General features: G+C 39.2%; 121 protein-coding genes and 1 riboswitch (2 of these 122 only partly in view). Of the genes, 40 read left to right on the top strand and 81 right to left on the bottom strand.

Annotated elements, in window-relative coordinates; genetic code table 11:
• A protein-coding gene (gene odhB / locus KR50_RS09930) for a 2-oxoglutarate dehydrogenase complex dihydrolipoyllysine-residue succinyltransferase (RefSeq protein WP_041057840.1) crosses the window boundary here: on the top strand, positions 1–280 show its 3' portion. It extends 1,016 nt beyond the left edge of the window; the window shows 280 of its 1,296 coding nt (coding positions 1,017–1,296); its start codon lies off the left edge, out of view; the stop codon is at positions 278–280.
• Positions 281–398: 118 nt separating this feature from the next.
• On the opposite strand, the gene KR50_RS18500 is transcribed toward odhB, so the two are convergent.
• Positions 399–533, bottom strand: a complete 135-nt coding sequence (locus KR50_RS18500) for a sporulation histidine kinase inhibitor Sda (RefSeq protein ID WP_156969499.1) — start codon at positions 531–533, stop codon at positions 399–401.
• A gap of 216 nt (positions 534–749) precedes the next feature.
• On the opposite strand from KR50_RS18500, the gene KR50_RS09925 reads away from it, so the two are divergent.
• From KR50_RS09925 to KR50_RS09910, 4 genes are all read left to right on the top strand, one after another.
• The gene (locus tag KR50_RS09925; RefSeq protein ID WP_041057839.1) at positions 750–1,352 is read left to right on the top strand and encodes a DedA family protein; all 603 of its coding nucleotides are present in this window, start codon (positions 750–752) and stop codon (positions 1,350–1,352) included.
• A gap of 20 nt (positions 1,353–1,372) precedes the next feature.
• Positions 1,373–2,413, top strand: coding sequence for a C45 family autoproteolytic acyltransferase/hydolase (locus tag KR50_RS09920; protein ID WP_041057837.1), 1,041 nt, complete (start codon positions 1,373–1,375; stop codon positions 2,411–2,413).
• 69 nt (positions 2,414–2,482) lie between these two features.
• Positions 2,483–2,686 carry a DUF6501 family protein gene (locus KR50_RS09915; protein ID WP_041057835.1) on the top strand — a complete coding sequence of 68 codons (204 nt, stop codon included), beginning with the start codon at positions 2,483–2,485 and terminating at the stop codon, positions 2,684–2,686.
• Between the two features lie 152 nt (positions 2,687–2,838).
• Complete coding sequence (locus KR50_RS09910) at positions 2,839–3,300, top strand: Rok-like winged helix domain-containing protein (RefSeq protein WP_041058233.1); 462 nt, start codon at positions 2,839–2,841, stop codon at positions 3,298–3,300.
• A 55-nt stretch (positions 3,301–3,355) separates the two neighbouring features.
• Here the strand turns inward: KR50_RS09910 and KR50_RS09905 are convergent, their stop codons facing one another.
• On the bottom strand, positions 3,356–4,150 hold the full coding sequence (locus KR50_RS09905) for an ion transporter (protein WP_041057833.1): 795 nt from the start codon (positions 4,148–4,150) through the stop codon (positions 3,356–3,358).
• Between the two features lie 193 nt (positions 4,151–4,343).
• On the opposite strand from KR50_RS09905, the gene KR50_RS09900 reads away from it, so the two are divergent.
• Together KR50_RS09900 and KR50_RS09895 are read left to right on the top strand one after the other, a co-directional pair.
• Entirely contained in the window at positions 4,344–5,222 is an 879-nt protein-coding gene (locus KR50_RS09900; protein ID WP_041057831.1) for an ATP-binding protein, read from the top strand.
• Positions 5,223–5,233: 11 nt separating this feature from the next.
• Complete coding sequence (locus tag KR50_RS09895) at positions 5,234–7,141, top strand: vWA domain-containing protein (RefSeq protein WP_041057829.1); 1,908 nt, start codon at positions 5,234–5,236, stop codon at positions 7,139–7,141.
• 127 nt (positions 7,142–7,268) lie between these two features.
• On the opposite strand, the gene KR50_RS09890 is transcribed toward KR50_RS09895, so the two are convergent.
• Positions 7,269–8,450: a toxic anion resistance protein gene (locus tag KR50_RS09890; protein ID WP_041057828.1), complete on the bottom strand. Its 1,182-nt coding sequence runs from the start codon at positions 8,448–8,450 to the stop codon at positions 7,269–7,271.
• A complete protein-coding gene (locus KR50_RS09885) occupies positions 8,450–9,091 on the bottom strand; it encodes a 5-bromo-4-chloroindolyl phosphate hydrolysis family protein (protein WP_041057826.1) in 642 nt (213 codons plus the stop codon). The genes KR50_RS09890 and KR50_RS09885 overlap by 1 nt, the downstream gene beginning before the upstream one ends.
• Before the next feature lie 288 nt (positions 9,092–9,379).
• On the opposite strand from KR50_RS09885, the gene KR50_RS09880 reads away from it, so the two are divergent.
• Both KR50_RS09880 and KR50_RS09875 read left to right on the top strand, forming a co-directional pair.
• A complete protein-coding gene (locus KR50_RS09880) occupies positions 9,380–9,682 on the top strand; it encodes an ArsR/SmtB family transcription factor (RefSeq protein WP_041057824.1) in 303 nt (100 codons plus the stop codon).
• A gap of 249 nt (positions 9,683–9,931) precedes the next feature.
• Entirely contained in the window at positions 9,932–10,300 is a 369-nt protein-coding gene (locus KR50_RS09875; RefSeq protein ID WP_052476945.1) for a DUF1033 family protein, read from the top strand.
• Positions 10,301–10,321: 21 nt separating this feature from the next.
• On the opposite strand, the gene KR50_RS09870 is transcribed toward KR50_RS09875, so the two are convergent.
• Positions 10,322–11,443, bottom strand: coding sequence for an AI-2E family transporter (locus KR50_RS09870; protein ID WP_041057822.1), 1,122 nt, complete (start codon positions 11,441–11,443; stop codon positions 10,322–10,324).
• Between the two features lie 133 nt (positions 11,444–11,576).
• On the opposite strand from KR50_RS09870, the gene KR50_RS09865 reads away from it, so the two are divergent.
• The 3 genes from KR50_RS09865 (at position 11,577) to KR50_RS18495 (ending at position 12,595) form a co-directional block, all read left to right on the top strand.
• Positions 11,577–11,861, top strand: coding sequence for a YkvA family protein (locus KR50_RS09865; protein ID WP_041057820.1), 285 nt, complete (start codon positions 11,577–11,579; stop codon positions 11,859–11,861).
• 214 nt (positions 11,862–12,075) lie between these two features.
• On the top strand, positions 12,076–12,276 hold the full coding sequence (locus tag KR50_RS09860) for a cold-shock protein (RefSeq protein WP_039809180.1): 201 nt from the start codon (positions 12,076–12,078) through the stop codon (positions 12,274–12,276).
• Between the two features lie 148 nt (positions 12,277–12,424).
• Positions 12,425–12,595: a hypothetical protein gene (locus KR50_RS18495; protein WP_156969498.1), complete on the top strand. Its 171-nt coding sequence runs from the start codon at positions 12,425–12,427 to the stop codon at positions 12,593–12,595.
• Between the two features lie 61 nt (positions 12,596–12,656).
• Here KR50_RS18495 and KR50_RS09855 read toward each other — a convergent pair whose 3' ends face one another.
• On the bottom strand, positions 12,657–12,965 hold the full coding sequence (locus KR50_RS09855; RefSeq protein ID WP_041057817.1) for a DUF3817 domain-containing protein: 309 nt from the start codon (positions 12,963–12,965) through the stop codon (positions 12,657–12,659).
• A 206-nt stretch (positions 12,966–13,171) separates the two neighbouring features.
• On the opposite strand from KR50_RS09855, the gene KR50_RS09850 reads away from it, so the two are divergent.
• The gene (locus tag KR50_RS09850; protein ID WP_041057815.1) at positions 13,172–13,633 is read left to right on the top strand and encodes a YkvA family protein; all 462 of its coding nucleotides are present in this window, start codon (positions 13,172–13,174) and stop codon (positions 13,631–13,633) included.
• Positions 13,634–13,677: 44 nt separating this feature from the next.
• Here KR50_RS09850 and KR50_RS09845 read toward each other — a convergent pair whose 3' ends face one another.
• Positions 13,678–15,279: an ABC-F family ATP-binding cassette domain-containing protein gene (locus KR50_RS09845; RefSeq protein WP_041057813.1), complete on the bottom strand. Its 1,602-nt coding sequence runs from the start codon at positions 15,277–15,279 to the stop codon at positions 13,678–13,680.
• Between the two features lie 194 nt (positions 15,280–15,473).
• Between KR50_RS09845 and KR50_RS09840 the strand changes: the two genes are divergently transcribed.
• The gene (locus tag KR50_RS09840) at positions 15,474–16,079 is read left to right on the top strand and encodes an alpha/beta hydrolase (RefSeq protein WP_041057811.1); all 606 of its coding nucleotides are present in this window, start codon (positions 15,474–15,476) and stop codon (positions 16,077–16,079) included.
• A gap of 109 nt (positions 16,080–16,188) precedes the next feature.
• On the opposite strand, the gene pepF is transcribed toward KR50_RS09840, so the two are convergent.
• The gene (gene pepF, locus KR50_RS09835) at positions 16,189–18,009 is read right to left on the bottom strand and encodes an oligoendopeptidase F (RefSeq protein ID WP_041057809.1); all 1,821 of its coding nucleotides are present in this window, start codon (positions 18,007–18,009) and stop codon (positions 16,189–16,191) included.
• A 187-nt stretch (positions 18,010–18,196) separates the two neighbouring features.
• Here pepF and KR50_RS09830 point away from each other — a divergent pair, with 187 nt between their 5' ends.
• Entirely contained in the window at positions 18,197–18,574 is a 378-nt protein-coding gene (locus KR50_RS09830; RefSeq protein WP_041057807.1) for a PadR family transcriptional regulator, read from the top strand.
• Positions 18,575–18,619: 45 nt separating this feature from the next.
• On the opposite strand, the gene KR50_RS09825 is transcribed toward KR50_RS09830, so the two are convergent.
• Positions 18,620–19,804: an LL-diaminopimelate aminotransferase gene (locus tag KR50_RS09825; RefSeq protein ID WP_041057806.1), complete on the bottom strand. Its 1,185-nt coding sequence runs from the start codon at positions 19,802–19,804 to the stop codon at positions 18,620–18,622.
• A gap of 113 nt (positions 19,805–19,917) precedes the next feature.
• Here KR50_RS09825 and KR50_RS09820 point away from each other — a divergent pair, with 113 nt between their 5' ends.
• The 7 genes from KR50_RS09820 (at position 19,918) to ssuD (ending at position 26,049) form a co-directional block, all read left to right on the top strand.
• On the top strand, positions 19,918–21,192 hold the full coding sequence (locus KR50_RS09820; protein WP_041057804.1) for a DUF4139 domain-containing protein: 1,275 nt from the start codon (positions 19,918–19,920) through the stop codon (positions 21,190–21,192).
• A gap of 89 nt (positions 21,193–21,281) precedes the next feature.
• Complete coding sequence (locus KR50_RS09815) at positions 21,282–22,148, top strand: CvfB family protein (RefSeq protein WP_041057802.1); 867 nt, start codon at positions 21,282–21,284, stop codon at positions 22,146–22,148.
• 90 nt (positions 22,149–22,238) lie between these two features.
• Positions 22,239–22,667 carry a hypothetical protein gene (locus KR50_RS09810; protein WP_041057800.1) on the top strand — a complete coding sequence of 143 codons (429 nt, stop codon included), beginning with the start codon at positions 22,239–22,241 and terminating at the stop codon, positions 22,665–22,667.
• A 13-nt stretch (positions 22,668–22,680) separates the two neighbouring features.
• Positions 22,681–22,869: a hypothetical protein gene (locus KR50_RS09805; protein ID WP_041057798.1), complete on the top strand. Its 189-nt coding sequence runs from the start codon at positions 22,681–22,683 to the stop codon at positions 22,867–22,869.
• Between the two features lie 137 nt (positions 22,870–23,006).
• Positions 23,007–23,483, top strand: coding sequence for a cell wall hydrolase (locus tag KR50_RS09800; protein WP_041057796.1), 477 nt, complete (start codon positions 23,007–23,009; stop codon positions 23,481–23,483).
• 30 nt (positions 23,484–23,513) lie between these two features.
• Complete coding sequence (gerQ, locus tag KR50_RS09795; protein ID WP_041057793.1) at positions 23,514–23,951, top strand: spore coat protein GerQ; 438 nt, start codon at positions 23,514–23,516, stop codon at positions 23,949–23,951.
• 1,042 nt (positions 23,952–24,993) lie between these two features.
• Complete coding sequence (ssuD, locus tag KR50_RS09790; protein ID WP_052476941.1) at positions 24,994–26,049, top strand: FMNH2-dependent alkanesulfonate monooxygenase; 1,056 nt, start codon at positions 24,994–24,996, stop codon at positions 26,047–26,049.
• A gap of 59 nt (positions 26,050–26,108) precedes the next feature.
• On the opposite strand, the gene KR50_RS09785 is transcribed toward ssuD, so the two are convergent.
• From KR50_RS09785 to KR50_RS09770, 4 genes are all read right to left on the bottom strand, one after another.
• Entirely contained in the window at positions 26,109–27,206 is a 1,098-nt protein-coding gene (locus KR50_RS09785; protein ID WP_052476939.1) for a metallophosphoesterase, read from the bottom strand.
• A gap of 31 nt (positions 27,207–27,237) precedes the next feature.
• Positions 27,238–27,849 (bottom strand): DUF6241 domain-containing protein, encoded by a 612-nt coding sequence (locus KR50_RS17950; RefSeq protein ID WP_052476937.1) that lies wholly within the window; start codon positions 27,847–27,849, stop codon positions 27,238–27,240.
• 528 nt (positions 27,850–28,377) lie between these two features.
• A complete protein-coding gene (locus KR50_RS09775) occupies positions 28,378–29,340 on the bottom strand; it encodes a hypothetical protein (protein WP_041057790.1) in 963 nt (320 codons plus the stop codon).
• A 91-nt stretch (positions 29,341–29,431) separates the two neighbouring features.
• Positions 29,432–29,695, bottom strand: coding sequence for a DUF2524 family protein (locus tag KR50_RS09770; RefSeq protein WP_041057788.1), 264 nt, complete (start codon positions 29,693–29,695; stop codon positions 29,432–29,434).
• 201 nt (positions 29,696–29,896) lie between these two features.
• Here KR50_RS09770 and KR50_RS09765 point away from each other — a divergent pair, with 201 nt between their 5' ends.
• Positions 29,897–30,019 carry a small acid-soluble spore protein P gene (locus KR50_RS09765; protein WP_041057785.1) on the top strand — a complete coding sequence of 41 codons (123 nt, stop codon included), beginning with the start codon at positions 29,897–29,899 and terminating at the stop codon, positions 30,017–30,019.
• A 229-nt stretch (positions 30,020–30,248) separates the two neighbouring features.
• Here the strand turns inward: KR50_RS09765 and speD are convergent, their stop codons facing one another.
• The 5 genes from speD to KR50_RS09740 form a co-directional block, all read right to left on the bottom strand.
• Positions 30,249–31,070: an adenosylmethionine decarboxylase gene (gene speD, locus KR50_RS09760; RefSeq protein WP_041057782.1), complete on the bottom strand. Its 822-nt coding sequence runs from the start codon at positions 31,068–31,070 to the stop codon at positions 30,249–30,251.
• Between the two features lie 232 nt (positions 31,071–31,302).
• Positions 31,303–32,928: a thiamine pyrophosphate-binding protein gene (locus tag KR50_RS09755; protein ID WP_041057779.1), complete on the bottom strand. Its 1,626-nt coding sequence runs from the start codon at positions 32,926–32,928 to the stop codon at positions 31,303–31,305.
• Positions 32,925–35,735, bottom strand: a complete 2,811-nt coding sequence (locus KR50_RS09750; protein WP_041057777.1) for an EAL domain-containing protein — start codon at positions 35,733–35,735, stop codon at positions 32,925–32,927. The genes KR50_RS09755 and KR50_RS09750 overlap by 4 nt, the downstream gene beginning before the upstream one ends.
• A 303-nt stretch (positions 35,736–36,038) precedes the next feature.
• On the bottom strand, positions 36,039–36,668 hold the full coding sequence (locus KR50_RS09745; RefSeq protein ID WP_041057775.1) for a metal-dependent hydrolase: 630 nt from the start codon (positions 36,666–36,668) through the stop codon (positions 36,039–36,041).
• Between the two features lie 94 nt (positions 36,669–36,762).
• Positions 36,763–37,170, bottom strand: coding sequence for a sporulation protein (locus KR50_RS09740; protein WP_041057773.1), 408 nt, complete (start codon positions 37,168–37,170; stop codon positions 36,763–36,765).
• Between the two features lie 347 nt (positions 37,171–37,517).
• On the opposite strand from KR50_RS09740, the gene KR50_RS18490 reads away from it, so the two are divergent.
• Positions 37,518–37,670: a lmo0937 family membrane protein gene (locus KR50_RS18490; RefSeq protein WP_156969497.1), complete on the top strand. Its 153-nt coding sequence runs from the start codon at positions 37,518–37,520 to the stop codon at positions 37,668–37,670.
• A gap of 55 nt (positions 37,671–37,725) precedes the next feature.
• Here KR50_RS18490 and KR50_RS09735 read toward each other — a convergent pair whose 3' ends face one another.
• Positions 37,726–38,658, bottom strand: coding sequence for an LCP family protein (locus tag KR50_RS09735; protein WP_041057770.1), 933 nt, complete (start codon positions 38,656–38,658; stop codon positions 37,726–37,728).
• Positions 38,659–38,850: 192 nt separating this feature from the next.
• Here KR50_RS09735 and msrA point away from each other — a divergent pair, with 192 nt between their 5' ends.
• Complete coding sequence (gene msrA / locus KR50_RS09730; RefSeq protein WP_408606149.1) at positions 38,851–39,378, top strand: peptide-methionine (S)-S-oxide reductase MsrA; 528 nt, start codon at positions 38,851–38,853, stop codon at positions 39,376–39,378.
• Positions 39,379–39,418: 40 nt separating this feature from the next.
• Here msrA and KR50_RS18485 read toward each other — a convergent pair whose 3' ends face one another.
• From KR50_RS18485 to KR50_RS09705, 6 genes are all read right to left on the bottom strand, one after another.
• Positions 39,419–39,610, bottom strand: coding sequence for a hypothetical protein (locus tag KR50_RS18485; RefSeq protein ID WP_156969496.1), 192 nt, complete (start codon positions 39,608–39,610; stop codon positions 39,419–39,421).
• A gap of 15 nt (positions 39,611–39,625) precedes the next feature.
• Positions 39,626–40,366, bottom strand: a complete 741-nt coding sequence (gene queE, locus KR50_RS09725) for a 7-carboxy-7-deazaguanine synthase QueE (RefSeq protein WP_041057766.1) — start codon at positions 40,364–40,366, stop codon at positions 39,626–39,628.
• A gap of 2 nt (positions 40,367–40,368) precedes the next feature.
• A complete protein-coding gene (queD, locus tag KR50_RS09720) occupies positions 40,369–40,803 on the bottom strand; it encodes a 6-carboxytetrahydropterin synthase QueD (RefSeq protein ID WP_041057763.1) in 435 nt (144 codons plus the stop codon).
• Positions 40,800–41,465, bottom strand: a complete 666-nt coding sequence (gene queC, locus KR50_RS09715) for a 7-cyano-7-deazaguanine synthase QueC (RefSeq protein ID WP_041057760.1) — start codon at positions 41,463–41,465, stop codon at positions 40,800–40,802. Before queC ends, queD begins: the two co-directional genes overlap by 4 nt.
• A 72-nt stretch (positions 41,466–41,537) precedes the next feature.
• A riboswitch (PreQ1 riboswitch) is annotated at positions 41,538–41,582 on the bottom strand.
• Positions 41,583–41,693: 111 nt separating this feature from the next.
• A complete protein-coding gene (locus KR50_RS09710; RefSeq protein ID WP_041057759.1) occupies positions 41,694–41,894 on the bottom strand; it encodes a cold-inducible protein YdjO-related protein in 201 nt (66 codons plus the stop codon).
• Between the two features lie 247 nt (positions 41,895–42,141).
• A complete protein-coding gene (locus tag KR50_RS09705; RefSeq protein WP_041057755.1) occupies positions 42,142–42,435 on the bottom strand; it encodes a hypothetical protein in 294 nt (97 codons plus the stop codon).
• Between the two features lie 151 nt (positions 42,436–42,586).
• Here KR50_RS09705 and KR50_RS09700 point away from each other — a divergent pair, with 151 nt between their 5' ends.
• Together KR50_RS09700 and KR50_RS18480 are read left to right on the top strand one after the other, a co-directional pair.
• Positions 42,587–42,793 carry a hypothetical protein gene (locus KR50_RS09700; protein WP_041057754.1) on the top strand — a complete coding sequence of 69 codons (207 nt, stop codon included), beginning with the start codon at positions 42,587–42,589 and terminating at the stop codon, positions 42,791–42,793.
• Between the two features lie 59 nt (positions 42,794–42,852).
• Entirely contained in the window at positions 42,853–43,038 is a 186-nt protein-coding gene (locus tag KR50_RS18480; protein ID WP_156969495.1) for a hypothetical protein, read from the top strand.
• 79 nt (positions 43,039–43,117) lie between these two features.
• Here the strand turns inward: KR50_RS18480 and KR50_RS09695 are convergent, their stop codons facing one another.
• From KR50_RS09695 to KR50_RS09675, 5 genes are all read right to left on the bottom strand, one after another.
• Positions 43,118–43,987 carry an SDR family oxidoreductase gene (locus KR50_RS09695; protein WP_041057751.1) on the bottom strand — a complete coding sequence of 290 codons (870 nt, stop codon included), beginning with the start codon at positions 43,985–43,987 and terminating at the stop codon, positions 43,118–43,120.
• A 318-nt stretch (positions 43,988–44,305) separates the two neighbouring features.
• Positions 44,306–45,223 (bottom strand): homoserine kinase, encoded by a 918-nt coding sequence (gene thrB, locus KR50_RS09690; protein WP_052476935.1) that lies wholly within the window; start codon positions 45,221–45,223, stop codon positions 44,306–44,308.
• Entirely contained in the window at positions 45,220–46,278 is a 1,059-nt protein-coding gene (gene thrC / locus KR50_RS09685) for a threonine synthase (protein ID WP_041057749.1), read from the bottom strand. The genes thrB and thrC overlap by 4 nt, the downstream gene beginning before the upstream one ends.
• Positions 46,278–47,579: a homoserine dehydrogenase gene (locus KR50_RS09680; protein WP_041057748.1), complete on the bottom strand. Its 1,302-nt coding sequence runs from the start codon at positions 47,577–47,579 to the stop codon at positions 46,278–46,280. The genes thrC and KR50_RS09680 overlap by 1 nt, the downstream gene beginning before the upstream one ends.
• 181 nt (positions 47,580–47,760) lie before the next feature.
• Positions 47,761–48,285, bottom strand: coding sequence for a C39 family peptidase (locus KR50_RS09675; RefSeq protein WP_041057745.1), 525 nt, complete (start codon positions 48,283–48,285; stop codon positions 47,761–47,763).
• A gap of 91 nt (positions 48,286–48,376) precedes the next feature.
• On the opposite strand from KR50_RS09675, the gene KR50_RS09670 reads away from it, so the two are divergent.
• The 3 genes from KR50_RS09670 (at position 48,377) to KR50_RS09660 (ending at position 50,789) form a co-directional block, all read left to right on the top strand.
• Positions 48,377–48,700, top strand: a complete 324-nt coding sequence (locus KR50_RS09670) for a hypothetical protein (protein ID WP_041057743.1) — start codon at positions 48,377–48,379, stop codon at positions 48,698–48,700.
• Positions 48,701–48,928: 228 nt separating this feature from the next.
• Positions 48,929–49,309 (top strand): DUF1499 domain-containing protein, encoded by a 381-nt coding sequence (locus tag KR50_RS09665; RefSeq protein ID WP_041057742.1) that lies wholly within the window; start codon positions 48,929–48,931, stop codon positions 49,307–49,309.
• 1 nt (position 49,310) lies between these two features.
• Complete coding sequence (locus KR50_RS09660) at positions 49,311–50,789, top strand: dihydrolipoyl dehydrogenase family protein (protein ID WP_052476934.1); 1,479 nt, start codon at positions 49,311–49,313, stop codon at positions 50,787–50,789.
• A gap of 50 nt (positions 50,790–50,839) precedes the next feature.
• On the opposite strand, the gene KR50_RS09655 is transcribed toward KR50_RS09660, so the two are convergent.
• The 5 genes from KR50_RS09655 to KR50_RS09635 all read right to left on the bottom strand — a co-directional run bounded on the left by KR50_RS09655 (position 50,840) and on the right by KR50_RS09635 (position 55,524).
• Entirely contained in the window at positions 50,840–52,102 is a 1,263-nt protein-coding gene (locus KR50_RS09655; protein WP_041057740.1) for a glutamate-5-semialdehyde dehydrogenase, read from the bottom strand.
• A gap of 40 nt (positions 52,103–52,142) precedes the next feature.
• Complete coding sequence (gene proB, locus KR50_RS09650; RefSeq protein ID WP_041057738.1) at positions 52,143–53,270, bottom strand: glutamate 5-kinase; 1,128 nt, start codon at positions 53,268–53,270, stop codon at positions 52,143–52,145.
• A gap of 59 nt (positions 53,271–53,329) precedes the next feature.
• Complete coding sequence (gene proC, locus KR50_RS09645; protein ID WP_041057735.1) at positions 53,330–54,172, bottom strand: pyrroline-5-carboxylate reductase; 843 nt, start codon at positions 54,170–54,172, stop codon at positions 53,330–53,332.
• A 261-nt stretch (positions 54,173–54,433) separates the two neighbouring features.
• Positions 54,434–54,580 (bottom strand): hypothetical protein, encoded by a 147-nt coding sequence (locus tag KR50_RS09640; RefSeq protein WP_156969494.1) that lies wholly within the window; start codon positions 54,578–54,580, stop codon positions 54,434–54,436.
• 89 nt (positions 54,581–54,669) lie between these two features.
• Positions 54,670–55,524, bottom strand: coding sequence for a gamma-glutamylcyclotransferase (locus tag KR50_RS09635; protein ID WP_041057729.1), 855 nt, complete (start codon positions 55,522–55,524; stop codon positions 54,670–54,672).
• A 126-nt stretch (positions 55,525–55,650) separates the two neighbouring features.
• On the opposite strand from KR50_RS09635, the gene KR50_RS09630 reads away from it, so the two are divergent.
• Entirely contained in the window at positions 55,651–55,884 is a 234-nt protein-coding gene (locus KR50_RS09630; RefSeq protein ID WP_041057728.1) for a hypothetical protein, read from the top strand.
• Between the two features lie 93 nt (positions 55,885–55,977).
• Positions 55,978–57,015: an SGNH/GDSL hydrolase family protein gene (locus KR50_RS09625; RefSeq protein ID WP_052476932.1), complete on the top strand. Its 1,038-nt coding sequence runs from the start codon at positions 55,978–55,980 to the stop codon at positions 57,013–57,015.
• A 51-nt stretch (positions 57,016–57,066) separates the two neighbouring features.
• Here KR50_RS09625 and KR50_RS09620 read toward each other — a convergent pair whose 3' ends face one another.
• From KR50_RS09620 to KR50_RS09585, 8 genes are all read right to left on the bottom strand, one after another.
• Positions 57,067–58,479, bottom strand: a complete 1,413-nt coding sequence (locus KR50_RS09620; protein ID WP_041058210.1) for an alanine/glycine:cation symporter family protein — start codon at positions 58,477–58,479, stop codon at positions 57,067–57,069.
• Between the two features lie 113 nt (positions 58,480–58,592).
• Positions 58,593–61,022, bottom strand: a complete 2,430-nt coding sequence (gene parC / locus KR50_RS09615) for a DNA topoisomerase IV subunit A (RefSeq protein ID WP_041057727.1) — start codon at positions 61,020–61,022, stop codon at positions 58,593–58,595.
• Positions 61,023–61,028: 6 nt separating this feature from the next.
• A complete protein-coding gene (parE, locus tag KR50_RS09610) occupies positions 61,029–62,996 on the bottom strand; it encodes a DNA topoisomerase IV subunit B (protein WP_232304261.1) in 1,968 nt (655 codons plus the stop codon).
• Between the two features lie 447 nt (positions 62,997–63,443).
• Entirely contained in the window at positions 63,444–63,854 is a 411-nt protein-coding gene (locus tag KR50_RS09605) for a CoA-binding protein (protein WP_041057722.1), read from the bottom strand.
• A gap of 24 nt (positions 63,855–63,878) precedes the next feature.
• Positions 63,879–64,793 (bottom strand): ABC transporter substrate-binding protein, encoded by a 915-nt coding sequence (locus KR50_RS09600; RefSeq protein WP_041057719.1) that lies wholly within the window; start codon positions 64,791–64,793, stop codon positions 63,879–63,881.
• Positions 64,794–64,827: 34 nt separating this feature from the next.
• Positions 64,828–65,478: an ABC transporter permease gene (locus KR50_RS09595; protein ID WP_041057718.1), complete on the bottom strand. Its 651-nt coding sequence runs from the start codon at positions 65,476–65,478 to the stop codon at positions 64,828–64,830.
• 1 nt (position 65,479) lies between these two features.
• Positions 65,480–66,448, bottom strand: a complete 969-nt coding sequence (locus KR50_RS09590) for an ABC transporter ATP-binding protein (RefSeq protein ID WP_041057716.1) — start codon at positions 66,446–66,448, stop codon at positions 65,480–65,482.
• A gap of 105 nt (positions 66,449–66,553) precedes the next feature.
• Positions 66,554–67,840, bottom strand: coding sequence for a purine/pyrimidine permease (locus tag KR50_RS09585; RefSeq protein ID WP_041057713.1), 1,287 nt, complete (start codon positions 67,838–67,840; stop codon positions 66,554–66,556).
• A gap of 145 nt (positions 67,841–67,985) precedes the next feature.
• On the opposite strand from KR50_RS09585, the gene plsY reads away from it, so the two are divergent.
• Complete coding sequence (gene plsY / locus KR50_RS09580; RefSeq protein WP_041057711.1) at positions 67,986–68,579, top strand: glycerol-3-phosphate 1-O-acyltransferase PlsY; 594 nt, start codon at positions 67,986–67,988, stop codon at positions 68,577–68,579.
• A gap of 130 nt (positions 68,580–68,709) precedes the next feature.
• On the opposite strand, the gene KR50_RS09575 is transcribed toward plsY, so the two are convergent.
• On the bottom strand, positions 68,710–68,961 hold the full coding sequence (locus KR50_RS09575; RefSeq protein WP_041057708.1) for a hypothetical protein: 252 nt from the start codon (positions 68,959–68,961) through the stop codon (positions 68,710–68,712).
• Between the two features lie 90 nt (positions 68,962–69,051).
• Between KR50_RS09575 and KR50_RS09570 the strand changes: the two genes are divergently transcribed.
• Positions 69,052–69,345, top strand: coding sequence for a HesB/YadR/YfhF family protein (locus tag KR50_RS09570; protein ID WP_041057706.1), 294 nt, complete (start codon positions 69,052–69,054; stop codon positions 69,343–69,345).
• 31 nt (positions 69,346–69,376) lie between these two features.
• Here the strand turns inward: KR50_RS09570 and KR50_RS09565 are convergent, their stop codons facing one another.
• The 12 genes from KR50_RS09565 to KR50_RS09515 all read right to left on the bottom strand — a co-directional run bounded on the left by KR50_RS09565 (position 69,377) and on the right by KR50_RS09515 (position 84,740).
• Positions 69,377–69,688, bottom strand: a complete 312-nt coding sequence (locus KR50_RS09565; protein WP_041057704.1) for a hypothetical protein — start codon at positions 69,686–69,688, stop codon at positions 69,377–69,379.
• An 11-nt stretch (positions 69,689–69,699) separates the two neighbouring features.
• A complete protein-coding gene (locus KR50_RS09560) occupies positions 69,700–70,140 on the bottom strand; it encodes an acyl-CoA thioesterase (RefSeq protein ID WP_041057703.1) in 441 nt (146 codons plus the stop codon).
• A 113-nt stretch (positions 70,141–70,253) separates the two neighbouring features.
• Positions 70,254–70,388, bottom strand: coding sequence for an FbpB family small basic protein (locus tag KR50_RS18250; RefSeq protein WP_084215541.1), 135 nt, complete (start codon positions 70,386–70,388; stop codon positions 70,254–70,256).
• Between the two features lie 240 nt (positions 70,389–70,628).
• Positions 70,629–73,340: an aconitate hydratase AcnA gene (gene acnA / locus KR50_RS09555; protein ID WP_041057701.1), complete on the bottom strand. Its 2,712-nt coding sequence runs from the start codon at positions 73,338–73,340 to the stop codon at positions 70,629–70,631.
• A 245-nt stretch (positions 73,341–73,585) separates the two neighbouring features.
• The gene (locus KR50_RS09550; RefSeq protein WP_041057698.1) at positions 73,586–75,049 is read right to left on the bottom strand and encodes an amidase; all 1,464 of its coding nucleotides are present in this window, start codon (positions 75,047–75,049) and stop codon (positions 73,586–73,588) included.
• Positions 75,050–75,333: 284 nt separating this feature from the next.
• A complete protein-coding gene (locus KR50_RS09545) occupies positions 75,334–75,987 on the bottom strand; it encodes a lytic transglycosylase domain-containing protein (protein WP_041057695.1) in 654 nt (217 codons plus the stop codon).
• Between the two features lie 120 nt (positions 75,988–76,107).
• Positions 76,108–77,634, bottom strand: a complete 1,527-nt coding sequence (locus KR50_RS09540) for a glycine betaine uptake BCCT transporter (RefSeq protein WP_041057694.1) — start codon at positions 77,632–77,634, stop codon at positions 76,108–76,110.
• A gap of 179 nt (positions 77,635–77,813) precedes the next feature.
• Positions 77,814–78,239, bottom strand: a complete 426-nt coding sequence (locus KR50_RS09535) for a hypothetical protein (protein WP_041057692.1) — start codon at positions 78,237–78,239, stop codon at positions 77,814–77,816.
• Positions 78,240–78,257: 18 nt separating this feature from the next.
• Complete coding sequence (locus KR50_RS09530; RefSeq protein ID WP_041057690.1) at positions 78,258–79,697, bottom strand: phospholipase D family protein; 1,440 nt, start codon at positions 79,695–79,697, stop codon at positions 78,258–78,260.
• A gap of 78 nt (positions 79,698–79,775) precedes the next feature.
• Positions 79,776–80,357, bottom strand: coding sequence for an SCO family protein (locus KR50_RS09525; protein ID WP_041057688.1), 582 nt, complete (start codon positions 80,355–80,357; stop codon positions 79,776–79,778).
• A gap of 113 nt (positions 80,358–80,470) precedes the next feature.
• Positions 80,471–83,602, bottom strand: a complete 3,132-nt coding sequence (locus KR50_RS09520; RefSeq protein ID WP_041057682.1) for an AAA family ATPase — start codon at positions 83,600–83,602, stop codon at positions 80,471–80,473.
• A 1-nt stretch (position 83,603) separates the two neighbouring features.
• Positions 83,604–84,740 carry an exonuclease SbcCD subunit D gene (locus KR50_RS09515; protein ID WP_041057679.1) on the bottom strand — a complete coding sequence of 379 codons (1,137 nt, stop codon included), beginning with the start codon at positions 84,738–84,740 and terminating at the stop codon, positions 83,604–83,606.
• A 232-nt stretch (positions 84,741–84,972) separates the two neighbouring features.
• Between KR50_RS09515 and KR50_RS18475 the strand changes: the two genes are divergently transcribed.
• Positions 84,973–85,122, top strand: coding sequence for a hypothetical protein (locus KR50_RS18475; protein ID WP_156969493.1), 150 nt, complete (start codon positions 84,973–84,975; stop codon positions 85,120–85,122).
• 150 nt (positions 85,123–85,272) lie between these two features.
• Positions 85,273–85,701, top strand: coding sequence for a DUF2621 family protein (locus tag KR50_RS09510; protein WP_041057676.1), 429 nt, complete (start codon positions 85,273–85,275; stop codon positions 85,699–85,701).
• 31 nt (positions 85,702–85,732) lie between these two features.
• On the opposite strand, the gene KR50_RS09505 is transcribed toward KR50_RS09510, so the two are convergent.
• The 3 genes from KR50_RS09505 to KR50_RS09495 all read right to left on the bottom strand — a co-directional run bounded on the left by KR50_RS09505 (position 85,733) and on the right by KR50_RS09495 (position 87,528).
• Positions 85,733–86,215, bottom strand: a complete 483-nt coding sequence (locus KR50_RS09505; RefSeq protein ID WP_052476928.1) for a CcdC family protein — start codon at positions 86,213–86,215, stop codon at positions 85,733–85,735.
• Positions 86,216–86,369: 154 nt separating this feature from the next.
• Positions 86,370–86,738, bottom strand: coding sequence for a response regulator (locus tag KR50_RS09500; protein WP_041057674.1), 369 nt, complete (start codon positions 86,736–86,738; stop codon positions 86,370–86,372).
• Between the two features lie 82 nt (positions 86,739–86,820).
• Positions 86,821–87,528, bottom strand: a complete 708-nt coding sequence (locus KR50_RS09495) for a cytochrome c biogenesis CcdA family protein (protein WP_041058205.1) — start codon at positions 87,526–87,528, stop codon at positions 86,821–86,823.
• A gap of 336 nt (positions 87,529–87,864) precedes the next feature.
• Between KR50_RS09495 and KR50_RS09490 the strand changes: the two genes are divergently transcribed.
• Positions 87,865–88,059, top strand: coding sequence for an aspartyl-phosphate phosphatase Spo0E family protein (locus KR50_RS09490; RefSeq protein WP_041057672.1), 195 nt, complete (start codon positions 87,865–87,867; stop codon positions 88,057–88,059).
• Between the two features lie 218 nt (positions 88,060–88,277).
• Here KR50_RS09490 and KR50_RS09485 read toward each other — a convergent pair whose 3' ends face one another.
• The 6 genes from KR50_RS09485 to yneA all read right to left on the bottom strand — a co-directional run bounded on the left by KR50_RS09485 (position 88,278) and on the right by yneA (position 93,771).
• Positions 88,278–88,499 (bottom strand): YneF family protein, encoded by a 222-nt coding sequence (locus KR50_RS09485; protein WP_041057670.1) that lies wholly within the window; start codon positions 88,497–88,499, stop codon positions 88,278–88,280.
• Between the two features lie 177 nt (positions 88,500–88,676).
• Positions 88,677–90,683, bottom strand: coding sequence for a transketolase (gene tkt, locus KR50_RS09480; protein ID WP_041057669.1), 2,007 nt, complete (start codon positions 90,681–90,683; stop codon positions 88,677–88,679).
• A 256-nt stretch (positions 90,684–90,939) separates the two neighbouring features.
• A protein-coding gene (locus KR50_RS09475) for an IS3 family transposase (RefSeq protein ID WP_156969492.1) occupies positions 90,940–92,267 on the bottom strand; the annotation gives its coding sequence in 2 pieces (ribosomal slippage) (positions 90,940–91,889 and positions 91,889–92,267; 1,329 coding nt in all).
• Between the two features lie 187 nt (positions 92,268–92,454).
• Positions 92,455–92,688 carry a DUF896 domain-containing protein gene (locus KR50_RS09465; RefSeq protein WP_041057660.1) on the bottom strand — a complete coding sequence of 78 codons (234 nt, stop codon included), beginning with the start codon at positions 92,686–92,688 and terminating at the stop codon, positions 92,455–92,457.
• Between the two features lie 77 nt (positions 92,689–92,765).
• Positions 92,766–93,419 (bottom strand): YneB family resolvase-like protein, encoded by a 654-nt coding sequence (locus KR50_RS09460; protein ID WP_041057658.1) that lies wholly within the window; start codon positions 93,417–93,419, stop codon positions 92,766–92,768.
• 25 nt (positions 93,420–93,444) lie between these two features.
• Positions 93,445–93,771, bottom strand: a complete 327-nt coding sequence (gene yneA / locus KR50_RS09455) for a cell division suppressor protein YneA (RefSeq protein WP_052476926.1) — start codon at positions 93,769–93,771, stop codon at positions 93,445–93,447.
• Positions 93,772–93,933: 162 nt separating this feature from the next.
• Between yneA and lexA the strand changes: the two genes are divergently transcribed.
• Both lexA and KR50_RS09445 read left to right on the top strand, forming a co-directional pair.
• Positions 93,934–94,554: a transcriptional repressor LexA gene (gene lexA / locus KR50_RS09450; protein WP_041057656.1), complete on the top strand. Its 621-nt coding sequence runs from the start codon at positions 93,934–93,936 to the stop codon at positions 94,552–94,554.
• 152 nt (positions 94,555–94,706) lie between these two features.
• The gene (locus tag KR50_RS09445; RefSeq protein WP_041057653.1) at positions 94,707–95,327 is read left to right on the top strand and encodes a 3'-5' exonuclease; all 621 of its coding nucleotides are present in this window, start codon (positions 94,707–94,709) and stop codon (positions 95,325–95,327) included.
• A 377-nt stretch (positions 95,328–95,704) separates the two neighbouring features.
• On the opposite strand, the gene glnA is transcribed toward KR50_RS09445, so the two are convergent.
• The 4 genes from glnA to hflX form a co-directional block, all read right to left on the bottom strand.
• The gene (glnA, locus tag KR50_RS09440) at positions 95,705–97,039 is read right to left on the bottom strand and encodes a type I glutamate--ammonia ligase (protein WP_041057650.1); all 1,335 of its coding nucleotides are present in this window, start codon (positions 97,037–97,039) and stop codon (positions 95,705–95,707) included.
• 32 nt (positions 97,040–97,071) lie between these two features.
• Positions 97,072–97,467 carry a MerR family transcriptional regulator gene (locus KR50_RS09435; RefSeq protein ID WP_041057648.1) on the bottom strand — a complete coding sequence of 132 codons (396 nt, stop codon included), beginning with the start codon at positions 97,465–97,467 and terminating at the stop codon, positions 97,072–97,074.
• A 254-nt stretch (positions 97,468–97,721) separates the two neighbouring features.
• Positions 97,722–98,993 carry a methionine gamma-lyase family protein gene (locus KR50_RS09430; protein WP_041057646.1) on the bottom strand — a complete coding sequence of 424 codons (1,272 nt, stop codon included), beginning with the start codon at positions 98,991–98,993 and terminating at the stop codon, positions 97,722–97,724.
• Between the two features lie 33 nt (positions 98,994–99,026).
• Entirely contained in the window at positions 99,027–100,298 is a 1,272-nt protein-coding gene (gene hflX, locus KR50_RS09425) for a GTPase HflX (RefSeq protein WP_041057644.1), read from the bottom strand.
• A gap of 219 nt (positions 100,299–100,517) precedes the next feature.
• Between hflX and KR50_RS09420 the strand changes: the two genes are divergently transcribed.
• Entirely contained in the window at positions 100,518–101,135 is a 618-nt protein-coding gene (locus tag KR50_RS09420; protein WP_041057642.1) for a trimeric intracellular cation channel family protein, read from the top strand.
• A 53-nt stretch (positions 101,136–101,188) separates the two neighbouring features.
• Here the strand turns inward: KR50_RS09420 and KR50_RS09415 are convergent, their stop codons facing one another.
• The 12 genes from KR50_RS09415 to cotE all read right to left on the bottom strand — a co-directional run.
• A complete protein-coding gene (locus tag KR50_RS09415) occupies positions 101,189–102,118 on the bottom strand; it encodes an AAA family ATPase (protein ID WP_041057640.1) in 930 nt (309 codons plus the stop codon).
• 92 nt (positions 102,119–102,210) lie between these two features.
• On the bottom strand, positions 102,211–102,447 hold the full coding sequence (hfq, locus tag KR50_RS09410) for an RNA chaperone Hfq (protein ID WP_041057638.1): 237 nt from the start codon (positions 102,445–102,447) through the stop codon (positions 102,211–102,213).
• Positions 102,448–102,496: 49 nt separating this feature from the next.
• Positions 102,497–103,426 (bottom strand): tRNA (adenosine(37)-N6)-dimethylallyltransferase MiaA, encoded by a 930-nt coding sequence (miaA, locus tag KR50_RS09405; RefSeq protein ID WP_041057635.1) that lies wholly within the window; start codon positions 103,424–103,426, stop codon positions 102,497–102,499.
• A 48-nt stretch (positions 103,427–103,474) separates the two neighbouring features.
• Positions 103,475–104,395, bottom strand: coding sequence for an alpha/beta fold hydrolase (locus KR50_RS09400; protein ID WP_041057632.1), 921 nt, complete (start codon positions 104,393–104,395; stop codon positions 103,475–103,477).
• A 16-nt stretch (positions 104,396–104,411) separates the two neighbouring features.
• Positions 104,412–106,091, bottom strand: a complete 1,680-nt coding sequence (locus KR50_RS09395) for a glycerol-3-phosphate dehydrogenase/oxidase (protein ID WP_041057630.1) — start codon at positions 106,089–106,091, stop codon at positions 104,412–104,414.
• Between the two features lie 162 nt (positions 106,092–106,253).
• Complete coding sequence (glpK, locus tag KR50_RS09390) at positions 106,254–107,744, bottom strand: glycerol kinase GlpK (RefSeq protein WP_041057627.1); 1,491 nt, start codon at positions 107,742–107,744, stop codon at positions 106,254–106,256.
• Positions 107,704–108,582 carry an MIP/aquaporin family protein gene (locus tag KR50_RS09385; RefSeq protein WP_052476922.1) on the bottom strand — a complete coding sequence of 293 codons (879 nt, stop codon included), beginning with the start codon at positions 108,580–108,582 and terminating at the stop codon, positions 107,704–107,706. Before KR50_RS09385 ends, glpK begins: the two co-directional genes overlap by 41 nt.
• A gap of 170 nt (positions 108,583–108,752) precedes the next feature.
• Positions 108,753–109,310 (bottom strand): glycerol-3-phosphate responsive antiterminator, encoded by a 558-nt coding sequence (locus KR50_RS09380; protein ID WP_041057624.1) that lies wholly within the window; start codon positions 109,308–109,310, stop codon positions 108,753–108,755.
• 151 nt (positions 109,311–109,461) lie between these two features.
• Positions 109,462–109,680: a hypothetical protein gene (locus KR50_RS09375; RefSeq protein ID WP_041057621.1), complete on the bottom strand. Its 219-nt coding sequence runs from the start codon at positions 109,678–109,680 to the stop codon at positions 109,462–109,464.
• Between the two features lie 388 nt (positions 109,681–110,068).
• Positions 110,069–111,934, bottom strand: coding sequence for a DNA mismatch repair endonuclease MutL (gene mutL, locus KR50_RS09370; RefSeq protein ID WP_041057618.1), 1,866 nt, complete (start codon positions 111,932–111,934; stop codon positions 110,069–110,071).
• Positions 111,935–111,964: 30 nt separating this feature from the next.
• The gene (mutS, locus tag KR50_RS09365; protein WP_041058197.1) at positions 111,965–114,544 is read right to left on the bottom strand and encodes a DNA mismatch repair protein MutS; all 2,580 of its coding nucleotides are present in this window, start codon (positions 114,542–114,544) and stop codon (positions 111,965–111,967) included.
• Between the two features lie 660 nt (positions 114,545–115,204).
• Positions 115,205–115,343, bottom strand: partial view of an outer spore coat protein CotE gene (cotE, locus tag KR50_RS09360; RefSeq protein WP_041057616.1) — the 3' end only. It continues 404 nt past the right edge of the window; only the last 139 of its 543 coding nucleotides appear in the window; the start codon falls outside the window, past its right edge — the gene reads right to left on this strand; the stop codon is at positions 115,205–115,207.

The raw sequence follows: 115,343 nt of genomic DNA, 5'->3' as shown, positions 1-115,343 counted from the left end.
CGATTTGCAGGGTGGCTCTTTCACCATTACCAACGGCGGCGTTTTCGGATCTTTATTATCCACACCAATCTTAAACGGTCCTCAAGTGGGGATTCTAGGAATGCATACCATTCAACTGCGCCCGGTAGCTATTGACGTTGAAAAAATGGAAAACCGTCCAATGATGTACATTGCATTATCTTATGATCACCGGATCATTGATGGAAAAGAAGCCGTGAGCTTCCTTTCAATGGTCAAAACCCTTTTAGAAAATCCCGAGGATTTATTGCTCGAAGGTTAATGAATGGAACATAGCGCAATATTTTAAAAAGAGCTGGCGTCTGCCAGCTCTTTTTGATTACATTTAAACAACAAAAAAACACGCAATCTTTTTACAGAATGCGTGTTATGTAGACGCTTTATCTTTTACTTCTGCCAGCGTGAATTCCTCTTTTTTTGATTTCCTTACGCAATATGTTCTGAGTATCTTGTTCTCCGTGTTTTTCTGCATCTCGATAAGCGGCCATCAACTGTTCATTACTTAAAATTTTCACTCCACATCGACCTCCTCAGAGTAATTATGGAATATTCTAATTATTCCATTAAAGACAGTATAGCAGGTTGTTCGAAAAGGGTCCAACGAAAAAGAGCTGTGTCACAAAATTGTATTGTTGCACCCTCACTTCGTAATGTTATGCGAAAAGAAAAATATTAGATATAATGAATCTTATTCTACTGTCTAAATTTTTTAAGAACAGAAAGGAAAACAAATGGATACTGTACTGTTTGACGAACTAACCGAACGCTTTGGTTATTGGAGCATGTTTATATTTAGCTGGCTCTTATTTTTCGGACTCCCTCTGCCAAACGAACTGGCAGCTTCTTTTTCCGGAATGATTACGGTTCAACAATCCTACAACCCTGTCATTGCATTTACTTCTACTTACCTGGGATTAATATCAAGTGCAAGTGCGGCTTATGGCATTGGAAGATTATTTGGATCAAAGATTGAAAATAGGATAAAAAAATCAAGGCTCGCATCCAGATGGGATAAAAGTACCGAGTTTTTAAACCAGTACGGGAGCTGGGCCATTGCATTTAGCTTTTTTATTCCTGGTGTAAGGTGGGGGATGCCATATGTGGTAGGGATATCTAAACATCGATTTTGGAAATTTTGTTTATTTGCCTACCCGGCTGCTTTTGTCTGGACAACTATTTATTTTCAAATCGGCAGGGCATTTCCATTGGTTTATCCTGATATTCTGGATAGTTTAAAATATATTATCCCGATTGGTGCTGGTGTTTTAGTCATGGCTGGAATTCTGTATCAGCGAAAGAAGGCGAAACAAAAGCAAACAGCTTCTGAAAGTTAAATTAAGAGGAGGTGGAAACATTGAAATTTCATGTTGATGTCATAAAAGGGACAGGATCTTATTTTGAGCTTGGTATTTTAGAAGCAACTAAATTTATTCAAACTCCATTATATCATTCTCATATCAACCGTAGAAAAATATCCATTCGTAAATACGACACCGATCTAGTAGAAGCCAAACAGTTTTACGATGAATTTTCTCCTGGTCTTTGGGAAGAATTAGAAGGAGTAGCCTCTGTCCTGGAATGGCCAATGGATGAAGTTTTTCACGAGTACAGCGGCTATCAGCAGGATTGGGGTAAATCAGGCTGTAGTGCACTAATGAAGGATGGATTTTATGTGCGAAATTATGATTATCATCCTAAAACATACGAAGGCAGACTTCTTTTATGGGAGCCCAAAGAGGGGTACGCATCAATTGGAACTAGCGGAAGAATGATCGGCAGAATAGACGGAATGAATGAGAAGGGGCTTGTAGTCGGCTATCACCTTGTTAATCGAAGAAATCCGGCGAAAGGATTTATCTGTGCAACCATAGCCCGCTTTCTTTTGGACTCCTGTGCATCCGTTCAAGAAGCGGTGAAAATGTTAAAGCATATTCCTCACAGGCACGCCTTTAATTACTCATTGTACGACGCAGAAGGTCACTCAGCGGTTGTTGAAGCCTCAGGAAGAGGTACATCTGTCAGAGAGTCTGTGACTGCCTGTACAAACCATTTTCAAACAGAATCGTCACTTACAGAAAATCGATATCATCTGGAAGAATCGAAAAAGCGATTAACGATGGTTGAGAACCGGTCAAGTGATCGTATGCTGCCAAATGAAGCCTTTGAATTTTTCAATAACCCTGATCATGGTATTTTTAAAAGAAATTACAGCAGCTGGTCAGGAACCATTCATACAGCAGTCTATATTCCTGAAACGTTAACGATGCTGTTCGGGTTAGGGGAGAATGCCCATCCAGTAACGATCCCTTTTGGAGAATGGCTTAAAGAAAAACGATTTCCAATAACAAAAATATTTGGAAGCATTCAATCAAACGAATTATTCGAGCATCAATAATGCTTGATTGTTTTGTTGAAACTGTCTAAGTCTCGCGATATACTCAATACTAATAAAGGAGTGAATAAGATGATACATAAGGATTGGAACACGACAACCCCCCAGGCGAAAGTGGAATGTGTGAGTGATCAGGCGGCAAAATATGTAGTAAACAATGTGTTAACAGTTGGTAAAACGTATAATGTACAAAATGAAACGGATGAATTTATATTTATAATTGATAACTCCGGCAAAGTGGGAGGATTTTACAAAGATTACTTTAAAAAAATTTAGTGAAACGAAACTCCAGTTTATTTAGTAAAACTGGAGTTTTACTTCTTTTCTTTTAAAATTTTAACTATTATAATAAATCTATAAATAAAGGTGCTTTGTTAAGATCACTGCTGTACTAACAGAGCAATATGAAGAGTAAAGGGGAGTGACATATGTTTAATGAAAGAATTGCGCTTAAGTTAAGGTTGGAACAAATGGCAGATTCTGAAGAACGAATTCTTCAGGAATTTAGAAAGGAAAGACAGTCGATCATGGAAAGACTGCGTGAGCTTGACTTGTCTCAAGGCGAATATACAGAGAGTAATCTGCAAGAACCATCAGAAATCGAGCCTTATACTTCATCGAATGAATCAATATTTCTTCCTCATCCTACTACCAAAAGAATTCCTAAAACGAAAAAAATTGGAAAGTCCAGACAAATGCATGAGGCAGCCTTTAAGATCTTAAAAGAACGCTTGCAGCCGGTCAAAGGAACAGAAATTCAAGATTATATTTTAAGTGAGACAGGTTTTAAAGTAGCGAATATGACCACATTTATGAAAACAATACAGCGAAAAGACAAACAAGTTCGTAAGCTGGATCGTGGTTTATACATATTTGAAAAAGAATCATAATCGATAAAACCCCTAAATCAGGAATGATTTAGGGGTTTTTAAAGCTTAAAGTCTGTTAGGGATTTCTCTTTTGATCCTGAAGCAGTTTTTTTATTTCTTCTAATTCTTTTTGAACTTCATTTATTTTAACTTCCGTAGGTGAAGGATTCTCAGCCTGATTGGCTTCCTCAACATTCGTCACAACGACCCCAACGAATAAATTAAAGATAACAAATGTACCAATTAATATAAAGGTAACAAAAAACCACCAGGCAGTAGGATCTTCGGCTAATATAGGCCTCATCACACCGCTCGCCCATGATTCAAGTGTCACGACCTGAAAAAGGCTCAGCAGACTATCGTGAAGTGTGCCAAAATATTCAGGTGCAATCGATTTAAACAGTGTCGTTCCAATTACTCCATAGATGTAAAAGAAAATGCCAAGCAGCAGCATGATCGTACCCATAGAAGGAATTGTCATGAGCAAAGCGTTGACCATTTTTCTTAAAGAAGGAATGATTGAAATTGCTCTTAAAACCCTCAGAACCCGGAGGATACGCAGAACGGTTACATAATGACCTCCTACAAACAAATGACCGCTGGCAACGATAACAAAATCGAAAATATTCCAGGGCTCACTAAAAAAAGATTTTAAGGAGGAACTGCCGATCAACCGAATCATAATTTCAATAGTAAAAAGCCATAATAATAGCTGGTCTAAAAAGACAAACCAATCCGTATATCGATTGTAAATAGAGGTATAGGTTTCTAAACCAATTAAAACCGCATTAAAGATGATTAAGATAATAATGATCGTTGTAAATGTCGAGTGTTCAGCAAGAGCTGCACATCTCTTTCTAAAAGCCGTCATTCTTCTGTTTCTCTCCCCTCAAACTATACGAAACTCATTTTACTTGAAAGAACTTTATCTGTCACTCTCAAACTCTAGATAATGAGAAATGACTGCGAATGCACTAAAGACGGTTAAAGTTGCTTACTCTTTGCTGAGCACGTTAAAATGAGGGATATCTAAATATACTATTAAAGCGAGGATGAATTAATCAATGGTAATTAAACATCTCCCAGACTCTCTTCAGCAACTCATTGCTTCAAGAACCCAAAAGACGTATTCCCCTGAGGATATGCAAAGAGTGGGCTTAGGCGGCTATACATCAGAAGATCCTTCTATTATTGAGGACGCTGTAATCAGCCTGGCTCTTAACAAAAATGTTTTACTAAAAGGTCCAACCGGCTCGGGTAAAACTAAGCTTGCTGAATCCATAAGTGAACTATTCAGCCAGCCTATGTACAGCATTAACTGTTCGATTGATCTTGATGCTGAAGCCATGCTTGGTTATAAAACAATCGAGCAGGTAAATGGCAAATCAACCATTACGTTTGTTGAAGGTCCTGTTATTCAAGCAATGAAAAAAGGACAGCTTTTATATATTGATGAAATAAATATGGCAAAGCCGGAGACACTGCCTATATTAAACGGAGTGTTGGATTACAGACGCACGATTACAAATCCCTTCACAAATGAAGTCATTAAAGCTGAAGATGGCTTCGGTGTCATTGCAGCAATTAATGAAGGCTACATTGGCACAGTTCCGTTAAATGAGGCATTGAAGAACCGGTTTATCGTTATTGATGTACCATATATTCAAGGTGAAACCTTATTAAAAGTAATTCAATCTCAAAGTGATTTGAAAGATCACACCTTGATCTCTAAGTTTGTTCAATTGTCTGAGGATTTGCTTGCTCAGGTTCAAAATGGACAAGTAGCAGAAGAAGCTGCGTCTATAAGAGCCCTATTGGATACTTGTGATCTGGCGCTATACGTTCCGCCATTACGTGCTATTCAAAGAGGAATTATTGATAAAGTCGAGGACGACAGAGAGAAGGCGGCCATTAGAAATGCAGCAGAGACCATCTTTGAGTAAGGGGAATCTATATGCAGCGATTTATTCAGTTTAATGATGAAAATGTGAATTCATTCCAGTTAATGGAACTAATCGATCTTGCTAAAACATTAGCAAAATCTCAAGATATGGAAGTAGAATATGGACCATTAAATTATCTGGATGTACCTAATCAAAAAATAATTGTAAGTCATTTCTGGGATCACAGGAAAAGGGAAGAAGAATGGTTTGGTTTAACATCCGATATATACCTCAGGGCTGTAGGCACGTATCGTTATTCAGATGTCAGAGAAATAAACAGCTACCTTTCAAAGATCAATAAAAGTCCGATTTCTTCTTTCGCTAAACAAATTTTTATGATGATTGAAGATGCTCGAATTGAAGAAGAAGTGAAAAAAATCAGACCCGGCACCAAACGTGCTTTCGCGATGAGAAGACAGATCTATACACGATATTTTCAATCCCAATTAAATGTACACCTTGTAAAAGGAGTCCACACGGATGCATTATTGAATTTTATCTATATGCTTTTGCATGCTCAATCCCCAATTGATGAATGGCCATCCATACAGCCTGAAATCACGCTTGCACACTCCTTCATTCAGCAGCAAATTCAGCGCTCCTTTGAGGCGAAGTCAACAAAACAATCAGCCGCAATAAGTTATGAACTTTGCGGACTTTTAGAAGAGATACTGGCAAAAGATATGCTGAACGAATATTTTCATCTGCCTGAGAAGATTATGAAGGAATGGGAGGAGCTCACGTTTGAAGACTTAAAACGGCGCGACCCTCTTGCTAATGACGATCAGCAGGAAGAAGAGGCTACGGGTGAAGAAGAGGTGATGGAAGAAGAGTTCAAAACCTGGCACCGTGAATCCTCGGATAAAGGTGAGTCTTTTCTTCAGTTTGATTTAGATCAGGGAACGAAAACGAATATTAAAGGAAATGAAGCAAGAGAAGGCGATGATGGAGACCAGGCTCTTGGGATGGTACAGGGATCAAGCAAAAAAGCAGCAAGGGACGATTTTGAAGGCGATGTGGAAGAATCCAAATCAGAAGAAAAAGGTCAGGGAGACGTATACGGTAAAGAAAATCGGTTTGCATTTGCTGTTTTTGAACATGCTTCGCCTATTAAGTCAAATGAGCAGCAGCATTATGATCGTTTGAAAAAAAACATTTTTCACCTTCATAAAAAACTTCAAAAAATTATTGAAAAGACATTGGATCACAAAAGAAACCAGCCGAGAGGCAGCCTGGCTTTTGGTCGTTTAAGTAAACAGCTTATTCCTTTTTTTACAGAAGACCAGCCAAAAGTCTTTTATAAAAAGGATGAAGAGAGTCCAAAAATTGATGCCACTTTTACATTGCTGCTGGATTGCTCTGCTTCAATGCAGGATAAAATGGAAGAAACAAAAAAAGGCCTTGTCCTGTTTCATGAAGTGCTTAAGTCGGTTCGAGTACCCCATGAAATAGTTGGGTTCTGGGAAGATACAGACAAAGTAAGTGAGTTTAGTCAACCGAACCATCTTAAAACGGTTATTTCATATGACCAATCGATCTATACAAACGCTAGCGCCTCCATCATGCAGTTAATGCCTGAAGAAGATAACCGGGATGGATTTGCCATAAGGCATATGACAGAAAGATTAATGAAGCGAAATGAACAAAATCGCTTTTTACTCGTATTTTCTGATGGCGAGCCTGCGGCAATGAATTACGAGCAAAACGGAATAATGGATACGCATGAAGCCGTGCTCCATGCAAGGAAACATGGCATTGAAGTAATTAATGTGTTTTTGTCAAACGAGGAAATACAAGAGTCACAAAAAGAAGTCATTCAAAATATGTATGGAAAGTACAGTTTGTTTATACCCAATATAGATGAATTGCCTGATATTTTATTTCCTCTGTTAAAAAAACTCTTGTACAAGAGTATATAGGAGGCGCAAGTGAGAGCAGGGATGCACGGGATACTAGTTCCTTATTAACCATCATGATAGTGCAAAATTTTAGTTTGCCAATTTCCCCAAAGCAAAAGCACCCCGCCAAAATGGTGAGGTGCTTTTGTTAATTCTTAGGGCTGCGCATCTGCAACAGCTGCTGTTTTAAATCAGATTCCATTGCCTGAATTTCTGTTTCTGCCTGTCGTCGTTTTTCACGGCCTTCCTGCTGGATGCGTAATGTTTCCTCAAGAGTAGAGACGAGATTAGCCTGAGTTGTTTTTAGCGTTTCGATATCTACTATACCGCGTTCATTTTCTTTTGCTGTTTCAATACTGTTGGTTTTTAGCATTTCTGAATTCTTTAATAGCAAATCATTTGTTGTTTTAGTAACTTGCTTTTGAGCTTCAACTGCCCGCTGCTGACGGAAAAGGGTGAGGGCAATGGCAATTTGGTTTTTCCATAAAGGAATGGCTGTTAAGATGGAAGCTTGGATTTTTTCAGCCAAAGCCTGATTGATATTTTGAATCATTCTGATCTGAGGTGCACTTTGAATCGTGATTTGTCGGCTTAATTGAAGATCATGGAGTCTCTTTTCAAGGCGATCCATAAATTGCATCATATCGTTTACTTCCTGATACGCCATTTGATCATCGCTTGCTTCAGCTTTTTTTCTAAGTTCCGGGATTGTTTTTTGCTCCAGTTCTTCACGTTTCATTTCAGCGGCAGCGATATAAATATTAAGAGCATGAAAATAGTCTTTGTTCTGCTGATACAGCTGCTCAAGCATCTGGATATCGTCCATCAGGGACTTTTTGGAATGATCGAGTTTTACAGAGATACGATCGACTTGAGCGCCGAGTTTTTGATATTTCGACAAGACTTCATTAACAGAACGGCTCACACGATTGAACAGTTTTGAAATCATGCCTCTTTTTTGATCAGAGAGTTCATCAGGATCAATTTGCTCTAATCGATCCATTAACTCTTTTAAGATATCACCTATAGGTCCAACATCTTTTCGTTGAACATGGTCGAGCATAGAATGAGAAAAGTTAGAAAGCTTCGATTGAGCAGCAGTTCCATATTGCAGGATCGACTGGTGATCTGTCGGATCGATTTGCTGAGCTATCTGTCTAGCCTGCTCTTGATCACGCTCCGGTATAATGTCCATGAGCCTTTTATTCGTATTCGCTTCTTTGTCAGGGGAAAGCTGAGTAAGTTCATTTTCTCCAAAGGGATTAGACAAAAGGTCATCTATTCCCCGACTTCTTTCTTCCACTTTTACTGATTGTCGATTTTGCTCCATTATTCAATCCCCTCTCTGGATTGCTGACCGCGCTGAAGGCTTATCTGAGCGAGATCAAGCTCTACCCTCAAAGAATCTATATCGTTGGTCAACACATTCATTAACTCTTCTTCCATTGATGAATTCAGGTCCAGCAATGTTTTTCTGGTGTCTTCAAGAGATGTCAAAACTTCTTTATTTTTTATAGGCTGCGTAGCAAGTGTCGTGTATTTGTCTGTCAGTTCAACAGCTGAATCAAGATGGTAGAAGAAAAACCTTTCCGCCAAATAAAAGCGCTTTGGATCCTTTTTAACAACTGCGAAAATTTTACGGGACAGTTTAGTTAAATCATTAAATTGTCTCATAGCAGATAATGAACGTATTTGAAACATTCTTCCCTGTAAACGGGAAATTTTCTTTTGAGCGTCTTTTAAGTTTTGCTGAATATACTGATATTCCTGTGAGCTTAACTTGTAAGAACGTAAAATGGACCGGTGCTGAAACCATTTAATTAGATAAAATGGAATAACACCTCCGGCGATACCAATCAAAACAGCATAAAAAAGCTGTATGTCAAAAATATAAAATGCAGTTATCCAGGTCAACAGAAACATGGGAAGGGCGATTCCAGCTCTAGCCAAGAAATATAAAAACTCTCTCATATCATCTACTCCTTATGTTGGCTTATAGTTTATATACGAGCGGACAAACCGTTTAGTTTCAAAAAATTACTTTTCTCCATTCATAACTTCTTTCATATATTGTCTCTGATTGCTGAAATGATAGCAAGTGAGGCACACTAAAATTTCTTACGTAGACTTAAATGACTAGATAAAACGGAAAATTTGCCAATTATTATAGCTTTTTCGAACTATATAGGTTTATAATAGGTACGAATAACCATTTAAATATAACTAAAGATTAGTTTTATGGGAAATGAGGCATGTATTGTGACTGAAAATAACCATTCTCCAGAAGCATTAGCAGAAATTTATCGGCTATTTGGAGACAAAACAAGACTATTGATGGCAAAGAAGTTATCGGAGGAAGAATGGACTGTATCTCAATTTGTTGATTTATTCATGATCAGTCAGCCGCTTGTCAGTCAGCATATAAAAAAGCTGAAAGATGCTGAATTGATCGCGGAAAAAAGGGCTGGAAAGAGAATATTGTATCGGCTCGATTCACAATCTGCCAAATATCCTCTGATCGTTCGACTGATTGAACCGATGACTGAACGCACAACCGAATAATTTTTGGGTAAAGAAGCATGAGACAATTTCTCTTGCTTCTTTTTACTTTCTTCAGAGAGTCATTGAAAATTAAATGGAGCCACTTATTAATAGCGACTATTAACGCTGTTAATTTATTTAGAATGGCACAGTCTGCGATAGGAAACCCGTAAAATGAAAAGGATGTAAAGATGGTATTAAGCAAATTCTTTTATTTTCATACTAATCTCTTATAAGATGTAGACAGCATAGTTAAAGAGGTGAAAAGCCATGTGGAATATCATACAAACTAAAAGTGACGCAGAACCATGGTGGTTCTTAGAAGGCTGGGAAGAAGATATTTTACAACAATGGACATTTTCTAAAAAAGAGGAAGCATTTTCTTTTTATCAAAAAAAGATAAGCGAAATGCTTGAAAAATACCCGAATGTAAGAGAGAAAAGAGGATCTCAAATAGCGTTCTGGGATGAGAAAGAACTGCTGTTTTGCGATTCTTGTGACGATGATCTTCAATTATATCATGGTTTTTTAATTTTTCATCATGATGAGCCATACGTGAAAAACAGCATGGCTTTAAACGATAAACAGTTTTTTGAACAACTAATTCCAATAAGTAAAAGAAGAGCTGAAGCGGATTAATCCGTTTCAGCTCTTCGCTAGTTAGACCATATGATTTTTGTTCATCTTATTTTCATTATATCTTTTGCGTATCGTTATAAATCGGTAGGCATTTACGATAATGGTTTTTCCTACGGCATAAGTTGGTACTGCCATAATCAATCCCAGTAATCCGCCAAAGCTTCCAGCAACTAAAAGAATGAAAATGATCGTCAATGGGTGAATGGCTAATTTTCTTCCCATCACCTGTGGCGATATTAAATTACTTTCAATTTGCTGCACCACAATAATCGCAACAACTACAAGAAGTGCTTTTAATGGAGAATCGAGGAAGCCGACAATTACTGCTGGAATCGTGCCAATAAATGGACCGATAAAGGGAATCACATTAGTAAGCATAGCCACTATCGCTAATACGATGGAGTATTCCAAGCCTAAAATTAAATAGGCGATGTACAATAAAACACCAATAAACATACTGACGATAATTTGTCCCTGTATATACGAACTCAGGGCACTGTCCATATCTTCAAGAACTTTTCTGCCTTCAGGACGGAACTCTTCTGGAGTAAAACGTAAAAACTGATCCGGCAGTTTCTGACCATCTTTCAGCATATAAAATAAAACGAAAGGAATCGTTACAATGACAACAGCGATGCTCGTCAGGATGCCAAGCAGGGATACCAGGTTTGATCCGATTGAATCAACAGCTCCCTGTAAATAGTCCGCAGCACCGTTTGCGATGTCCTGGAATGAAAAGCCCTGGCTTTCCTGAACGCTTTTGAACCACTCGGTTTGCTGGAGATTCACAAACATAGAAGTAAGTTCTTCAAAAATAGTCGGGATATTATCAACCAGTGTATTAAACTGTTCTGATAATGGAGGACCGACTATAAAAACAAGCCCGGTAATGATGCCGATTCCCACTAAATAAATGATCAAGATTGAAACCGTTCGCGGTAAGTATTTTGAAACCAGCGCCACAATTGGCCTCAGAAAATAATAAAGCACTCCCGCTATTGCGATAGGAGCAAAGAGTGTTGTTACAATAATCGTAATCGGTGTAAATATAAAACTGACTACATCAATTAAATAAATGATTACAAGAATAGTAATGAGACCGAAGCCTATTCGAAACCATTTTGATTTTGCTAACTCCGACAAAAAAATCCCTCCATATGTATGTGCATGATTGATATTATCATACATGACTCAATCTTTTATTGCTATTTTTTTCTTATTTAAATATGAAACGATTATTGGATTGTATCGTATATAAAAAAGAGGAGTGAATTAAATGATAAAATTCTGGTCGAGATTGCGTTTTATATTTACTTTTAGAAAGTCACTTCCATTTGCTAAGGAATACTTTACATCAAGAGAAGTAACTATATCTAAAAAAATACTTCCTATTTTCATTATTATGGTCTATTCCATTTTTCCGATGGATTTTATCCCTGATTATCTCATTCTCTTTGGCGTTCTCGACGATACGGCTGTGGCTGCATTTATCTTTCAATTAATGGTCAAGATGGCTCCACCACATTTGGCAGCTAAATACTCATTGCTTACTGACAAATAGTATTCAGATAATATGGAAATATTCCACCCAATTCATTTGACATTTTAAATGAAGGCTGTATAATAAGAGTAACAAGTCAATAGCAAAAATACCTGCAAGTTACAGATTCACATATTACAAAAAGTGATCGGAACGCACGGTACTTTTCGTAATATGTGAATTTTCTTATGGGTAAGTTCGCATATTGTCAATTAATATTTGGAGGTTTTGCATTATGAAAACTGGTACAGTAAAATGGTTTAACGCAGAAAAAGGTTTCGGCTTCATCGAAGTTGAAGGAGAAAACGACGTATTCGTACACTTCTCTGCAATCACAGGAGAAGGCTTTAAATCACTTGACGAAGGCCAACAGGTTGAGTTTGAAGTGGTTGAAGGTAACCGTGGACCACAAGCAGCTAACGTTGTAAAACTGTAATTGTTTATATAAAAAAGCCATCCGGGCAACCGGGTGGCTTTTTTCTTGTTGTTTTACTGTGCGTCGTATTGATTAAAGTACAAGCAAGGCTTATGCCCAAGCACCTTTATCCCAAATTGAATACAATACCTCAAAAGGGGTGAAGAGCATGTCCAATCAACCAAAAAAGAAAGCTGAAGAAGTTAAAGAAGAAGTTAAAGAAGAAAGAGTGCATCCATTCGACTCTTTTTGGAAATTTCATAAAGATAGAGAAGAGAAAAAAGAAGATCATAAAGAGGTAAACGAAGACGAAGAAAAGAAAAGACCATTCTGGTGGTAAGCTGGACTTTCTGATGTTATTATCAAATTTAAAAATTCATCGTCAGGCGACGATGAATTTTTTATGTGGTCTGATGAGACAACTCGTATCTTTTTAACTTGGGATCTAATGCAAGATTACCAAATGGAATAAAAGCAACAATAAACGAAAGAATCGGCCAGTACCATTTCCATCTTGTTTTATACGTTACATAAGCAATCACAAGGCAGTAAATTACGAACAAAAAACCATGAATGGATCCAACAAGCGTCACCGCTTCCGGAAAGCCAAACCAATATTTTAGCGGCATTGCCAGTCCGACTAAGATCAACAAAGAAAATCCTTCAAAATAGCCCATAAACCGCAACTTTCCAATGGGGGTGTTTAACATAATTATTCCTCCTGCATACAATCAATTGCTTCTACTAGTTTATCAGAAACGTCCGAATAGAAGGATCAAATTCACGAGATTGACAAAAATATTTACACGGATTATCTAACCCCGGTCAGCAAAAGCAGATTTGATTAGATCCTTCATTTTGGGGGAATAGGATAAGTGAATAAAAAACAGCTGATTTTAGTTAAGGAGGATAAGACATGACAAATGAAATACAATCAAAAGAGCATGAAAATTTTTACTTTTCACTCAGAGAGAAAATAAACGGGTGGCTGGAGCAAAAAACAGGAAAAAATCATAAATACGCAAAGTACCTGCTGTTTGCCCCTGATATGTTTTATCTGCTTATGCAAGTAGTAAAAGATCCACGGGTCGCAAAAAAGGACAAAGCTCTGACACTCGGTGCTATTACTTATTTTATTTTGCCTTTTGATGTTATTCCAGAAGGGCTCATTGGGCCGGGCGGTTATATAGATGACATTATTGTCGCATCATTTGTGCTGCAAACCATCGTAAACCATCTTTCACCTGAAATCATTCGCGAGCATTGGGCAGGGGATGAAGACGGACTTCAGGTGATCAATAAAATTGCGGGCTTATCACAAAAAGTAATGGGGAAGAGGACCGTACCAAAAATTATTCAAAAATTCAGTAAAAAATAAATACAAAAGACCCTGCAATTTTGCAGGGTCTTCGTTTGTACAGATTATGAGACAGTTGATTTATTCCATTCGAGGAAATCATCATAGGACAATTGTTTGTCTGTAATTTTTCCATCTTTTATATCGATAATCCGATTTGCGATGGTTTGAACAAATTGATGGTCATGTGAAGCAAAAATCATTGCGCCTTTGTAATTGATGAGTCCATTATTTAATGCAGTAATGGATTCAAGGTCAAGGTGATTTGTAGGTTCATCTAAAAGAAGAACGTTTGCCTGTTTTAACATCATACGTGAAAGCATGCAGCGAACTTTTTCTCCTCCTGATAAAACACTTGGCTTTTTCCGAACTTCTTCACCTGAAAAAAGCATTCTTCCAAGGAAACCACGAAGGAATGTCTCACTTTGGTCATTCGGTGAGTACTGGCGAAGCCAATCAACAAGATCCGATTCATTTCCTGTAAAGTATTGACCGTTGTCATGAGGGAAATAAGCTTGAGAGGTTGTAACACCCCATTTAAAACTTCCGCTGTCCGGTTCAACTTCACCCATCAGTATTTTCATAAGTGTAGTCTTCGCAATTTCATCCGTACCAACAAGAGCGATCTTATCTTCCTTGTTCATCGTAAAGCTGATATTGTCCAATACCTTTACACCGTCAATCGTTTTAGACAAATCTTTCACTTGTAAAACATCATTACCAATTTCCCGTTCAGTTTCAAAATTAACGAATGGATATTTCCGTGAAGACGGCTTAATATCATCCAGGGAAATTTTCTCAAGTGATTTCTTACGGGACGTAGCTTGCTTGGATTTAGATGCATTGGCACTAAATCGTGCTACGAACGCTTGCAATTCTTTAATTTTTTCTTCTTTTTTCTTGTTTTGGTCATGCATCATCTTTTGTGCAAGCTGACTTGACTCATACCAAAAATCATAGTTGCCCACATAGACCTGAATCTTACTGAAGTCAAGGTCAGCGATGTGGGTACACACTGTATTTAAGAAGTGTCGGTCATGGGATACGACAATGACGGTATTTTCAAAGTTAATAAGAAAATCCTTCAGCCATTGAATAGCCTGAATGTCCAGTCCATTTGTCGGCTCATCAAGAAGGAGGACGTCCGGTTTACCAAAAAGAGCCTGAGCCAGTAATACTTTTACTTTTTCAGAGCCTGTTAATTCAGCCATTTTCTTTGAAAACATGGCTTCGCTGATGCCAAGACCCTGCAGGAGAATGGCTGCTTCAGATTCTGCTTCCCAGCCGTTCATCTCTGCGAATTCGCCTTCAAGCTCTGCAGCTTTTATGCCATCTTCATCAGAGAAATCCTCTTTCATATAAATCGCGTTCTTTTCCTGCATTACTTCGAACAACCGTGCATGCCCCATTAACACAACATTAAGCACTTCATACTCTTCATACTCAAAGTGGTTTTGCTTCAGGACAGCAAGACGTTCATTTGCTCCCATGGACACATTGCCGGTTTGCGCTTCAATTTCTCCGGATAAAATCTTCAGGAACGTGGACTTACCAGCTCCATTTGCTCCGATCAGCCCGTAGCAATTGCCCGGGTTAAACTTAATATTCACATCTTCAAACAGCTTCCGATCACCAAACCGCAAGCTGACATCTGTAACTTGAATCATTTAATTTCCCTCCATAACACATACGTATCGTTGAATTATACCATTAATGCTTCTATTTTGCTTCATATTTACATGAATTTAAAAGAGAACGCTTATATCTCGAATTAAAGTATTTTAAATTTGAAACATAGAGAGATCTTTCTTATACTTAAGTAGATAAGAAATAAACAGCTAATAGAAAGGAATGAAACAAAATGGAGCATATATATAAAAAAGGAACAAAGGGTAGACCTACATTGCTTATGCTGCACGGAACCGGGGGGACAGAGCAGGATCTTCTTGGCCTTGCAGAGTATATAGATCCTGAAGCAGGCGTGTTAAGCGTCCGCGGAAATGTATCTGAAAATGGCATGCCGAGATTCTTCAAACGGTTAGCTGAAGGGGTTTTTGATTTAGAAGACCTGGCATTTCGTACAGAGGAACTTAAAAAATTCCTTGATGATGCTTCAGAAAAATATGAATTTGACCGTCAAAATATTATTGCAATTGGCTATTCAAACGGGGCAAACATCGCCGGAAGTTTGATTTTTCACTATGAAAATGCACTTAAATCAGCAATTTTGCATCATCCGATGGTGCCGATTCGAGATAAGAAACTGCCTGAATTAAATGGAGTCCATGTGCTTATTACAGCAGGGGATAACGACCCTATTTGTCCACCTGAAGAAACCAGGGATCTTGAGCACTTGCTTTCCAGTGCAGGAGCTAAAACAGAAGTATACTGGCATCACAATGGCCATCAGCTGACCCAGGATGAAGCTTCAGAAGCCAAGCAATGGTACGAAAAACATTTTAAATAAAAATAGCAAGGGTTTTTTGACCCTTGCTTTCTTTTATTTGCACTGAAGAATTATTTGCTTGAAACACACTAAATATACTCGTTTTTAAAGTAAGGACAATGCTCCATATCTAATACCCGTAGCTGGCTTCCAATTCTTCAATGAGCTGTCCGACATAGCTGATCGCCTCTTTTAAAGGCTTGTCTGATGTCATATCTACACCCGCGTATTTTAACAGGTCCACAGGGGATTTGGTTCCTCCAGCTTTCAGGACCTCCATCCATCGCTCCACTGCAGGCGCACCTTCTTTTTCGATCAATTGGGAAACAGCTGTTGAAGCCGTTAAGCCTGCACTATAAGTATACGGATAAAGCTCCATATAGTAATGGGGTTGTCTCATCCAGGTAAGCGCTGCGTTGTCATCAATCTCTACAGCATCTCCCCAAAAAGAAGATAGAATATCCTTTTTTTCCTGTGATAGAAGTGATGCATTGATAGGCTTTCCTTCATCCGCTCGCTCATACACTCGGCGCTGCAGCTCCCCTTCAAGCAAGTGTGTGACAAAGTTATGATAGTACGTTCCTAAAAATTGAAGAATCACCCAGCGTTTCATACGTGGATCATCCGTTGTCTTCAGTAAATGCTTTCCAAGCAGCAATTCATTCATTGTAGAAGGCGCCTCGATAAAGTATCTGGATGGACGGGTATTTGTGTAGCTTTGATTTTTGCCCGCTAAATAAAAATGCCCTGCGTGACCTAATTCATGTGTTAAGACGAAAGCGCCGCGCATGGTATCTGTCCAGGTCATGAGAATGTATGGATGGACATTATACGGACTAGAACAAAAAGCTCCAGTTGATTTTCCGATATTATCAGCCAGATCCACCCAGCGGCTGTTAAGTCCTTTTGTCATTATTTCAACATATTCAGGCCCCATCACCTGGAGAGATTCCATAATAATCTTACCGGCGTTTTCATAGGATGTAGGAGGTTCAAAATCCGGGTCAAGAGGAGCTTTTAAATCTGCGAAAGTCATTTTGTCTAAGCCAAGTACATGTTTACGCAGCCGAGCAAGCTTTCTCATATGAGGAGCCAGCTCAGATTGAATAACCGTCAGCTGATTGAAGTACATTTCTTTTGTTACTTTTTGCGAATGAAGAAGCATGTCGGTAACGGATTCAAACCCTCTTAGCTTTGCAATAGCGCATTGTTTGGTCACTTCTGTTTCAAAAGTGGAGGCAAATGTATGTTGATACTGTTTTAGTGTATGAGAAAAAGAGGCATACGTTTTTCTTCTAATTTCGGTTTCTTTGGAAAATTCATAGCGGTCTTCAAATAGAGCAAAAGAGAGCGGAAGCGTTTCTCCTGAATCTAATTGAACATCCTCAAACTTCATATCCGCTGTTTTACTTCGCTGATAAATCGTATATGGGCTGCCGAGGACCTGACCTAATGCAGCAAGAGCCTCTTCTGTTTCTGCCGAAAGAAGATAGGGCTTCCAGGCAAGAATCTCTTCTATCATGGTTTTAAAGCGGTTCATTCCTTCGCTTGCTGCAAGCTGCTGTAACTCTTGTTTAGATAATTGTGAGAGCTCTGTCGCAATAAAAGAGGTGTTTTTGTTTATGGCAGCCATTGTGCTTGCTACACGTGACACATAATTCTGGTTGTCTTCGTTTGTACCATCAGCAGCATACATAAGACCAGACCAGGTAGATACACGGATCAGCTGAATAATAAGGGTTTCATATTGATCAAGGCAGGTTTCAATTTGACTGATTCCCTTATGCAGCGTGTCTTTGTATGTACTTACGTTCTCAGTCTGTTGGCTAAGACTTTCCAGATTTTCTTCCCATTCTTCCTTTGAAGAAAATAAATCCGATAAATCCCAGGTCAATCTTTCAGGAACCTCATCCCTGGCTAAACGCCTGGATATAAACTTTTCAGTCTTCATATCATTCATCCCTTTCTATATCTTTAGTGACACTAAATAGTATACAGAATAGTTAGATGATTGAAAACATTGAACGCAAAATGCTGTTTTTAGTCCGTGCGAACATATGATCGTTTTAATACCCTAACTACGTTAGACGTGGTAAAATAAAGGAAACAAAGAATCTTTTGGAGAAGGAGGGAGAAGAGTGAGTAAAAATAATCCGAAAAAATTCGCGTTAAATATGAGTGCTTCTCAATTCACAAAATTTTACATACTCCATCTTTTATCGATTCAGCATTCCGGAATGATCAGCGAGCATTTTAAAGGAGAGTTCCGAAAAGTAGGGGGGAATTGGGAGCCTGCACCCAGCACGCTTCTTGATGCCTTGCATGATATGACCGATGAAGGCTTGCTGCACCGCACGGATGATTACAAATCACACGAAAAAAAGCGGCAAAAAGTCTACTGGTACCGCCTAACAGATCAAGGAAAAGATGAATTCGGATTAATGAAGAAACAGTTTTTGCCATTATTTGAGGAACAAAAAAGAATTATTGAAAACATATTAAGAACCGTCTATTAAAAAAAGGGCAAACGATTCAGTCGTTTGCCCTTTTTGATAATGGAGTTAAAGAAGGGAAGGAGAGCGAAAAAGTGACAGCTTGTTAATTCTTTCAGCAGCTTCTATTAATAAGTCTGCATCCTGAACCAATGCGATTCTTACATATCCTTCACCAGTTGGACCAAAAGCATGACCTGGAGTAACAACGACATGTGCTTCGTCCATTAATAGTTGGCAAAATTCCATTGAAGTTTGATTTGCCGGAACAGGAGCCCAGACAAACATTCCGCCTTCAGGAGCGGGGATGTTCCAGCCGAATGAGCGGGTGTGTGTGAGAAATGCGTCTCTTCGCTTCTGATAAATGGCCCTTGCTTCTTGTGTGTACCAATCGCCTTCAATCAGTGCTCTTGCAGCTGCTAATTGAATAGGTTTGAAAACGCCGTAGTCGAGATTTGATTTCATTTGACAGATGGATTGAATGACACCCGCATTCCCAGCAACATAGCCTACACGGCAGCCAGCCATATTAAAGCTTTTTGACAGGGAATTCGTTTCAACTCCAACATCCATTGCACCGGGGGCAGCAAGAAAACTCATTGGTTTTTTTTCGTCATAATATAGTTCCCCATAAGCAAAGTCATGAACAATTAAAATTCGATGCTTCTTTGCAAATTGAACGGCTTCTTCATAAAAAGAAGCGGTTGCCTGAACAGGGACGGGATTACCCGGGAAGTTTAAAATCATGACTGAAGTCTGATCCGCGATATGGGGCGGAATGGCGTTTAAATCAGGGAGAAAATGATTTTCTTCGCGCAGGGGCATATAATAGGCTTTTGCTTCAGCCATGGATATACCTGTTTCGTAAGCAGTGTACCCAGGGTCAGGGACCAGAACGTAATCGTCCGGATTGCAAAATACCATTGGAATATGAACCAATGCATCCTGTGATCCCATTGACAGCATCACTTCTTTTATAGGATTCAGTGTGATGCTGTGCTTTCTGCTGTAGTATTCGGCAACTGCTTCATCAAATTCGTTAATTCCGGTTAATGTATAGCCGTATTGGTCGTGTGACTTTGACATTGATGCGATCGTTTCGCGAATGAAATCGGGAGGAGCAAGGTCAGGGCTTCCGATACTCAGATCAATCATTTTTGCTCCTTCACTGATCTTAAAGTGTTTATAAGCGGATAATTCACTAAATATAAGTGTTTTAAATCCGTCCATTCTTTTTGCGTGTGGAAACTCCATCCGTTCATCCCTCTTTTCTATGTAAAGATGATCATACTTGAAAATCAATCTACAACATTGTAACAAAAAGTGAGACAATAGAAAATAATGAGCCCTTTAACCACTTAAAGGAGATGATCATCATCGACAATGTAAATGAAAGTCAGCGCAAATCCATGCATCTGATCGTGTATGAAAGTAACTTTGCACTCATTCAGGAAAAAAGAGAACTGTCTGCCGGGAACTCAGAGTGGATTACGCTAGCAGACCTGCCGCCGACAATCGACGAGTTGAGCCTTCGAATGACTGGGGTAAGACTGAAAGAGTGGAAGTTCCTTCAATCAAGAGGAATAAATAAGGAAACAATTTTAAATGCTTTAATAGGAGAAATCATCTTATTTACACTCACTGGCGAAAAGAAAAAAAGATACAGACTGATTGCATCAACGCCTGATTTAATTATTGAAGATCTTGAGACAAAAGAAGTCCTGCTTAATCCTTCAGGAGAACTCGCAGTCATTCAAGTGCCGGATGATGTAAGCACAAAGCCTATCATCACTCTCCGAATCGATCATACAACTCATCATGAGGAGATTATGCTCAATTATTTAATTGATCATATTTCCTGGTCCGCCAATTACAAAGCGGTTTTACAAAATGGATCCATGATTATACTAGGTTCAATCGTATTGAAGAATCACACAGGGCAAAACTTTACCTCTGTTTCCCTTCAAGCTATGGCTGGGGAAACGAACCGGATGATTTCGCAAAAAGTGCATGAGCCATCCATGATGATGCTTCAGGAGAGCTCTGCGAATGACCCTATAACAGAAGAGGGGAAGGGAGACCTTCACCTTTATACAATTCCGTTTCTACTCAACCTCCCTGATCGTCAGTCTACAATTATTCCATTTGTTCAGACAGAAACAGCTTATCGCCTATTTTATGCAGTAAACGCCACGGATGATCATCCATCAACTGTGATCGAGTGGAATCACACGAGTGACATTCCGTTATCCAAAGGGAAAATTACTTTTTACTATGGATCAGAAAAGCGGGAGTACTTTGCAGGCGAAGACATGCTCTCCTTTACACCAAAAGGGAAAGATGTTCAATCCGTATTAGGCAGAGCAGTAGATCTTAACAGCGAGCATCAGCTTATAAGAAGCTATTTGAGTGGAGAAGATACTGTTGAAGATCACGTATATAAAATCACAAGCACTAAAGACACAGAAGCTGAGATTGTTATCTCTCACTTCATCTATGCGAAAATATGGGAGTTGGTTGACACGTCGGCTGATATCCTTTTAAAAACAGCAAATGAATTGCAGCTGGTTACTGTCGTTAAACCTGGAGAAACGAAAATCGTTACCTTTTCGATAAAAATAAAAAAACAAAAAAGAGGATAACTAAAACGTAAATTTTTCAGACGATGTACTTTTAGCAGCGTTCGTGGTAGATTTAAAAACAATGAATAATCAACAGGAGGAACTTTTTTATGTATGAACAAGAAGAATCACTTGCTGGCACCGTTCAGCGATTAACAGTAGATCGTGAAGCACCATTTGGCTTTTATTTAATAAGAGGGGAAGACGAATATCCTCTAAACGAGTCCGAAGTAGCAGGAGAATTAACTGTAGGCGAAGCGTACGATTTCTTTTTATACGCTGACCGAAGAGGACGGGTTGTCGCTTCTATGAATATCCCGGAAATTCGCAAGGGTACATATGGATGGGCAAAAGTGATTAAGGTAAATGACAAAGACGGCGCTGCACTTGATATTGGAATTTCACGGGAAGTTACCGTAGTTTCAATGGACCTTCCTGCAGCTAAACATGTGTGGCCGCAAGCGGGAGATTATTTATACGTTACCCTTCGAACAGATAGGGCCGGAAATATGTTCGCACGCCTTGCTACTGAAGAAGTCATGCAGGTACTGTCTAATCGGGCAGATGCGGATCTTCACAACAAAGAATTAAAAGCGCGCCCTTATCGATTACTGCGTGTGGGCACATTCCTTCTGACTGAAGAAGGATATCTGTGTTTTGTCCATGAAAGTGAACGCTATGAAGAACCGCGATTAGGGGAAGATGTAACGGTACGAATCATTGGTATTAAAGAAGATGGCAGTCTAAATGGATCCCTGATCCCAAGAAAACAAGATAAGATGCTCGATGATGCAGAAATCGTCTATGAATATCTTCAGGAACATGGCGGAACGATGCCCTATGGTGACAAAAGTGAGCCGGAATTAATTTATGAAACCTTTGGTATGAGCAAAGGGGCTTTCAAAAGGGCTCTTGGCCGCTTGTATAAGGAGAAGAAAATAACACAGCAGGACGGCAGTACGTCTCTGGTTGAATAAAAAAGGGTAAGAGGCGAGCATCAGCTTGCTTTTTTACTTTTGAATGACTTGTTATTAAAGATTTACTAATAAAAAGAAGGAGGAATCACGATGAAAATTGAACTTAATAATCAGCAGTACAAAAAGTTGATTCAGGCGCTTTACTTGGGAGATCTCGTCCTGCATTCCATGAAAGAATCAGAAGAAGACCAGGATGAAGACTTTATCAACACGGAACAGTACTTGCTTTCTTTTGCTAAGGAAGCGGGTATGGCAGAATACGTAGACTACGATGAAGAACTTCAGTTGTATTTCCCATCTATATTGATGGAGCAAGAATTTGATCTAAGCATGAGAATTTATGAACAAGAAATTCTACCGGATCAACTTGCAGCGACGTTAGCAAGAAATGAACTTGAAGAAAAACTCGAAAAAAATGAGCTTGATCAGAACGAAGCTGTTCATTTGCTGCTTGAACTAGAAGAAGAGTATTTAGACCAAATCACTCAAAAAGGATTAAAAAACGTATATCTTAAATAACGGGAGGCAGTTTATGCGATTTCAACCAGCTATGATTGCAGTAAATGTTATCTTTGCGTTATTAACCGGTTTTTGGGCTATTCAAAATGTGGTCAGAGGTGAATACGCGATGGCTGCGTTGTTAGGTGTAATCTGTTTTATCAATGCATTTATTTCTGTAAGGCGTTACAAAATTGCCAGGTTATATGAAAATCGACAGTAAGAAACAAAAGAAAGTTCCCTCACAGGAATTTTCTTTTTTTTGGTTAAAGAACACGCTAGAGTTTGGGCTAGCAGACAAGTTCCCAAATTACTCTCTAGGTAGTATGTTATTTGTAAAGGCTAAAAGAGGGTGATTAAATGGGTCGACCGATCAAACATACAGAAAGAGATGTGGATTATTTAGCCAGATTGATGCTTTCAGAAGCGATAGGTGAGGGACCACAAGGAATGAACATGGTAGGTACAGTAGTAGCCAACCGTGTCGAAGCAGATTGCGAACCAGATTTTAAAAATTTAAGGAACATCAGACACGCGATTTATCAAACCATTCCAGGCACTGGGATTCCCCATTTCGAGCCGGTGCTGAACGGATCTTTGTACACGCAGCGTCCTGATGAAGCAGATCTTCAAAGGGCTAGAGATTTGCTGCAAGGATATAGAGATCCGCGTGCCAGGGATAGTTTGTGGTTTTTCAATCCAAGTCCAGGAAGTAAATTTAGAGCGCCATGCACCGAAACGATGCCGCGATCACCCATGACACAGTTTGAATATGCATACAGAAATCATTGTTTCTATGTTGGCGTGCCAGGCTATTGTCCAGAATTTTACCGATAACCGATTAATGAAAAGGGAGCTGATTTAGACATGAATTGTGGGAATTTTAATTATCCTCATGGATCTATGATGGGAACAAATGCTATGCAAAATACGGGAGGTTTCCCAATGAATACACCATCGGGCCCATCCTACTCAGTACCCGTAATGCCATTAGGTACAGGTCAGCAATTTCCAACAGGTGTAGTAGAAGAGTCATTTATTGAAAATATTTTACGTTTCAATAAAGGGAAAATTGGAACATTTTACTATACTTACCAAGGAAACAGCAAATGGAACGCGATGATTTATCGGGGACGTGTAGAAACAGCTGGCCGTGACCACATTATTATTAGTGATCCGGATAGCGGGAAACGCTATCTATTGCTAATGGCCAATTTGGACTGGGTAGAATTTGAGGAACGTCTTAATTATCCTCGCATGGAAATCACACCGGCTATGCAAGCTTCATTAGATACATCTGAATAAAGTTAGAGCCAATAGAAAACGTACCATATAAAGATCTTGTAGGGAGAGAGAAATTCTTTCTTAAACCCGCAAGATTTTACATAATGAAAGAATTTTAACAAATAGACACGTTTTGTAGAATTGGACAATAATAATTTAATTAGAAGGCTAAATGATCATTAGCGAGAATTATATAGAAAATTGATTAAGATTTCATGATAAAGTTCAAATCGTCACCACGATCTAAAATATTGTAAGATAAAATAATCGCAAAAATGAACTTGGAAACAAATAAATAATAAGAGTGATCAAACGGTTTTATTATCTATTGAGATTTTTCGTCTCAATATTAGTAGTAAACTATTGTTATGAGACGAAAGTGACTCTAATTAATTAACTTCCTATAATATATATTATGTAAACTAAAAAATAAAACTGAATTTTAATCTTATATCTCGCTTCTCTCCTGTTAGTAAACATCACTTCGGTCAAGCATCCATGTGTAATGAATGCGGACTAAGTATTTTAATTCTTTGTAACTTCGTTTAAATGATCACAGGTTCATGTTTTGCTAATCAATTTTTCCTATGGCTCATACAGCTTGTCGATCTTTTCGTTTAAAATTAATCCTGCTATGTACTTAAATTCAATTCATTTTTCAGGAATTGTGGTACTAATCTCTCATTTTTAAAATATTGTCTGGCTGATGTCATTTTGAATCACTTCTTAATATACCTGACGTTATTAATTTATGGTTCACTCGTTGCAATTGTTGACATTTTCTGAATTATCATTTAAGTTAGGTACTATTATACATATAATTTCTTAAGAAAAAAAAAGTAAAAAGCAAATAAGGTCCCTCGCTTTATATAAGAAGAATTTAACTGAAGTTTATCAATTTTTAGTACTTTCATTGTAATTATGAGCATAATTAATTCCGATTTTTTATATAAATAACTCATACGGCTTCCATTTTTTTATATTGGATTCAAGTAAGAGTTTCTTTTTACCCCGTAAAACCTATTATTCTAATCGGAATAATAAACTATATAGGAGGATTATAATGAATATTTTTTGGTTTTTACCTACTGCCGGTGACAGCCGGTATTTAGGCACTACAGTTGGCAAAAGAGAGGTTACAATAGAATACCTGCAGCAAGTAGCTCAGGCAGTTGATCAATTGGGCTATGACGGGGCCCTTCTTCCTACTGGAAGAGAGTGTGAAGATTCCTGGGTGGTCGCATCAAGCTTAATTCCACTCACGCAGCGTATGAAATTTCTAATCGCGATCCGTCCAGGTCTAAATTCACCTGCTATTGCTGCAAGAATGGCTACAACTTTTGATCGTATTTCTGGTGGACGAGTTCTCTTAAATATTGTTCAAGGAGGAAATCCTGTTGAATTAGCCGGTGAGGGCTTACATTTGTCTCACAGCGACAGGTATAAACTGACGAATGAGTTTTTAACTGTTTGGAGAAAGCTTTTTCTTGAAGAATCGGTTAATTTTAAAGGGGAGTATCTTGATATTCGTAACGGGAAACTTGACCATGAACCCAATCAAAAACCCCACCCTCCTCTTTATTTAGGCGGTACTTCTGATTCTGCCTATGAAGTGGCATCAGAGCATGTTGATTACTATTTGACCTGGGGAGAACCAGTTGAAATTGTAAAAGAACGTATAGAAAAAGTTCGGAAGCTGGCAGAGGAAAAAGGAAGAAAAGTGAAATTCGGGATTCGTTTTCATGTAATTGTAAGGCAAACTGAAGAAGAAGCCTGGAAAGCAGCAAATGAATTAATTAAGTACGTAGATGATGATGTAATTGAAAAAACACGGGAAAAATTTAAAGTGTTTGATTCAAATGCTCAGAATACTATGACCAGCACATCTTTAACGAATAAAAGTTCACTTGAAATTCGTCCTGGTATTTGGGCAGGAATTGGGTTGGCGCGTGAGGGTGCGGGAACAGCTTTTGTAGGAAATCCTCATCAGGTAGCTGAAAATATGAGAAAGTATGAAGAAATCGGGATCGATACATTTATTCTTTCTGGTTACCCTCATCTAGAAGAAGCATACAACGTAGCTGAATTACTGTTTCCAGTGTTGAACAAAAAAAAATAAACCACATAGAAAAAAGCTTGTAACCTATATATGCTGTTACAAGCTTTTTCTATCGTCTGCTAGTCAAATGTAACATTGATTACCATGACCTCTGCCCTGCTTCCAATTCGTATAGGCGGTCCCCATGTGCCGAAACCGGAAGAAACAAAGGAATGAAGATTTTCTTTCCTCAGATATCCCCAATGATTTTCGTATAGAAAAGCAGTAACGAGATTCGCCGGAGCAGCCTGCCCTTTATGGGTGTGACCTGAGAGAAGAATATCCACTCCTCCCTCCATTGCTTCATCCAATTCTACAGGCTGGTGATCGAGCATGATTAAAGGAGTTGTGGGGTTTAATCCCTCCACCAGCTCATCAATTGCCAATCGATTTAGATCTGTTAAATCTTTCCTCCCACTGATATAAAAAGAGTCTGCAATAAGTTCTGTTTCATCAAGCAACATGTTGATTTGTATTTTCTCCAGTTCATCTATGATCTCATCTAAGTCGTTGCCATAATACTCATGATTTCCAAGAACGGCAAAGATACCTAGAGGTGCATTAAGTTTTCCGAGTTCCTGCCCCATCTCCTGCTTTAGAAAAGGTTCTAGATTGTCATCGATCAGATCTCCCGGGATTAAGATAATATCCGGTTGAATGCTTTCAGAAATGGTCGTAAGGCGTTTTAAATGACGTGTTCCTACGATCGGTCCCAAATGAAGATCTGAGACCATCATGATCTGTAGTTCATTCATTTCGGATTGCTTTGCCACCTTTAAATCATAGGTTCTTATAGTAGGACTCCATGCATTGAAACTGCCGTATAAAAAAATTAAAAAATAAATGGCGATTACCACAATTCCAGTCCGGAAAATAAAAACTTCTTTTTGCTGTTTACTAGAAAGCCATAGAAATAAATTTGCAGCAGGTAGAATCAGAATACTGTAACCTATAACAATAAACCAATACGCTCCCACTAATTCAAAATAATAAGAAGTAAAGCCTCTTCCGATGAAATATGAAAAAGTCAGCAGAATCAGCAGAAGACTATACCATCTTTTTTTCAATGGAATCTTTGCAGATTTTATCCACTTCCACCCATTGTAAGCAACGTAGTAGGAGAGCAACCCATAAACAAGAATAGAAAGACCGATTGCAATGATTTGAGAAAAGGTCATGTATTTATTCCCTTCTTCCAATAAAAAGAGCTTAATTCGCCATACTCTCTATATAGCTCTGCTCTTCCTCCGGACTTAAAATTCCTGTCGCTTCTCCTACTGTGCCATCCTGCATTCTCCAAATTTTATTATGCTCCTTATCAATTTGGGTGAAATTCCCGTCTCTCCAGTTTGTAAGGATTTCACGATAAATCGTTTTATTTTCAGTATTGATTTGTGTTGTTTTTTCCAGCCCTTCTAAAAGCCAGTCGATCCGTTTTGGATGAATCTCATAAAAGCCCCACTTTTTGCTTGCTTTTATTTTTTGATGCGTCATGCCATGTATGTATTCCTGGTAATGAAAATCAGCTAGTTCATCCTGACTCACTTTTTGTTTAAATGGATTTAATCCCTCTGATTCAAATTGCTCAAGATCTTCATCTGTAATGCTCCCTGCAGCTGATGCTCTCGTTTCTTCTGTAAATGTTTCTTCATCAGTCTCAGCCTGGCTTTCAGTGATAGAATCTTCGTCTTCTGTACTTTTCCGGTCATTATCTTCACTTTGGAGCTCTTCCTCCCTATCCAACCATTCATAGGAACCCCAGCCTATTAGTCCTGCTGCAATTAATCCTGTTACTATAAAAAATATGACCTTTTTAGACACTACTGAACACCTCTCTCAACTTTTACACTCTATTTATCGTACAGAAACTCCAATCGCTAATCAACCAATATTTACAATATGAGGATAGGACTGTCTAGTTAGAACGAAACATGGTGAAAAAATAAAAATTAATAGATCAATAGGTACGAGCAGAGAGAATAACGGAATAAAAGCACGATAAACCGTCAATAGCAGTATTTTTAAAGAAGTTACGGCAAATTAGGAACATTTTCTAACATAAAACGTTTAAATCAAACATACAATATAAATAGCTGTTGCGAAAGGTGACGAGTTAGCCTGCAGGCGGAAACATATTGTAGAAACTTTTGTTGTTTCACCTGAGAATATTCAAGGTATAGCATTAGTATTATTTAAAAATCACTAAGGAGGAAAAAAGGATGAAAATAAAAGTGAAAAGCTGGCGTATGCTAAGTGCTCAGGACAAGCTATTTATACTAGAGGCAGTCAGTCATAGGTCTCAAACCAAAAATCATTTAAAAACTGTTTCCTAAACTATATTCAAGGTAGTTAATATAGCTCCATCCCTTGAATTAATGAATCCATTTCTCCTGACACTTTTGTCTGCTGATTAGCTATTTTTTCACTTTGCTCTGTTAGTTCAGCACAAGTTTTTTCTACACTGCCAATTACATTCTGCAGATTATCCATGGTCTTACTTATAGAAGAATGAACCGTCCACTCGGAAAAAAGATCGTCAAAAAAGTAGTCAGCGAATGTTAAGAATGCCCCCCTTTCAATCGTTAACCCGTCTGCCGCTAAATCATTGATATCCTGCAGCTCTGTTTCAAAACGCTGCAATTCGAGCTGCGCAGTGTGAATGGCGTCCTCTGAATCATCCAATTTGCTGTGCTTCATCGCCGTTGCAATTAATCCTCCGCCAAGAAAAGTATCCCAGGTTGATAAATCTTTAGCAGATTGCATATGACTATAGGCTTTTTTAAGTTTGAGATTCACTTTTTTTCCTGCTTCCAGCGCTTCATTGATCTCTACTAGCAGAGAATCTAGCTCTCTTTGTATTCTCTGTAAGGAATCTAACTGTTGGGACTGGATATGTGAGTAAGACCGCAGCCAGTTTTCTTTTTTTTCCATAAGCAGTTCCCACTCTTGATCAAGGCCGATCCATCTAGGGTTTTGCAGTTTTTGCATTAGTTCTTCGTAGTCTGCTTGAAAATTATGAAACAACTTTTCTGCTTCATTTAATTTTATTTCGGCTTCAGCAGCTTGAGCCAGTTCTTTTTCTCTTATTTCTTCTTTTTTCCCTGTTACTTCCCTAAATAAATTGATAAAAGAAAAATGGTCGAGATCATGAATATCCTGCTGTTCTCTTGTAAGCAGCTGGTATAAGTGTTCTTTTTTTCTTTTTTGACTATGTAATTTTTCCTCTAAAATTTCTTTTCTTCGAATTAGTTTATTTCTTGCAGCGATTTCACTTTGCAGTAAGAGTTGCTCCTCCACTAGTTGGTTCCACATGTTTATCCCTCCTGCCTTTCATACGAATGTAAATGCTGGAAGTTTCAAACAAAAAGCCTTTCGCTCATTTTATTGAGTGAAAGGCTTTTTGTTAATGACGCAGCACCTGCATCTTGTTCTGCATTTCTTGTATCTTTAATTTTTTTCTTTGCAATGTATCTTCCTGTTCTTCATTTGCTGATTTCATTAATTTCTCAAGATCCATAAAAGCCTGCTCAAGCTGAAGCTGTGCCTGAGTAAACTGTTCATCATTACGGTGCTCCTGCAATGATGCTTTATCATATTCTGTTTGCGCAGACAAAATTGCTTCTTCACAATGATCTAAACAATGCTGTACAGAATCTCTTGTCGCCATTACTGTTCTCTCCTTTATTCAAGTGATTATAAAATAGTATGCACAGCTCTTCGCTAATTAACCAGCTGCTTGATGTATTTAGAACTAAGTGATGTTTTGGTCAATCATTCTTCAGTCAGCTCAATATTTTTTCATGTCAACTTAATTTAAAGAGGTTTAAATGGCTCATGTCTGCTAAAACTAAACCAGGAGGTGAAATCAATGACTAAAAAAACAAAAAGTAAACAATCTGAATCATCACAGCCTAAACCGATGAGCGGGTCTCATAAAGTTAAAAATGAAAATCACTCCAGACAAAATAAAAACAGCAATCATGGAATGTAAAGGAAAAAGAGCCTGAGACAACTATCTGTCTCAGGCTCTTTGACCGGTTCACTTAGCTCCAGGCGGACACTTTTACGCAGGGATATCTGCTTGAATTCTCCTCAGGACTATGCCTTTTGGGGTCTCAAGCAGACGTCATACCCTGCAGGGAGCCGTCAGCTTCTGTTCACCTCATGCGAATGATATATACTTTATTGCTTTTTTCATTTATGCCTCAATATGGATGTTATTATCTTTTACCATTCGATGGTAAATTCTTACCATAAAAAATTTCATCCATTTCGATTTTTAATCGATCGGTTATATCCTTAATCTCTTCTTGACCGAGTTTATCTTTTTTATAGCCAAACAGATAATTGTTAAGGTCAAAATCCTTCAATTTACATTTGGTATGAAATATATTCTGCGGATATACATTTACATCAATCATGTCATACTCATCTTTAATTTCTTCAGGAATGAAGTTTTGAATAGAGTTAATATCATGGTCGATAAAAAGTTTATGGCCGTCTACGTCTCTTGTGAAGCCTCTCACACGGTAGTCCATTGTCATGATGTCTGTGTCGAATGAGTGAATCAAATAATTTAACGCCTTTAATGGAGAGATTTCTCCGCAGGTTGACACATCTATGTCAGCACGAAACGTACTGATGCCTTCGTGAGGGTGATACTCAGGGTACGTATGAACCGTTATATGACTTTTATCCAGCTGAAGAGTGGCAATAGAAGGCAGCGGTCCGGGAGATTCATCAAAATGATCAGTCGGCACTTCAACAATTGGACCTTCAGATACTAAAATTGTGACACTTGCTCCCTGTGGGACATAGTCCTGCTTGGCAATGTTTAAAACATGAGCGCCAATAATATCAGCGACATTTGTTAAAATCTTTGTCAGCCGATCTGCATTGTATTGCTCATCAATGTATTCTATATACGCTTCTCTTTCCTCTTTTGATTTTGTATAACATATATCGTACATATTAAAACTTAACGACTTAGTTAAATTATTGAATTCATGCAATTGAATTCTTTTTTCTTGTGAAAGTTTCATAGCAATAACTCCTTCATGTGTTACGGGTTTATAGTTTATCTTACCCTTTTCACTTTTCACTAAACAGTATCTTTTTAAGATGATTTTATGCGTTCTATCATACCATTTATTTAAACCATTGCCCAATTTCAGCAAAATAAATAGACACTGATTAATTCAGCATCTATTTAAGAATTTTTGCATTTATTTGAATATTTTTCGGAGTTGCTACTAAGTACTAAAGGTTGGTGAGTTACTTAGCAAAAGAAGAAAGAAATTTCACCCGGTCGCCCATTGGAGGAACGGCATTATCAATTAAGTTGATCTCAATTAATTTTGGCCCGTCCAACTTTATCAATTCGGCTATATTTTCTGACTTAACATCTTCAAGAGACGAGATTGCAATAGAAGGAATATTAAATGCTTCTACTATTGACGAAATAGAAGTGTAGGATTGCGAAAAACGATCATGTACTCTCTTATATTGTAAAGAATGACCGTGATGAACCATGCCAAGACGGGAATTGTTTATTACGATAAATGTAATGGGTACGTTGTACTCTTTTGCAGTGAGGATTTCCATCCCATGCATAAAGAAGCAGCCATCTCCTGTAATACAGGCAATTTGCTGATCCGGCTGAGCAAGCGCTAAGCCAATACTTGAACCAATTCCAGTTCCCATCGAGCCATAGTGAACATTAATATCAAAAGAATTTGGTGTATTCACGTTCATGTAATGAACTACATAAGACATAAATTCTCCGATATCTACAGTGTATTTGGTATCCATTGGCATTATAGACTGAATGAGCGGCAAAATCGTCTTTGTATCATACTCAAGTTCTGTGGACGTCTCCTCCGCTTCTGAACGGCAATAAGAAGTTGATAGAGGTTCAGGCAGAAGTTGAATCAGCCGTTTTACCGTTTTGGAACAGTCACCTAAAACAGGATGATCAATTAGATATTTTCTTTTAAAGACTGAAGAATCACGATCTATTTGAATGACCGTTCTTCCCTGTACCAGATTATCCTGATAATTGCTCGTTGCTGTTTCTCCTAAACTGGACCCAATGATCAATAAAAACTCATGATCGCCGTTATGAACAAGTTCAACGGCTTTGGAATGACCCGCAAAACCATAGATTCCTTTATGAAGTGGATGATTCGTTGGAATAAGGCCTTTTGCGTGAGGAGTGGTTACAAATGGCCAGTTCAAGGTTTCAGCAAGGCTCACCACCTCATCGACGCATTCTCTTGAACCATTACCCAAAAACAGTACTCCCTTTTTGTTCTTTACAAGCTCCGCAATTTTTATAATGTCCTCATCGGGTGCTTCCTTGGGAGAGTATTCAGGAAAATCGGGAAGGCTGATCTCTTCAGCCTGCTGTAATTGAACATCAATTGGCAGAGCAAGGTGAACAGGTCCTGGTACTCCTTCAAATGCAATGGAAACTGCTTTATGAAGTTCTGCAATGATCTCTGAACTATCTGTTACTGTCGAACTGTATTTTGTCACTTGAGAAAACACGGGTGACGCATCTAATTCCTGAGAGGCATTCCATCCAAGTGTGGAAAGAGGGACAGATCCTGTCAGAATTAGCAGCGGAATTTGCTCACGGGCAGCGTTTGCAGCACCTGTTACGAGATTCATTGCACCGGGGCCGCTGCAGCCGATGACAACTCCAAGTTTTCCTGAATATTTCGCATAGGCAGCAGCCATGAATGAAGCTGCACCTTCATGTTTGGCAACGATTGGAGTCAGCTGCGGCCGGTCATATAGTTCATCAAAGATGGCATTTACAGAACCTGCTGGGATTCCAAACAGATAGTCCACCTTTCCTTTAATTAAATAATCAATTATATGTCCCGCACTTTTCACTTTGTAATCCCCTTTTCTTGGTCTATTCCGTTTTTTAAAAGATGTAAAATCTGCTCTGAAGGAACAGGCCTGCTAAAATAATATCCCTGCATTAGATGGCAGCCGCCTTCCATCAAAAGATTTACCTGTTCCTCTGTTTCTACTCCTTCTGCAATTACATCGTAGTTTAATTGCTGAGCCAAATAGATAATAGTGGAATTTAGGGCGGCGATATGTGGCTCATGAGTCATATTTTCAACAAATGAGCGGTCTATTTTGATCGCATCGATCGGAAAATCTTTTAAATAGCGCAATGAACAGTAACCTGTGCCAAAATCATCAAGAGAAAGCTTTAATCCAAGCTTTTTTAATTCCTCGAGTTTTGATACATGCTGTGAATGAATTAAGGTATGCTCCGTTAATTCAATTTCTAAAGATGCCGGATTCATTCCTGTCTCCTGCAAAATGGACTGTATGGTTTCTACTATCCGAGGATGTTGGATTTGTCTCATAGAGAAATTTACAGCCATATTTATTGGAAAGCCTAAATCTGCCCACTTTTTATGTTGAAACGCTGCTTTTCTCAGAACCCATTCGCCAAGTTTTAAAATCATTCCGGTTTCCTCAGCAATTGGAATAAATTTATCAGGCGCAATCATTCCCCATTCAGGGTGACGCCACCTTAAAAGTGCTTCAACGCCTATAATTTTGTTTTCAGCAAAATCAATTTTAGGTTGAAAATGGACATCAAGCTCGTCCCGCTCTAACGCAGCATGCAGCGCATTCAGTAAATTGGATCGTTCTATATTTTGTTCCATCAGCAGGCGGGTGAAAAAATGAAAGGTGCCTCCCTGTTCTTTAGCCACATACATGGCTGTATCTGCGTTTCTAATTAAATCATCTTCATCTTTAGCATCATCAGGATAAATACTGATTCCGACACTGGCATTGGTAAATAATTCGTTGCCGTTGATTCTGAAAGGTTCAACTAATGCTTTGATAAACTCCGATGCGATAAAGCCTAGTTCATCAGGCTGGCTGACATCTTCAACCAGAATAATAAACTCATCCCCTCCGAGCCTTGCAACCGTCACCCGTCTGTTTACAAGAGCCCTGAAACGTTCGGCTACCTCATATAGGACAAGATCTCCAATCTTGTGGCCAAGAGAGTCATTAATTAACTTAAATCGATCTAAATCCAGAAATAGAACACCGATTTTTGCAGCTTTTTTACTGCTGTCTACGATCGCTTTTTTCATTTTCTGTACAAGGTAGCTCCGATTAGGGAGATGAGTAAGAAGATCATAATAGGCCTGATGATGAATTTTCCTCTCCATCTCTTTCCTATCAGTCACATCACGAAATGTCACCACGGCTCCGCTTTGTATACCATTATTTTGAATAGGCATGGAAACATATTCTACATCTATTATTTCACCATTTTTCCTGGCGAATTTTTCTTCAATCGAATGAATCTTCACTCCATTTCTTAAAGACTGATGAATGGGAGATGTTTGATTAACATATAACTCATCATCTTTGCTGTAATGTGATATTACCTCGTCCTGCAGCCGGCCGACCATATCACTAATCTCGCAATCAAGAAGAGAAGCTGCTATCGGGTTGCAAAAAGTAATCACTCCAAATTCATTCAGACCATAGATGCCTTCTCCTGCAGAATTCAAGATCGATTCATTTTTCTTGCCCAGGAGGCGCAGATCGTCATTCATTTGTTCGAGGATTTCGTTTTTCTCCTGCAGCTCATACGTTCTTTCATCTATTATTTCCTCAAGCTGATCCAGGTGAAGCAGATTATCTAATACACTGGCTGTTGCATCCGCTATTGTTTCTGCAAGCTGCTGCTCTGATTCTGAATATATTTTTGGACCTGAGAAATTAACAATACTAAAGGTACCTAATACTTCGCCCCTTGATACAATCGGAATAACATACATGGCTTTAAAACCAAAAGTGGCCACTGCTTTTTGATCCGGTCTCGAGTCTTTACTGACATCCGGGATGAGAACTGATTTTTTGGTTTCAGCTACCTCTTTAAACACTGGATCTGCAATAAAATCCAAATTCATTTCATCGTGGATTTTTTTCCATTCCTCTTCCTGCCAGTGACTCTCTGCACTTAATTTTTCAGGAAGCTGGGATTTTGATTTAAAATCTCTTAAGTGTGCAGCTACATTTTTATTATTTAAAGCGCGTCCAACATAAATAAAGCTTGTATCCAATACCTGCTGGATCGTCGTACATCCAGCGAGCGATTTAGCTGCATCCAAAAGCAGCTGTTTGTCTTGAACCAATTTTTGAGAGTTGTCTAATAGCTCTGCATTTCGTATTGCAACCGCTGCCATGAGTACATATGATTCAAGCGCTTCAATTTCTTCTTCAATCAGATGAAGAGGTGATTGATAATCAAATAGAAAAACGAGTCCATATAGAGAGTCTTCAAAATAAATAGGCATCCCAAAAAGAGATTTTATTTTAAAGAGCTCGATGGGCCTTGGGTCAGGTCTCTTATCTTTTGATGTATCTGGTATGTAAATCGCTTTTTTTGTATCGACAATTTCCTGTGCTAACCGGTCATGCTGAAGGTCTATAAACATCTTATCCAATGTAATGCCATTGAAGTGATCGGGTTTACCTACAAATCCTTGAAAGCGGGTTTCATCAACCGGTAAATAGATCCCAACTGAATCACAGCGCACAATCTCCTCAGATATGGCTTTTACAACCTGTTTAAGAACCGAGCGTTTATCTAATTCGGTATGGATCATTTTTGTAATATCGGCTAACCGTGAATATCGGTCTGGATTCATCAGAATCACACCTTTCTGCTATAGCTTTAATATCGGCTTAGATCGCTGCTTGCTTAACTCTTTTACACTATTTTTACACATAGCACGTCAAAATGGCTTAAATAATTAATTTTTCTTTGTTACTATTCTCCTCTGTTCGACAAATTCCCTTCCTTTTTATTAAAGTTAAAGATGTGATTCTCTACAAAATTCTTAAGTATCGATATGCAATCTGCTCCTTTTTAGACGAATTCAACATGAAAAATGCCCTGACGAAAAGCTTCGTTAAGGCATTTATAGAATACTAATTTATAATCTTTGTAATCAAAATTCTCGGCTATATATGGGGTAAAACCACTTAATCCCCTTTTTATTGAAGGGAAGACATTTCATATCAAGCAGCAAATGGCTGATATAACCAGATGCGCAAGCCATCACGACCCCGTTTACAGCCAGCCTGGTTTCAAGCTGATAAGCTATAAAAGTAAATGCCGCTGTTCCTAAGAGTGTGTGGGTTGGCCCTCTGTGAGGAACAAATGAGGCGCCTACTGTAAAAATACCAAACCAGATTAACCAGAGCTCGTCTCCAATCCAGCCTGTACCCATTAGAGTAATACCGGATAGTAAAACCATGAAGCGCTGATTAATCATATACCTTGGCAGCAGAATCAACAGAAGCGCTGCTGTTGTGCCGATGACTCGAATGAAGCCTGTAAGCATGATCAAACTGTATGTACCGAGTAAAACGCCTATACAGGCTAATGCAAACCAGAGCCATTTCCGGTGAAGGGAGATCCGGTTAGATAACTTGCCATTTGTATCTAAATCAGGAGCAAGAGAAGAAACACAGCCCAGGAAAATTAATAGTCCAGTTGCTGCCGGAGCTGCATCCTGAAAGACTGCAACACCTAAACCCGCTCCTGCTCCCACTACGGCATGAGAGGTCCCTTTCATAAATTCATCATCCTTTTCTATCTATAAGTTCCTACTCGTTTATTATATCGAACATATGATCTTATAGCTAGAAAAGTTAACAAGTACAATTAAATTACTTGATGATTATGATATCTTTATCTTCAGGGTCAACTCCATTATGTACCAATAGTTTCGTTTGAATATATGTTTCGACTGATTCAGAAGACGTTGGATGATTTTTTGTAAGGACCATTTTAAAACGGCATTCTTTTTTCTCATTCGCTTTTATCTCGCTTATTTCTTTCAACATCACTTGATTTAGTTCTTCATCATAATAAGAAAAATCACTGTCGCTTCTATGCTCATTATCATGAAAAACGAATAGGGTTAATTCTATTCCTGCTATTTGCTGATCCGACTGGCCCCCAATAACCGTAACTAAGCCCTCAATCGTGTCTCCCGGGGAAAACGTATTTGGATGAACCGTTGTCTGTATTTCTGCTCCTTCAAAACCAATCGATGAAAAAAATTTTTCAAACATAAAAACACCTCCATTTACCCTATAGTATCAATTTTTTTTACAAGTGCAAACCGTTCTCGAATGAATAGTACGCAGGTCTTGAGTTTATAGTATAAGCAGGTCTCATTAAATTGACAGATCAGCTTCTCAAAGCACCGCAGTAAACTCACTAATTACCCTAGCGTCTTTAATATACTATACAAAATAGGCGACATTATCCTAAAACACTCTCTCTTAGTTGATGCAATGCCCGTATTTGGTTTATTTATTTATAGTAAGATAATATTTTTTTTTGAATTTAGGATTAATTTTTATTCTGTCAGGGTAGAGTAGGATTAGTTGCTTTTATAAAGAAGGAGGTGTAAAAGATGAAAATTCTATGGTGGATTATTGTTATCCTACTTGTTGTATGGTTAGCTGGATTCTTATTAGACATAGCAGGCGGTATCATTCATATTTTAATTGTAATTGCTATTATCTTAGTTATCTACAATTTAATAACCGGCAGAAAGAAAGTTTAGAGATTCAAAAAGAGCGCACCCCTTCAAAAGTGGATGCGCTCTTTTTGCTTTTAGGTTAATCTAAAAATTTTTGCAGTGCCTCGTTGTTTTCTTCCCAGTACAACTCCAAAACGGAGCCAACTCCGGGGTAAGATGCTGTACTATAGCCATTTTCAATCGGAATTGTCAGCCTGTCTAACTCCGCCCCGCCGCTTAATATAATTCTGCTCATTAATTCTACTTGCTTTGGATTGCTCATATTTGTTTGTACATAGGGCTGTGCTACTCCCAAAAGTTTCGGTGTCTTCATGACTCCGCTCAAGCTCATTGCGTGGTCTTTTACTGCCTCAATGACCTGCTGCTGCCGGTTCACTCTTCCAAAGTCCCCTTCAGCATCCGCACGGAAGCGGGCATAGCCCAGCAGTTCTTTTCCATTAAGCTTTTGCTGCCCTTGCTCAAGACTGACCCCGATTTTTTCAGACATCGCTTTTTCAACGTTGATCTCAATTCCGTCCGGTGCCAGTGCATCAACCATATCCTCAAAGGCAACAAAATCAATCAGCATATAGTGTTCAACATCTATATTAAAATTTTCTTTAACCGTTTGACGCAGAAGCTCCGGTCCTCCTAAATAAAATGCTGTATTTAATTTATAGCTTTGATAACCGGGAATATCTACATAAATGTCACGCATTAGAGACACCAGTTTTACTTCGTCGGTATTGCCATTCCATTGAGCAATCATCATCGTATCAGAACGAGATTGTTCCTCACCTCTGCTATCTACACCAATTAACAGCACATTCACTTTGCCGTTATCTGATTTTACTCCTTCAAATTCCTGTTCAAACTCTAAATCAAGGCCTTTAGCATCCTTTGACATTTGTGTACCAAGCCAATATTGTGTGACAGAAAAAATGAGAATGAAAAGTGAAACCAAAATGACAAGTGCAAAAAATACTCTGCCCTTTTTCATCTTCTTTTTTCTGCGCTGCTGTCTTGTTTCCATAGTGCCTCCTGAATAAATGTACGTCTTTAATCGTAAGCTCTTCGATCATATGACGAAGCAAGAGCTTAATTTGTTACACTTTACAATCCTTTTTAAAAGTTTGCAAGCTTTTTTAAAACAGATTAGTAGTCCCTGTTTCCGCCCAGTGATAAAATATGATGAAGCTTTTAAGGTAAGAAGGAGGAAAAGATCATGGAAAAGGTAGAAAAGGCAACGTTTGCCGGAGGGTGCTTTTGGTGTATGGTCAAACCATTTGATCAGTTTGAGGGAATTAAATCCATTCGATCCGGCTATACAGGCGGGACGATTACTAATCCAAGCTATGAAGATGTTAAAAAAGGGGACACAGGTCATCAGGAAGCTGTCGAAATAGAATTTAATCCTGTCATTTTTCCATACGAAAAATTATTGGAAATTTACTGGCAGCAAGTTGATCCAACAGATGATGAAGGTCAATTTCAAGATAGAGGCCCGTCCTATCGCGCAGCCATTTTTTATCATAATGAAAATCAAAAAGAACAAGCCATACGTTCAAAAGAGGCACTTATCGCAAGCCAAAGATATGATAAGCCCATCGTTACCCCAATCCTTCCGGCAGGTTCTTTTTGGGAAGCAGAAGATTACCATCAGGACTTTTATAAGAAAAACCCAGATGAATACAAAACTGACCGGGAACAATCAGGGAGAGATGCCTTCTTGGCAAAACACTGGTCAGAGTAAGAAAAAAAGGTTCGCACCTCTTTGGGTGTGAACCTTTTTCTTACGAACTCCATAAATACAGGACAATCCAATCAAAAATTAACCATAAACCAATGAGTGAAAGGGCAAATAGTATAAATAAAAGAAAAACATTTCTCTTTTCATGTTCCCGCTTTAGCTGCCAGTAAAGTAAACAGGCAGACAGGATGACGATGATTACCCCTATAAGCAGAGACACTACAACCATCTCCATTTCGTTACTAGTCCTCTAGACACCCCGTTTATTCCCCCATACGTAGGTATGGAGCTGCGGCAATACTCTAACACGGTTTAATGCTTCCCTTTTCATTACACAATCAATCAGCCATTCATATTTCGAAATTAAATCGGAGACAAGTCTGGTGTCGTTTGTCTCTGTTACTTGTTCATTTCCGGTTTGTATATAAAAGGGGACCGTTGGATATCGCGAGTGAAGCATTTCAGCAAAATCTAAATCATTTTCGTCAAAGACCACCACTTTTAATGAATAGGTAGAATTCGGGCGGCTTTTTAACCTGTCTAGAATATCATCAAGTATACCAAGATTCGGTTTCATTTTTGAACTGGGCGGTTTTGGTGAAATTGTAAGGTCATCAATTGACATGAACCAATCCTGCCAAATGCTTCCCTGAGTCTCAAGTGCCACGTCAATGCCAAGTTCTTGTAAAGCAGTCACTAATACACCCATATGCTTAATTAAAGCAGGATTTCCTCCCGAAATCGTTACATGAGAAAAAGCATTTCCACCTGTTTTAAAAAGCTCTTCTATAATGGATGATGAGCTCATCTGCCTGATTTCATCTTTAGCAGATCCATCCCATGTAAACGCAGAATCACACCATGCACAGCTGTAATCACAACCCGCAGTTCGAATAAACATCGTTTTCTGTCCGATAACCATGCCTTCTCCCTGTACAGTCGGGCCGAATATTTCCAGGACAGGTATCTTTTTTTCTTTTGTTTGCTGCATCATTAGACCCTCCCTGTTTTAGGGCGATAGATTACATAGCTCGTAGGCGTTTCACGCAAATAAATTTGCAGGCAGGTTGGCTTGTTCATTGTTTTATCCAGGTACTCTTGAATTATTTCATACATGACTCTTGCCACAACCTCTGTAGTTGGAAAAGTGTTGCCGCTTTCTGACGGAAAACGTTCATCTTCATTTAAAACCTTATGATCAAACCTGTCATGAAGCAAGTTCTTAATTGTCTTGAAATTCACAAGAAAACCTGACTCATCCAGCTCATCACCCGCTATGGTTACATTAGCAAAATAGGTATGTCCATGAACCTGCTGGCACTTCCCTGCTGCTTCATGTGGAATCGAATGAGCAGCTGCAAAATGAAAATCTTTGTTTAACTCATAGGAAAATGGATGGTCCGGCGATGGATAGATTTGCTGTATCACGTTGTTTTCGCCTCCTTTTTCTCAAGGAATTGAATCATGCCTTTATTCCGTAGTTTGCAGGCAGGGCATTCGCCGCATCCTGTCCCCTGCAGCCCGTTATAGCAGGTTAGGGTATGATCCCGGATGTATTCAAATACCTGTAAGTCATCAGCCAGTTCCCATGTTTGAGCTTTATCCAGCCACATAAGCGGGGTGTGAAGCACAAAATCCTCTTCCATCGATAAATTAATGGTGACATTTAAAGACTTCATAAAGATATCCCGGCAATCAGGATAGCCGCTGAAATCCGTTTCACACACACCTGTAATCAAATGCCTGGCCCCGATTTGTTTAGCCAGTACAGCTGCAAAAGACATAAAAAGCAAATTCCTTCCGGGTACAAATGTAGAAGGCAATTCTCCTTCAGTTTCTACTATAGGCTGATCTTTCCGGGTCAAGCTTGAGGGGGCAAGCTGATTAAGCAGGCTCATGTCTAACACATGATGCGCAACACCCAGCTCCTCCGTAATTTGTTTCGCTACTTCTATTTCATTATTGTGACGCTGTCCGTATTCAAACGTAACCGCTTCGACTTGGTCAAAATGTTTTTTTGCCCAGAATAAACAAGTCGTACTATCCTGGCCGCCGCTGAAGACAACGAGCGCTTTTTGATTTTTATCCATAAAAAAATCTCCTCTTCTATTGATAGAAGAAAGAGTGCTCACGAAAAAGGAAAAGGACTAAACCTTAGCTCTTTGTCCCTAGTTTTTTATAGAGGGATGGTCGCGAACCTCTTCTTACATCTAATAATATTTGATTCATTGTATCACAGGTACGTACCTATTTGAAATTGTATAGATTTCTGACAGCACATAAAAACAGCCGTTCCTTAAAGGAACGACTGCTTTAAATTAAAATTTTCGAGGATTCGGGATCACTTCAAGCAGTCGTGTCCCTTCTTCCATTTTGCTTCCGCAGATCGGACATGTTGGAGAACCTTCTTCATGACTTGAAAAATTAGATCTCATCCACCCTTTACATTCTTCAGATGAACATTCCCAAACCGTAGTTTCTTCTTTAACCACTTCTTCTGTTGGTTTGCGTTGAAACATAGTATTGTCTCCCTTCAAGAACCGTTGTCCATAAATATAGATAGCTCAAAAAAATAAATCACTTAATGACAAAGCCATGAATGAATCCAAGCTTCATATTAAGTGAAAATAAATTGGTAAACGAATAGCACTTAACACAATTTTACTTTATTTAACTACCTTTGTCAACTAACGAATTAAGGTAAAATTTTCTTATACGTAAAAAGGACAGATCGGTTCATCTGCCCTTATTTCAACGAACATATTGTTAAAATTGATTTGTTTGCTTCTTTGACTCTTCCTGATTTTCATTAAAATAATGTACAGAAGTTTGAGCTCCCTCTTCCATCATCTTTTCATCCTCTAAATCATAAGAACCGGTAGCTTTTGGTGCCTGGCCTTCGTTATCATTCATGGATTGCTTTGCCTGATCAATCAACTGGTTAATTTTTACTTTCGTGTCATTAAAAGCGACTGTTGCTTTATCGCGGTTCGTCTTATTTTTAAAATAAGCGTATCCAGCTGCTCCTAATCCTAATAACGCATAACGTTTCATCCCCATATAAAACCCTCCTAATTAATCCTAGTATTTTTATATCCTTGTTTTGATGACTGTAAACATTTTCAGCTGAGAAATTTATGCTCTTTTCTTTTTATTCTTAACGTTTAGAGAAAATTCAAATGGGAATATATCTCATAAAGGAGGTTTTATTATGTCAAAAGATAAGCAAAACCGCACCTCAAATAAATTTGATCAACCCGACAGCTTAGATAGTAATAAAGAAAGTATTCTCGATAAGTTTGAAGACGAACAAATGACTGACCCGATTCCAATGGAGGATCAAAAACAGGATATGAAAGACGAAAAAAACAAAAAGCATACTAAATCTTCATCATCAAGTGAAAAATCCCATCCATAAGAAACAACTAGTCCTTCTGCATAAAAGTCTTATTTTATGATAAAATAAGAGTGAACATTATGGACTTCATGGAGGTGGATACAATGGCCCGAATTGAGCATGATGAGCTGCAAGAGAAAACAAACAAGAATGATTCTCAAAAAGTTAAGGCTGTTCAGCTCCTTGGTTCAGGAATGAAGGAAGACGAGGTTCAAGAGCTTGCTGAGCATCGAGATGACGGATGGGAATTTGTAGACGAATCATAAAAAGATTTTTTTGCTTTTTAATTTAAAAGGTCCTGCAAAATTGCAGGACCTTTTTTTATATTAATGTTTTGTTTTTAGATCAGCTAGTAACAAATGTTCCTCCATTAATGTGAATGGTTTGGCCTGTCATATAGCTGGAGTCGTCAGATGCTAGTAAAACATAAGCTGGGGCTAGTTCAGCCGGCTGACCAGGTCGTTCCATAGGAGCATCTACACCAAATTTTTCAACCTTATCCGCTTCAAAAGTCGAAGGAATAAGTGGAGTCCAGATAGGCCCAGGGGCTATAGAGTTCACACGGATTTTTCTGCTGACTAAAGATTTTGCGAGAGAGCGTGTAAATGTAGCAATCGCTCCTTTAGTTGCCGAATAGTCAATAAGCGTTTCGTTGCCGGCATATGCCGTAACAGAACCTGTATTTATAATCGTGCTCCCCTCTTTTAAATGAGGCAGAGCCGCCTTCACTAAATGGAACATCGAGAAAATATTTGTTTTGAATGTTTTTTCAAGCTGTTCTGTTGAGATTTCTTCAATTGATTGCTGTGGATGCTGTTCAGCTGCATTATTAACAAGAATATGAAGTGATCCCAATTCGCTTACTGTGTTTTGAACCGCGAGTTTACAAAACTCTTCATTTCCTACATCACCTGACAGCAGGAGGCATTTGCCGCCGTATTGCATAATGTCTTCTTTCGTTGATTTCGCATCCTCATGCTCTTCTAGGTAGATAATGGCAATATCCGCCCCTTCTTTCGCGTAAGCAATGGCAGCCGCTTTACCGATGCCGCTGTCTCCTCCAGTAATGAGCGCAACTTTCCCATTTAATTTTCCAGAGCCTTTGTAATCAGGATCATTGTGAATCGGTTCTGGGTTCATTTGATCTGTTTCTCCAGGTTGTTGATTTTGATGCTGGGCCGGCTGGCCGCCCTTTTGCTGGTTTGAAAATTCCATTTTAACCTCTCCTTTTTATGGAATGATTTATTATTTCCTTAATTGATAAATAAATAACCATTAAAGCAAATGGTCATCCAGGTCGCTTTTATGGCAAAATCCTGTCATGTCTAACGGCTAAAACATTCAACTCATGCCAAGCAGCGTAATGAAATTGACCAGATATGGGCTAATGAAATTCCTGCCTTGAATAACTTAAAATTTCTGAATAGCGCCTCCGAAATTCTTTACATAGTCCACCTCCCTAAAACTGGTTAATGAAAGAATAGTTATCGCTTCCCTCTTTTACCATATAAAAAACCACCCGTTTATAGGTGGTTAAACATTCTCTTTCAGATAAACGGGCGAAATGGCGGATCCTGTAGAGGTAATCGACGTCAAAACACAAGAGTAATGTGGAAAAGCTTTATTCATCTTACTTGAGATGTTGTTTACGTCATTTTTTCCGCAAAAGATGGTGATCGCAGGACCTGCTCCGCTAATCGTTGTAGCATAAGCCCCGAGTTTCCCCGCTTCTGTCCGGATCTGATAAAATGAATCGATCCACTGCACACGATAAGGCTCATGATATTCATCTTGTTCCATCATCTTTCCTGCCATATTCCAATCCTTATTAAGTAATGCCGCAATCATTAAATTAGCGGCTGCACTGGACCGGACTGCAGAAGAATGTGAAATCGAATCGGGAATGGATTTTCGGGCATCAACGGTTGTCAATTCATGAGAAGGAACGAGAAGCAGAACGTCGACTTCATTTGTTTGGATTTTCATACTATCTAATTTTTTATTTGTCCATCTGCTGACCGTTATCCCTCCAAGTACAGCAGCAGATACATTATCAGGGTGTCCCTCTATTTCACATGCCATTGTAATCTTTTCAGCGTCAGTCAGCGATAATGAAAGCAGGGAGTCTGCTATATCAATCGCGGTCACAATTGCTGCTGCACTGCTCCCCATTCCTCTTGATAAAGGAATTTGAGATGCCACAGAAAGGGAAGCAGCAGGCGCTTTAACATTAAAATGCTGCTCAACTTTTCTGATTGTGGACAAAATTAAATTACTTTCATCTGTAGGCAGCGATCGATGGCTGTCCTCTTCGTACTGAATCGTCCACTTTGATGATGGTGTAACGACTGTATTCTGGTGTATGTTTAGCGCTGCTCCAATCGAGTCAAACCCTGGTCCAAGATTTGCAGTGGTCGCTGGAACATGAACCTGAAAAGGAGAAAACGTCATACTTTGACTCCCCCTTTTAATTCAGCGCGAAGGTCATTAATGTTCGCTTTTATTTTCACTGGTTCCAAATTGGATGTATTTATTGCCGTTTCAGGGTCTTTTAGCCCGTTGCCTGTCAGTACAGCGACGACTGTACTTCCTTCTTGGATCAACCCTGCTTCAATTCTCTTTTTTAAACCTGCAATTGAAGCGCAGGAAGCAGGTTCCGCAAAGATTCCTTCTTTCCGGGCTAACAGGTGATAAGTTTCTAGTATCTCTTCATCAGAAACAGATAATATATCTCCCGAGGATTCTTTTAATGCGTTTAAGGCTAATTTCCAGCTCGCAGGATGACCAATCCGAATGGCCGTAGCGATGGTTTCTGGTTGTTCTACTATTTGATTCATGACAATCGGCGCAGCTCCTTCAGCCTGAACACCTAACAGGACAGGTCTGGCTCCCCCATATTTATCCTGATATTCTGAGAATCCCTTCCAATAAGCTGAAATATTGCCCGCATTCCCTACAGGAAGCGCAAGAAGGTCTGGCACCTTTCCAAGCTGCTGCAGAACTTCCAAGGCAGCAGTCTTCTGTCCTTCCAAACGAAAAGGATTGACAGAATTTACAAGCGTAATATTATCTTCTTCGCTTATTCTTCTTACAAGGGTCAATGCTTCGTCAAAATTCCCTTCAATCGAAACAATATCTGCTCCGTACATTTTGGCTTGAGCAAGTTTTCCAAGCGCGATCCGCCCATCTGGAATGACTACAATGGTGCGTAGTCCTGCTCTTGCTCCATATGCTGCTGCAGAAGCTGATGTATTTCCTGTAGAAGCGCAAATAATTGCATTGCTTCCTTCCTCTTTTGCTTTTGCCACAGCCATAACCATTCCGCGATCTTTAAAGGAACCTGTTGGATTTGCACCTTCGAGCTTGACGTGCAAATCAATATTCCACTCCTTAGAAAAATGAACCAGCGGAACCAATGGAGTATTGCCTTCTAAAAGACTTACATCAGGGGTGGATGAAGTAACCGGAAGCCACTCTTTATATTCCTTAATCAGCCCTTTCCACATTACTTCACACCTCCTTCTACCCTGTAATTAGAGATAATTTGTTTTACTGATGACGATGCTTTCAATTCATTAATGATTTCTCCCTGGTTCTTTCTGGATAAGGAATGTGTGATTAAAATTACTTCTGCTTCTCCTTCCTTTTCACCAGGACGCTGAATAATTGAACCTAAACTTGCGTGATGCTTGCTGTAAATAGATGTTAATTCAGAAAATACACCAATCTCATCTTTCACAAGCAAACGGTGGAAAAACTGAGCACTTTGATGATCTTCCCCTTTTAAATGCCTTGAATTCATTGGGTTGTGGCTTCTTTTGCCGCCAACTCCGAGCAATAGATTTCGGCATGCAGCAAGAATATCGGATACAACTGAAGTGGCAGTTGGCATAGAACCTGCTCCAGGTCCGTAAAACATAGTTTCTCCTACTGCGTCCCCATAAATATACACCGCATTATACTCATTTCTGACTGATGAAAGCGGATGAGAGGATGCAAGAAAAACCGGCTCCACTGATACATCAATTCCATCCTCATCTCTTTGAGCAAAACCAAGCATTTTAACACTGTACCCAAATTGTTCTGCCAGTTCGAGATCTTCTGTGCTGATTGCTGTCATCCCTTCCACTGATACATCTTCCAAATGAACTTCCATTGAAAAAGCAAGTGTCGCAAGAATAGCCATTTTTCTCGCAGCATCCAATCCTTCAACATCTGAAGTCGGGTCGCTTTCTGCAAAGCCAAGTTCCTGCGCTTTTGTTAGTGCTTCCTCATAACTCCATTTTTCTTCTTTCATTTTAGTGAGGATGTAATTAGTTGTTCCATTGACAATGCCCATAATTCCTGAAATTCTATCTGATGCCAGGCCGTCTTCCAATGTTCTTATGATTGGAATTCCTCCTGCTACACTTGCTTCATAATACAAATCACAGCTGTTTTCATGAGCTAGACGCAAGAGTGAATGACCATGAATGGCCATTAAATCCTTATTAGCCGTTATAACGGGCTTGCCTGCTTTTAAAGATTCTTGAATAGCATATTTCGCCTCTTCTATTCCACCCATAACTTCCACTACAACATCGATATCAGGGTCATGTATAACATCACTTACATTTGAGCAAAGTACACCATGATCTACATATGTGCCGCGCTCTTTTTCCATATCCCGGACAACAATTTTACCTATTTTCACCTTGACTCCAAGTCTTTGTGTTAGTTCTTTTTCATTATCACGGATCATTGTCGCAACCCCGCTGCCAACAGTTCCAAATCCCAGCATGCCAATTGTCAGATCTTTTTTTGTCATAAGACACCTGCTTCCGCCTCATGTATGTATTTACACAGAGGACATTTGTTTTTAATATACGGACAATTATAGCCATTCGATGATCTTGTGACAACCCAAATCCCTGAACTTTTTATCATATTGATAGGCTTTATTTTTGAAATCGCTTTCAAGAAAAATAGGTTCGTAATATGGTAGTGTATTATTTTTCAGGTGAAAAAGTAACAAGGGAAAGTATTTGGGCATTTACAGAAAAAGAAATTCTCCGTATAGCATCTTTCTGTTTACCGTGGTCTAACGCCAAAAGAAAAAAATCGTCATCTGTCACTTCATACCCTACACCTGTGACCCAGTGATAACGGTATTTGTATTCACTTGAGAACCATCTGAATGAAGTCCATTGGTCAAATTTTATTGCTGCCGGCCGATTATGTTCAATTTCATGCATATAGGACTGAATGAACATTTTCTTTTTTACTTTTGTTGAAAAACCTAGTTCATTCAATGTACGTGACATCTTTCTGGCAGATAAGCCGAACCATCCGGTTTTAGAATTGACATACCATTTTTTTTGCCATTGATCTGCTGGTTCTGAGTGAGGGTAATGGTAATTAAGGATGGTGGCAATTGCAGTCGGACCACATGCTGAATTTTTCCCTCTATGAGATAAAGGAACATCATATTGTGAAAACCCCGCTACATTTTGAATAATTCTTTTCATTTTCATCTAACAACCTTCCTTCTCAATTAAAATTTAATAGCACCCATAAGGCGGTTATGGGAAAATAAAGGCATGAATCATAGAAAGGTGTGTTTTTTTGACGAAAGCAGGTAATTTTTTAGGATCCATTTTTATACTGATTGGGCTAAATGGTGCTGTCTCGTTTTTACTGAAGACCGCTTTTATTGATGTTTCTGTTTTAATAGGAATCGCATCGATCGTAGGCGTAAGAATGATTACCGCTCCAAGTAATTGGGCTAAAGCAAACCAGTCGGGCTATACCAACAAATCGGAGACCGTTCAGTTTGATAAAGAAGAAGACTATATTCAGCCGCATATAATTCTTCGCGCTTGCTATGCTTATACAGGCCTTTTTATAATTGTGGTTATCGTAACATATTTTGAATACTTTATTTCCTGAAAATTAACTATTTTATAACTTAAACACCGTCTTTCTTTTTTCATGAGAGAGTTGAGTAGTTTAACTAAATCTAATATAGGGGTAAAGGATAGTTTAGCGGTCGTTTGATTAACCGTGAACAAATAAAAATCTCAAATTTTGTTTCACAAAAAAGTTTGATCTTTATCGAAAAAAAAATAGCAACTAAAATGGCATCAAACACTAAAAAATATCTACTGGAGGCTGTTTATGAGCAAGAAAAACCGTATTAGAAATGGAAAATTACTGCCTATGTCCCAAAAGAAAAATGATGTGTCCACGCAGACAGATCAGGCAGAAAAAAAGATGGATCCTCTTCCCTTTAAAGAAAACATAGCTGAAAGTCATGACAAAATAAAATCAATTTTAAGTTCATGGAAGCGGGTTGAAATTAAAACGGATGAAACAGACTATATTCATGCTGTTGTAAGCAGCAGAATTTTTAAATTTAAAGATGATGTGGAATTTTTATTTGATGACCAAACGAATCTTGTACACTTTCGGTCCGCTTCCCGATCAGGAATGTATGACTTTGGCGTCAACCGTAAACGAATGAAGGAAGTATCTGATCAGTATAGGGAGGAGAAGTAATATGGAAAGATATCAGGTTGTAGTTATAGGAGGAGGCTCAGCAGGCATGACGGCTGCTGCAGGCGCTGCAAGTATGGGAGCAAAAACAGCGTTAGTTGAAAAAAAGGATTCACTTGGAGGCGACTGTCTTCATTATGGGTGTGTGCCCTCTAAATCATTAATAGATGCTGCAGCCCGTGTCGATACAATTAAAACTCAAAATTTTGGCTTTAATGTTTCTGGTGACCTGGATTTTACACTTGTAAAAGAACACGTAAAATCTGCTCAGGCAACCATCCAGGAAATTGATGGTACGGAACGTTTTACTGATCTTGGAGTGGACGTTTATTTCGGCGGAGCAGCATTTTTATCACCCAATGAGATTAAAATTGGACATTCTGACGTTATTTACGCTGAGAAAGTAATCATTGCAACAGGATCCTCACCTGTCATCCCTCCTATTGAAGGGCTGGAAGATATATCATTTGTTACGAACGAAAGCATATTTGATTTAGATAAGCTGCCTGAAAGCCTTGGAGTGATCGGGGGAGGGACAGTCGGAGTAGAAATGGCTCAGGCGTTTGCAAAATTAGGATCAAACGTTCATATCTTTGAAGGATCTGATCAGATCTTTTCAAAAGAAGACCAGGATATATCCAAGTATATGTATAATGTTTTAAAAGAAGAAATCGATATTCATTTGAATACTAAGGTAGAAAAAACCCTCTATCATGATGGAAAAATTGACGTTCATCTCACTCATCGCAACGGAAAAGAAGAAAGAAAATTAGTTGATACACTGTTAGTCGCTACTGGCAGAAAACCTAATCTCGCTTCACTCAACCTGGAAAATGCAGGTGTGGCAACGAAAAATGGCTTTGTTGAAGTGGATTCATCCTTTACTTCTTCCCAGCCCCATATTTTTGCTGTTGGAGATGTCATCGATACTCTGCCTTTTACTCATGCGGCAGGAGAAGAAGCAAAAACGGTCGTGCCTAATGTGTTATTTGGATTGAAGCGCGGGTTGAGTCATGCGCATACTCCATGGGTAACCTTTACATCCCCTGAAGTGTTTCACGTAGGAAAGACTGAGCAGCAATTGCTGTCAGAAAACACAAATTATCGTACTTATCGTGCCCATCTTGATGATGTGGACCGATTCATTACATCGCATGAAACTAAAGGGTTTGTAAAAATTCTGACCGATAAAAAAGGAAAGATTTTAGGAGCTCATGCAGCCGGCAAGGAAGCTGGAGAATGGATGCAGATCGTAGTCTTTGCTATGAAAAACAAGCATAAAATCGGTAGTTTATCCCGAATCATTTACTCTTATCCTACAAAAGCCGGCGCACTTCAAAAGGCTGCAGATATTTATTGGAGAGAAAAACTGTTTGAAGGACCGCTGCCAAAAATAACTAGAAAAATATTTGAACTAAAGTACAAAATCACTTCCAGAGGTGATCACCCGCAGGAGGCAGAATTACCGCTAAAGAGAAGTTAAAAAGAGGCAGCTTAATCGCTGCCTCTTTTTTCTATCTATCATGCGTACTTTTATCGTATTTGCCCATTTCCGCTCATCACATACTTGATTGTGGTTAGTGCAGGCAGCCCCATTGGTCCTCTGGCATGAAGCTTTTGAGTGGAAATCCCAATTTCAGCACCAAAACCAAGTGCACTTCCATCCGTAAATCGAGTGGAGGCATTGTGGTAAACAGCTGCTGCATCGACAAGTCCTTTAAAACGAGCTGCAGTATCCTCGTTTTCTGATACAATGGCCTCAGAGTGCTTTGTGCCGTACCGGTCAATATGAGCAATAGCATCATCTGCATCTTTAACAATTTTAACAGCTACATCGAGGCTTAAAAACTCATTTTCCCAATGCTCTTCATTAGCAGGCATCGCTCCTGGAATCAATTTCACAGCAGCATCGTCGCCGTACACACCTATTTTTGAACTTTTAAGTGCTGAAATCAGCTGTTCCTGGTGTCTTTCCATAAATTCTTCATGAACAATTAAAGTCTCAGCTGCATTGCAAACCGCAGGACGATCTGTTTTTGCATTAATAAAGATGGATATCGCTTTATCCACATCTGCATCCTTGTCCAAATAAATGTGACAGTTTCCAACGCCTGTTTCAAGAACAGGGACAGTAGCGTTATTGACAACCGCCTGAATAAGCTTCCCGCCCCCTCTTGGAATCAATACATCAATGTGTTCTTTCATTGTAAACAGCTGCTGTGTAGCAGAGCGATCTGTACTGTCAATAAATTGAACAGCATCTGGTGAAATTTTGGTTGAAACCAGTGCTTCTTTTATTACTTTAACTATAGCTCTATTTGAATGTATCGCTGTCGATCCGCCTTTTAATACAATAGCGTTGCCGGATTTTAGCGCAAGACCGGTTGCGTCAGCTGTTACATTCGGACGGGCTTCATAGATCATGCCTATGACCCCAAGAGGCACACGCACTGTTTGGACGTTAAGCCCGTTATCAAGCGTCCATTCAGAAACAACTTCCCCAGAAGGATCTTCAAGTTGAGCGACCTGACGCAAGCCTTCAGCGAATTCTTTAACCCGCTCTTCTGTTAATGAAAGCCGATCCATATAGGCTGCATCAAAATCATTTTGACGTCCGTTCTCTAAATCCTGTTCATTGGCTTTTAAAATATCTTCTACTTGTTCATCAATTGCTTTAGCTATCCAATAAAGCGCATCATTTTTATCTTGAGTTGAAAGCATCCCAAGTTCTTTAGAGGCTTTTTGAGCTAATATTGCTTGTTCTTTAACGTTTACTGATATTTTTGCTGTTGTCATCAAATCCACTCCTTACGTGTTTTATGCACCTCAGCTATTATTACACCCCAATTGGGATGGCTACTTCTAACTCACAAACAAATGAATCACTGTGCATAGCAGCTTCACCATTGTCGCTTACTGCATTTTTTTCAAGCTGGAATGATTCAAGGTCGAAAGAGGAATAATTAACAACTCCCAAGCCTAATTTGTTTTTGTTTAAGTCAAGAATACGGACAACGGACCCTTTTTTAAAGTTGCCGTTAATTTGATAAATCTGACTAGGAAGAAGGCTTCCTTTGTCATTGACTATAGCTTCTTTCGCTTCTTCCTCTATCAAAATCTCACCTTCAGGACCCGAATTAAACGCGATCCATTGTCTGTAATGGTCAAGGTTTTGTTCAGGCTGTGCTACATTGAAATACGTTCCTTTTGCTTCTTGGTTTACAGCATCAACTAAAATGTTTTTCACACCTGACTTTCCAAGAAAAGATGGAATTCCAGATGCCATTGAAATTTTAAATGCATCAATTTTTGATCTCATACCGCCGGTTCCTACTGCAGAACCCGGCTCTCCTGCCATCTCTTCTATTTCCGGAGTTATTTCTGAAACTTCTTTCAATAAGGATGCAGAAGGTGTTTTTCTAGGGTCAGCATCATATAAACCGTCGATATCAGATAATATGATCAATTGATCGGATGCAACAAGACCGGCTACCTTAGCTGATAAAGTATCATTATCGCCAAAACGCAAACGGTCCGTCGTAACTGTATCATTTTCGTTCACTATTGGAACAATCCCGCGTTCAAGAAGAACATTTATCGTATTCCGAACATTATTGTATCTTGTTTCATCGGAAAAATCACTGCGAGTAATTAATATTTGAGAAGCAGCATAACCATGGGAAGAAAATAGTTCCGAATAAGTCTCAATTAATCTGCCTTGTCCTACTGCTGCAGCTGCCTGTTTCTCCGGTAAGGAATCAGGACGGTTCACAAAACCAAGCGTTCTGTATCCCGCAGCTACTGCTCCTGATGAGACCAGGACAACTTCATGGCCTTCATCTTTTAACTCGGCTACCTGATCTGTAATGCGTTCTATTTTTCTTCTGCTAATATCCCCTGACAAACTGGTTAAAGAACTGCTTCCGATTTTAATGACTACTCTTTTTTGATTGTCCGATGTCATACTATCACTCCTAAAAATTTTCTTATTTATATAGATAACAAGATGAACATTCGTTTAAATTATATTGAAACAGGTGTTTTTTGAAGATCTTCTGAAATTTCTTTTGAACGATTCATTGCTCCTTCAATTGCAGCCTTGATCGCTTCTCCACCGCCTGAATCAGCCAATGCTTCAAGTCCCGCTGCAGTCGTACCATTAGGGGATGTAACATTCTGTCTTAACTCTGCCGGTGTTTCTTCACATTCCATAATCATTTTAGCCGCACCAAGAATGGTTTGAGCGCCGATTTTTCTCGCCTGGGCTACATCCATTCCGTGAAGAAGAGCTGTCTTTTCAATATGCTCCATCAAATAGTAGAAATAAGCGGGACCGCTTCCTGCGATTCCTGTGAATAAATCCATCTGATCTTCTTCAATAATATAAACCTGACCGATGCAGGTTAATAAGCTTTGCGCTAATTTAATATTTTTCATCGTTACATGATCTCCCGGTGAAATAGCCGTAGCCGATTCCTGAAGCATGCTTGACGTATTGGGCATGACTCTAATGATCTGCTGCTCCGGTTTTAGATGCTGCTGCATAAACTCAGTAGATATGCCGGCCAGAACACTCATTACAACCTGATTTGACGTTATTTCGTGCTTGATCCGGTTTAATGAAGATTCAGCGTCTTTCGGTTTCATTGCCATGAAAATAACATCAAAAGAAGAAAGATTCACTTTGTCCCGTTTAATTCCTTGTACACCGTATCGGTTATGCAGTTCCAGAAGTCTTTCTTCGTTGCCTCTATTTGTTACAGTAATTTGATGGGCATCTAACATCCCTGTTTGGACGATTCCTGAAATCATCGCTTCTGCCATATTTCCTGCTCCGATAAAAGCTACTCGTAAATTCGTTGACATCGCTTAACCATCTCCTTTTGCATTAACTGTTTCGTTTTTGTCCGTTCAATTTTTATCACGCTAGTTATCTTAACACGTGGCAATTGGACATCAAGTGTAAAATGAAAAGTAGTGAGATAGAATGGGATATCGAGAGTGAAAGCGCTATCCTTAGTCTTTATTTGAGGATAATGCCAAAATTTACGCTTATAGAGGCTGAGAATGGGCTATATGAGAGATTGATAAAATCATATACGTTATAAAAGCTGATATAACACGAGTTTATTCTGTAATGATTAGATAATCATGATCATTCGAGGTGTTATCAGGACGGAGTGCACCAGCACCATCTTTGAAACAGCGGGCAGAAAAAAGAGCCTGGGACAAAATGCGTGTCTCAAGCTCTTTGATCGGATCACTTCGCTTCATACGAAAAATCCATACTGCCTTGTTTTTAACTTTTTTCAGTTGTTTTGTCCGAACCACGAATAAGGATGGAAAGAATACAATGTATTAAGTTACTCTTCCATAGATAGATTAAACTTTCTTTTTAAATCATACACTAATTTCGTATGATAGCCTTCAGATACAATGCCTTTAGAGCCGCGAATGATTTCAGTTGCATAATGAAGTGGAGGAGCGCATTCCTCAGCGGGATCCAGGACAATAAATGTAAGAGACTTTTGGTATAGCCTGTTATCTGCTACTACGTCTATGAAGGCCGGTCTATACGTGCCATTGTACACTCCTTCTCTTGTAAAGAGATACTCCACTGCTTCTTTATTCACGCTATACAGCACACCTTCTCCCTGTTTGCCTGTTTCTATTATATTGGCCCTACCTCCATCGTGAACAGTTAATGAATAATTCATCTCAAGGCGGTCGGTCTGTGCTCCACCGATTTTATCTTCAAACAGATGATCGACTTCAGCCAGTTTAAATCTCTCATTGTCCATACATGAACCATATGCAAAATATGTGTGATGATCGCGTTCTAACTCTTGATGAACAAGCCAGTCGCCGTATGTTAATGGAAACAATCCAAGAACCTGCTCTTCTTTATTTACAAACGTAACACAGTCAATCTCACCGAGAATATCTGTCCTCACACTTACAGTGGAGGTTTGAAAGGTTTTTTCACTTTTTGAATTTGGATAATGAATGTTTTTAATTTCGAGAAGCTTATCCTTAGCTATTTTGTACACTTCTCCATAAACTCTTTTAGGACCTTTTTGAATAAAATAAGGATAACCTTCTTCAGAATCATACAAATTGCCAGTAGACCACGCTTGAGAAGCAATTAATTCTTCATTTTCAATTAATTGATGATTACTGCCATGTTTTCTAAGGGTTCCATAAACAAATATATACATATAAATCTCCTTTTTATATTCACAATTTCCCTGCCGTTTGATAGGGGTCGAGCACTGAGTGTTTAATGTGCTGATCAGCAAGACAACGCACAAACGTTCGTGTTATACTATATGCAGGTGATGATGATGAATTTAGTCCGCTGGACATTTGCTGGCAGAGGAAAGATTCGGGCATATTTTGATATATTTCCTGCTTCTACTGTTGTTCTCTCAAAAATTAAATCTTATTATTTCGTCCAAAACGTCAGATGGAATGAAAGTGATCCGATCGTGGACCGAGAAGCCCTTGTGGAAATGGAGAGAATTATAAACAGAGAAATGGAGACTCTCGATGCCTATAACGAAAGACGAAATAAATAATGATATGCAATGTTTCTTCCGATATAGTTACAATAAAGAAACAAGAACAGGAATTCAACCCTGCTTATATTATAAAGATGGGATCTGAGATGTATGAAACAGGCAGTAAAATTTAAAATGAAGATTGGGTTATCGATCAGCCTTCTGTCTTTTGCTATTTTTTCACCATCAGCAAAGGCTGATATAACAACACCACAAGTATATGTAGCGCTTGGTGATTCGGTTGCTGCAGGTGCTACTCCCTATGAATCACTTGATGCAGGCTATGCGGATATTATTGCTGATACATTATCAAAAAATGGATTGCTCGCCGCTTTTTCAAAAGATTTTGCTGTACCGGGGTTTGCTGTTAACAACATTCACGATCTTCTGGATGAAGAAGAAGTAAGGCAATCTGTCAGTCAGGCTACGCTTATTACTCTTTCCGCAGGCGCTAATAATATACTTGGTCTGGTAAGGCAGGACGCAGCTGGCCGTACGGTGATGTTTGATCAGCTCATCGCAAATTATACGTTGAACCAAATGAGGATTCAATATGGAGAACTTTTAGATGAAATTCTGCAAATTAATCCTGACGCTTCCATTTATGCAGTAGGTTATTATTTTCCTTATCCGCATGTTCTCTCTACTCAACAGCAGGGCGTTTTAAAAATGCTGGAACTCGTTAATGACATTATTGAAAATGAAGCTTCAAAAAGAGATATTGCATTCATCGATGCAGGAGCTGATTTTGATCCCGATGGACTGAATTACTTGCCTAATCCGGTTGATGTGCACCCTAATCAGCAAGGCTATTTATCAATCGCTAATTCTTTTTTTGATAAAGCAGAGCCTTCACTTGAGTCAACAGACAATAATATACCTCCCAATCCAGGCATGTCTCCATTCTTAGAAAGTCTTATGCCGCCGTCACAAAGCGAAGATGTTACATCTCCAGATCAATCCGGAGAAATGGACCCAAATCTGACTGACGAAGGACAAGGGGAAACTCAAAATGAAGAGCCGGAAAGTAATACAGAAGATGCAGAAGAAGATTCTTCTCTCATAAATGAATCTGCTGCTCGAATCAATTATCTTTATGAACCCCTCTTCAGCAATACTCTGCAGCACTTTCTCGCTTTGAAGAGCTGATGAATACAAAATTAAAACCGTCAGGATGCTAAAAGCACCCTGACGGTTTTGTTATTTTTCTACTGGTCCATCGTCCCAGCATTCAGTATTCTTTAACCCTGGTATGCTGTTCTTATAAAATACAGGGTCAATTCCTTGTTTTCTTTGTTTCTGATAGTCATTTAAAACTTTAAACGCGATAGGAGAAAGCAGACTAATTGCGATTAAATTTATTAAAGCCATCGTGGCCATCGATACATCAGCAAGGTTCCACACTACGCTGAATGACTGAACAGATCCAAAATAAACCATTCCCATCACAACAATGCGATAGAGATTTAAAAATAATGGGCTGTTTTTTATAAATTCTATATTCGTTTGACCATAATAATAATTTCCAACAATTGAACTGAATGCAAATAAAAAGATTGCAACACTGACAAAAATGGATGCCCAGTCCCCAACATGAAACGCCAGGGCGTCCTGTGTCAATTGAATACCATCATTTCCATTCAAATATTCACCCGACATAATAATGATTAAAGCAGTAGCTGTACAAATGATAAGCGTGTCAACAAATACTCCGAGCGTTTGAATTAGACCCTGTTTAGCAGGGTGCGTTACAGCTGCTGTTGCTGCCGCATTTGGAGCACTACCCATACCAGCCTCGTTTGAAAATAAGCCCCGTTTAATCCCATTCATAATTGCCGCTCCAATACCGCCGGAAACAACTTCTGTAAAACCGAATGCATTACTGAAAATAACGCCAAACATCTCTGGTACCAAATTAAGGTTTGTCACAAGAACGAACAGAGCCAGCAAAATATACAAAACAGCCATAACAGGTACCACTGTACTTGTAACAGCTGCCACCCTGTTTACACCGCCAAAAATTACTAATCCGGTTAATACAACTAAAATGAGGCCGATAATCGTCCGATTCCATCCAAAAGAGCCCTCAAGTGCAAATGAAATGGTATTCGACTGAACTGAATTAAACACCAGTCCGAATGTAATCGAAATAATGATGGCGAAGATAATTCCCATCCATCTGGCATTTAACCCTTTTTCCATGTAGTAGGCCGGGCCGCCCCGAAAGCCATCCTTGTCTTTAATTTTATAGACCTGAGCTAATGTTGATTCTACAAATGCAGAAGCTGCCCCTACGAGTGCAATGACCCACATCCAGAACACGGCTCCAGGACCTCCAAGAGAGATTGCTGTAGCTACCCCTGCTAAGTTACCTGTACCAACACGGGAAGCTGTTGAGATGGTGAAAGCTTTAAATGATGATATCCCTCTTCTGCCCTCTGAAGAGATCGTCGACTTTTCAAATAAAAGCTTCCCCATATCTCCTAATCTAGTAAACTGTAAAAAACCGCTCTTCACAGTAAAATAAAGACCGCAGCCCAAAAGAACGACAATTAATATGTAATCCCATAAAAATCCATTCAACCATGATGCTGCATCATTTAACCCATTCACAAATTGTAAAGAAAATAACTGCAATGTAATCACTCCTTTTAAAATAAATCTGCGCTTAAAAAAAGAAAAATGGAAGAAACCGGTTCTTTCTTCCATTCCCTAAGGTTTTAAGATTAAACGCTTGCTTCCTGATTTTGTTTCCAGGCTTTTATTATTTCCCCAACTTCTGACTCATCAATGACAAAAGATCCGTTCGAATATCGGTCATTAACCCGGTAACCAGAAGCTTTTACTTCGGTTCGCTGTCCATTAATGCTTTCAAGCACAAACTGGTCTGCATCTGATTCAATGGCAAATACCTGAACGACGCGGTGAGGATTTTTCTTTAGTTCTTTTAACATGATCAAGCCTCGCTTTGCACGGGAGCTGATCTCAAATTCATGCAGTTTCATTTTCTTGACAGCCCCACGCTGCGTAACCATAAACAGCTGCTGAGGATCCTTTACCTTAAGTCCGCTTACCACATGGTCGTTCTCTTTAAGGTTTATAGCCTTCACACCTGCAGCTCTTTGCCCGACAGGAGTAACTTCTTCTTCATTAAACCTCAAACCGTAGCCAAGTGAGGTTGCTAAAAATACTTCTTCGGTGCCATCTGTTAAAAAGACATCAATTAGCTCATCATCTTTTTTGACATTTAGAGCAACGAATGTCCTCGAAAAACGCTGGGTTTGATAAAGAGAAAAATTCGATTTCTTAATCATTCCATTTTTAGTAACAAAAATGAGAAATTGATTATCATTAAATTCTTTGACATGCATCACTTTGATGATTTGCTCATCTTTATCCAATGTCACAAGGCTTCCTATATGCTGGCCTAGATCTTTCCAGCGTATATCGGGAAGCTGGTGGATTGGCGCATAAATAAAACTTCCTTTGTTTGTAAACAAAAGAAGTGTTTCTTTTGTATTCACGTCCACTTTTGCCAGCAGGCGGTCAGTATCTTTCATGGCAAAGTCCAGTCCGTTGGAAGCTGAGTATGACCTTTGAGATGTCCGTTTAATATAACCGTCTTTGGTTACCGTGACAATTACATCTTCACTTGCGACTAAAACTTCCATATTAATTTTTATTTCAGAAATTTGATCCTCGATAACCGATCTGCGTTCATCTACATACTGTTTTTGAATGCCTTTTAATTCTTTTTTTATGACAGCATTCAATTTTTTCTCACTTTCCAATATGGTCGTTAACTCTTCTATCAGCTTTTCAAGCTCAGAAGCTTCCTTCTGAAGTGCCGTAATGTCTGTATTTGTTAAACGATATAATTGTAAAGAAACAATGGCTTCAGATTGAGGCTCTGTAAAATCAAAATTTGTCTGAAGGTTTGTTTTGGCATCCTTTTTGTCTTTGGATCCACGAATCGTTTTAATTACCTCGTCAAGAATGGATAAGGCTTTAATTAGCCCTTCTACAATATGCTCTCTGTTTTTGGCGCGGTTTAAATCATATTGCGTTCTTTTGGTCACTACTTCTTTTTGATGATCGATATAAGCGTCCAGCAGCTGTGAAAGACCCATTAAAACAGGACGTTTTTTATGAATCGCCACCATATTAAAGTTATAATGCACCTGCAAATCTGTATTTTTATATAAAAAGTTTAAGACACCATCTGAATCTGCATCTTTTTTTAGTTCGATTACGACACGCAGACCTGTTCGATCCGTCTCATCTCTAACTTCTGAGATTCCCTCTACTTTACGGTCGGCACGCAGCTCATCCATTTTCTTTACAAGATTAGCTTTGTTCACTTCAAAAGGAATCTCCGTGATGACAAGCTGCTCCCGGCCTCCTCTAAGGGTCTCAGTGTCTACTTTTCCCCGAATAACGATTTTCCCTTTACCTTTTTCGTACGCATTCTTTATCCCGTCTACACCTTGAATAATACCGCCTGTTGGAAAGTCAGGACCTTTTATTACGGTCATCAGCTCCTCAACCGTACAAGCAGGTTTATCCATTCTCATAATGGCAGCATCAATTACTTCGCTTAAGTGATGAGGAGGGATTTCTGTGGCATAGCCTGCTGAAATTCCTGTGGAACCATTAACGAGAAGATTGGGATATCGAGCAGGCAGGACAGTGGGCTCTACCGACGTGTCATCAAAATTAGAAATATGTTCTACTGTATCTTTTTCAATGTCACGGAGCAGTTCGCCGGCGATGCTTGAGAGTCTGGCCTCAGTGTACCGCATAGCTGCAGCCGGGTCCCCATCTACACTGCCGTTATTCCCGTGCATTTCAACCAGCATGTTGCGAACTTTCCAGCTTTGACTCATTCTCACCATCGCTTCATATACAGAAGAGTCGCCATGAGGGTGATAATTACCGATAACGTTTCCGACTGTTTTAGCAGATTTTCTAAAGCCTTTTTCCTGTGTGTTTCCTTCAAAGTGCATTGCGTAAAGAATACGCCGCTGAACAGGCTTCAACCCGTCTCTGGCATCTGGCAGTGCCCGTTCTTGTATTATATATTTGCTGTATCTTCCAAATCGGTCGCCCAGCACTTCTTCAAGTGGAAGGTCCTGAAACCGTTCTGTTGCTGTCATATTGTTTTAGTCCTCCTCTGAAACCATGATCTGATCATTCTCTAAGATGTTTTGTGAGTCCTCCATGCCAAATGCTACATTTGACTCGATCCATTTACGCCGCGGTTCTACTTTGTCGCCCATCAAAGTCGTTACTCGGCGTTCAGCTCGGGCACCATCATCAATTTTCACACGGATCAATGTGCGGGTTTCAGGATTCATCGTCGTTTCCCATAATTGGGAAGCATTCATTTCTCCAAGACCTTTGTAGCGCTGAAGTATATACCCTTTTCCGATCTTTTTTACTGCATCACCGAGTTCATTATCTGTCCAGGCATATTCGATCACTTCTTTTTTTCCGCTGCCTTTGCTTACTTTATACAGCGGAGGAAGAGCGATATAAACTCTGCCGGCTTCAATCATCGGTTTCATGTAGCGGTAAAAGAACGTTAAAAGCAGCACCTGGATATGCGCTCCATCGGTGTCTGCATCCGTCATTATAACAATTTTGTCGTACTGAATATCATCCACTTCAAAATCAGCACCCACTCCGGCACCAATTGCGTGAATAATCGTATTAATTTCTTCATTTTTGAAAATATCAGCAAGTTTTGCTTTTTCAGTGTTAATTACTTTTCCTCTTAAAGGAAGAACTGCTTGAAATTTTCTGTCCCGCCCTTGCTTTGCAGATCCGCCTGCTGAGTCTCCTTCAACTAAATAAAGCTCATTTCGGGCAGCATTTTTTGACTGAGCGGGTGTTAATTTTCCGGAAAGCATCGTATCTGATTTTTTTCGTTTTTTTCCATTACGCGCATCTTCTCGGGCTCTTCTCGCAGCTTCTCTCGCCTGCTGAGCTCTTATGGCCTTTTTAATAAGCAATGTGCTAATTTCCGGATTTTCTTCTAGAAAATAAAGAAGCTGGTTTGCTACAACACTGTCAACAGATGACCTTGCCTCTGTTGTACCAAGCTTTCCTTTTGTCTGTCCTTCAAATTGCAGAATACCTTCTGGGATGCGGACTGAAATAACTGCAGCAAAGCCTTCCCGGATATCTGCTCCTTCAAGGTTTTTATCTTTTTCTTTTAATAAGCTGATTTTCTTGGCGTACTCATTTATGACTCTGGTCATCGCTGTTTTTGCACCTGCTTCGTGTGTACCGCCATCTTTCGTACGGACATTATTCACAAAGGAAAGGATGGTCTCAGAGTATCCATCATTAAATTGAAAAGCAAAGTCAACTTCAATGCCTTCATTTTCCCCTTCAAAAGAAACCACAGGATGAAGAACATCTTTTTCTTCATTCAGGTACGAAACAAATGCTTCTATTCCCGTATCGAATTGAAATGTATCTTTCTTATCATTTCGTTCATCAATAATTTCTATTTTAAATCCTTTTAAAAGAAATGCGCTTTCCCGCAGTCTTTCACATAAGGTCTCGTAGTTAAAGTGAGTTACACTGAAAATGGAAGGATCCGGCTTAAAATGGATAAGGGTTCCGGATTGATTCGTTTTACCCCTTTTTTCAAGAGTAGTAACTGGTTTGCCGCCATTTTCAAATCTCATCTCATGAATTACGCCCTCACGATGGATGGTAACAGTCAGCCACTCTGATAATGCATTTACAACAGAAGCACCTACTCCATGTAATCCTCCGCTCGTTTTATAGCCGCCCTGACCAAATTTACCTCCTGCATGCAGGATTGTAAAAATAACTTCTGGTGTGGGTTTCCCTGAACGGTGTATTCCTGTAGGCATGCCCCGTCCATAATCCCGAATTGATACGCTGTCATCTTTATGAAGAGTAATTTGTATCGTATCACCATAACCACCCAGCGCCTCATCCACTGAATTATCAACTATTTCAAAAACTAAATGATGAAGTCCACGTGCATCTGTGGAGCCTATATACATTCCTGGTCTCTTTCTAACTGCTTCTAAACCTTCAAGTACTTGAATGGCATCATCGTTGTATTCTATCGTTGCTTTCTTAGCCACGGACATTCCCCTTCCAAATTGCACAAACACTTGTTCGTTTTTTTACATTGTATCATATCATTCCTATTTCACCATCATATTCTATACCTAGATTACAGTGGATTTCAATGGTAGTTCAAAAAATTTACGTAGAATGAATCCTGTATAAACCGTAAGCTCCGTTCCTAGATCATAGCATTTTATTGCAGTTGAAGGGAAAAAATCGTACAGAATATAAGATTTATGTTTAAAGAAATAAAAGATTAGAACTGAATCTGCTTATTGCGCGGATACACTTGTGAAAGAATTAACGAGTATTTTGAGGATGAAAGGCAGGGGCATTGGACTTCATTCAGAACCTCTCTATTTCTTAACAAAATCATGCGCTGAACGTGCCAATCAATTAATGGAAAACCACAAAAAACTTGATCCTGGAGTTTAGGATCAAGTTTTTTTGCGCCGAGAATATTATCTTGTTACAGCATGCTCTACTTTTATGCACCTGTCCATGATTACTGTTCTGCCTTTTTCAGTTAACTTGTTAAATACAGCTTCATCCTCTACACCCAGCTGGGACCAGAACACTGGAATATCTGTATTCAGAAATTCATCTGCAATGTCCGCTAGAAATTCAGAACGCCTGAAAATATTGACAATATCCACTTTCCCTTCGATCTCCTTAAGAGAAGATACCGCTTTAACGCCAAGTGCCTCCTTTATTGTAGGATTTACAGGAATAATCTCATACCCTGCACTCTGCATTGCCTCACTGACACTGTATGATGTTCTAGAGGGGTTGTCACTTAAACCGATCACGGCAATCCTCTTACTTGAATTCAATAGTTCTCCAATTTGATCGCGAGACGGATTTGTAATCATGTTAACACGTCCTTTTTTGAAATTTTATTCTAAAAGTCCATTGTCCTCTAAAAATTCTTGAGCTACAGTAGAGGCTGTTTCTCCATCAATGTCTACTTTAGCATTCATTTCCTGCATGTCTTCTTCAGAAATTTGACCAGACAATTCACCCAGCAAGCCTTCCAATTCAGGATAAGCCTCTAAAACATCTTGTCGAACAACTGGAACGGCATCATATTTAGGAAAGAAACCTAAGTCATCTTCTGTAGTCTGTAAGTTAAATCGTTCGATTCTGCCATCTGTTGTAAATGCCGGAATGACATCAACCTGACTGTCTTGAACCGCTTGATACATGAGGTTTGCATCAAGACTTTCTGTTGCCTGAAATTCAAAACCATAAGCTTCGGAAAGTGCTTCATACCCATCGCCCTGACGTTCATAAAATGCATGAGGCGCACCAAATGATAACTGATCAGAGATTTCCGCTAAATCAGAATAAGTTTCCGCTTCAAAATCTGCATCTTCTGAAAAAGCCATGGTATAGTCATTAGCAAAGCCCAAAGATTCAAGCCAAGTAATATTATACTCTTCTTCATAGCCCTCTCTAACACGCTCGAGTATACTGTCACTCGATTCACCGTCTTCTGCCTGTAAACCAAGGACCGCCTCAAGACCTGTCCCGGTATATTCAACGTACATATCAATGTCGCCATTTTCCAATGCAGGCTGCAGAACGCTTACTTCTCCGAGTCCATCATTCAATGTAACTTCATAATCTGAGTGGTGCTCGATATACTGCTGAAGAATGCTTGGAAGAATATACTGTTCAGTAAACGCTTTTCCTGAGATGATGATCGGTTCACTTGAATCTCTTTCTGAATTGTCTTCATCTGAACTGCAGGCTGCAAGAATTAAAGAAGCGCTGACAGTTGCAGCCATTAATGCTTTAGAAAATTTCATTGTAAAACCTCACCTTTTCCTGATTTATTTACTTCTATTTTGAATTGATTCCTTTTGGAGTGGTATATTTTTCAAGCATTTTTAAAATAAAATCAAATGATAATGCAAGTAATGCGACCGGAATCGCACCTGCAAGTACCAGCTCATTATTATAAGATTGCAGCCCTCTCCAAATGACATCACCCAGTCCTCCAGCACCGACGAAAGTAGCCAGGGTAGCAATACCGACTGTCAATACGGTAGCTGTCCTGATACCCGCCATTAAAAATGGCAGGGACAGAGGAAGCTCAATTTTAAAAAGAATTTGAGTGCTGGTCATTCCCATTCCTTGCCCAGCCTCTATTACAGCCTGATCGACACCCGTAATACCTGTATATGTATTCCTGAGAATTGGCAGTAAAGCATAGATAATAAGCGCAATGAGCGCTGTTTCAAAACCAATCCCTAATATCGGCACTAAAAAGCCGAATAGAGCAAGGCTAGGAATTGTTTGAAATACGGCAGTTATTCCGATATAAAATTCCGCCACTCTCTGATTCCTTGATATAAATATGCCGAGAGGAAGAGAAATTAAAATTGCAATGACAATTGCTGAAAAAGATAAGTACAAATGTTCAATCGTTCCTTCAATAATAATGTCCTGTCTTTGAACAACTACTTCCCAAAAGTCCGAAAAAAAGTTCATATCAGGCCCCTCTTTCCAAGCCAGCTAACTCGCTTAATAATCGATCTTTATAAATCACACCAATCATGATACCCTCCTGCATCACCTGCAAGGCTTCTGCATTGTTTAAAATCATTGCCTTTGCAGCCGCTTTTAAATCAGCGGTGGATTCAATAACGGGCAGGTCAGTAGAGTCTTCTGCCGGCTGATTCAGGATTGATGTCACTTGTATTTCTTTTGGACTAAATGAATGAAGCGCTGATTGAATTCGTTCTTCTCCAATAAATGATCGAACAAACTCATTTGCCGGGTGTCGGATCAGTTCATCGGGATGCGCTATTTGCTCAATCATGCCATCTTTCATTACCACGATCTCATCTGCTACTTTGAGGGCTTCATCCATATCATGGGTAACGAATACGATGGTTTTTCTTATGGCAGACTGAAGTTCTTTAAGTTCATCCTGAAGCTGCTCACGGCTGATCGGATCCAATGCACTGAATGGTTCATCCATTAATATAATCGGGGCCTCTCCGGCAAGCGCCCTTACGACTCCCACTCTCTGCTGCTGGCCGCCGCTTAGTTCAAGAGGGTATTTTTTTTTAAATACAGGGGGTTCCAAACCTACTAAATCTAAAAGTTCATCAACCCGCTTTGTATATTCATGTTTTTTCATCCCTTTAAGTTTTGGGATCAGCGCGACGTTTTCTTCTATAGTCATATGAGGAAATAAACCGATCCGCTGGATTACATAGCCAATATCTCTTCTAAGATCTACATCTTTGCGTTCAGCTATATTTTTCCCATTGATCGAGATCGTCCCAGAAGAAGGATGAATCAATTTATTGATCATCTTCATCGTCGTTGTTTTACCGCAGCCGCTTGGTCCGATAAGAGCAACCAATTTACCTTCTTCAATATGTAAATCAATTCCTTTAATGGCTTCTGTGCCATCGGCGAATGTTTTTCTTACGTTTTTAAATGTAATCATTTAGTCACCATCCTTCCCACATTTACTAATTATAAATTCCCTAAGCCCCCTTGCTTAAACCTTAATTGCGATTAAAAAACACATACTACCTTTAAGACTCCAATTTCAGCCGGATTTTGATGTCCGGAGATGCCATTGTTCCAAAATAACTGCACTAATGGTGCCGGTTATGAGTCCATTGGATAAAACAGAACTAATTGCAACAGGAAGGTCGGTATATGCGGACGAAGGAACAAACATCAGCCCTACCCCCACCAGCCATGAGATTCCCACTACAGAAAGTCCTCTTTCACTATTCCCCTCTTTTTTCCACTCCAGGAATGCCAGACGAATCATGTTCGTGAAAATTACAAAAGTTACAGCAAATGCTACAGCAGCAGGTAATTGTGCCATTGTGTTAATGATAAAGGGAACAAAGCTCACACCAGCCACAAGCAAACAGCCTATCCAGAAAGGTTTTCTGTCAGGTGATTTTGTAGCCACAACGTAGCCGGCTGCACCTGCAATCGGAACCGAACCAATTGCTGAAGCCGCTCCGCTGAAAAGAGTATTAAAACCAGCCGCGAAGCCAGCCTGTCTAAACCGTGCAGCAGGTTTCTCCTGAAAATGTTCTGCCATTGCGGATTCCATTACTCTAATTGAAGCGACCATATTAGCGGTTAAAAGAAATGTAATAAAAATGGCCGTAACGAAAACTCCACTTTCTAGTATGGGTGGACCGAATGCAAAAAATTCAGGCAGTGCAATAATTGAATGGTCAGTAGCGGAATGAAAGGTCGCTTGACCCAATACTATAAAGATAATCCATCCCGCTGCAATAGAAATAATAACTGAATAGCGCTGTACCCATTGCCTTTTATGTCTATTCAGCCAAAAAGCAAGGAAGATTGTCAAAATTGAACCGATCATAACGAATAGGTTTACGGTCCCTTCTTCATTCGGCAAACCAACCATTCCATTTAAGAATGAACCGCTTAATTGAAATACCAGCAGCATCAAATAAGTAAATGTGACCACGGGTGTAAATAAGGCAGTGATTTTATTAATAATGCCGGTTAGGGATAATAAAATAAAAATCACTCCGCTTAGTAAAAGACCGGACTGTAAAACTTGAAGCGTTTCAACTGGTGTTGAATAAATGACCCCTACAAAAGTAGCGTAGATTGAAAAAACACCCCACCACAGACCAGCAGGCCCTTCATTAATCGGAAGTTTGTGACCAAAAAATACTTGTACAATTCCCGCAACTCCGAGTACTAACAGTGTTCGTTGAACAAACCCTGCTGTCTGAGCGGGATCTAATTGAAACACCGCTGCGATCGCTATTGGTGCCGCTATAGAGGATGCGATCATAAAAATAAACCATTGAAGTGAACCTGCTGCCAATTTCATCATACTATACCCCTTTAAATCTGGATTGTTTAAATGTGTGATTCTGTGCATCTTACAAATTCTAATACCATAGACGAAGAAAAACCACCTTAACATTGTATTTCATGATAAAATAATTTCATCTACATTATAAAGGAGCAACTTTATGATTGCAGCAGTACTTATCTTACTTTCTTACATAATTGGTTCAATCCCTTCCGGACTTTGGATCGGCAAATTTTTCTATAATAAAGATATCCGAAATTTCGGAAGCGGAAATCTTGGCGCTACAAACACTTTTCGTGTCTTAGGAGTGAAGGCTGGGGCCATCGTCACTATAATGGACATTCTTAAAGGAACCGCAGCAGTCGTTGCAGCATTACTTTTAGGCCAGGAAAGCTTAATGCTTGTTGCCGGTGTAACAGCTGTTATCGGACATATGTTTCCCATTTTCGCAGGTTTTCGGGGAGGAAAAGCTGTTGCAACTTCCTCAGGTGTTCTTTTAGGCTACGCTCCAATGTTATTTGTTTTGGTCGTGCTATGCTTTCTCGTCGTTTTGTATCTGTCAAAATATGTATCTCTCGCTTCTATGACCGCAGGTGTTTTTGCAGTAGTATACACTGTGTTGTTTACAGATGATCTCGCTTTAGTTGTAATCGTATCGGTCATGGCCGGTTTTGTTATCATCCGTCACAAGAGCAATATTTCAAGAATTAAAAATAAGACAGAACCCAAAATCAACTGGATGTCACGTAAATAGGTTTTGTGATACTTCTATATCAGGATTATCACCCAGAGAAAGTACTAAAGGCAGCTTTTATTCAAAATGAATAGAAAGCTGCCTTTTATTTTTAAATCCTTATCTATTCTCGAAGATTCTCTTTGCTTTCTTAATGCACTGGCAGTATCAGCGGCGCAAAAAACACTAGTAATAAAGAGACAATGCCCAAAGCACATGTTAACCCTAGATATAAATTTGATTTCCTCTTTTTAAGGAAAAACAGACCGTAATAAATAGCCGCTGAAAATAAAATAAACCCGGCCGCTTCTAATTGATAATCTGCTTCTAATTGAATAAATGTCTGCAGCAAAAGCCCTCCGAAGATAACTGCACCGATCCAGATAAAAAGACGCTTTTCCATAAATGCTCCTTTCAAGTCTCATGTTTGTCTTTATTTCCACATTTCCATTATAATAAAAATAGCTTATTTAATAAAGGAGGACGAAACAGCATGGACATTCAACTTTCAAAAGCAGCAGTTAAGTGGTTTCAAGACGAAATGATGGTTAAAGAAGGGGATCACGTTCGCTTTTTCGTTCGATATGGCGGCTCTAGCCCAATTCAGGATGGATTCTCATTAGGAGTCAGTAAAGATGATCCTATCGAAGCTGTCGTTACAACTAAAGAAGAAGGAATTACTTTTTACGTAGAAGAGAAAGACGAATGGTATTTTGACGGACATAATCTTGAAGTAGAGTACAATGAACAAGCCGACGGTCCAGCGTATGATTACAATAAAAATTAAGCAAAAAAGAGTGACGGCCGTAATTCAGCCGTCACTCTTTTATAATTTTAAAACGGTGTAAATGTTCTGCGAGCCCTTCAGCTTTTAAAACTTTTATTTGTGTGTTCCCCAGAAGATCAAAATGAGAATAACCGTCTTTCCGCACATGAATCCACTCTTTTTTTAATTGATATTTCTCCCCCCATAAAGCAAGCTGGTCGATGTTCTTTGCTCCTGCCTTTGTCACTGTATGGTATTCAGGGAACCGGTCATCGAGCCAAAAGTGCGTTAAGAAAGCTATTTCTCCATTATCGATCGCATGTTTCCAATTGTTAACCGCTTCCTTATTTATCCCAAAAGCCATATGTATCACCGTCACCCATTTATTGATTGGTGCTCCTTTTTCTTATATTTTTCACATGCTTCATGCCAAGCAGGAAAAAGTTTTCTCACAGAAACTGGTCGGAAATTTTCTTTTTTTACACAAACGTGCTTAGATAATCCAGTTGCAGCCATCTGACCATTTTCGTTTGTTATTTCATAAGCATAGTGAGTTCTCAGGCCGTCATAATGTTCGATCCAGGTTTTAATTATCGCTTTATTTCCGTAGCGAATAGGTGTTTTATAAGAAACTTGTATGTCCATAACAGGAGCAAGAATCCCTTCCTCTTCCATTTCTGAATACTGAAAACCCATAGATTCAATTAAAGATGTTCTTCCGATCTCCATCCAGATCAGGTAGTTAGCATGGTATACTACACCCATTTGGTCCGTTTCAGCATACCGGACTTCGATCGTTTTTTCAGCTATTTTCATTCTTTTTTATTCAATCCCTTCACTAACTTTCCCTCAGTTTATCATACCTCTAGTAATCAAACATGTTTACAAACGAAAAAGCACTCTATCCGGCTGGACAGAATGCAGCGAGTTTATTTTCTTTTTTCCCAAGCCAGCCATCTTTTTTCAAGTCGATCTTCAATTAAATCCATTTTTATTGGATCTTTTTGAATTTCAGATCGATTTTCAGCAACAAGTTCCTGAAGGGTTTTCCCCTTTACTCTCATTCGTCAACACCTCCTATCTGTAGTATCTCACGAAATTCTTATTTTTAAACATTAAAAATTAAAAATTTCGACAATTTAAAACAGAATCAGTTCAACACGATTAATGCAAATAAAAAAAAGAGAAACACCTGTTGTGCACAGTGTGTTTCTCCCTTTTTATATTCAATACATTTGCTTGTTTTTCATATTGCTGCATTGACTTGATTAATGCCTTGTCGAAATTATTCGTCAGCAGAAATATTATACAGATAATTTATCACGCAGTACCATTCTTAGAATGCCGCCATGTCTGAAATAATCTACTTCTACATCGGAATCAAAACGGACCAGCACGTCAAATTCCGTCACTTTGCCATCTTCACTTGTTGCTTTAACCGTTAAAATATCACGCGGTTTTACCTGATCTGTAATATTTACTGATAATGATTCACGGCCTGTCAAACCTAGTGTTTCCGCGTTCTCTCCTTTTTTAAATTGAAGAGGCAATACGCCCATAAACACAAGATTTGAACGATGGATCCGCTCATAGCTTTCAGCAATTACGGTTTTTATTCCAAGCAGATTGGTTCCTTTTGCTGCCCAGTCACGGGAAGATCCCATTCCATAATCTTTCCCTGCCAGAACAGCAAGGCCGGTTCCATCCTGCTGATATTTCATACATGCGTCGTAAATGGCCATTGTTTCTCCTGTTGGCCAATAGGTAGTATAACCGCCTTCTGTTCCAGGAGCCACTTGATTTCGAATGCGGATATTTGCAAATGTTCCGCGCATCATCACTTCGTGGTTGCCCCGTCTTGATCCATAAGAATTAAAGTCTCGTATCGCGACTCCATTTTCTCTTAAATAAAGACCTGCAGGCGTATCTTTTCCGATTGCTCCAGCCGGTGAAATATGGTCTGTTGTTACTGAATCTCCAAATTTACCTACTACCCGAAGTCCGTTCAATCCTTCGATGCTGGATGGCTTTTCAGTCAGTCCTTCAAAGAAAGGTGGATTTTGGATATAAGTAGAATCATCAGAGAACGTATAAAGAGCATCTTCACTCGTCTGAATTGCATTCCACCGCTCATTATTGTCAAATACTCTTTCATATTCTTCACGGAAAAGCTCTGGTGTAACAGTCTTTTTGACAATTTCATTCACTTCTTCTGTTGTTGGCCAAATATCTTTTAAGAAAACATCCTGACCATTCTTATCTTTACCGATAGCATCTTTTTGCAGATCGATATCAACCGTACCTGCTAATGCGTAGGCAACAACCAAAGGTGGAGAAGCAAGGTAGTTAGCCCGAACTAATGGATGAATCCGCCCTTCAAAATTACGGTTTCCTGACAGCACAGAACTAACAAGCAGGTCGCTTTCTGCAATCGTTTTTTCAATTTCAGGCAGCAGCGGACCAGAGTTACCGATACAAGTTGTACAGCCATACCCTACAAGATCAAATCCTAAGTTTGCAAGAGGGTTCAGCAGATTTGCATCACGCAGATACCCTGAAACTACTTTTGATCCTGGCGCCAAAGAAGTTTTAACGTATGCAGGAACTTTCATTCCGAGTTCTACTGCTTTTTGTGCAACCAGACCCGCTCCCAGCATAACGTAAGGATTGGAAGTGTTTGTACAGCTTGTGATTGCAGCAATCCCAATTGCACCGGTTTTCATTGGCACAACATCACCATTATCAAATTCGATGACTGCTTCTTTGTCTACTTCTGCTTTATCCAGACCAAATCCCTGCACGCCTTCAGGAGCTGTTAGTGCCTTATGAAATTCCTTTTTCATATTTGATAGCGGAATTAAATCCTGCGGACGTTTTGGACCTGATAGATTCGGCTCTATTTTTGAAAGATCAAGTTCTACAACATCCGTGTAGACAGGGTCTTCGTTATCAGTTGTAAAGAACATATCGTTTTTCGTGAGGTATTCCTCAACAAGCTTAATGTCTGATTCTTCTCTGCCTGTAAGACGCATGTATGCAAGAGATTCCTTATCTACCGGGAAGAAACCGCATGTTGCACCATATTCCGGTGCCATGTTAGCGATCGTTGCACGGTCTGCAAGCGGAAGAACAGCAACTCCTTCACCGAAAAATTCGACAAATTTACCTACTACTCCTTTTTTACGCAATACCTGCGTCACTTTAAGAGCAAGGTCTGTCGCAGTTGCCCCTTGTGGAAGTGCTCCAGTCAGGCGCACACCAATTACTTCTGGAATTGGGAAATATGAAGGCTGGCCAAGCATTCCTGCTTCTGCTTCAATTCCTCCAACGCCCCATCCAAGTACACCGATGCCGTTAATCATTGTTGTGTGAGAGTCGGTACCTACGAGTGTATCAGGAAACGCCACCGTCTCACCTTCGGAATTTGTCACGTTCATGACAACGTTAGCTAGATATTCAAGATTTACCTGATGAACGATTCCTGTAGCAGGCGGGACTGCACGATAGTTGTTAAACGCTTTTTGAGCCCAGCTTAGGAATTGGTAGCGCTCAGCATTCCGTTCAAACTCAAGGTCCATATTAACTTGCAGGGAGTCTGCAGTTCCGTATTTATCTACTTGAACAGAGTGGTCAATAACTAAGTCTACCGGAATTTCAGGATTAATTTTATCTGGTGAACCGCCCATTTTAGACATAGCATCTCTAAGCGATGCGAGATCAACCACTGCCGGAACGCCTGTGAAATCCTGTAAAATAACCCGTGAAGGCTTAAAAGGCACTTCAGAATCCTTGACTTCTTTTGATCCCCAGTTTGCCAGGTTTTTAATATGATCTTCTTTAATCACTCGTCCGTCATACTGTCTGAGAACAGACTCTAATAAAACCCGAATAGAATATGGAAGTTTTGAGATTTTTGTTAAACCTTTCTCTTCCAGTGTTTTTAGTTCATAGTAATGATAGCGTTTTCCTTCAAGATCGAAGGATTTTTTAGATTGAAAAATATCCTGATTAGCCATCGAATTTCCCCCTTATTAAATTTAACCTTTTCTTGTATGTAACTACAAGCGCACAATACTATCTTAATACACTGAATACGATAAGTAAATATCAATAAAGTTATGTCCATCAATAAGTATTTCTTATGGTATTTCATGAAATTAATAAATAAATTCGCTTTTTGTCCTGTTAAGAATACTTCTCATTTAGAAAACTTTGAATTAAAATAATTTTTTAGTATTCCAAAATAGTTATATTTAGTTCTTTATGGCTGAAAAAGACCATATTCTTCTATTTCTGAACTTATATCAAGCAGCAGGTGTTCATTTCCTTTTGAGGCCATGAACTGAATGCCTATGGGGAGGTCATCCTCTGTTTTTCCAGTGGGAAGACTTATGGCAGGCTGACCGGTTAAGTTAGCAAGCTGTGTAAATGGAGAGTAGGTTAAAGCTGGTTCAAACATTTTATAAATTAAGTGCTGCTGATCTTTAGCATTCAAATGAGACACTTCTAATAATTCCTGGATCTTAGCCGCGCCTGGAGTAAGTTCACCTACCTCAGGTGCTGAAAATGAAGTTGCAGGAGTTAAAAAGAGATCAAATTGCCGATGAAAGTCTTCCATTTTATAAGCTGCAAAATCCCAGGCGGAAAGACTTATTGAAAACTCACCTGCCCCTGTTTTCAGGCCTGCTTCTGCTAATACCCATGATTCAATCTCCATATCATCGTGAGTAAGCGGGCGGCCGATAGCATTCTCAAGCGAAAGTCTTAAAGCAGCCATCTCACCTGAATTCATTAGATAATATTGCTCCATGAGATGTTTTCCATCAAGATCCGGACTTGCTTCCTCGACATGATGTCCATTCCTCTCCAGCCATAGCGCCAGATCTTTAACTGCTGAAACTGCATCTTCACTAACCGGTGTTCCTACAGGAGAAACTGTACTGAATGCAATGCGATATTTATTAGACCCACGCTGGTCTATCAGTTGTTTGTATCCTTTTTCAAAAACTGGAGTATGAAAAGCTGCTTCTTTTTGATAGGTTTGTAATGAATCCAGCAACTGGGCGGTGTCTCTTATTGATTTTGTTAAGGCAAAGTCAATAGCAGCTCCCTGCCATTGTCTCCCGCTGCCTGGTCCAACAGCGATTCTTCCGCGTGTTGGCTTTAACCCGATCAACCCGCAAAAAGAAGCGGGTATGCGGATAGAGCCTCCTCCATCACTTGCCGCTGCAACAGGAACCATACCCGATGCGACACTTGCCGCAGCTCCACCGCTTGATCCTCCTGGAGAATAACGGTGGTTTTTTGGGTTACGAGCAGCTCCATGCAATTTTGATTCAGTAATATTTTTTAAACCAAATTCCGGTGCGTTCGTATGACCAATAATAATAAATCCGGCCTCTTTAAGGGAAGAAACAAAATGGCTGGTCACGTCCGCTTTAGTTGAAGCAAGCAGTCTAGATCCTGCGGTTATGGGCTCCCCTTTTAAAGAATGAGAGATATCTTTTAGTAATAATGGTACACCTGCAAATGGTTTGGTCCGGTCAACATTTTTAGATTCAGCAATGGCAGCGTCATACCTTTTATTGACTACTGCATTTAAAAAGCTGTTTTCTGCTTCTATCCTGTTTATGGAATCCATTACGGCTTCATGCGGCGAAATTTCTCTATTTTTAATACTCTCTGCCATTTCGGTTGCATCTAAATGATTAATAAAAGATGACATGCTTTACTTGCTCCTTTCTCGGATAATCTGATTTTTCGATCTAATCCCTGCTTTTTAAGCTTATTCTGACCTTTAAAGTAAATTTTCAGGGCTTGAGCGTTATGCCAGATTAGAAATAACCAGCACCCCCAATTTTACTCGCTCCACTTCCGTATTTTTTACCCAAGCCTATGCGGTATCTTAACATACGTCATTTGTCATATGTCTTCTTATTCTTAAGTACAAACTGAAATGGGCAAAAGAGAAAAATAAATAGTTCTCATATGACTTTGCCTTACACAACTTTAGTTCAACTGATTTTCATATTGATTAAAATAGTATAAAACATCCTCTACATACTCATTGCTTTGATTATAGGTAAAAATAGCACGTTCAAGTTCACCATCTGCTCCCCCATTTTTAGACAGGTAATTAGCAGCACTGAAAATGGCATCCTCTATATCCCATGGATCGGCTCTGCCGTCTCCGTTTCCATCCGTTCCATACCCCCCGTATTGTTCAATTACTGAAGGATCTGTCATTTCCTTAGGAGGGATATCCCCTTCTCCAAGTCCATCACAAGTAGGGTGGCTCCAGCCAACAAACGTACAAGGCATAAATTGCATATGTCCTTCAGCTCCCACAGGCGAAACCATCGTTTCCATCGTAGAAAAACGAGTTTCTACTCTATGATGGGCAGCTAAAAGGGTCCAGGGAACACCATATTCTTCTTCTGCGCGCTGGTAAATTTCAATATATTCATCAGGAACCTCTAGTTCTACAGGAGCTCCTGCCTGCTCAAGCCAATCTGATGCCTTGCCTATAATCCCATCGTTTTGTGCAAGCATATACACAGTGATAGCAAGCAACGTAATAAGGACTGTAAAAAAAGCAGCTGTAATTTTTACCATTTTCTTTGTATTCGAGTGATTTTTTTTTAATTTCTTTCTCTTCTTCATGAGTAAACTCCTTTAATAAGAAAACTAGTAAGCTATAATTAATTGTAGCTCATATCTTCTATCTGAAACAGTTTATTCAAAAAAAAAATCCATCCTGATATTTTCAGGATGGATTCTTCTTTATTTAGAGTCAGGTTTAGTTTGTTTTTTCTTTGGTGTAATCATTAAGCCTAAGTCTTTTCTTTCCTGATTTAATGATTTGTACGTTGAAATCATCATGAGAATCATTATAAAAGAAAAAGGAAAGGCCGCTATTATTAATGCATTCTGAAGGGCCTGTAATCCATTAGTTGATAACAAAATGACAGCAACAGTAGATTGTGCGAGACCCCAGGTTAATTTAACACTATTTGAAGGTGTCAATGACCCATAGGTGGTTTGCATCCCTAGAACAAATGTTGCAGAATCAGCAGATGTAATAAAAAACGTACTGATTAAAACAATCGCAATGACAGAAAGCAATGCGCCAAGCTGATATTCATTAAATACAGCAAATAGTAGTTGTTCTGGATCAAGTCCTGTTAGGTCTGTACCCATTCGCTGTACATTAATCGAGCTTGCTCCAAAGACTGAAAACCAGAGGAAGCTGACAATAGAAGGAAGCAGCAATACGCCAGCCATAAATTCACGAATAGTACGGCCTCTGGATACACGCGCTATAAAGATTCCGACAAACGGTGACCATGAAATCCACCATGCCCAATAAAAAATGGTCCAGCCGTTGATCCAATCACGGTTGCCTACATCTAATGGAGCTATTCTAAAGCTCATTTCCAGCAGGTTTTGAGCATATGAACCTAATGAGTTTGTGAATAAGTTCAATATCAACATCGTCGGTCCAATGATCAGCATGATGACAAGCAGCGCGATGGCAAGAATCATATTTGTATTGGACAAATATCGTATCCCTTTACTGATGCCTGTCCAAGCTGAAATCATAAACAATACAGTTACAACCGCGATAATGACTGTTTGTACCCAAAAATCGATTTCAAGTCCAAATAAATAGTTTAAGCCCCCATTAATCTGGATGGCTCCAAATCCAAGTGTAGTGGCAACACCAACTACAGTAGCAAATACTGCTAGTACATCAACAAGTGTACCAAGTCCGCCCCTCATTTTTTCTCCAAAAAGCGGAATCAGCGTGGCTGAAATCAACCCAGGCTCACCTTTTCTGAATTTAAAATAAGCCAGGGATAATGCTACTACTGCGTAAATCGCCCAGGCATGCAGCCCCCAGTGAAAAAACGTATATTGCATTGAATCCTTTAAAGCCTGATCACTTCCGGCTTCTGCCAGCGGAGGACTGGCTGCATAGTGCAAGAGCGGTTCGCTTGCTCCCCAAAATACTAAGCCAATACCCATTCCCGCACTAAATAACATTGCAAACCAGGATCCAGTAGAATATTCCGGTCTTTCATCGGGTTTCCCTAATCGAATTTGTCCTATAGGAGTTATGGCCAAAATGAAGCAGAATATCACCATTATCGTAACGAGAATAAGGTAATACCAACCAAAGCTGGTAGAGATGAAACCTTGAATATTTTCTGTGCTTTGCTCAAAACTGGAAGGTGCTACAATGGCATAGATCGTTGCAGCTAAAACAATTGATATCGTAATCCAAAAAACTTTTGAGACGCTTTTCATGTTATTCTCCTTTCTGATCTTTTTTATTAGCAATTTTATCATTGCCTATAAGTAAGAATAAAAAACACGAGGATAACCGTACCATGATTAAAGTATTAATTCAAATAAGAATCGTCTACATGTGATCTTGACCATGCTCTTCTTATCTGTCTCAAGATTTCTGCTAGAGACGATGATATCTATTCTGAATTTCCATTTTTCTGTATGGAAGGAACAGTCGGCACTTCTGGAACATCCGGTATATCGATCTCTTCTTTTTTCTCTTCATTAAATTCATCACTAACCTTTTGTTCCTCGCTTACAATCGCTTCAGCATTGCTTGCATTCGAAGTTTCAGTTTCTGGAGTAATTTCTTTTTTCGAAGTTGATTTGGCAGAAGCAGGTTCATTTCGTTCATCATTTAATAAAGATTCTTCCTCATCAATTTCCAATTGATCACTCTTTTTTGCAGACGGAGTTTCATCATATTGGTCATCAATAAGACTGCTTTCTTCATTTAAATTGTTTAAAGGATTTGAAATTACCAAAAGGATAAATACAGAAATTACGCTGGACATAATCACCAATGACATGCTGGAAAGTAAAAACCATTCTTTTTTTTTCATGCTGCTCCTTCATCTCTCTTAATAGGTCGTTAATCCCAACACCTTTTGTAAAAAATAGATTCCTCTCTGCCAATAAGATAAGGTGTCCTGATTTTCTTCCATCGCTACCGTATAATGGCCTTCTTCATTATTCCATAAAGAGGTGAAGTAGCGGGAAACCTCTATCATAATGTCAGCGTTAGTAGGACCTTCGACAACAATGTTGTTTTCCAAATTGTAGTCGACGAGGTTTCGTTTAGTGAAGTTTGTTGATCCGCTGATAATGGATGTTTTCTCTGTGGATTTAATCATCATCATCTTCGGGTGGAATTGCTCTTCTTTTACGTCATACCATCTAACCTGAATAAACCCATGTGAGTCTTCAATCAATTCATTGACAACAGGTCGATTCGGAAGACCTGTTTTTTTATTACCAAATGCAGTCTCATTCGGATCGAGAATTAAAAATACCTCTGCACCTCGTTTAGAAGCAGCGATTAGCTCATTAAGTACCTCCCTTTCAGATAAATAAAACATGGCCATCCATATTTGATCTCCTTGTTTTGCTTTTTCAAGCTTAGACAGGATCTCTTTCCATGTTTGTCCTTCGGTCGTGTATTTAATATTCAGCTCCCCGTTTTCCTCATGAGATCCGGTAAATGGAGGAAGGTTAATATTGGAGTTGCCTAAATCAATGACTGCCTGCTCAGCATTCAGCAGATCCTGAATAATAGGGCCTTTTACTTCAAAAGCCACATTGCTGTGAAAGCCCGATTCGTTATGCGCATTTGCCGAGAGAATCATAGCACCCTTATCCGTAATTACTGCTTTACGATGATTTGCTTTTACATTTGCCATCATTAAGTAAGACCTTGCAGTCATTTTAGGACCATCTTCTACAAACCCATTCGGAAGCCAGCCCGTACCCTTTTGGCCAAACCATTGAATTCCTGCACGCCAGAATGTTGAATACAAAGGAGTAGGATCTCTTAAAGGGTTCAGATTTGTCGTGACAACCTCAATACCCGCATTTTTAAGAGGCTCTAACCATTGATTGTTATAGGAGAAGTAACCTGTGTTAACCGGGTCCGTAATCACAACCATCGGCATGTCTGGATGTTGCTCTTTCTTTTCTAAAAGCTGTTTGGTTAGATTCCCGCTTAAATCCGGATAGCCTTTGTCCTCACTTACTTTGCCATCAAATAAAAACATGTCAATAACAACAAAGTCCTGAGCTTCCTCAATCAGCTGCCCTACTCGCTCAAAAATTTCCTGGTCGTGCACTGTTTCTCCGTTTTTAGTAAATGTTAAATCCCGGTAAAATGAAACATCTTCCGTTTTGTACGATTGGCTTGCATATGAAACACCTTCGGGCAAGGGCTTATATTGGTGATAGCTTAAAATGACGAAGAACAATGCAATAAATATCCCGGCATATATCCTTTTTTTCTTACTCCAATGTCGCTGCTTCTTTACCAAAAAGACTCCTCCAGGACTAAAAATTCGTTCACAAATTAATTTTAGCTCTCTCGACAAAAAATGACAAGGACAAATGCCCTAGTCATTAGATACAGCTTTTAGATCAGCTACCATTTCATCAACTGGCACATTACTAATCCCATCGTAACTTTTTACAACCTTTCCTTCTTTGTCCACTAAATAAAAGCTTGTTCCGTGAATGACCTGGTTGGTTTCGGGATCGTCTGCTACTATTGCCTGGAAAGATTCCATCGCAAAATCGATGATCTCTTGCTGTTTATAGCCGGTTAAAAAATCCCATTTGCTTTCATTTATAGAGTAAGATGACATAAATTCTTTCAACGCTTCTGGTGAGTCATTTTCAGGATCCACGCTAAAAGACAATATACGATAGTCTTCTATCCCTTCTGCTTCAACTGCTTGCTGAATTTCAGTCATATTAAAGGTCATAGGAGGACATACGGTATCACAGTTCGTAAAAATAAAATTTACTAATGCAGGAGTACCTTTAACGTCGCTTAATTCAACAGTTTCATCATGTTGATTACTAAATGAAAAATCCTGTAATTCTCTTTCCATATTACCTTCAAATCCCCCCGAACATGCCGTTAAGAGAGTAATCAGTGATATCACCGCTAAAAGGCGTCTCATCTTTTTCATTCTAACCATCCTTCCTTCATGTTAGCCGTCTTTACATTCTTTAATCCTACAGAAAACCATCGGTCATCACAACGACTGGACATAAAGGAAGTTGTAGTTTTTGTGACACTTATTTATGAAGTAAGAATAAATTTCGTTGTACTGCCGGTTTTTGTCTGTTCTACTTCAAGTCTGGCTTCAATCCGTTCTTTTAGTTCGGGAACGTGAGAAATAATCCCAACTAGCCGGCCGCTGCTTTGAATATCCATTAAAGATTCTATCGCCTGATCAAGTGATTCAGGATCGAGCGTTCCAAACCCTTCATCAATAAACATCGTTTCCAAGGAAACACCGCCAGCATGGGATTGAACAACATCGGCGAGCCCTAAAGCAAGCGATAAAGATGCCTTAAAAGCTTCTCCGCCGGATAGTGTTTTAACATGCCTTTGCTGTCCTGTATATTGATCAAATACTAATAGCTCAAGACCGCCCTGAGCGTTTCCTTTTGACCTGTCTTCTTTTCTTAACAATTGGTATCTTCCTGAAGTCATTCGATTCAGCCGTTCATTGGCAATCGTCAAAATATCTTCCAAATAAAAAGCAAGTACATACCGCTCAAACGTAATACGGAGATGATTTTTTCCATTAGCCATATCGGATAAATGGCCAACGAGTGCATATTCCTTTTCCATCTCTGCGGTCTCACTCTTATTTTCATCAATCCGCTTTAAGATTTTTTCATGGCGCTCAATATAAAAAGATAGTTCTTTGTGATCTTCTCCTAGCTCCTCTATAAGCTGATCCTTTTGAGATATTTTGTCATCTAATAACGAGATAGTTGGTTTTTCTTTGTTTTCAAGCTCATTTTGACGGATGGTAAGCTGCTGCTCGGTAAAGTATAAATTTTTTTCATATTCAGTTAGCTGTTCTTCTATGGAAGCAAGTTCATTATTTTCTAAAAGACATCGCTCAACTTCATTTTTATCCTTAAATGAGGTTTCAGCTAAAAGTTTTGTCCACTTATCTTCAGCAGCATGCATTTTCTTCCATTCAAGTTGAAGCTCCTCTTCCGCCTGAGTTTTCCGGTTTTCTAAAGTAAGGAATTGCTCTCGTAATTCTGCAGTCTTCCTTTCTGCTTCATTTAAACGATTTTCGTACTTTTTAATGGAAGCACTTAGAAGGTCAATTGTCTTCAAATAATGGGACTGATCAAGATACTCTTCAGGTATATCCTGGCTTAGGCGCTTGAAATCACCTTGCATTTCACTCCACTTATCCCGTTTTCCCTGAATACTTTCCTTCATTTTTTCTATGCTTTTCCTAGTAAGTTCAAGTTCCGCATCCAGCTTCTTTTTTTCCATTTCTACCATTGCTTCAGCAGCCTGTTGTTTTTCTATTTCATTGATCTTTTTTTCTGTCGTCTGGATCTTTCCTGCAAGCCACGTATGAAGCTCTTGCACAGTGGACCATTCATAACCCAGCTTCATCAACTTTAGCTCAGAAATTAATTCTATTCTCTCTTCTTTCACTTCATTCATTCTATTTTTCAGTTGAACGATTTCGATTTCTCCGCGTTCTTTCTTAGCAAGACTATTTTGTAATTGCTTATCCCAAAATGCCAAGTCATTTTCTGAAGTTATTCCATCGGGCTCATTAACAGGGCTTGGATGATGCTGTGAGCCGCACACAGGACATGAGCTCCCCTCTTTCAAATGCATGGATAGATGATAAGCCTGTGATGATAGAAACAGTTCATTCAATTTTTCCTTTTTCCGTTGTGTTTCTTCTGCTTCTTGATTGTTCTTTTTTTGAGCAATTTCCAGCTCATTTACTTTTACCTCAAGCTGACTTAAAAGCTGACTCAGCTTCAATGCTCTATTCGAGTGATGAAGAGCGTATTGTAAGCTTTGCAGCATTTGTTTTTCTTCAGAAGCTTTAATTTTGGCTTGACGGAGCGTCTGAATTTGAACCTCTGCGCTTTTTTGATTTCCTTCTATCTCCTCAGCCCTTTGTAAAAGTTTTTCTGCTTCCGTTTTTTCATTTATCCCTTCTTCTTTTAATCTGTCAATTGAAGTCTTCAATAAAGAACGTTCTTTTATCTTGTCTTTGAGTTGCTGGATGTCCCGTAAATGCTGTTTTTCATTTTCATTTCCATCTTTTTTTGACTGAATCTCTTCAAGCTCTTCTACTTGCAGTTTTAACTTTTCTTTAAAAAGTAACAGGGAATCTTGATAACCTGCGATACTTTGCTGACGATGTTCGATTGCCTTTTGTTTTTCTTCTAAGTCACGAAACACAGGCCAGAGCTTTTCTGCTTTCCTTGCGCTTGTGAGTTGATCTCTTTTAGAGTCCATCTCTTCTTTTCGAGCGGTCAGAGCAGTGTATTTATTTTTCATTTCCTCGTATTGAGTAAAGGCATCAAGTAAATAGATTGCAGACTGCTTTTCCTGCAGTAGAGAGTCCCTTTCTTTCTTTTGACTGTCTAGTGATACAGTTAGAGTTTTTTTCAGTTCACTCTGAGTTGCTACTAAGTTCTTGGCTAGTTTAATTATTTGTTGTTCAGGCAATGGATCTTGCAAAAGAAGCTCTTTTAGTTCATTATGGTCGAGCGGATCCAGTTCGCCGAAATATTTTAATCTCTCATGTATTGAATGGTTGACTTTGGTACGCAGGTCTACAGCTTCCATTTTTAATTTTTCTTGAAATGCAGTATAAATTTCTGTATGAAAAAGCCGCTGTAATATACGCTCTTTATCTTTGCTATCAGAAGTTAGAAGTTTCCTGAATTCACCTTGGGGGATCATGAGAATTTGTTTAAACTGGCCAAAATCGAGCTGCATGATTTCTTTGATTTTTTCATCAGCTTCTCTGACATTCTCAGCGATTAGTTTTTCTGCATTATTTTCAATTAAATATAATTCAGCTTTACTATTGATCGTTGTAAAACCGCCCCCTCTTGCTTTTTTCCTTTCCTGCTGGGGAGACCGGATAATTTTGTACATTTTATTTTTCAGCACAAACCAAAGAGTGACCTCTGTTATAAGAGAGTCCTCTGCAAATTGACTGCGCAAGTCCGTACCGCTTCTTTCTTCCCCACTGGTTTTCCCGTAGATTGCAAAAGCAATGCCATCGAAAATAGTAGTTTTACCTGAGCCTGTCTTTCCTGAAATTAAAAACATTGTCCTATTTTGGAGCTCGCTGAAATCGACTACCTCTGTTTTTGCATAAGGTCCAAACGCCTGCATGGATAGTTTAACCGGCTTCATTCTAAGCCCTCCCTGCTTTTACTTCATTTATTATGGCAGCTACTTTTTCATGTTTGTCACTTGACCAGTCGGTCGTCGTCATATCTTCGTAAAATCTCTTAAACAAATCAATGCCTTCTTTTTTCCTTGAATGTATATCGGTAGAACCTCCAGTAAGAGATCTGTCTCGAATGGCTGATTTGCGTTCAAGATGAAGTACATTAGGGTATAGTTGTTTCAATTGATTCATTGGGTCGATCAACCCTCCTTCATCTAGCAATATTACTTTTAAATAATCATCGAGCTTTTGATTTTGATAGAATTCAACACTCATTAATTCTGACAAATATCCTTCGAGTTCTCTCATGTCTCTTTTAGGTTCTAAAATTCGCTCTTTTACAGATACTTTCTTTTCCATTATTTCTACTATCTTCACGACTTTTCTTTGTCTTGCTTCAGAGAAGGAATACTTCATCAGTGAACCGGCATAATGAATAGAGTCGTGCGAAATGGCATCGGGACTATGAAGATGGCCAAGTGCTGTGTAATCAAAATGCTCAAAAAGCTCACTGCCTACACATCCAGACCCGCCAACAGAAAGTGTTCGTTCTGAATCTGTCGTTTTCCCTCCTAATACAAAGGCGTGCCCCACTAAGACATTCGGTACACTTTGATCAATAGTACTTTTAATGTCATCGACTATAACCTTCATTGCTTCATGATGAGAAGTAATGGAAGGCATTTCATAAAGTTCACGAATGGGACCGGGCTCTGTAAAAGGAACTAAATGAAATCGAACACCTTGAATATTGATAGCTTGAGAGCCTCTTTCCCATTTTCCCTTCATATACAATTTGGAATGTCGATACCAGCTTGAACCAAATGACAGCCTTTCACCGCTATCATGATTACCCGATATAGCAATGATTGGCACTCCAAGTTCAACGTTAATTGTATATAGTGTGTCGTTTAGTAATTTCACTGCTTCAGTTGGAGGAACAGACCGGTCGTATAGATCACCTGCAATAACTAAAGCGTCAGGCTCTTCAGCTTTTATAAGGTCTATAAGCTTTTGCAAAACATATTCCTGGTCCTCTGTCATGTAAACGCCATGAACGAGTTTCCCTAAATGCCAGTCAGCAGTATGAATAAATTTCATCAATGAACGCCTCATTTCTACAGTCATAACCCCCATTATATCAAAACCTGATTCTCACTACTATTTGCTTGTTTAAACAAAAAATAAACGTACTGTTCAATCTATTTTTAAAAGATCAATTTAAATGATGCTTTTTTATAAGCTTGTCCGTATAAAAATTCATACTTTAGGCGGATGTCTTATTTTTAATATTCTGATAATATAAAGTTACATCTGAAAGGAGGGACGCTGCATGCGTAAAGTTGAAGATGATTTCATGAATGAAATGGAACAAAAGGTGGATGATTATGTCACGGTGACGGCGGACGACCAAAATTTCTATAACATTCGTCGCGAGAATTTACATCAGCTCGTTTCCCTCGGATACAAACAAATTAAATAACTCAGGCCGTAGAAGGTAAGCCAGCTGCAGCTATAGAAGGACTCAGATTCCGAATCTGAGTCCTTAACTAATTTCTAAAGTGAATGTTGATGTCTTAGTAAATGTACACTATAATGAAAGGTAATGGATCTTACATTGAGGTGAAGCATGATGCTTGACGGATGGTTTTTATGGTTTATATTATTCTGGATCGTTGTGCTAATCAGTTTATTTGCCATAGGCGGCTTTTTTATGTTCAGAAAGTTTTTGAAAAGAATGCCTAAACAAGATGGAAAATCTGATTTAGATTGGGAAGAACATTTTGTTAAGGAAACGGTTCACTTGTGGGGCAAACGCGAGCTTGCTCTTCTGGAAGATTTAGTCAGTCCGGTGCCGGAATTATTCAGAGACGTTGCAAAACAGAAAATAGCAGGAAAAATAGGCGAACTTGCTTTAAAAGAAAAAGCAAAGTCAATCGATCTTGATCTTGTCATTAGAGGGTATATTATTGCCACTCCTAAACGGGATCATAAGTTTTTACGAAAAAAAATGGCTGACTTAAACATTGATTTGCATTCGTACGAAGATTTATTCGCATAAAAAAACAATCTCATATAGAGATTGTTTTTTTTTATGCAAATTGCGAAGCTTCTTTTGCAGCTGCCCCTGTAAGCTTTCGATACTGAAAATACATTGCTGCTCTCCAGGGTACAATCATTCCAAAGGCCAACACCCAAAACATTCCGCTTAAAGCACCAAGATCTATCGTTGAACTTAGTAGAATTTTCATGATAACTCTTACGATCAGCAGACCAATAAGGATAAAAGGAAATGCTTTAGAAGGCTTTAAGTAGATCCCTTTTTCCTGAACTTCAAATTTTGATGTTTTAATAAGGACGATCGAAAAAATCATTCCAACAATTAAAGCTTCAAAAAACTCAATGGCACTCAGGCGAAAAAACGGGATCAAAAACATTAACGCTCCAGTGCTCATGAACAATGGTGGCAAAATGATCTTCTTTGCTGAAACAGGCCGTTTAGCCGCTTTCATACGAACCATTAAAACAAATGAGCCCATTATAACAGCGGCAACGGTTGACCAAAAAACAGGCATTTAGACTCCACCTTTTTACCTTAGTACACTTATTATATAAGAGAAAAGACAGTTTGTAAAAAACATTTGAAAATCAAAGAGCTTGAGACATATTCACAAGCTCTTTAATCGGTTTACTTCGCTTTAGGTGGACGTTTTCACGAGTGACCTGCTCTTAGTGGGAAGACTTCATTACTCTGTTTAAAGAATCAATTACTCTGCTGCCATCAAAAGGTTTAACGATAAAGTCTTTTGCGCCAGCTTCAATCGCTTCTATAACCATTTTCTGTTGTCCCATTGCTGAGCACATGATTACTTTTGCCTCAGGAAATTCTGTTAAAATCTTTTTGGCTGCACTTAATCCATCCATAACCGGCATAGTAATATCCATTGTTACAAGATCAGGCATTAAAGAACGGTACTGATCAATTGCTTCTTCCCCATTCTCCGCCTCTCCTATTACATTATAAACGGACTGACTGAGCATATTTTTCAGGGTCATTCTCATGAATTTAGCGTCATCTACAATTAAAACATTTACCATTTGTCTCACCCTTATTACTGAAGTATAGTGCAACTATACTACTGATCCAAAAGTCCTGCAACTATAAGGTGTGTATTTTTTACTAGAAACCTTGAAAATCTCCAAAAATGGGTGATAGCAATGTTATTATATAGGTCAGACCGTCAAAAAACAGTACGATCCCCATCACGATCATAACCCAGCCTCCGAAAACCATAATTTTTCGGCTGTTTTTTTTAATCCATTGCATTCGTCCAAGAAAAAATGAAAGGATAAAAAAAGGAAGTGCAAATCCTAAAAAATAAGCCAGCATATACAGCATGCCTGAACCGGGATTTGTATAAGCCAAAGCAGAAACTGCTACTAATATTGGTCCCATACAAGGAGTCCAGCCTGCTGCAAAAGCTAAACCAATCAGAGAAGATCCTACATATCCTGCAGGTCTGTTTTTAAACTCGAATCTACGTTCTTTCATCATAAATGCAGGTGTAATCAACCCAACAATCATTAATCCAAAAAAGACGATTAGGATCGACCCTATTTGTCGAATCGGATTTTGATACACAACGAAAAACTCATAAAACCATGAAGACGTAAAACCAATTGCAATAAAGACAAGGGAGAAACCTAATAGAAAAAACAAAGTATGCAGCATGCTTCTTTTTTGCATCATCCCATTTTCTTCAGAAAGTTCTCTGACGGACATGCCAGTGATATAGGAAAGAAAAGCTGGATAAAGAGGCAAAACGCAAGGAGAAATAAAGCTTAAAAACCCTGCAGCAAATGCAATGAATAAATTTAAATCTGTCAATTGAAAACCTCCTACTGCTCTTTTCATGAATGGTACTCTTTGATAAGTTTATCATTCCTGACGAAGCTTTAGTACAAAGGGAGTTCCAAACTTTTTGTGACAGATCATTTGACCATAAAATTGCATTCTATTCTAAAGCACATTACTCTCTCTGCCTTTTCTTCTACTCAGGAAACGAAAAAAACCAACTATTTTCATCATTAATAAAAAATACTTTATCCTGGTATATTTGCTTTGAAATATGTCTATAACTTTTGTATAATAGACTACAAGTTACAGCTATTACATAAAATGTATGGGTTCGATTCTGGATAACTCATCGAAAGGACAACCTATATGGCTGACCAGTACCGACTGCTCAAACAAATTGAAAAGAAAAGACAAGTACTGATCAATGCGGTGGCTCAAGAAGGTCTCAACTCCTCATTAGCAGTTCAATATTCTCAGGAGCTCGATGATTTGCTAAATCGGTATGATCGCTTGTTTACAAAAAATGCACATCCCTCACCTGGATCTTTTGCTCAGGCTTAAATTCAAGACTCATACAAAAAGCAATTGACGCTAACCTTTCCATTGGCGTTAATTGCTTTTTATTTACTAAATTTTCACTTTTTGTCAAATATTATATAGTATAAATAATTTTATTATGTAAACAACTTGTATATACCCCACTCATACAGGCTATCTAAACAAAAGTCGAATAATTTATTCCAAACAAAAAGCACTCCCAAAAGGAAGTGCTTGTACTCTTATTTAGACTGCTGCTTATTCATCGCACTCATCATCTGATTAATTTTCTTTTGGGAAGGTTTCTGTCCCATTTGCATCATCATCATTCGAAGCATTTGCTCATTAATTGGTGGATTTTTCTTAAGATACGTCATCATATACTTACGAGCGATAAAGAATCCAAGCGCAACACCTGCTAGCAAAGCCACGACAATTAAAACAATCGCAAGCCATAATTCCATCTTTCATTTCCTCCTATCAGTTCTCTCTATAAAAGTGTACAAGATCATACTAGATTATACAATGATTTCTTTCACCTTACTTAAAATATTCGCAAAGCTTCTTAAACTTTGCAAGTCTTAGTGTAATTCGATTCTTAGATGGAAAAAGCTGAAGACAGTTGTCTTCAGCTTTTTACCTTAGGATTGTAAAAGTGACTTGACTCTTGCAACAACATTTTCAACACTGAAACCATATTCTTTTAAAACGGTAGCTCCTGGTGCAGATGCTCCAAAAGTAGAGATTCCTAATACATCTCCTTCATCTCCCGTATATCTTTCCCATCCAAGCGGGGCTGCCATTTCGATTCCAAGGCGCTTTTTCACATTTTTAGGGAGTACAGACTCTTTATATTCTTTCGACTGTTTTTCAAAACGATCCCATGAAGGCATTGATACAACAGCTACATCAATATTTTCTTTTTGAAGTGCTTGTTGAGCTTCATAAGCTAAAGGTACTTCTGAACCTGTTGCTAATAAAAGTGCATCTGCTGTTTCTTTTTGAGCTGCAGACACCACATATGCACCTTTTTTAACACCTTCATATGCATTTTGAGCAGTATTAGGCAATGTTTTTAAATTTTGGCGTGTCAGAACTAAAACAGTTGGATGATCGGCTGCTTCAATGGATAATCTCCAGGCTGCAGCTGTTTCATTTCCATCAGCTGGACGGACGACAGATAAATTTGGCATTGCACGCAGAGATGGAAGCTGTTCTACCGGTTCATGAGTCGGCCCATCTTCGCCGACTGCAATGCTGTCGTGAGTGAAGACATATGTTACGGGTACACCCATTAAAGCGGATAAACGGATTGCCGGTCTCACGTAGTCACTGAATACAAAGAACGTTCCTCCGTAAACATGCAGACCGCCGTGGAGTGCCATCCCGTTTAAAGCTGCGCCCATGGCGAATTCACGTACGCCAAACCAAATATTTCTTCCTTCAGGTGTTTCCGCCGTAAAATCTTTTTCCTCTTTCATCATCGTGTTATTTGAACCAGCGAGGTCAGCTGATCCTCCAAATAATGTAGGAAGTGATTTAGCTAATGCATTTACGGTTTCACCGGAAGAGGCACGGCTGGCGATACTTTTTCCTTCTTCAAAAACAGGCAGTGAGTTCTCCCACCCTTCAGGAAGTTTACCTTCTAAAGCATTCTTTAATTCTTGAGCCAGCTCCGGATAATCCTGTTGATATGCAGAGAAACGGCTGTTCCATTCCTGTTCTGCTTTTTCACCGTTTTGACCAACTAATTCATTAAAACGCTCATAGACTTCTTCCGGAACATGAAATGCCTCTTCATATAACCATTCATACGCTTTTTTAACAAGCGTTGTCTCATCTTTACCAAGAGGAGCTCCGTGAACCTTTGATGATCCTGATCTATTTGGTGAACCAAAACCGATAACCGTCTTAATTTCAATCATAGTCGGGCGTGTTGAATCCGCTTTGGCCTGTTCAATGGCATCAGCTACATCTCCGACATCATTACCATCATCAACACGAATATACTGCCAATTGTATGATTCAAAGCGTTTTTTAACACTTTCAGAGAATGAACGATCAAGATCACCATCAAGTGATATATCGTTGGAATCATATAATACAATCAGTTTGTCCAGCTTCAAATGACCCGCTAAAGAAGAGGATTCAGAAGAAATACCTTCCATTAAATCTCCATCACCACACAAAGCATATGTATAATGATCCACTACATTATGACCTTCTTTGTTAAACTTCCCTGCAAGATGTTTTTCAGCCATGGCCATGCCTACTGCCATGCCTAAACCTTGGCCAAGTGGTCCCGTTGTTGCTTCTACCCCTTTGGTGTGATTATATTCAGGGTGACCAGGTGTTTTAGAGTCCCACTGGCGGAAATTTTTAATTTCTTCCATCGGAAGGTCGTAGCCCGATAGATGAAGCAAGCTGTACAGCAGCATTGATCCATGACCAGCTGACAAGACAAAACGGTCTCTGTTAAACCAATCAGGATTTTTAGGATTGTGGTTCATAAAACGTGTCCATAAGGTATAAGCAAATGGTGCTGCCCCCATAGGCAAGCCAGGGTGGCCGGAATTCGCTTGATCAATTGCATCAATGGAAATCGTACGAATCGTATTAATTGCTAGTTCATCAATTTTAGTAAACATCAACAACATCCCTTTCATCAACTTCATTTATGTTCTCTATTGTACGCAAAATCTTGGAGATGTACAAACATCTTCCTCAATAGAATCAATAAAACAACAAACGAAAGCTTGTATTTCCATTTTAAAACTAATGAACAACTTGTTTTAAAGCGTAAACAAGGAACAAAATGATCTAGTATGACAAAACAAAAGACCTGAGTCGGTCAAATGAACTGAGCCCCATTTAATGGACAGCTTAATAAAAGTACCCAGCAGCTTATGCTGCAATGAGATGACTTCGGTATTGTGCCGGAGTCATCTTTTTTAGGTTCCATTGCTTGCGTGAACCGTTGTAATAATCCATGTAAGTATCGATCAGACTTTTTAGTTCGGAAAGGCTGGTAGCCTGTTTAAAATCGACATCATCCTTGAAGTGACCAAAGAAGGATTCGATAGGAGCGTTGTCCAGACAATTCCCCCTACGGGACATCGATTGTGTCAACCCCATTTCCTTTACTTGTCGCTGGTATTCTGGATGAGTGTAGTGGAATCCCTGATCAGAGTGGATCATCGATTCTGGATGGATGTTTCCATCCAACGACTCTTTTAACTTCCTCAAAGTGTTGTAGACGATATCCATACTTATACTGGTCGTCACTTCATAAGCCGAAATTTCACGGGTGGCGACATCCTTCACGCAGGAAAGATACGCCATTTGCCCAGAACGATTTGGAAGGTAGGTAATATCAGTCACAAATACTTTGCCAGGTTCATCTTGTTCGAACTGACGGTTTAATAGGTTCGAACAGACCAGATGTTCCTTAGTTGCTTTGGCAATTTTCTTATAGGGATTCGCTCTCCGAATCTTCGCAAAGAGGTTAAATTTGCGCATGAGACGCAAAATTTTCTTATGGTTCATGGGCATTTCGAGTAATTCTACGAGCACCATATAGAACCCACGATATCCGATTTTACCACGATGTGCATCGTAGATGCATTTTAGCAGGAGGTAATCCCGGTAATCCTGTTCTTCGCGTATGGCGTGCTTCTCAGTCTTCTTCACCCAAGCATAATAACCACTTCGGCTGACATTAGCAGTCCGGCAAAGTGCCTGGACCTGGTTTTTTAGTTGGAACTTACGGACCACTCCATTAATTACTTCATACTTTTCTGCTGGGGTTAAAAGCGTTTCTTCGCCTGCCTCTCGAGCTCCTCGAGCTTTTTTAGGAGTTCCAATTCGGCTTCCAGATACTTGATCCGCGCCTCGGCTTTCTCCAGTTTCTTCTCATCCGAAATATCTTTCTCTAATGGTCGGCCGGTACTGTTTTTTCCTCGTCGTTCTTCGTAGAAGCCGTCTTCACCGTGGAGTTGATAGGACTTTCGCCAGCGTTTCAACGCACTTTTTGCTTTATCGGTGCCAATGATAGTCAAGTCAAAGCCGTTTTCCGTAAAGATTTGAGAAGGACCTTTTCCTTCTAAATTCTCTTTGACTGCACGTACTTTAAAAGCCGGCGTGTATTGGATAGAGCGATCAGATACGGAAACTGTATTGTTGTTTGCCTCCAAGAGCCGTCGCTGGTGTTCGTTAAAAATAATCTTACTCATATAAACCTCTCCCGTTCAACTAGATATATTCAGTATACCGGGGTCTGAAAATAGAAAAAACCCCCAAATGGGGGCACTTTTTAAAGTGTCTACCATTTGGGGGTCAGTTCAAAATACCCGATGCAAGTCTTTAAATCGCTTCATAAATAGTTATGCTTAAAAAAAGATCTATAATTATTTAACCTCTTTAATGTAATTTTCTTTTATTTTTCAAATCCTTTACCTTTTGAGGGGTTACGTCTTTTCCTTCAGGATCAATAACCTTTACGTTTTCGATTGTGTCTTTCATCGTTCCTCTGAAGGCTTTAAGATACTCTTGTCGTAATTTCTTTTGTTCCGCTAATTCTTCCTCAGACAGCATCTCTTTTTTTGCTTTATTAGATAATTGATTTATGCGTGTCAATTTTTCCTGTGATAGCATTGAATTCATCCTTTCGATTTTTGCATCAAATTAATTGTATCGTACAAAAAACTGAAAGGAATATCAAGAATCCTGATTTACTCTTCCGATTCCTCTAGAGAAAGCAGCTCCCTGTATCGACGATGAACGGTTGCTTTTGAAACATCGTGGCCCAGCCCCCTCAATGTCGCAGCAATGTCATGAAAAGTTAGTCCATTTTTTCTTAAGCGAACAATTTCATCAACTGGGACAGTTATTTTGTCACGGCCTTCCTTATTCCCCCGATTTTTAAGGTTTTTCTCAGGACGGAACCCTCTTTCAACTGCTCGCTTCATTCCCCTTTTAATTTTAAGATTATGAAGCTTCCTTTGATGTTCTTCAACCATACTGACAATTTGTAAAATCATCGTATCTGACTCAGAAAGCTGAAGTTCTCCATCATGACTGACAGAATAAATAGTAACTCCCTCTTTTATTAAGGTATGAATTAAAGCAATTTTTGCATTACCTCTGCCAATTCTTGTTTCATCCTGAATAAGCAGACCTGTTATATTCTCTTGTTTAATTAATTCTAATAAATAAAATACTCCGTCTCTTTCCAAATCGAAGCCGCTTGCCTGTTCTTTTATAGTATCAATTATCTCAAACCCATTTCTTTGAGCAAGCGAGATAAGCTCTTCTTCCTGACGTTTTAATGACGTTTCCTGAGATTCTTTTTCAGTGCTCACGCGGCAATATACAATGACTTTCATTTGTTAAATCCCCTTTTACATCCACTTATTCATTATCTGATGCGAGTATAATACCATCCTCATAATTATCTTCGTCCGATACTGGAAGCACTAATGTGTCTCCTTCTTTTATTATATGTGATGTAAGATTATTTTCTGTTGTCACCCATTCAATGAATTCTTTTTCAGATAACGCAAAAGCTTCACCATATTCTTGAGAAAGTTCCCACAAAGTATCCCCCTGTTGAACTTTAATTTCAACCAGGCCGCTTTCACTATCTTCAGTTGTGGAAAAAGTAAGATAAAGACCGAATACAAATGTAATGAAAATAAATAAGATAACGAATGAATACTTTTCTATTAGTTTCGACATTGTTCTACCTCCCAGACCGAATATTTGTTCGTATTTGTTGTAATTAGTATAAACCGAACACTTGTGCGGGTCAAGTTTAAAATTAGAACTTATGTTTGTATTTTTAAAAAACACATGGTATAATATAGGTAAGAATTGGATAATGAAAAGAGGGACGGTTAAATGAAAAAACTATCTAAAAGACAGCTGGATATACTTAACTTTATTAAAAGAGAAGTTAAAGACAAAGGGTATCCGCCCTCCGTCCGCGAAATCGGGCTGGCAGTAGGACTTGCATCCAGCTCGACAGTACACGGCCACCTGGCACGATTGGAAAATAAAGGTCTGATCCGCAGAGACCCTACTAAGCCGAGAGCGATAGAAATTATGAATTTGGATGAAGATATTATTCCGACTCAACGTGTGGTGAATGTCCCTTTAGTAGGTAAAGTTACTGCAGGCTCACCTATAACAGCGATAGAAAATGTAGAAGAGTACTTTCCTCTGCCTGAGCGGCTTGCTGCAAATGAGGAAGCCGTTTTTATGCTTGAAATTATGGGAGACTCCATGATTGAAGCAGGCATTCTAAATGGTGATTACGTTATTGTTAAGCAGCAGCAGTCAGCTAACAACGGTGATATAGTTGTAGCGATGACTGACGAGGAAGAAGCTACTGTTAAACGGTTTTTTAAAGAGCAGAATCATGTTCGTCTTCAACCCGAAAATTCATCAATGGCTCCGATCATTTTAAATTCAGTAAGTATCTTGGGCAAAGTGATTGGCGTGTATAGACAGGTTCACTGATTTAAACCGGCTAAACGTCCGGTTTTTTTCTCTTTCAAGCCTATTCAGCTTGTCCTTCTTCTATGCATTAATGTGCTGTCATATCGGCAAAAAGATCTATTTATCTTTTAAAATGATATTCATACATAATTATTTTCCGGAGGTTTTACAAAGTGAATTTCACAGCGATAGATTTTGAGACTGCCAACCGCAGCCGTAACAGTATTTGTTCTGTAGGCGTAGTTGAAGTTACAGATGGCATAATTACAAATGAATATTATTCCCTGATCAATCCTATGCAGCCCTTTGATGCAGTCAATTGTGGCATTCATGGCATTTTTGAACAGGACGTGAAATCAGCTCCTACTTTTTCTGAATACTGGCCTGTTCTAAAGGGTCAGCTAGAAAACAAAATGATTATAGCGCACAATGCCAGTTTTGATATGGGGGTTTTGCGGGCAAGTTTGGACGCATCAAACCACAGCTATCCAATGATAGACTATGGGTGTTCCTATATTCTCTCAAAGAAAGCTTTTCCTGCTCTTCAAAGCTACAGACTCTCTTCGATCGCATCAATGCTCGATATTCCGCTAATGCATCATCAGGCATTAGACGATGCCCGTGCATCTGCAAAAATAGTGCTTGAAATAGCAAGCCGTAAGGAAATCGCAACGATTGAAGATCTGCACGTAAAAATGGGGGTAACTGCGGGAAGCATTTTTCCTGGAGGATATCGCGCAGCATCTGGAGCTAAAAAAAGGGTTTCATCGAAACGTTCTTCTTATTACAGATAAAACTTTTTTCAATTCTTAAAAATTGTTTATTCGCATTTAATTTAGTGTAAACAATTACCATAGGGTGATAAAGGGGGATTTTTCATGCTTACGCTTTTCGCAGAAGCTCGAAGGAGATTCCAAGAAGATGCTGTCGTTCAGGAGCGTACAAAGGGGCGTAAAAACAAATTTAAGATGTCTCGGCAAGGATTAGGTTTAACAATTAAAACCTGATTAGCTTTTTTAAAATTTTGAATCACCCTATTTAATCCTCTTTGTGGCTGTTTATGTCATATAGAGGATTTTTTAATTGAGATTTTCGCGGTTTAAATCATTTTCAAAAAACCAAAAGAAAAACCCCTTCAAGCGCAAAGGCTTAAAGGGGTTTGGTTCATGGTTTAGTACATTTCCAAATACTGCTCGCGCTCCCATGGGTGCACTTGCGTACGGAACATATCCCACTCAATTTCTTTCGCTTCCACAAAGTGTTCAAAAATGTGACCGCCAAGGGCATTAATAATTACTTCATCTTTCTTAAGCTCTTCTAAAGCTGCATATAGTGTGCCTGGCAGATCTTTAATTCCCGCTTCTTCTCTTTCATCCTTATCCATAACATAAATGTTACGATCGATGGCATTTGGAGGAGTAAGCTGGTTTTTAATTCCATCAAGGCCTGCACTTAATAAAACAGCCATAGCAAGATATGGGTTCGCTGCAGGGTCAACTGATCGTACCTCAACACGAGTGCTTATGCCTCTTGATGCAGGAATACGAATCAAAGGACTGCGGTTTCTTGCAGACCATGCAATGTAACAAGGTGCTTCGTAACCTGGTACAAGACGCTTGTATGAATTTACTGTAGGGTTTGTTACTGCAGTGAACGCAGATGCGTGCTTAAGCGTACCAGCCATAAATTGACGAGCCGTATCACTTAATTGCAGGTCCCCATTTTCATCAAAGAAGGAGTTCACTCCTTGTTTGAATAGTGACATATTGCAGTGCATACCTGAACCGTTCACACCAAATAATGGCTTAGGCATGAATGTTGCGTGAAGTCCATGCTTTCTTGCAATCGTTTTAACGACTAGTTTGAACGTTTGAATATCATCACAAGCCGAGATCGCATCTGCATATTTAAAATCGATCTCATGCTGGCCTGGTGCAACCTCGTGGTGAGATGCTTCGATTTCATAGCCCATTGCTTCAAGTTCAATCACGATATCACGTCGGCAGTTTTCACCAAGGTCAGTCGGTGCAAGGTCAAAATATCCACCCTTGTCATTAAGCTCTAATGTAGGATTTCCATTAACATCAAGTTTGAATAGGAAGAATTCAGGCTCTGGCCCTAAGTTAAAATCAGTAAATCCAAGATCTTCCATCTCTTTAAGTACCCGTTTAAGGTTGTTTCGTGGATCTCCATCAAAAGGAGTTCCATCTGGATTATAAATATCACAAATCAATCGAGCCACTTTTCCATCTCCGGCAGTCCAAGGGAATACTACCCATGTATCAAAATCCGGATAAAGATTCATATCGGATTCTTCAATGCGAACAAATCCTTCAATTGATGAACCATCAAACATCATCTTATTGTCTAATGCTTTTTCAAGCTGGCTTACGGGAATTTCAACGTTCTTGATTGTTCCGAGGATGTCAGTAAACTGTAGGCGGATAAAATTTACGTTTTGCTCTTTCGCTAAACGAAGGATGTCTTCACGTGAAAATTTGCTCATTGGTTAAATTCCTCCTGTGTGTTATGTAGTAGTTATCGGAAAAAGCGTGACAGATCCCCTGCACGAAGACTTGAACGGCTGATTTTTCCTGGACTGAGCATTTCTTTTTTCAGTAAAGTTCTCAGTTCATCATCTGTCATTTCAGGTTTTTTGGCTACAGGATCTCTTTCGACTGATTCCTTTTGACTTACTGCAAGAATTTTTTTAATTCCTGCCATATTAATGCCCTGTTCTAGCAGATCCTTGATTTCTAAAAGTCTATCAATGTCGTTTAGCGAAAATAATCGGCGATTACCTTCTGTTCGAGCGGGTGAAATGAGCTCGTGCTCTTCGTAATAACGAATTTGGCGAGCTGATAAATCCGCTAACTGCATTACGATACCAATTGGAAACAACGGCATCGTCCGTCGAATTTCACTTCCTCCCATTAGTTAATCCCCTCTCTTTTCCCTATCGACATATTAATCTTATCGCACGGGAGAAAAGGTGTCAATAACATGTTAGGTTTTCTCACATTAAATAAATCATCATTCTTTGACACTTGTTACATTCCCCACTTTTTCTTTTTTTATGCATAGGATTGATTAATTATTATTTTTTATTTAAAATGCAGGTCTATTTTGACCGGCGTTCAATTCTCATTTAAACAATACTATTGTTCAGACATAGTCTGATTTAAAGTTTACTTAAACTTAATCTCCCCTTTTTCATAGCTCTCGTCTAATGCGATAGAAATGGCTATTTTAACATGCTCATAGGTTAAACCGCCTTGAATATAAGCTGTGTATGGGGGTCTCAAAGGTCCATCTGCTGATAATTCGATGCTGGCGCCTTGGATAAAGGTACCGGCTGCCATAATGACATCGTCCGAATAGCCGGGCATGTAGCTTGGGTAGGGAGTAAAATGAGCGTTAACAGGAGACGCTGCTTGTATGGACTGACAAAATGAAATCATTTTATCTCTTTCACCAAACTCTACAGCCTGGATTAAATCTGTCCTTGGTTCAGACCAGTGAGGAACTGTTTTCATTCCAGCCTCTTCTAATAAAGCTGAAGTGAAGACCGCCCCTTTGAGTGCTTGTGAAACAACATGCGGAGCTAAAAAGAACCCCTGATACATTTCCTGTAAGGAGTATAAGCTGGCTCCTGCTTCTGCACCTATGCCGGGTGCGGTCATGCGGTAGGAGCATTTTTGGATTAAATCAGAATGTCCTACAATATACCCTCCTGTTTTAGCAATGCCTCCACCAGGATTCTTTATTAATGATCCAGCCATGAGGTCTGCCCCAACATGAGTTGGTTCTAATTCTTCAACAAATTCCCCATAGCAATTATCAACAAAGACCACAATTGAGGGGTATTGCCTTTTTATTTCCTGTATTATCTTCTTAATTTCTTCTATTCTAAATGACGGACGTGATGCATATCCCTTAGACCGCTGTATTCCGATCATTTTTGTATTTGGTTTTATCGTTTTAAGAACCCTATCAAGATTTACCGACCCGCTTTCATTTAAATCCACGTGGTTATACTCAATATTAAACTCACGTAATGATCCGTTCCCGCTGCCTCTCAATCCAACAATTTCCTCAAGGGTATCATAAGGTTTACCTGTTATATAAAGTAATTCATCGCCAGGCCTCAATATGCCAAACAAAGCAATGGAAATGGCGTGTGTTCCGGATATAATCTGCGGCCTGACCAGACCAGCTTCTGCCCCAAACACCTTAGCATAAACCTGTTCAAGCCGTTCTCTTCCCTGATCGTCATATCCATATCCGGTTGAGGGGTTAAAATGACTGTCACTTATTTGACATTCCTTAAAGGCGGCAAGAACCCGGTATTGATTTATTTCTGCTCTGCTTTCAATATCACGATGAATGGATGCGATTTTTTGTTCTGCACGTTGAATATGGGGGGTTAATACCTCATGATTCTTTAAATAAGATTTCATTGTTGTACTCCTTTATTTCACAAAAACGGACATTTAATTGTCGTTCAGATTTTTGTGCTCTTTTATATAGCCGGTAATAGGTGAATCTTTAAGCATATAACCTGACAGTTTATATTCCTCTTTTTCTTCAATAAACGTCAGCTCTTTTATAACAGCTTCTCTTTTAAATTTTGCAAGGAGGCTGCCTTCATTTGATGACAAGACAATTTCAAAAAGAATCATTTGATCGATCATAGATTCTTCAATTTTATTTTTCAGTGCTTCTATGTCATTAGGATCAAAAGCAGAAATCAGCATCCACTGTTGATCTGGTAAAGCTGTAAATTCATCCCACACATTATCTTTTTTATTATAAACTGTCATATTTGGAATATGATCCATTTTAAGTTCTGCAAACAATTTGTGTACTGTTTTTTCATGTTCAACATAATCCGGATGTGAAGCATCCACTATATGCAAAAGCATGTCTGCTTCATTTACTTCTTCAAGTGTAGAACGAAAAGAAGCAATAAGCGTTGTAGGTAAGTCCTGAATAAATCCAACCGTATCTGTCATTAGCACAGAATAACCACTGGGCAGAAGAAGCTTGCGTGTCATCGGATCAAGAGTCGCAAAAAGCTGATCTTCTTCGAAAGAATCAGCTTCGGCAAGACGGTTAAATAATGTGGATTTACCGGCATTCGTATACCCCACCAACGCTATTTGGAAGACATTATTTTTTCTCCTTCGTTCTCTATACTGATCACGATGCTTCACTACTTGATTCAGCTGTCTTTTCACTTCAGCAATTTCATTTCGAATATGCCTGCGGTCAGTCTCAAGTTTCGTTTCCCCGGGTCCTCGCGTGCCGATTCCTCCTCCTAACCTGGAGAGTTCAATGCCTTGACCACCCAGTCTTGGCAGCATATATTCAAGCTGAGCCAGCTGGACTTGAAGCTTACCTTCTCTTGACCTTGCTCTTTGGGCAAAAATATCCAGAATGAGCTGCGTTCTGTCAATAATTCTTGCACTTAATACTTTGGACAGGTTTCGATTTTGACTGGGAGACAGTTCACTATTAAAAATAATGACATCAGGCTCATGTTCTTCTTCCAACGCCTGCAATTCTTCCACTTTCCCTTTTCCTATGTAAGTCCCTGAGTGGATCCGATCTCTGTTCTGGGTAAGAATAGAGACTACTTCCCCTTTTGCTGTTTCAGTTAATGCTTGTAATTCCTGTAAGGATTGCTGTATATGGTTGTCAGTTTGATTAAGTTGCACCCCAACTAAAATGGCTTTTTCTTTGTTGAAATTTTGATCTGTCAATTACATCCCTGCTTTCATGTCAATCTAATTTATCTTACCATACCTGAAGCTTATCACCTTCCTTTTTGCAGGAATTAGAAGTTCAGTTTTTGTCCTTTATAGAGTTTACACTTATTCTTTAATAATTCCCTAGTTCTCAAAAGAAAAAACGTTTAATTTCCGCCTTAACATGATACAATCGTGAAGGTTTTATTTGTTTAGAAAGGCCGGGTGAAAACGATGACCTGGGAAGTACTCAGTATAATAGGAACTGTAGCATTTGCGGTTTCCGGCGCAATCGTTGCAATGGAAGAAGAATATGATATTTTAGGAGTATATATATTAGGAATTGTAACAGCTTTTGGAGGAGGGGCCATACGTAATTTACTCATTGGAGTGCCTGTGTCTGCTTTATGGGAACAGGGAATATTTTTTCAAATTGCGTTATTATCCATTACAGCTGTTTTTTTATTTCCAAATAATTTACTGAGACATTGGAGACGGTGGGGAAATTTCTTCGATGCAATGGGGCTCTCAGCTTTCGCTATTCAAGGCGCCCTTTACGCTGTTGATATGGGGCACCCAATAAGCGCTGTAATTGTAGCAGCTGTTTTAACCGGCAGTGGAGGCGGAATTGTTCGTGATCTTTTGGCAGGAAGAAAACCGCTTGTACTAAGGTCTGAAATTTACGCAGTGTGGGCTATTATGGCAGGCTTTGTAGTTGGTCTTGGCATAGCTGTTGAAGCGTGGCAGCTATATGCGCTATTCATTCTCACGACCTCTTTACGTGTGTTCTCCTACCTATACAAATGGAAGCTCCCTTTTCGAAAGCTCCACGCTGTAAGTGAACACCAATAGATCTCTTTCTCGTATAACGAGCTAAAACCTGCACATCCAACTGTGCAGGTTTTTTAATCTTTCTCATTTAAGGCGATTAATACATCTTTTTCTGTCAGCATCATTAAATCCTGTCTGGTAAAACTTTGATTTTTTAAAAGCCTGACCGCTTGCGCACGGACAATGGATTCAATCGTATTTCTTATAAACCTTCCGTTGTCTTTAGCTGGAGAATGACGATCTGCTGATACATTTCGTATATACATTCCGATTCGATCAGCCCCTGCTGCTGTCAGGACAAATTCCTTTTCTCTGCAGAATTTTCTTGCTATTTCCATTAGTTCATCCGCGGTGTAATCAGGAAAAGTTACAACATGGGGAAATCTCCCTCTAAGACCGGGGTTTAGTCTAAGAAAATTATCCATTTCCGCACCATAACCGGCTAAAATAAGAATGAAATCATCTTTTTTGTCTTCCATGTGCTTTACAAGGGTATCGATCGCTTCCCGGCCAAAATCCTTTTCACCTCCCCTGGCTAATGAATAAGCTTCATCAACAAAAAGAATGCCGCCCATTGATTTTTTTATTAATTCCCTCGTTTTATTAGCGGTATGACCAATGTATTCACCAACCAGGTCGGCCCGCTCAACTTCTATCAAGTGACCTTTTGATAAAATATTTAACTCACAAAGCTGTTTCGCCATTATTCTTGCAACTGTAGTTTTCCCAGTCCCGGGATTTCCTTTAAATAGCATATGAAGAGCATGATGATCAGATTTTAAACCTAACTCCTTTCTTTTCTGATTAACAATACTCCAGGCAACAATATGCTTAATCATTTCTTTTACTTCCTCCAAACCGACAAGCTGGGAAAATTCTTTTTCTATATTTGTCCAAATAGGATGAAGCGGAGGATCGAGTGTTTTTTCAATTGTTCTTTCTACATCTGATTGAATGATCAATTTTATCTGATTTTTTCTTTCACTGCTGATCTGGCGGGTCACGCTGTTCACCCCACTCTTTAACCCAATCTTCTACACTATATGTATCAACATGTTAAAAAAGAGCAAAGAAAAAAGTGCTCCTAATGGAACACTTATTTTTCCGCTTCCGCTGTTTGAATTTTCACTGATTTAGAAGGAACAAATGTGGAAATCGCATGTTTATAAACGAGCTGCTGTTTTCCATCAGATTCTAGCAAAACCGTAAAATTATCAAATGCCTTTACCTGTCCACGAATTTGAAAGCCGTTTAAAAGAAATACTGTTACAAAAGCAGCGTCTTTACGAAGCTGATTGAGAATTTGATCTTGAATATTTATGGCCTGTTTCATCGTAAGCCTCCTCCGCTGGTCTTTAGTATCTAGTATTCTCTATGTACGCCTATTCTCCTGCTAAAAACCTCAGAATCTTCTCTTTTTTTTCAACCGGGTGTTCAGTGACATCGAACCAATCGATCTCCATTTTATTGCGAAACCATGTCAGTTGCCTTTTTGCATATCTTCTCGAATTTTGCTTTAGAAGCTCTACAGCCTGATGTAAACTGATTTCATCGTCAAAATATTTATACAGTTCTTTATATCCTATCGCTTGCACTGATTGAACATTACGAAGACCTGCTTCGTAGAGTTCTTTTACTTCTTCAATGAGGCCTTCAGCAACCATGTTGTCTACACGGGCGTTGATCCGCTCATATAAAAGGCTTCTCTCCATCGTTAAACCGATAATTGTATGATCATACAGAGGTTCAACCTTTTGATTTTCTTTCCATTCGGCTGGTGTTTTACCGGTCGTATAATAAACTTCCAGCGCTCTGATCACTCTGCGTTCATTATTCGGGTGTATTACATGAGACGTGGCAGGGTCAAGCATACTTAATTCATTGTATAAAGATAAAATCCCATGTTCAGCTGCCTTGTTCTCGAGATTTTTCCTTATCTCATTATTTTTCCCCTCGCTGGAAAATTGATAATCAAATAAAACGGATTGGATATACAGCCCTGTCCCGCCGACGATGATGGGCTGTTTCCCCCGAGAAGAGATCTCTTTTATTTTATCTCTTACTAGCTGCTGGAATTCAGCAGCTGAAAAAGATTCATCGGGATTTTTAAAATCCAGTAAATGGTGCGGAATATCCTGCATTTCTTCTTTTTTTATTTTTGCTGTGCCGATCGATAATTTTTTATAGATTTGCATGGAATCACCATTAATGATTTCTCCATTGAGCCGCTTAGCCGTTGATAGACTTAGATCTGTTTTCCCAACTGCTGTCGGACCAACAATTGCAATTACTTTAGTATTCTTAGTATCCATTTCATAACCATCTTTCACTCGTATAAGCTAGTTAAGCTAAGGATTCACTTAGTCTTTCCAGCTCTTTAATTTAGTCAAAATATCATTAAAAACAACCTGACGATTCGTTTCTTTTAACAACTCATGCCTGCCTTCATCGTACAACTTTACCTCAACATCTTCAACACCTGCTTTTTGAAGCTGCCTGGCAACTGCAAAAACTCCTTTCCCATCGTTTCCAACAGGATCCACCGCACCGCTGATTAAGAAGACGGGAACATAAGGAGACATTTTTTTAAGCTCACTTTTTCGATGAATAAGAGTTAGCCCTTTAAATAAATCTACATAAAATTTATGAGAACACGTAAATCCGCATAGTGGATCTTCTTCATACCGTTCAACTTCAGTATGATCCCGGCTTAGCCAATCAAGGTCTGTTTTGCAAGGGCTGAATCGATTATTGTATGAACCGAATGTTAACTTAGTTAAGATGTTCCCGGGAGAAGTCGGGGAAGTGAGAAAAGAAGCAGTGCTCGCTATCGTTTTACCCACTTCGCCCATTAACCCGCTAGGTCCTGCAGTTCCAATTAAAACAACACCCTTGCTTAAGGCTGGAAAGACCTGAATGCTTCTTCTTACTACAAATGATCCCATGCTGTGCCCGATTAAATAAATGGGAAGCGAAAACTCCTGGCGTATCCATCCATTTACATCTTTCACGTCATGGACAAGTCTTAAAAAGCCGTCGCCGTCGCCAAGATAACCCAACTGTCCATTGCGGGCCGCAGTTTTACCATGGCCTCTTTGGTCATGACCTATTACGTGATAACCATTTCCATTTAAGTATCGGGCAAATTCCTCGTATCTGGAAATATGTTCAACCATTCCATGAACCAGTTGAACAACTCCCTTAATCTGATCCGATTCAGACAGCCATTTTTTTAAATAAACCTCTATACCATCTGACGTTCTAAAGTAAGACCCTTCCAACCAAAAGCACCCCCGTTTAGGATTTTGCAGAAAGATTAAACGGTATGATTGCATCATGTATATCATTCTCTAGCTCTGCTTGATAAGCACGATACGTTTCGTCATCCCATTTTAATAAATTTTTCATAAGCTGCATGACTGGCTCTTGATACATTCTTACCCAATCAATGTCAAAATACAACCTGCCCGTTCTTCTAATAAAGAAATCAACAGGCTTAACAGCCATCTCCTCCTGAATTGCATAAACAACTTCGGCATATACAGCCGGCGTCATAGGAGCTTCAAAATTCACTCCGCTTGCAGCGTGAGCGAAAGAAAATAATTTATCAGTATTTGTGCCATAAAAAGCAGCCAGCTGTTTTCCTTCTTCTCTGGTTAATCCATATTGCACAGCTTCTTCTGCCTTTTGTTCCACGAAAGAAGTGTAGTTTTTTGAACCGCCAAAATCAGCTCCTGATAGAGGAAGATGTTCTGTTATACACTTGCCGAAATTTTGTCCGGTTTCTTTTTTAAGTCTTTTTGAAACAAGATCAACGACATGTTCGGACATTTTTCTATAACCAGTTAATTTTCCGCCTGCAATCGAAATCAAACCGCTGTCATGCTCCCAAACCTCATCTTTTCTGGAGATCTCGGATGGATCTTTGCCTTCTACATAAATTAAAGGACGAACCCCTGCCCAGCTGCTTTCCACATCATCAGCAGATACACTTACCTCTGGAAACATGTAGTGAATAGCGTCCAAAATGTATGAGCGGTCTTCCACTGTCATCTTAGGATTAGCTGTATCTTTGGAGTTATCATAAAATGTGTCCGTTGTTCCAACATAAGCTTTGCCATTACGAGGAATTGCAAACATCATTCTGCCATCTTGTGTATCAAAATAGATCGCTTGCTTTAATGGGAAAACGGATTGATCAAGAACAAGATGAACACCTTTAGTCAATTTTAACTGTTTTGCATTTTTGGAATAATCTTTATCCCGCACATCATCAACCCAAGGTCCAGCTGCATTCACCACTTTTTTCCCATTTAGCATCAACGTTTTCCCGCTTAGCTGATCAATAGCCTCTATGCCTGACACTTTCTTGTTATCGTAAGTAAATCGATCTGCTTTTACGTAATTAATAAAATCGACTCCGTATTCAGCAGCCTTTTTTATGATTTCAAGAGTAAGTCTAGCGTCGTCCGTACGATATTCTACGTAATATCCTCCGCCTTTTAGACCCTCTTTTTTTATTAGAGGCTCTTTTTGGGTAGTCTCTTGAGCGCTCAGCATTTTTCTGCGCTCCTGTTTTTTTACGCCAGCTAAATAGTCATATACACGAAGCCCTACTGATGTGCTCAATTTCCCAAAGGTCCCCCCTTTGTGAATAGGCAGAAGCATCCATTCAGGTGTTGTAACGTGAGCCGCGTTTTCATAAACAATCTCACGCTCTTTGCCAACCTCGGCTACAATTTTAACTTCAAACTGCTTTAAATAACGAAGGCCGCCATGTACAAGCTTAGTAGACCTGCTAGATGTCCCTCCAGCAAAATCCTGCATTTCAATTACTGCCACTTTCATTCCCCTTGAGGCAGCATCCAATGCAATTCCGGCACCTGTTATACCTCCACCGATTACTACTACATCATAAATTTCATTGCCCATTTTTCTCAGTTGTTCTTCTCTATTCACACTTGAAAATGTTGTCATTCTAAATCCTCCTTAAACGTCCTGTTAACCAAATTAAAGTCTCTTTAAATAGAAAAAAGAGAGACCGAATATCATTATGAACATTAGTATTCATAATGAATTCAGGCCTCTCTACATCTCTACCCATTTATTAACTTGTTTACACTATACCATACCCTGTTTTTATTTAAAAGCCATAGCTGCTTTAACTGCTTTTTGCCAGCCGGCATATAATTCTTCACTTTGTTCATTTTCAAGGTCCGGATCAAAATCCTTCTCCACTTTCCACATATCCGCAATTTCCTGTCTGTTTTTCCAGTAGCCTACCGCAAGGCCGGCAAGATAAGCTGCACCCAGAGCTGTCGTTTCACTGATTACAGGACGCTCTACAGGGACCCTCAGCATATCGCTTTGAAATTGCATCAAAAAGTCATTTTTGACCATTCCTCCGTCTACTCTCAACCGATTCAATTTAATGCCTGAGTCCTTTTCCATCGCGTCGAGTACGTCTTTGGTTTGATAGGCTAATGACTCGAGAGTGGCACGGATAAAATGTTCTTTAGTACTCCCTCTTGTTAAACCGAACACTGCTCCCCTGACATCACTATCCCAATAAGGTGTACCCAGGCCAACGAATGCAGGGACCACATACACACCTTCTGTTGAATCTACGCGGCTGGCGTAATCCTCACTCGCCGGAGCTGTCTTCAACATTCTCATTCCATCACGCAGCCATTGTACTGCTGAACCTGCAACAAATATACTGCCTTCAAGCGCGTATTCAACCTTGCCGTCAATTCCCCATGCAAGTGTTGTGAGTAATCCATGCTCTGAAACAACCGCTTTGTCACCAGTATTCATTAACATAAAACAGCCAGTTCCATAGGTGTTTTTTGCCATTCCTTTTTCATAACAAGCTTGGCCAAACAAAGCAGCCTGCTGATCTCCGGCTGCTCCAGCAATCGGAATTTCCTGTCCGAAAAAGTGATAACCGACCGTCTTCCCATAAATCTCAGATGAAGGCTTAACCTCCGGAAGCATAGACGCTGGCACTCCTAATATTTCTAAAAGTTCTTCATCCCATTTTAAGTCGTAAATATTATACATGAGAGTCCTTGAAGCATTAGAATAATCGGTAACATGTGCTTCACCGCCTGAAAGCTTCCAGATCAGCCAGCTGTCAATCGTTCCAAATAAGAGTTTCCCCTCTTCTGCCTTTTCTCTTGCTCCGTTAACATGATCAAGAATCCATTTTACCTTCGTACCAGAAAAATAAGCATCAATTAACAGACCGGTCTTGTTTCTGAATGTGTCATTATATCCCTGTTTTCTTAAGTCTTCACAAATATCAGCAGTTTGCCGCGACTGCCATACGATTGCATTATGTACCGGCACACCTGTTTCTTTATCCCAGACCACCGCAGTTTCACGCTGGTTAGTAATTCCGATCGCTTCAATCTGTTTGGCAGATACACCTGATTCTGACAAAACAGAAGCGATGACAGACAGCACGGAGCCCCATATTTCATTGGCATTGTGCTCTACCCAGCCTGGCTTTGGAAAAATTTGCTGAAATTCCTTTTGAGCAATTTTTACAATTTCACCCTTCTTATTAAATAAAATTGCTCTTGAACTAGTCGTTCCTTGATCCAGTGATAAAATGTACGTCTCCATTTTTTGAATCCCCCTTAGCAGATAACTGCTCATTTTTTTGAGTTTGCGTTTCTTTTTTATCAGCCAGCAAAGCTAGCAATAAACAAACAACTGTAGCAATTAAAACAATCCAGAGCCATATTGTGTGCTCTCCTGTGAAGATCGTTTTATAAAACACACCAGCTAAAGACCCTCCCAGAACTGGACCTAATACAGGCACCCATGCGTACCCCCAGTTGGAGTTACCTTTTCCTGCAATGGGAAGAAAGAAATGAGCGATTCTTGGTCCCAAATCTCTGGCAGGATTGATTGCATAACCAGTAGTTCCCCCCAGTGAAAGCCCTATTGCTACAATCAGCATTCCAACAATAAAAGGGTTCAACCCTTCTGTAAAATCATTCGCCCCAATTGATAGAATACCAAGAACCAAAATAAACGTGCCAATAACCTCACTCAATAAGTTTGAGAAAAAATGAGGAATAGCAGGACCAGTCGAAAACACTCCAAGTTTTGTTTCCGGTTCTTCTGTAACTTTCCAGTGCGGAAGAAAATGAAGCCACACGATGACAGCACCGATTATCGCTCCGATTATTTGAGCAAGAATGTAAGCCGGTACGCCTGACCATTCAAAATCCCCATTAAATGCGAGACCAAGAGTCACTGCCGGATTTAAATGCCCGCCGCTAAACTGCCCAACAGCATAAACGGCCATTGCTACACCCAAACCCCAGCCGAAGGCAACGACAATCCATCCTCCTTCAAAAGCAAGCGATTTCTTTAAATTTACATTGGCAACGACCCCTGCTCCGAAAACTATTAATATAGCAGTTCCAATCAACTCTGCCAAAAACGTGCTCATAAAAACGCCTCCAATCATATAGTTAACCCGGTAAAAAAAATAAAGAGACTCACGGACTTTTTCCTTTGCAGGTGTAAAAGTACATGTGAGTCTCTTCATCTCTTCACGAATCATTAACTTGAATAAAGCTTAACAAGTTTTGAAAACGCTGTCAACCGCTTTTCTACTATTCAATCAGAAAAATGGTTCCACAGTGAATGAGAAGAAGTCGTAATGGCACATGCACCGGAAGAAATGGCATCTTCCACTTCCTTAGGTGTATCTATTAATCCGCCTGCAATGATTGGTTTACCAGTTTTCTCTCTAATTCTATCAATTACCTTAGGAACAACCCCAGGCAGGAGTTCAATATAATCCGGGTCTGTTTTCTGGATTAACTGGACGCTTCGTTGCAGGGCATTGGAATCAATCACAAATGTTCGCTGAATTGCCTTTACATTGAGCTGTCTTGCTTTTTTAATAACATTGCTTTTTGTTGATATTATTCCATAGGGTTTGATTGTCTGACAAATAAATTCACAAGCATGCTCATCATTGGATAAGCCTTGAATTAAGTCCATATGTAAAAACATTTCTTTTCCTTCTGAACGTGAATAATCAAAAACACTCTTAAGCATGTTGATATGTAAATCTAAAAAAACACCATAGCGAAAAGAGTACTTAAGCATTTTATCAAAGTCCTTCATAGACCGAATTGCCGGTAATAGTTGCTGTCCTTCAAACGACATAGGCGGACCCCCTTAAAAGTTCATCTATTTTTTAAAAAGTCAGAGCGCAAAGTGATTACCCAGCAATCTTCCACATTGCTGCATTACCCCTTAAAGTGTAATGAATTTTCACATAAAAAAGCATACTTATTCAGTTAAGACGCTAATTTTTTTAAAGGAATTCATCTTCCCGATCCTTTTTAACGGAGTAAAAGATTAGGGAAATTCCCAGAATAATTAACGCAAAAAGTGAAAGAATCGATATACACAAAAGTGTTGAAGTGAAAAAATTCACTTGAACAAAGCTGGCATAGTATAAAGTGGTTGAAGCAAAGGCCAAAAAACTGAATAGTACAGTTAATTTCCTGGTTACCACTATTGTGAAGAACATTTACTGCCCCCTCAGGTTTATGCCAATTAGTTTATTAATTACCCATTTTATGATCATGATAAGCATGTCATACTTCCTTTTATAAAAAGAGACTGTCACAAAACTACAAAAGATAGTCAAATTGAGTCTTTTTAAACGTCAGTAAGAGGTAACGGAGCGGAAGGTTTCGACTCCAGCAGGATTTTCCGGTTGCTTAAGACTTTACAGGGAAAGCCAAAAAAGGCTCAAGCAACCGTCTCTGCCTCCGCCTGAAGGGAAGTGAACAGGTCAAAGAGCCTTAAGACACAGTTGTTCCAGGCTCCCTTTATCAGAGCAGATAAATGAACGTACATGTCAACTGAATACAGATGCTGACCCTAAAACCATCTTATAAATAATTTTATGCCAGCTACATCACTCTCTTAAACATCTTTTCCATTTCGTACGTTGAGTAATGAATAATAATCGGTCTTCCATGAGGGCAAGTAAAAGGATCCTCCGTTTTTCTTAAATCCGTTAATAATTGCTGCATATCTTCCCGTCTAAGATAATGGTTCGCTTTAATAGATCCTTTGCAGCTCATTAAAATAGCCGCTTCTTCTCTGAGTTTACCGACGTCCACTTTTTTCATTTGCAAAAGCTCGCCAATCATTTCTTCAATTATATTTTTTTCTTCTCCGTGCGGAAACCAGGTTGGATAACCTCTAACAATAAATCCATTTCCGCCGAATTCCTCTAAAAAAACACCTACATCTTCCAGATCTTGTTTGTTTTCTAGAATTTTTATTCGTTCATCGGTTGAAAAATCCAGTACTAAAGGAACAAGAAGATCCTGAAGCTCAGATTGCACATCTCCGACTTTCTTTTTAAAATATTCATATTTAATTCTTTCCTGAGCAGCATGCTGATCGATAATATATAAACCGTCCTCATTCTGAGCCAAAATGTAAGTTCCATGCATCTGCCCAATAGGCTCTAAAAGAGGCACTCTAGAAGAGATACTCTCCTGTTCATCATGTACTTCATGAGAGGAGAGTGAAACTTTTTTCTCATCCAGATATTCTTCTGCCTTACTGCCGGGAAAAACCGTGTCTTCTTTTGATAAGACTGGCTGAGTCTCCCTGATTTTGTCTTGTCTAACCATATCGGGATCTTGAAAAGTATCTTTCTGCAGGGACTGTATATTTTCTTTGTCCACCTGATGTCGAACAGGCTCATGAAATGAAAAAGCAATTTGCTCAGAAGGCCTTATCGTTTTAGCAGGTTTTTCTTTTTCTCCACTTGGGATAAGTGATTGGGTTTTAAACAGCTGCGTTATCGTATCAGTGATTAATTGAACCAGTTCCGCTTCTTTGCTGAACCTCACTTCCTGTTTTGAAGGATGAACATTTACATCCACGAGTAACGGATCCATTTCAACTGATAATAAAACAATTGGAAAACGTCCGATGGGAAGAAGAGTGTGATAGCCCGCTTGAATAGCACGAGTAATAGCATAATTACGAATAAATCGTCCGTTAACTAAAATGGAAATATAGTTTCTTGAAGCACGTGTGATTTCCGGAAGTGCTGCGTATCCCTTCACTTGAAAATCAAGCGATTCGTTCGTAAATGAAAGCATTTTTTTTGCAATATTTATACCGTATATGGCTGCGATGACTTGTCTGACATCACCATTTCCATTAGTCTGCAGCAATGTTTTGCCATTATGCCGCAGACGAAATGAGATTTCAGGATGAGATAAAGCAATCCGGTTAACAATATCTGTTACATTACCGAGTTCTGTATGAACGGTTTTAAGGTATTTTAATCTTGCAGGGGTATTATAAAATAGTTCTGAAACGAGAATGTCAGTGCCCTGCCTCGATGCAGACGGTTTTTGTTCGATTACTTCTCCACCATGCATTTTCAGGAACAGGCCTGTACTTCCTGTAGAAGTTTTAATTTCAATTTTTGAAACAGACGAAATACTGGGAAGAGCTTCCCCCCGAAAGCCAAGCGTTCGGATTCGGAACAAGTCATGCTCATTTTTTATTTTACTTGTTGCATGTCTTGAAAATGCGAGGAGTACTTCATCAGACTGAATCCCTGCCCCATTATCCCTGATGCGGATGCTCGATAACCCCGCTTCTTCAAGATCCAATTCAATGATCGTTGCTTTTGCATCCACAGCGTTTTCAACGAGTTCCTTCACGACAGATGCTGGGCGTTCCACTACTTCTCCAGCTGCTATTTTATTGGCCAGTGCTTCGTTCAGCTGACGTATTTCACCCATATGCTTTCGCCCTCCTCTTCAATCAGCTTATTATTTCGCCTCGTTTTTAGCGATCTTTTGCACACGGTACAATTCATTCATTGCTTCAAGCGGCGTCATTTCCAATACATTTAAATTCAATATTTCCTGCTGTATGTTGTTTGTTTTTTTCGGTTTTTTATTTTTAGGATTATGAAATAACGACAGCTGTCCAATTTCTTCGTCCTCATAAACCGCTGTAGTCATTTTAGTTTTAGGTTTGGCTTCAAAACCTATAAGAAGTTCGTTCGCACGATTTATTAGCTTATCCGGCAAATTAGCCAGCTGAGCCACGTGAATGCCGTAGCTTTTGTCTGCAGGCCCCTGTTTGATCTTATGCAAAAAGACAACATGTCCATCTTGTTCTGCAGCAGCGACATGGACGTTCACCAGACTGTTGAGTTTATCTGATAATTCAACCAGTTCATGATAATGAGTGGAAAACAAAGTTTTAGCTCCAATATGATCGTGAACATGTTCAATGATTGCCTGAGCCAAAGCCATACCATCATACGTAGAGGTTCCGCGGCCTATTTCATCGAATAAAATTAAACTATCTTGAGTAGCGTTTGCAATTGCGTGCTGGGCTTCAAGCATCTCTACCATAAACGTACTCTGTCCTGAAACCAGATCGTCCGCTGCGCCGATCCTTGTAAAGATACGATCAAAAACAGGAAGATTTGCTTTGGCTGCCGGAACGAAACAGCCTATTTGACCTAATATGGCAGTTAAGGCCACCTGACGCATATAGGTGCTCTTTCCTGACATGTTAGGTCCAGTGATTAACAGCATTTCGCAGTCTTTATGCATTACACAGTCATTAGGGACATATTCCTGTGCATCCATTACTTTTTCTACAACGGGATGCCTGCCGTCTGTTATTTCAATTTTCCTATCCTGGTTGAAGGTTGGTTTCACATAATGTCTGGTTTCACTTACAGTCGCAAAGCATTGTAAAACATCAAGCTGACTTATTACAAGGGCCAGCTTTTGAAGTCTGGGAATCTCTTTTTTAACTTGCTCTCTGATTTCTTGAAATAAGGAATACTCAAGCTCTGTAGAGCGCTCCTGTGCCTGAAGGATTAATTCTTCTTTTTCTTTTAATTCGGGTGTAATAAATCGTTCAGCATTAGACAGAGTCTGCCTGCGTTCATACAATCCGTCTTGAAGATTTCCAAGATTTGCTTTAGTAATTTCAATATAATATCCAAAAATTCGGTTATAACCGATTTTTAATGAACGAATACCTGTTTTTTTTCTTTCTTTCTGCTCTAATTCAGCAATCCAGGTTTTTCCGTTTCTGCTTGCGTCTCTAAATTGATCCAGTTCCGAATTAAATCCATCCTTTATAAAATTACCATCTTTAATGGTGAGCGGCGGCTGATCTATGATGGACGATTGCAGAAGCTGCAATAGCTCTGGGCAAGGATCCATCGACTCAGCTAATTTAATACTTTCCTTATGATTCATTTCAGCAAGAGTTTCTTGAACGACTGGAACTTGCTGCAACGATTTTTTCAGCTGTACAAGGTCTCTAGGACTGACATTGCCAAATGCAACTCTGCCTGCAAGGCGTTCTAAGTCATATACTTCTTTTAAAGAGTCTCTTAGAGATTCTCTCTCAAAATATGCATCCATCAGCCCTTGAACAATAGATAATCGATGATTAATATCTTCCGTTTTGACCAGTGGCCGATCGATCCAGCGTCGTAACATTCTAGCGCCCATAGCCGTCATAGTTTCATCGAGCAGCCATACCAATGACCCTTTTTTTCCATTTCCCCGGATAGTCTCTGAAAGCTCCAAGTTGCGTTTAGAATTAGGATCCATTCTTAAATAAGCATCAATTTGATACGAAGCAGCCTTCTGCAAGTGATCAAGTGAACGCTTTTGGGTTGCTGAAACATAATGAAGCAGCCTGCACATGCTGATAATGAGCTTTTCCTGTTTTATTTCTTTGAGTACTGGTTCAAATGATGCTTCTTTCGAACAATCATCCATAACGGAAAATGAATGAATGTCACGTTCTTTTAATTCTTTTTCAATTGCAGGGTCTTCGTCAGACGCCATAACAATTTCTCTTGGTTTTATATTAATAAGTTCATTAATCGCTTCCCTGACTGAATCAATCATTGTAACTTTCGTTTCACCGGTTGTAAGATCAAGATAACCAATACTGAACGAACCGTCCTGAAATCCTGTTAATGCAGCCAGATAATGATTTTCTCTTTCCAGCAAACTTTTCGATTCCATCACTGTTCCCGGTGTAATCATCTGAACAATTTCTCTTTTGACGACCCCTTTGGTTTGCTTGGGATCTTCTGTCTGCTCACAAATCGCTACTTTAAATCCTTTTTGAATTAACTGTTCGATATAGCCTGAAGCTGCATGATGCGGGACGCCGCACATTGGTATTTTTTCTTCAACCCCTCCATCACGAGCAGTCAACGTAATTTCTAATTCTCTTGATGCGCGCAATGCGTCATCAAAGAACATTTCATAAAAGTCACCAAGTCGAAAAAATAAAAAGGCATCCGGTACTTCTGCCTTTATCTTTAAATATTGCTGAATCATAGGTGTATAAGTTTTCATACGTTCAAGCTCTCCCCGATCTCTTCCGAATATCATGCTATCAGTATAGCATATCCTTTTTATTAAACTCATGAAAGCAAAATACTCCTCATTGAACAAAAGGATCCTAAATAATTATTTCTTTTTCATTAGACTTGTGCGTCAAATTATAAAGGGTTGCACTTTCCTGTGGGCACAACAAATGTACATTTAAATGATAAATTATTTATAAGAGGTAAGATTGGAAATAAACGATGGTTAGATTATCCAGTCTAAGCAAAGGATCCAAAGCTGCAGCAAGACATTTTTATAGAAAATAAATTTGAAATTTGGCTTCTGGCATCAATGGCTTCGCTTATTGCCGTTAAAGGAGTTATCCATTAGTGGTTGCTTCAGTTGGAGGATGAGGAGCAATAAACATAGGAATATACGATGGCAGGATCTGGTTGCCAATTATTGAAAAACTTATTCCTGGTGTATTTTCTCTTCTAACAGGTTGGGCTTTGTCAAATTAAACACGATGAGCATCATAGTGGTATGTAGTATGGTGATCATAAATAAATCGGTATGTAGTAACAATTTAAATAATATGAAGGACCAGGACTGCAAAAGCTACAAGAGAAACAAAACCAACTTCCTGAGTAGAAGAAAATAAAAAAACCAGGTGAAAGATCACCTGATTTAATGCCTTTTTGAATCCTCAAAACCTAAAAAGTCCGTTTTGATTTCATCAATTTCATCATCGTCAATATCATGATCCCAATCCTCTTCCATTCCATCACGATGGAAAATCACACACATCTTTGTTTCTCCTACGCAT

Origin of the sequence: Jeotgalibacillus campisalis (genome assembly GCF_000829515.1) — a bacterium.
In the GTDB taxonomy this organism is placed as follows: domain Bacteria; phylum Bacillota; class Bacilli; order Bacillales; family Jeotgalibacillaceae; genus Jeotgalibacillus; species Jeotgalibacillus campisalis.
Note: the sequence above shows the minus strand (reverse complement) of the source record. Positions and strands in the feature narration are given on the sequence as shown.

Excerpts from the sequence above, each read along its gene's own strand:
- KR50_RS09925 (WP_041057839.1), top strand. The coding sequence starts at position 750 with ATGGATACTGTACTGTTTGACGAACTAACCGAACGCTTTGGTTATTGG.
- KR50_RS09915 (WP_041057835.1), top strand. The coding sequence starts at position 2,483 with ATGATACATAAGGATTGGAACACGACAACCCCCCAGGCGAAAGTGGAA.
- KR50_RS09910 (WP_041058233.1), top strand. The coding sequence starts at position 2,839 with ATGTTTAATGAAAGAATTGCGCTTAAGTTAAGGTTGGAACAAATGGCA.
- KR50_RS09905 (WP_041057833.1), bottom strand. The coding sequence starts at position 4,150 with ATGACGGCTTTTAGAAAGAGATGTGCAGCTCTTGCTGAACACTCGACA.
- KR50_RS09900 (WP_041057831.1), top strand. The coding sequence starts at position 4,344 with ATGGTAATTAAACATCTCCCAGACTCTCTTCAGCAACTCATTGCTTCA.
- KR50_RS09895 (WP_041057829.1), top strand. The coding sequence starts at position 5,234 with ATGCAGCGATTTATTCAGTTTAATGATGAAAATGTGAATTCATTCCAG.
- KR50_RS09890 (WP_041057828.1), bottom strand. The coding sequence starts at position 8,450 with ATGGAGCAAAATCGACAATCAGTAAAAGTGGAAGAAAGAAGTCGGGGA.
- KR50_RS09885 (WP_041057826.1), bottom strand. The coding sequence starts at position 9,091 with ATGAGAGAGTTTTTATATTTCTTGGCTAGAGCTGGAATCGCCCTTCCC.
- KR50_RS09875 (WP_052476945.1), top strand. The coding sequence starts at position 9,932 with ATGTGGAATATCATACAAACTAAAAGTGACGCAGAACCATGGTGGTTC.
- KR50_RS09865 (WP_041057820.1), top strand. The coding sequence starts at position 11,577 with ATGATAAAATTCTGGTCGAGATTGCGTTTTATATTTACTTTTAGAAAG.
- KR50_RS09860 (WP_039809180.1), top strand. The coding sequence starts at position 12,076 with ATGAAAACTGGTACAGTAAAATGGTTTAACGCAGAAAAAGGTTTCGGC.
- KR50_RS18495 (WP_156969498.1), top strand. The coding sequence starts at position 12,425 with ATGTCCAATCAACCAAAAAAGAAAGCTGAAGAAGTTAAAGAAGAAGTT.
- KR50_RS09855 (WP_041057817.1), bottom strand. The coding sequence starts at position 12,965 with ATGTTAAACACCCCCATTGGAAAGTTGCGGTTTATGGGCTATTTTGAA.
- KR50_RS09850 (WP_041057815.1), top strand. The coding sequence starts at position 13,172 with ATGACAAATGAAATACAATCAAAAGAGCATGAAAATTTTTACTTTTCA.
- KR50_RS09845 (WP_041057813.1), bottom strand. The coding sequence starts at position 15,279 with ATGATTCAAGTTACAGATGTCAGCTTGCGGTTTGGTGATCGGAAGCTG.
- KR50_RS09840 (WP_041057811.1), top strand. The coding sequence starts at position 15,474 with ATGGAGCATATATATAAAAAAGGAACAAAGGGTAGACCTACATTGCTT.
- pepF (WP_041057809.1), bottom strand. The coding sequence starts at position 18,009 with ATGAAGACTGAAAAGTTTATATCCAGGCGTTTAGCCAGGGATGAGGTT.
- KR50_RS09825 (WP_041057806.1), bottom strand. The coding sequence starts at position 19,804 with ATGGAGTTTCCACACGCAAAAAGAATGGACGGATTTAAAACACTTATA.
- KR50_RS09820 (WP_041057804.1), top strand. The coding sequence starts at position 19,918 with ATGATCATCATCGACAATGTAAATGAAAGTCAGCGCAAATCCATGCAT.
- KR50_RS09815 (WP_041057802.1), top strand. The coding sequence starts at position 21,282 with ATGTATGAACAAGAAGAATCACTTGCTGGCACCGTTCAGCGATTAACA.
- KR50_RS09810 (WP_041057800.1), top strand. The coding sequence starts at position 22,239 with ATGAAAATTGAACTTAATAATCAGCAGTACAAAAAGTTGATTCAGGCG.
- KR50_RS09805 (WP_041057798.1), top strand. The coding sequence starts at position 22,681 with ATGCGATTTCAACCAGCTATGATTGCAGTAAATGTTATCTTTGCGTTA.
- KR50_RS09800 (WP_041057796.1), top strand. The coding sequence starts at position 23,007 with ATGGGTCGACCGATCAAACATACAGAAAGAGATGTGGATTATTTAGCC.
- gerQ (WP_041057793.1), top strand. The coding sequence starts at position 23,514 with ATGAATTGTGGGAATTTTAATTATCCTCATGGATCTATGATGGGAACA.
- ssuD (WP_052476941.1), top strand. The coding sequence starts at position 24,994 with ATGAATATTTTTTGGTTTTTACCTACTGCCGGTGACAGCCGGTATTTA.
- KR50_RS09785 (WP_052476939.1), bottom strand. The coding sequence starts at position 27,206 with ATGACCTTTTCTCAAATCATTGCAATCGGTCTTTCTATTCTTGTTTAT.
- KR50_RS09775 (WP_041057790.1), bottom strand. The coding sequence starts at position 29,340 with ATGTGGAACCAACTAGTGGAGGAGCAACTCTTACTGCAAAGTGAAATC.
- KR50_RS09770 (WP_041057788.1), bottom strand. The coding sequence starts at position 29,695 with ATGGCGACAAGAGATTCTGTACAGCATTGTTTAGATCATTGTGAAGAA.
- KR50_RS09765 (WP_041057785.1), top strand. The coding sequence starts at position 29,897 with ATGACTAAAAAAACAAAAAGTAAACAATCTGAATCATCACAGCCTAAA.
- speD (WP_041057782.1), bottom strand. The coding sequence starts at position 31,070 with ATGAAACTTTCACAAGAAAAAAGAATTCAATTGCATGAATTCAATAAT.
- KR50_RS09750 (WP_041057777.1), bottom strand. The coding sequence starts at position 35,735 with ATGAATCCAGACCGATATTCACGGTTAGCCGATATTACAAAAATGATC.
- KR50_RS09745 (WP_041057775.1), bottom strand. The coding sequence starts at position 36,668 with ATGAAAGGGACCTCTCATGCCGTAGTGGGAGCAGGAGCGGGTTTAGGT.
- KR50_RS09740 (WP_041057773.1), bottom strand. The coding sequence starts at position 37,170 with ATGTTTGAAAAATTTTTTTCATCGATTGGTTTTGAAGGAGCAGAAATA.
- KR50_RS18490 (WP_156969497.1), top strand. The coding sequence starts at position 37,518 with ATGAAAATTCTATGGTGGATTATTGTTATCCTACTTGTTGTATGGTTA.
- KR50_RS09735 (WP_041057770.1), bottom strand. The coding sequence starts at position 38,658 with ATGGAAACAAGACAGCAGCGCAGAAAAAAGAAGATGAAAAAGGGCAGA.
- msrA (WP_408606149.1), top strand. The coding sequence starts at position 38,851 with ATGGAAAAGGTAGAAAAGGCAACGTTTGCCGGAGGGTGCTTTTGGTGT.
- KR50_RS18485 (WP_156969496.1), bottom strand. The coding sequence starts at position 39,610 with ATGGAGATGGTTGTAGTGTCTCTGCTTATAGGGGTAATCATCGTCATC.
- queE (WP_041057766.1), bottom strand. The coding sequence starts at position 40,366 with ATGCAGCAAACAAAAGAAAAAAAGATACCTGTCCTGGAAATATTCGGC.
- queC (WP_041057760.1), bottom strand. The coding sequence starts at position 41,465 with ATGGATAAAAATCAAAAAGCGCTCGTTGTCTTCAGCGGCGGCCAGGAT.
- KR50_RS09710 (WP_041057759.1), bottom strand. The coding sequence starts at position 41,894 with ATGTTTCAACGCAAACCAACAGAAGAAGTGGTTAAAGAAGAAACTACG.
- KR50_RS09705 (WP_041057755.1), bottom strand. The coding sequence starts at position 42,435 with ATGGGGATGAAACGTTATGCGTTATTAGGATTAGGAGCAGCTGGATAC.
- KR50_RS09700 (WP_041057754.1), top strand. The coding sequence starts at position 42,587 with ATGTCAAAAGATAAGCAAAACCGCACCTCAAATAAATTTGATCAACCC.
- KR50_RS18480 (WP_156969495.1), top strand. The coding sequence starts at position 42,853 with ATGGACTTCATGGAGGTGGATACAATGGCCCGAATTGAGCATGATGAG.
- KR50_RS09695 (WP_041057751.1), bottom strand. The coding sequence starts at position 43,987 with ATGGAATTTTCAAACCAGCAAAAGGGCGGCCAGCCGGCCCAGCATCAA.
- thrB (WP_052476935.1), bottom strand. The coding sequence starts at position 45,223 with ATGACGTTTTCTCCTTTTCAGGTTCATGTTCCAGCGACCACTGCAAAT.
- thrC (WP_041057749.1), bottom strand. The coding sequence starts at position 46,278 with ATGTGGAAAGGGCTGATTAAGGAATATAAAGAGTGGCTTCCGGTTACT.
- KR50_RS09680 (WP_041057748.1), bottom strand. The coding sequence starts at position 47,579 with ATGACAAAAAAAGATCTGACAATTGGCATGCTGGGATTTGGAACTGTT.
- KR50_RS09675 (WP_041057745.1), bottom strand. The coding sequence starts at position 48,285 with ATGAAAATGAAAAGAATTATTCAAAATGTAGCGGGGTTTTCACAATAT.
- KR50_RS09665 (WP_041057742.1), top strand. The coding sequence starts at position 48,929 with ATGAGCAAGAAAAACCGTATTAGAAATGGAAAATTACTGCCTATGTCC.
- KR50_RS09660 (WP_052476934.1), top strand. The coding sequence starts at position 49,311 with ATGGAAAGATATCAGGTTGTAGTTATAGGAGGAGGCTCAGCAGGCATG.
- KR50_RS09655 (WP_041057740.1), bottom strand. The coding sequence starts at position 52,102 with ATGACAACAGCAAAAATATCAGTAAACGTTAAAGAACAAGCAATATTA.
- proB (WP_041057738.1), bottom strand. The coding sequence starts at position 53,270 with ATGACATCGGACAATCAAAAAAGAGTAGTCATTAAAATCGGAAGCAGT.
- proC (WP_041057735.1), bottom strand. The coding sequence starts at position 54,172 with ATGTCAACGAATTTACGAGTAGCTTTTATCGGAGCAGGAAATATGGCA.
- KR50_RS09640 (WP_156969494.1), bottom strand. The coding sequence starts at position 54,580 with ATGAAGCGAAGTGATCCGATCAAAGAGCTTGAGACACGCATTTTGTCC.
- KR50_RS09635 (WP_041057729.1), bottom strand. The coding sequence starts at position 55,524 with ATGTATATATTTGTTTATGGAACCCTTAGAAAACATGGCAGTAATCAT.
- KR50_RS09630 (WP_041057728.1), top strand. The coding sequence starts at position 55,651 with ATGAATTTAGTCCGCTGGACATTTGCTGGCAGAGGAAAGATTCGGGCA.
- KR50_RS09625 (WP_052476932.1), top strand. The coding sequence starts at position 55,978 with ATGAAACAGGCAGTAAAATTTAAAATGAAGATTGGGTTATCGATCAGC.
- parC (WP_041057727.1), bottom strand. The coding sequence starts at position 61,022 with ATGACAGCAACAGAACGGTTTCAGGACCTTCCACTTGAAGAAGTGCTG.
- KR50_RS09605 (WP_041057722.1), bottom strand. The coding sequence starts at position 63,854 with ATGATTACAAATCCGTCTCGCGATCAAATTGGAGAACTATTGAATTCA.
- KR50_RS09600 (WP_041057719.1), bottom strand. The coding sequence starts at position 64,793 with ATGAAATTTTCTAAAGCATTAATGGCTGCAACTGTCAGCGCTTCTTTA.
- KR50_RS09595 (WP_041057718.1), bottom strand. The coding sequence starts at position 65,478 with ATGAACTTTTTTTCGGACTTTTGGGAAGTAGTTGTTCAAAGACAGGAC.
- KR50_RS09590 (WP_041057716.1), bottom strand. The coding sequence starts at position 66,448 with ATGATTACATTTAAAAACGTAAGAAAAACATTCGCCGATGGCACAGAA.
- KR50_RS09585 (WP_041057713.1), bottom strand. The coding sequence starts at position 67,840 with ATGAAATTGGCAGCAGGTTCACTTCAATGGTTTATTTTTATGATCGCA.
- plsY (WP_041057711.1), top strand. The coding sequence starts at position 67,986 with ATGATTGCAGCAGTACTTATCTTACTTTCTTACATAATTGGTTCAATC.
- KR50_RS09575 (WP_041057708.1), bottom strand. The coding sequence starts at position 68,961 with ATGGAAAAGCGTCTTTTTATCTGGATCGGTGCAGTTATCTTCGGAGGG.
- KR50_RS09570 (WP_041057706.1), top strand. The coding sequence starts at position 69,052 with ATGGACATTCAACTTTCAAAAGCAGCAGTTAAGTGGTTTCAAGACGAA.
- KR50_RS09565 (WP_041057704.1), bottom strand. The coding sequence starts at position 69,688 with ATGGCTTTTGGGATAAATAAGGAAGCGGTTAACAATTGGAAACATGCG.
- KR50_RS09560 (WP_041057703.1), bottom strand. The coding sequence starts at position 70,140 with ATGAAAATAGCTGAAAAAACGATCGAAGTCCGGTATGCTGAAACGGAC.
- KR50_RS18250 (WP_084215541.1), bottom strand. The coding sequence starts at position 70,388 with ATGAGAGTAAAGGGGAAAACCCTTCAGGAACTTGTTGCTGAAAATCGA.
- acnA (WP_041057701.1), bottom strand. The coding sequence starts at position 73,340 with ATGGCTAATCAGGATATTTTTCAATCTAAAAAATCCTTCGATCTTGAA.
- KR50_RS09550 (WP_041057698.1), bottom strand. The coding sequence starts at position 75,049 with ATGTCATCTTTTATTAATCATTTAGATGCAACCGAAATGGCAGAGAGT.
- KR50_RS09545 (WP_041057695.1), bottom strand. The coding sequence starts at position 75,987 with ATGAAGAAGAGAAAGAAATTAAAAAAAAATCACTCGAATACAAAGAAA.
- KR50_RS09540 (WP_041057694.1), bottom strand. The coding sequence starts at position 77,634 with ATGAAAAGCGTCTCAAAAGTTTTTTGGATTACGATATCAATTGTTTTA.
- KR50_RS09535 (WP_041057692.1), bottom strand. The coding sequence starts at position 78,239 with ATGAAAAAAAAAGAATGGTTTTTACTTTCCAGCATGTCATTGGTGATT.
- KR50_RS09525 (WP_041057688.1), bottom strand. The coding sequence starts at position 80,357 with ATGAAAAAGATGAGACGCCTTTTAGCGGTGATATCACTGATTACTCTC.
- KR50_RS09520 (WP_041057682.1), bottom strand. The coding sequence starts at position 83,602 with ATGAAGCCGGTTAAACTATCCATGCAGGCGTTTGGACCTTATGCAAAA.
- KR50_RS09515 (WP_041057679.1), bottom strand. The coding sequence starts at position 84,740 with ATGAAATTTATTCATACTGCTGACTGGCATTTAGGGAAACTCGTTCAT.
- KR50_RS18475 (WP_156969493.1), top strand. The coding sequence starts at position 84,973 with ATGCGTAAAGTTGAAGATGATTTCATGAATGAAATGGAACAAAAGGTG.
- KR50_RS09510 (WP_041057676.1), top strand. The coding sequence starts at position 85,273 with ATGCTTGACGGATGGTTTTTATGGTTTATATTATTCTGGATCGTTGTG.
- KR50_RS09505 (WP_052476928.1), bottom strand. The coding sequence starts at position 86,215 with ATGCCTGTTTTTTGGTCAACCGTTGCCGCTGTTATAATGGGCTCATTT.
- KR50_RS09500 (WP_041057674.1), bottom strand. The coding sequence starts at position 86,738 with ATGGTAAATGTTTTAATTGTAGATGACGCTAAATTCATGAGAATGACC.
- KR50_RS09490 (WP_041057672.1), top strand. The coding sequence starts at position 87,865 with ATGGCTGACCAGTACCGACTGCTCAAACAAATTGAAAAGAAAAGACAA.
- KR50_RS09485 (WP_041057670.1), bottom strand. The coding sequence starts at position 88,499 with ATGGAATTATGGCTTGCGATTGTTTTAATTGTCGTGGCTTTGCTAGCA.
- tkt (WP_041057669.1), bottom strand. The coding sequence starts at position 90,683 with ATGTTTACTAAAATTGATGAACTAGCAATTAATACGATTCGTACGATT.
- KR50_RS09465 (WP_041057660.1), bottom strand. The coding sequence starts at position 92,688 with ATGCTATCACAGGAAAAATTGACACGCATAAATCAATTATCTAATAAA.
- KR50_RS09460 (WP_041057658.1), bottom strand. The coding sequence starts at position 93,419 with ATGAAAGTCATTGTATATTGCCGCGTGAGCACTGAAAAAGAATCTCAG.
- yneA (WP_052476926.1), bottom strand. The coding sequence starts at position 93,771 with ATGTCGAAACTAATAGAAAAGTATTCATTCGTTATCTTATTTATTTTC.
- lexA (WP_041057656.1), top strand. The coding sequence starts at position 93,934 with ATGAAAAAACTATCTAAAAGACAGCTGGATATACTTAACTTTATTAAA.
- glnA (WP_041057650.1), bottom strand. The coding sequence starts at position 97,039 with ATGAGCAAATTTTCACGTGAAGACATCCTTCGTTTAGCGAAAGAGCAA.
- KR50_RS09435 (WP_041057648.1), bottom strand. The coding sequence starts at position 97,467 with ATGGGAGGAAGTGAAATTCGACGGACGATGCCGTTGTTTCCAATTGGT.
- KR50_RS09430 (WP_041057646.1), bottom strand. The coding sequence starts at position 98,993 with ATGAAATCTTATTTAAAGAATCATGAGGTATTAACCCCCCATATTCAA.
- KR50_RS09420 (WP_041057642.1), top strand. The coding sequence starts at position 100,518 with ATGACCTGGGAAGTACTCAGTATAATAGGAACTGTAGCATTTGCGGTT.
- hfq (WP_041057638.1), bottom strand. The coding sequence starts at position 102,447 with ATGAAACAGGCCATAAATATTCAAGATCAAATTCTCAATCAGCTTCGT.
- miaA (WP_041057635.1), bottom strand. The coding sequence starts at position 103,426 with ATGGATACTAAGAATACTAAAGTAATTGCAATTGTTGGTCCGACAGCA.
- KR50_RS09395 (WP_041057630.1), bottom strand. The coding sequence starts at position 106,091 with ATGACAACATTTTCAAGTGTGAATAGAGAAGAACAACTGAGAAAAATG.
- glpK (WP_041057627.1), bottom strand. The coding sequence starts at position 107,744 with ATGGAGACGTACATTTTATCACTGGATCAAGGAACGACTAGTTCAAGA.
- KR50_RS09385 (WP_052476922.1), bottom strand. The coding sequence starts at position 108,582 with ATGAGCACGTTTTTGGCAGAGTTGATTGGAACTGCTATATTAATAGTT.
- KR50_RS09380 (WP_041057624.1), bottom strand. The coding sequence starts at position 109,310 with ATGTCGTTTGAAGGACAGCAACTATTACCGGCAATTCGGTCTATGAAG.
- KR50_RS09375 (WP_041057621.1), bottom strand. The coding sequence starts at position 109,680 with ATGTTCTTCACAATAGTGGTAACCAGGAAATTAACTGTACTATTCAGT.
- mutL (WP_041057618.1), bottom strand. The coding sequence starts at position 111,934 with ATGGGTGAAATACGTCAGCTGAACGAAGCACTGGCCAATAAAATAGCA.
- mutS (WP_041058197.1), bottom strand. The coding sequence starts at position 114,544 with ATGAAAACTTATACACCTATGATTCAGCAATATTTAAAGATAAAGGCA.